Origin of the sequence: Neobacillus notoginsengisoli (assembly GCF_003515685.1) — a bacterium.
GTDB classification, from domain to species: Bacteria; Bacillota; Bacilli; order Bacillales; family Cytobacillaceae; genus Bacillus_D; species Bacillus_D notoginsengisoli.
Map to the genome: position 1 here is coordinate 115344 of NZ_QWEG01000010.1, position 115343 is coordinate 230686.

Here is a 115343-nt window from a genome sequence, read left to right on the forward strand (position 1 = left end):
AGTACCTACAACGATTTTTCCGTACCCGTCAAGCTCGTTGAGTATTTATCTAATGGATTGCCAGTGCTCGCAACCAATTGTGATGCCCAAAAGGAAATCATAGAAGGGGGAGGCTACGGATTAATTTGTGAGGATAATCCTGCTTCGATGGCGGACACAATTAGTAAAATGATCAATGGAAAACAACGTTATCGCGAACATATAAAAGAAACCTTTATTAAAAACCACTCCTGGCTAGCGAGAGTGGAGAAAGTTAGAGAAGCTTTGATTGGAGGTGGGAAGGCTTGAGGATTTTGCTCCTGGCGCCCGGAAAATCAATCCATACCCACAAATGGGCACTTTTTTACAAAAATAATGGGATTGACGTGAAAGTTGTTACCTTTTCGGATCATTATTCCGCTGAAAATGCCGCGGAAATTGATACAGTTCAGTTACCAAAGTTATTGCCTGGCAAGCTTGCTTATTTATCTGGCGTCTTTTCACTAAAAAAAATCATTAAAGAATTCAAACCTGATATCTTGCATGCCCATTATGTTTCTAGTTATGGTTTTGTTGGAGCCCTTACAGGCTTTAAACCTTTCTATGTTTCGGTATGGGGAAGGGATATTTTTCAATTCCCACTGATGGGAGCTGTAAATAGAAAAATAGTTGAATTCACATTGCGTGCTGCGAATACCATTTGTTCAACAAGTCACGTAATGGCTGCTGAAACGAACAAGTATACGGATAAACAAATCCATGTAACTCCCTTTGGAGTCGATTTATCAAAGTTTAAGCCGATGCTCCGGGATAACAGAGAAGACCAACAAAAGATTACAATTGGAACAGTCAAGGCCTTGTCTGATAAATACGGAATAGCCGACTTAATTAAAGCATTTTCATTCATCTATGAAAAAGATCCAAACACCCGTTTATTAATTGTGGGTGATGGGCCGCAGCGGAGTGAATATGAAGAGTTGACGGAAAAGCTTGGAATTGCGGAGGCAACGACATTTACAGGGCGGGTCCCGAATAATGAAGTCCCTCGATATATAAATGAAATGGATATTTTCGCGGTCCCTTCAACAGAAAATAGCGAGAGCTTCGGGGTCGCTGCCGTTGAAGCAATGGCGTGCGGAGTCCCACCAGTTGTATCAAATGTGGGAGGACTGCCAGAGGTTGTCATAGAGGGAAAAACAGGTTATGTTGTACCTAAGGAAAACCCTCAACAACTAGCAAACATGTTCAAAAAGTTGATTGAAGACCCGCTGCTCAGACAACAAATGGGTCAACGCGGAGTTGCACACGTACATGATCACTATAATTGGACAGATAACGCAAATGGAATGATTAAGCTTTATAAACAAACGTTAAACCAGGCATAAGCAATGCTTAATTGTAGAAGTCATTTCTGGAACCTTGGTTTGGATGTTAAACTTGACTGTGTTAAAATCTAAGGTTGATTTTTAACCAAGTTGATTGAAGCGAAGGGCACAGACTCCGGCGGGATGAAGCGGCAAGGTGGAGACCCCACAGGCGCTTTTAGCGCCGAGGAGGCTCCACTGACGCCCCGCGCGGCGCTGAGTGCCCGAAGTGGAAATCAACAACCAATTTTACACAGTAAATCTTTTACCCCATTGGAGTTTTAAAATGAGAGTAATTTACTTATGCCAACACTTCCCACCCGAAACAGGAGCGCCGCAAATCCGCGTCTTTGAAGTAAGCAGGGAATTGATCAGAAGAGGCCATCAGGCAGAAGTGCTGACTGCCTTTCCACATCATCCAAAAGGCATCATCCCCGATGAATACAAAGGAATGTTCTATATGTATGAAAATTGGGAAGGGGTTCCGGTTCACCGCTCGTGGATCTATCCCTCACCAAAGGGCAGCTTCTGGAAAAGGCTTGTTTCCTATTTTTCTTTTACATTCAGTGCCTTTTATTCTGTCTTGAAAGCCAAGCCAACAGATGTTATTATCTGCAACTCGCCACCTTTATTTCTTGGGATTACCGGTTATTTAGGCGCAAAAATGAAACGTGCCAAATTCGTTTTTAATGTAGCGGATATATGGCCGGAGTCGGCTGTTGAACTTGGGATTTTAAAAAACAAGTCATTCATCCGGATGGCGGAAATATTGGAAATGTTCCTTTACCGAAGGTCATGGAAAATCGCCGCTGCGACAGATGGAATCAGGGACTACATGATTAAAAAAGGGAAGAAGCCAGAGGACGTATTCCTTTTGCCTAACGGCGTTAATACAGATGAGTTTAAGCCTCTTCCTAAAGATACAGCGCTTCTTGAGGAAATCGGTATTAAAGGAAAAAAAGTGTTCATGTATGCAGGGACCCTTGGTTATGCACAAGGACTTGATTCGGTTGTTGAAGCTGCCGCTCTTTTAAAAGAAACACATCCGGACGTCCACTTTTTGTTTGTAGGAGATGGCCAGGAACGGGAAAAGCTGCTGTCGATGAAAGCTAGCCTTGGCCTGGATAATGTCACGTTTTATGGCTCAGTGCCTGTTTCCGAGATGCCGCGGATGTTTTCCATTGCTGATTATAGCATCGTATCTCTCCGTGATATCGATTTGTTCAAAGGAGCGAGGCCTTCTAAAATTTTCCCGGCCATTTCTACAGGCACCCCTGTTCTTTATTGTGGAGCCGGGGAAAGTGTTGCGATTCTTGAGGAATACAATTGCGGCAAAATTGCTCCCCCTGAAAATCCAGAAGGCATAGCTGCAGCAATCGGCAGCCTGATGGAAGTCAATGAGGAAGAATATGCCGTAATGGCTGAAAACGGAAGAAAACTTGCGATTGAGCAGTATTCTTGGAAAAGCATCGTTGACGATCTGTTGGAACAGATTGGACAAGATACACAGAAGGCAAGAGGATAATATTGGCTGTCCGCATTCATGGCGGGCAGTTTTTATTTTGCGCAAAAAAGCCCGGCACAGTGTGATGTGCCGGGTTTTGGTCTTTATTTCGATACAGTTGTGCCAGGGAAGTAATGCTTCATAATATCGGCCGCGCGCATGCCATTTTCAGCATAGCCCTTTGCGCCGTACTGGCTCATGCCAATTCGGTGGCCAAAGCCTTTCCCGTTTACCGTAATGCTTGTTACTTCACCCGTTCCGCCTGTAGCGGAAACAATCCCCGAAGATGTCTGTACCTGGACTTCGGAATCGCTTAATGTAATTTCTCCGGTAGGTGTCAGGACCATTTGCCCCTTCATTTCCGGCAGGTCAACAACTCCATCCGGTGTCTGGACAGCTACCCCGGGCTGTGTCTTTGTTGACTTTAGCGTAAACCAACTCGAGTACAAGGTCGTATATCCAGATACTTTATTGACTGGAAATAGACCGCGGATGACTCCTTCGTTCCCTCTTATTGTTTTATCACCAGCGGAGGTTTTAACAGTAACCCCAGTGACCTCGCCATTTGCCCCGTTGTTTTCTGTCGTGATATCGTAAAGCGTGGCTGTTACGGGCAAACCGAACTTTGGTAAAATGCTGGCTGGCGTAAATGTTTCTGTCCAATTGCTGTATGGCGAAGCTTCATATTTATCTTCTACTGAAGCTAAATATGGGAAAGTCGTCTTGCTCGAACCCCAAACATCCCAAGCGTTGGCCGTCCGGCCGCCACTTGTGGAATAGAAGAAGGTCTGAACAACTTTGCCGTTATACCTTACCACAAGGCCCTCAGTTTCTTTGATGGCGGTGTTTGCCAAGGAATTTTCCCCGCTATAGCCTTTATATACCTGGCTCCTCGCAGAATCATACAGAAGGAGGTCGTGTGATGCATAGCTTCTAGCCGCAATCGCTTGAGCTTTCAAAGCTTCTTTATGCCACAAAGCCGGCATCTCATTCGGTACAACTCCCTTTAAGTAATCTTCCATGTCAAGAAAGTTCACAAGCTGAATTTGCTTGTTGGAAGTAGGCTTGACATGATAGCTTCCTCTGTAGGACGTACCAGAATTGACCCTTGATGTATTCAGCGTGCTAGCGCTAACTCTTTTTACATTTTTTGCAATGACCCAGCCTGCTGATTTACCAGCCTGCGGACGGACATTGTACCAGACTTCCCCCGCGGCGTTTGTGAAACTGTTAATATAGTCAGCGCCTTCCCCGGCTTTAAAAGTCTGGACAATAGGATAACCTGTAGTTGCCCCACTCCTCATCTCTGTCTCGGTAGTAAATTGGGCGATCTCGGTTGTAACCTCCTCTACATCAAAGCCTGAGGTGGACTTTTGGCTGCCGCCGGGATAGGTGGCAACAACCGTGCTTCCATCATGATTAAGGTTTAATGTTACATAGGTGAGAATAGCTGTCTGTCCAGTTTGCAAATTCTTTAGCTGGTAGTTGCCGGCAAGATAAATACTGGCTGACTGACCGGTTTGAACGATGACCGATATCTTTTTAGGATAAGCTTTACCTGTCGCCGCCTCTGAAAAAGCCGGTTGGACAAACAGGATGATCAAAGCTGCCAGGGCTGTAAGCAATTTTTTCAAAATTACTTCACCTCACAAAGGGTGCTGATAACCCAGCCCTTCACACCTGATGAAAGTTGGACATTATACCACGTTTCCCCTTTAGAGTTTTTAAAGGTTCCCAGATATTTCGTTACAGTCCCAGCCTTCAGGGAAGCCACAGATGCGTATGATGTTGAAGCGCCTTTTCGCACATTAGCAGTTGATTTTGCAATGACCTGTGTAGGCTGAGTGACAGCGACTTTAGTCGTTGAAACATCCCCTGAGAAAACCCATCCGAAAAGACTTGAAGATAGCTGGACTCTGTACCATATACCGTTTGTGGATTTAAAGGAATCAACAACTTTTAATGCTGTTCCGGCTGTCTGTGTGGCGACAACTTTATAGCTGGTAGTTGCGCCTGAATGGATTGTCACTGAGCTTTTGCTCACATACACTGTTGATGGCAGAGTAGGAGTGGATGTTGCCGGCGGCGGTGGCGTTGATGATCCGCCTTGAGCAAGCTTTTCGACTTGCGCTTTTAAGCTATTAAGCTCGGTTTGCTGAGAGGCTACTCTCCCTTCCAGTGTTGTGACCTTTGATTCCAAGGATGAGACTTTTGAATTAATAGGGCTCAGTTGTGCTTTCACCCAATCCACACTTGCAAGAACAACATTTGATGATGCATTCATACTGTCAGGAGTAAACATGACGGCGCCGGCTGTAACACTCGCGGCCAATACTCCAGCCGCAGCTAATTTCTTATAAAATTTCATTTTCATCCTCCAAAAATAGGTTTATCTTCTAAAAAGAAGGGAATTTAGTATAAAAATCTACTACTTTAAAAATATAACAAACTACTTTTTTCGACAATATTTATTATTTGTTAAAATATTCCTGAAGTCCGTTCTTGATTCCTATGGCTGCTTTTTGTCGGAAAGCAGTCGTTTTCAGGAGAGCTTCTTCACTTGGGTTTGAAATAAATGCCATTTCCACTAGAATACTTGGCAGCTCATTCATTCTGTTTACATAGAACGCTTCTTCTTTTACCCCTCTGTTATAAGTTCCGAGGGACACAATCAGGTTTTTCTGAATAGCATTGGCAAGCTCCTTACTGGCCAGTCCGTTAAAATTGACAGTCGTGTTATAGAAGGAAGTTGTGCCGTTCGTTTTTTCATTGAAAGCATCTGTATGCAAGCTAATAAACGCATCGCCGTCAGATGAGTTGGAGATGGCAGTCCTTTCAGCCAGTTCAAGGAATACATCAGTAGAACGGGTCATCGTCACAATGGCGCCCGCTCTTTCCAATTCAGCTTTTAAGATGAGAGCCGTATCGAGGACGACAACCTTTTCTCTGAGGCCAGTTGGACCGATTGCTCCCGGGTCTTTCCCTCCGTGGCCGGGATCAAGAATAATTCGCTTGCCAGCCAATCCAGATTGGACAACCTTAATCGTAATATTATTATTGTAATTTCTGATCGTAAAGGAATAGCCGGGCTGAAACGTAATGAGAACGGCTTTTTCAGTCGTATTAGCTGCTACCTTCTGAATCGACTTGATTCCTTTAACAGCAAAGGAAGGGATCTCAACATCACTTAAACCGCCATAAATTTTCAACTGGTTCGCGGCGGGGGTTGAATAAGCCAAATTTAACGTGCTTGGCTTTTGCCAGCGTAAATAAACATCATTATTGCTAATATAGGTTTCAGGTGAAAACAGTCTCTTTGTTGTGTATGGAGAAGTTTGCGTCTTAAGCACCCAGCCACGTTTTCCCGCGCCCGTTTCGACATTGAGCCAGCCGTTATATTCATTTAAGACAAGAATTTGCTGATTTTCGGCTAATGTTACAACCAAAGCGGCGCTTGTAGTTGCGCTTTTGCGGACCGCCGCGTTTTTCAGCGCGTAAACATGGGTAAGATTTGCCTGGGAACTAGCAACTTCATAATTTGGTGTCCACCCGGTATTGCCGGCAGCTGTTTTAATTTTTACCCAAGTAACGCCAGACACAGTTTTCGTATCGGAAAACAGGCTGACTTTTGATAAATAAGGAATTCGCTCAATCACTGTAGTGCCCGAAAAACCTGCATTAGAATAAAGTACTGCATTCCTTGTAAAAACAGTCATGGTTGTTGAAGGAGCAGGTGTTGAAACTGTGCCTTGTTTAACCATAATCCACCCGGCCAGTGAGGAAGAGACTTGAATTCTTACCCAGCCGTCACCAGTTGGGCTCATATACTGGCCTATCACATTAAAGGACTGCCCCTTTGTTACTTTTGTCACAATCGCATAGTTTGTGGAAGCACCTTTTCTCACATTTAAGGTTGTAGCTGCAATCGAATACGAGCTTCCTAGAGTCGGTAACCCTGGGATATTTGCAGGCGGCTTTTCCTCAGCTGCTTTTGGAATCGGAATCCAGCCAGCCAGTGTCGCGGAAATTTGAATTCTTACCCAGCCATCACCAGTTGGGCTCATATGCTGGCTAATGACTTTAAACGATTTTCCTTTCGTTACTTTCGCGACAATTGCGTAACTCGTGGAGGCGCCTTTTCTAGCATCAAGGGAAGCCACCGGAATTGTATACGAGCTTCCTATTGTCGGCAATCCGGGAATGTTTGCGGGTGGCTTGACCTCAGCCGCTTTTAAAACCGGAATCCAGCCGCTTAACTTGGAATTAATCTGGATCCTGATCCATCCTTCTCCATTCTTGTGGAGGAATTGGCCGATAACTTTATACTTTTGCCCTTTGGTGACCTTGGCGACAATAGCATAGCTGGAAGCTGCGCCTTTCCGGGCATCAAGGGAGGCTGCGGTAATCGTATAATAACTGCCGACAGTCGGCAGGCCAGCAATGTTTGTGGCCGGTTTTGCAGCTGCTACTGGTGTAAATGTACTGCCATCGTTCACAGTGACAAGACTGCTTAGTACCCAACCGATTGAATTACCTGTTTTTATTCGGTACCAGAGCTCACCGGAGGAAGTTCGAAAACTATCAAGAATGGATACTTGCTGTCCTTTTGATAGTTTCGCAACAATCGCGTAGCTTGTACTTGCGCCTTTCCTGACATTCACAATACTTTCGCTGATCGTTGCCGGTTTTCCAAGTGTAAACCCATTGGTAATAACCGGGAAATGATTTGCCAGTGACCAGCCTGTATATTTTCCGGCAGTAATCCGATACCATACTTCTCCGGATGAATTAATGAATGTATCTTGAACGCTTACCTGCTGGCTGGAGCCAATCTTTGCTACAAGCGGATAGGCAGTTGTCGCCCCCTTACGGATTTCGGTGGGTTTGCCAGTGACTAAGTTGTTTGAGACAGTTGCTCCTTCTGCTTGGGAAACGCCTGGCAAGAGTGCCGCCGTTAATAGAACAGAAGAAACGAAAATCTTTTTCATATTACCCTCCTTACAATAATCATCAGAATATGTATAATCTTATCAAAAAATGTCAACTCTTCCAATCCGTACAAAGTTCTAAAAAAAGTGACAAAGTCACAAAGAATATGCCAATAATGGATATATTTACCGAAAATTTGCCGAAAGAGTAATAAAATATAACTATTAGATGGAGCGGAAAGCGCATTGCAGCGGGCGATTCTAACAATAATAAACTAAAAAAGGAAAGCAGCCGGAAGACTGCTTTCCTTTTTGATAGAAACATGATTTCCCGATAAAAAGCTCGCGAAAAAAATTTATTGTGTGCTGCCTAATCCATCATCAAAGGCGGAATCGGGCTCAATCGGATCATCACTGGTTAGTTGGTTTCCATAGGAGGTGCCAAGGCTCGCATTAAGAGTGTCGGATATTGTCTTAAGGGAATCTTCATCAGGATAGAAGAACCAAACACTATTAACCTGTTCGTCCTTCCCCTCAATCTTTAGATTTTGAATCTCAGTGTTTTTAATCTTCGTATATAACTTGGCAAAGCTCAAAAACTTTGAAGGTGGAATATTCGTTGTTACATTTTCTCCTAAATCCGCTATTAAGTCATCTAGCTTGGTCAGGGATGAAAAGGAAGTGCTTTTCTTGATAATTTCTTTTATTACCTGTTGCTGCCGCTGGTTCCGCCCGTGGTCTCCCTGGGGATCACTTTTACGCATACGAACGTAAGCAAGTGCTTCGTTGCCATTCAGTTTCATTGGGCCTTCATAGTAAGTTTTCCATTTAAGGCTTCCGGTTAACTGAGCTTTAAACGTAAAAGGCACATTGACTTCGATTCCATTAAGTGTATCGACCACGTCCTCAAATCCATCGAAGTTCGTAGTAATATAGTAATCTATTGGCACATCAATAAGCCGGTTAACCGCAGCTATAGTTGAATTTACTTCATCATAGCCGTAAGAGTGGTTAATCTTTGTTTCGTACCCCGCTTCTGGCAAAAAGGTTCTTGTATCCCGAGGGATGCTGACCATGTATATTTCTTCTTTGGCCGGATTGACAGTGGCCAACAGAAGAACATCTGAACGTCCCTTACCGCCTTCCATGTTTTCAATGCCGACGAGAAGGACTGAAAAGGGGTCCTTGGCAATCTCTATCTCTCTTTCAGCGGTATTTTTGGAAGGTTTGAAGATTTGTTTAGATGCCTTGCTTGTTTTATCTATAAATTCGTAGCCATAAATGAGGCCACCGCCTAAAAGGAACAGAACGATAAAGGAGAGGAAGACTCTCATTTTTCGTACTTTCCTTCTGCTTCTTTTTGATATTCTGGAGTTCATATATTATATCCCCGCTTTGAAAGTTATTAGCCGGTGAAAAAATAAATGTAGCAATGGTTAATTTTATCGAATTTAGGCGGATTAGTAAATCTATTTTTAAAGCGCAATTTAAATATTCGTTTCCAAATACACATTTTCTCCACTTTTAACTTTGCCCTGTCCATTGGTTGTTTCCGTTATCCAGGCTGTAAATTCATCCACTCCAGATTCTTCAACGTAAACGTAAAATGTGACAGCATCGAGGTATTGAATTTCTTTTATCTCCCAATTAGATGCTCTCAGGTCATTTTCAAGTTTGCCTGTCCATGTATAGTCAACGGTCACATGAACAACCCGCATCAACCGGCGCTCAACAATCCCAACCGCTTCAAGGCCTTCTGAGGTGGCTCTTCCATACGCGCGGATGAGGCCGCCGGCACCCAATTTGATTCCGCCGAAGTACCTCGTCACGACGACGACTGTGTCCTTCAGCTTTCTCTTTTTCAAAACCTCGAGGATGGGGACGCCTGCTGTGCCACTCGGCTCGCCATCATCATTGGCTTTTTGGATTTGATCATTTTCACCGATGAGGTAAGCAGAGCAGTTGTGAGTGGCATTCCAGTGCTTCCGTTTGATTTCCGCAATAAATGCCTGTGCTTCTTCCTCAGTCTCCGCACGCGCGACGTAGGCGATAAAACGGGACCTTTCGATATTAATTTCATGTGTTCCAGTTTGCTTTACAGTATGATAAACAGCCAGCATGGCAGACTCCTTTCCTATCCATTTGTTTAACTACCCACTTTTAAATATTTCCCAACCTGTTATAGGCCCTTTTTGCCAAAAATAAAAGGTTATTGCAACATTGTGAAAGTTTCCCATGATATAATTATTACTGCCTATACAGTAGATTTGAAATACATAATGAGACTCTTTCTCTTCCTACTTAGTCACAAAACCCTAACAATTCTATGTTTAGCTTCTCAATCTATAGGCTAAAGGATTTAGATAGAGAATGCAATGGTGATTCGATTTGCCGGTTTTTGGCTCAAAACGGCAATTCTGCCAATTAGGGTATAGTCTCGCAGACCCTTTCACGATAAACTAAGGGAAAAGGGATTACGGGGCGGAGAAAGCGATGCGAATAAAAGATTTTGACACGAAAACACTCGACACCATTCTAAATAGAATGGTTGAATCTGTCGGAAGAAGCAAGAAAGAAATTTATAGGATTGGCGAACAATCGAGGTCCGATCATGAAAGGCTGAAATCTGAGCTTTCGGAAGTGGAGGACTTGACTGCCAGGATTATTGGTGAAGGCGAGCGGCTCGAAAAGCAGGTGCGCAACGCAAGAGACGAACTCTCGGAAATCAGCATGCACTTTAAGGATTATTCTGAAGAAGAGGTGCACAAGGCCTATGAAAGGGCGCATCAGCTGCAGATGGAACTGACGCTGAACCGGCAGTTGGAAAGGCAGCTGGGTGAGCGGAAGAAGGATTTGATACGTAGGATGCACGGCCTCTTGGAAACGATTGATCGGGCGGAGCATCTTGTTTCTCAAATTTCAGTTGTGATGAATTATTTAATGAGCGATTTAAGAGAAATGGGCGAAATCATCGAGGATGCAAAGCTGAAACAGGAATTTGGCATCAAGATTATTGAAGCGCAGGAAGAGGAGCGCAAGCGGCTGTCACGGGAAATCCATGACGGACCGGCGCAGATGCTCGCGAATGTCATGATGCGTTCTGATTTAATTGAACGAGTGTATCGTGAAGAGGGGCAGGGAGCTGCTTTTGCCGAAATAAAGAGCTTTAAACAGATGGTACGGACGTCTTTATATGAAGTGCGCCGAATCATATATGACCTGCGTCCGATGGCTCTTGATGATCTTGGGCTCATTCCGACATTGAAGAAGTATTTGCAGACCATCGAGGATTACTACAAAACCGTGAATATCTCATTTCAGCCTTTAAAGGAGGAAGTGCGGCTCCCGGCCAATTATGAGGTGGCGCTTTTCAGGCTGGTTCAAGAATCCGTCCAAAATGCGCTAAAGCATGCGGAAGCCGATGAAATCCAGGTGAAGCTGGAAATTACCGATGCAGCGGCCACGGTTCTTGTGAAGGACGATGGGAAGGGTTTCGACCCGAAAATACGGAAATATAATTCGTTCGGCATAATGGGGATGAAGGAACGAGTCGACCTATTGGGAGGCCGGTTTGCCATTTCGACTAAACCGGGGCAGGGGGCGGCAGTCATCATCCAGATCCCTATTCCGCCAGAAAAATAGATCGGCAGGTAACTGTGAACGAGGAGGCGTTTTTGTTGAAAACAAAAATAGTGATTGTTGATGACCACCAGCTTTTTCGCGAAGGCGTTAAAAGGATACTAGAATTCGAGAGGTCCTTTGATGTCGTGGCGGAGGGCGATGACGGGACGACTGCTCTTGATTTAATCAAGGAGTACGACCCGGACGTTCTCATTATGGATATAAACATGCCGACCTTAAATGGGGTGGAAGCAACAGCACTGGTTATGGAACAATATCCCGATACGAAAATCATCATTTTATCGATTCACGATGATGAGAACTACGTCATGCATGCGCTGCAGACGGGCGCGCGCGGATATTTGCTGAAGGAAATGGACGCGGACGCGCTTATTGAAGCGGTCAAGGTCGTCGCGGCCGGCGGCTCCTACCTTCATCCGAAAGTGACCCATAACCTTGTTAATGAATATCGCCGCCTTGTAGGCGCGGGAGAGGAAAGTGCCGCAGCGGCTTTGCAGAGTGCCGAAGTCAGGCGTCCGCTGCATTTACTGACCCGCAGGGAATGCGAGGTCCTCCAAATGCTCGCTGATGGCAAAAGCAACCGCGGCATCGGGGAAGCCCTTTATATTAGTGAAAAAACGGTTAAAAACCATGTGAGCAATATTTTGCAAAAAATGAACGTAAATGACCGCACCCAGGCAGTCGTCGTGGCGATTAAGAATGGCTGGGTGGAGGTTAGGTAAAATAGATTTGTGTCGATATCCGGACTTTTTCGGATTTTTCCGGAATTCCATTTTAATCCTATACTAGTTCCCACACGGAAATCGATAAAAAGTGAACAAGCCATCCCGCTGCCGGGATGGCTTGTTCACTTTTATGGATACTTGGTTTTGGCAGGGGCAAAAGGTACATAAAAATGGAAAAGGGTTCATACTGTCACGGAAAAGGTTCATAAATCTAAAAAAGTGGTACATACTGTCACAATTAGGGTGCATATTGTCACAATTTCGGTACATAACGTCACAAATTAATAAACATAGAGAAATAAATTTTAAGAGAAGGGACAAGAATTTCGTTAGGGAGCGACTTAGTCCAATAGCCCTAATTTATAGAAAGGAAACCATGGGTACTCCCGCTCATTTTTCTTCTGATTTTTTTGCCGAAATAAAAATAATGATGTACGGGAAGGGTATAATTACCTAAAAATGTTCGTGATTTTGCAAAAAATATGGCGATTTATCGGTAAACTGCTCTGAATTAAACGGATTTTCCCGCTTTGTATATGTTTACAAACTATTCTTTTGCTAGGTAAAATGAAAACGGTGCCAAGCACTAATTTGAATAATAGGGGAGTGCGCAATTTGAAGGGGTTTTTTAAGAGGATTGGAAAAACTGCTACTGCGGCAGCGCTTGCTTTATCCGTATTTTCGTCGCCGTTGTCATGGGGGCAGGCGAATGCGGCCAAGCCGGATAATGCCGGCAAGTTTGAAGTGGATTTAAGGATTTTAGGGACGACAGATATTCATACTCATCTGTACAACTACGATTATTATAAAGATGCGCCTACTGATGAATTTGGTTTTGCCAAAACAGCCACATTGATCAAGCAGGCAAGGACCGAATCAAAAAATACGCTTCTCTTTGATAACGGCGACTTGATTCAAGGCAATCCGCTTGGCGACTATAAGGCGAACGTGGATGTTCTCAAGGATGGCGAAGTCCACCCAGTCTTCAAGGCGCTCGGCCTGCTCGGCTATGATGCGGCAACTGTCGGGAACCATGAATTCAACTATGGCCTCGACTATCTTGATGAGGTGCTTGATGACGCGCCAATGCCGTATGTGAATGCGAACGTTTTTAAAGATGATGGGGATAACGACCCGTCTAATGACGTGAATTACTTCAAGCCTTATCATATTTTTAATAAAAAAGTAACCGACCGGACCGGCAAAACACAAGTGATCAAAGTGGGTGTCATCGGTGTGGTTGCTCCGCAAATCACACTTTGGGACAAGGCCAACCTTGAGGGGAAAGTCATTACGAAGGATATCGTAAAATCCGTCAAAGCCAATATCCCTAAAATGAAAGCGGAAGGCGCCGACCTGATCATTGTCCTCGCCCACTCCGGCATGGGAGATGCGGCCTACCAGGAAATGGAGGAAGATGCGGCTTACGACCTGACAAAGGTGGAAGGCGTTGATGCCATTCTTTCCGGCCATAACCATAAGCTGTTCCCTGGTGATTTCATGGATCTACCAGGTGTTGACCCGTCAAAAGGCACCGTTAACGGGGTTCCATTCGTTATGCCTGGCAACTGGGGCAACAACCTTGGTGTCATGGATCTCGTTGTTGAGAAAATTAAAGGAAAATGGACGGTCACTGATTCGAAAAACACCTTGAGGCCGATCTATGATACGGTGGCAAAAAAGAGCCTAGTAGACGCTGACAAAGCTGTTCTAAACGCGGTCAAGAAAGAACATGAAGGCACAGTTGAATATGTGCGCCAGCCGGTCGGTAAAACGACTGCCGACATCCACAGCTACTTCGCGCTCGTCCAGGATGACCCATCAATCCAAATCGTGACGAACGCGCAAAAATGGTATGTCGAAAAACAGCTTGCCGGAACGAAGGATGAAGGCCTGCCAATCCTGTCAGCGGGCGCTCCGTTCAAGGCAGGCGGAAGGAATGGCGCAAGCTACTATACGTACATTCCAGCAGGAACGATTGCGATTAAAAACGTGGCCGACCTGTATTTGTACCCGAACACTGTCGCAACAGTGAAAGTAACCGGTGCGGATGTAAAGGAATGGCTTGAAATGTCCGCCGGGCAGTTCAACAAAATTGATGTCAACAAAGCCGGTGAGCAGCCGCTTGTTAACAATGATTTCCCAACTTATAACTATGATGTCATTGACGGCGTGACATATGAAATCGATGTAACCGAACCGGCAAAATATGACCTGAAAGGCAATCTTGTCAACGCATCTGCGAACCGGATCAAGAACCTGGAATACAACGGCCAGCCAATCGATCCGAATCAGGAATTCATCGTCGCGACTAACAACTATCGCGCAAGCGGCACATTCCCTGGAGTGCGCAACAAGACAGAGGTGACGATGTATCCGGATGAAAACCGCCAGGCCATCATTGATTACATCTTGGCAGAGGGTACGATCAATCCTTCCGCTGACGGAAACTGGCAGTTTGCCGCAGTTGAAAAGGATGTAAATGTATCGTTTGAATCCACCCCGGACGCCCGTACGGTTCTCGGCGACAACAGCCCGATTTCCTATATCGGCGAAGCGGCGAATAATTTTGCAAAATATGGTTTGAAGCTGCCTGTTGCAGTACCGGTACAGCTATTGGGCATCAATGACTTCCATGGCCAGCTGGATACATTTAACGCTTCAAAAAATGCGGGTGGAGCAGAGTACTTGGCTGCCCACCTGAAAGCGCGTGAAGCAACAAACCCCGACAATACAATCATGCTGCATGCGGGTGATATGGTCGGCGCGAGCGCCCCTGTCTCTGCATTGCTACAGGATGAGCCGACGATTGAAATTCTGAATAAAATCGGTTTTGATATCGGAACTCTCGGCAACCATGAATTTGATGAAGGCGTTGCGGAAATGCTCCGCCTCATCAATGGAGGAAGCCATCCGAAAACCGTTGAAAAGTACGGCGTTTTCGAAGGCGCTGGGTTCCCTTACGTGTCTGCGAACGTCATCGATGCTGTTACAAAGGAGCCAATTCTCGAGCCGTATAAAATTTTGGAAAGAGGCGGGGTTAAAATTGGTTTTATCGGGGTCACGCTATCCGATACTCCGTCCATCGTCACGCCAAGCGGGGTTGCAGGTGTTGAGTTCATCGATGAAGCAGAAGCAATCAATCAATATGCTGGGGAACTGAAAGCGAAGGGCATTGAAGCGATTGTCGTGATTGCCCACAACCCAATCCTGTCCGATCAGGACGGCTCCAATCCAAGAGAAGAACTTGTTGATATTGCGAACAGCATTGATGACGAGGTCGATGTGATTTTCGGCGGCCATAATCATCAATACGCCAACACGGTCGTTGACGGAAAATTGATCGTCCAGTCCTGGTCTTCAGGAACAGCTTTCTCCGATGTGGATCTTCTTGTAGACCCAAGGAACGGGGAAATCGTAAGCAAAAAAGCGGAAATCGTGGACACAGTCAGGACAATTGCTCCTGATGCCGGCATTAAAGCAATTGTCGACAAATATGCCGCAGATGTCGCGCCAATCCTGAATGTTGTGATTGGAACAACTCCATCCGCCATTTTACGGGCAGAGAATGCCGACGGTGAGTCGGCGATGGGCAACTTAATTGCTGATTCCATGAAGGCACATACAGGCACCGACTTTGCGTTCATGAATCCGGGAGGCGTCCGCGCGGATATTGACGCTGGTGACATTACCTGGAAGGAAGCATTTACAGTCCAGCCATTCGGCAACGACCTTGTGACAATGACCCTGACAGGAACTCAAATCAAGACACTATTTGAGCAGCAGTGGGGCTCCAAACCTAGAATTCTTAAAATCTCTGGATTAAAGGTAACGTATAATGACTCGCTTGAAAAAGGCAGCCGGATTGTCTCGTTAACGAAGACGGATGGAACGCCAATCGTTGCCAGCGAGGAATACACTGTAACAGTCAACAACTTCATGGCTGACGGCGGCGACGAATTACACGTTCTTAAAGATGGAAAGAATCGTGAGGTCCACGTAACTGACCTTGATGCGCTGGTAGAGTATATCCAGGCCAAAGGGACCGTTACGCCTACGATTGAAGGCAGGATTACAAAGCTGAACAAGTAACCCTATGAATCTATCAATTGTGCCGGCCAAGCGATTTGCGTCTTGGCTTGGCAAAAGAGGAACCGCATCCATATGGATGCGGTTTTTTCTGCCAAGGAAAGGGTGCAATCCATCCCTGTTTCCGATACAATAAGGAAAGACAGTGGATAAGGAAGGTAACGATTATGAAAACGGCAGTTGTAACTGACAGTACAGCCTATATTCCCCGTGAATTGCGGGAAAAGTTGAACATACATATGATTCCGCTTAATGTGATATTCGGTGAAGAGCCTTACCAGGAAGAAGTCGAAATTACCGCGGAACAGTTTTATGAAGAAGTAAAGACAAAAGAGCTGCCAACCACCTCCCAGCCGCCAATCGGCCAGTTTGTGGAGTTGTTCGAGAAGCTTGAACGTGAATATGACGAGGTTGTCAGCATTCATCTTTCAAGCGGTATCAGTGGAACGTACCAAGGTGCGGTCTCGGCCGGAACGATGGTTGAAGGCGTGAAACTTTATCCATTTGATTCCGAAATCAGCTGCATGGTCCAGGGGTTTTATGTTCTTGAAGCAGCTGAGATGGCGCTGCGAGGCGAAGATGGGGAATCCATTATTCGAAGGCTGGAGGAAATGAAGCAGTCGATGCGGGCATATTTCATGGTGGACGACCTCGCCCATCTCCAGCGTGGCGGCCGTTTGTCAAGCGCGCAAGCATTGATCGGTGGCCTGCTCCAGGTGAAGCCGCTCCTTCACTTTGTGGATAAAATGATTGTTCCTTTCGAGAAAATCCGCACTCGCAAGCGGGCAATGAACAGGATTGTAGAACTGCTCGGTGAGGCAGCTGCGCAAGGCGGCGAGTATCGCGCGGTCATCATCCATGCCAACCGCGAAGCCGAGGCGCTCGAGTGGAAAAAGGAACTCGAAGCATTATTTCCAAACGTCGAGTTCATGGTCAGCTACTTTGGGCCGGTTATTGGCACCCACCTCGGCGAGGGCGCGATGGGCTTGGGATGGTATAGGAAGTAAAGGGTAAGCAGCTCTTATTAGAATTTATTTATATTTGGGAAACTTTTATTATTTGTTTGCGGGCCACTCCACTTCAATAGCGGGGTGGCTTGTTTGTTTTCTCGGAATTTGTGGCATGGCCAGGCATCCTTGTTCCAACCATTGCTTGGCGTGTGGCTCATTTTTGCAAAAAGAGAATTTGTGAAATAGTGAACATTGTGTTAAACATTCTGAAAACTCACCCAAGATGTGCCAAATAGTGGCAGAATGGAGATGAGAGACTGACTCCTATTCATCTCGTACAACCAGTCCCCGCATAAGTTGATTTCAATCAAAAGGTGAGGGTGATGAAAATGGTTTATGATTTAGTGCTGATCCATCCGCCAACTGTGTTCGATTTTCGGAAGGAGATGCTGTTTACCGGTCCGATCAGCGATGTGGTGCCGTCGTCGCCGGTCTTTGAGATGTATCCAATAGGACTGACAAGCATTGGCGATTATCTTGAGCGGTTCGGCCTGAAGGTAAAGATTATTAATATCGCAAACAGAATGCTGCTGAACCCGCATTTCGATGTTGAAAAGAAGCTGCGCGGCATTAAAACGAAGGCGTTTGGCATTGACCTTCATTGGCTGCCGCACGCCCACGGTAGTATTGAAATTGCGAAGATTTTAAAGCTGCTTCACCCGGACGTGCCGGTACTGTTTGGCGGTCTGTCTTCTAGGTATTTCCACAAGGAGCTTCTCGAGTATCCGTGTATCGATTTTGTTGTCAGGGGTGATACGACGGAGAAGCTGATCCTTATGCTGCTGAATGCGCTTGCTGCCGGCAAGAAGGAGTTTTCCTCGATTCCGAACCTTAGCTGGAGGCGCGGGGAAGAGGCGGTCCACAATCCGCACACCTATGTGCCTGATGACCTCGATGAGTTTGACTTTCCTGGCTACCGCTACATTATCCGCTCTGTTTTCAAGTATTTCAATCTGCTCGACCCGCTGCCGTACAAAGGCTGGTTCCAGTATCCGAACACGGCGATCCTCACCTCGAAGGGCTGTACGTACAACTGCCTCATCTGCGGCGGCTCCAAGGACGCTTATTTGCAAAATTGCAGCAGGAAAAGGATTGCGATGCGTTCCCCGCATAAAATGCTTGAGGACATTGCGTTCATCCAACGCTTCAGCCGGGCGCCGGTTTTCCTTTTGAACGACATCCGCCAAGGCGGAAAAGAGTATGTCAATGAATTTTTTGATGGCCTGGCAAAAATGGAGCTTAAAAATGAATTGGTCTTCGAACTGTTCCAGTACGTCGATGAGGAATTTTTCGCGCGTCTTCATAAAGCCGTTCCAAAGTATAGCGTTCAAATTACGCTTGAATCGTCGGATGAGGAGATTCGCCGTTTTAACGGAAAGTTCAATTGTTCAAATAAGAAGGTGATTGACACATTGCAATACGCGATGAAGCACGGCTGCGCGAAGATTGATTTATTCTTTATGACCGGCATCCCTAAGCAAAGCTATCAGAGTGCAATTGATAATGTTCGGTTTTGTGAATTGGTTCACAATGAGTGCGGCAATGATCCGCGCCTGTCGTATTTCATTGCGCCGCTCGCGCCGTTCCTAGATCCTGGGAGTCCAGCGTTTGAGAATCCTGACGCATTTGGCTACAAGAAGTTTTGCCATACGCTCGAAGATTTTCGTGAAGCGATGCTTTCCCCTTCATGGAAGTATATGTTGAGCTATGAAACCGATTCAATGACCCGCGATGAGATTGTCCGCGCCACCTATGATTCTGCTTTATTGCTGAATCGCTATAAATTAAAGTATGGTCTGATAAGCCAGGCCGCCTATGATGAAATAGAATACAAGATTACAAAGTCGATTGAGTTTATGGAGCGGATCGACGAGCTGTTAGAGCTTCCCGAAGAGGACCGGTCCGCGGGGATGGCGCTCATTAAGCGCGAAGTCGACGAAGTAAACCGCCACAGCATCTGCGGCAAAAACGAACTCAAATGGGAAGTCCAAAAACGCTACGCCCACTTTATCTCGCTTGGCTGGATCGGACTCGAACTCCTAGCTTCTGAGATTGCAACAGATATTAAGTGCCGGCTTGGGAAAATTGATCGGGAGAGCGTAACGCTGTAGGTTTTTTAGTAGGCGGCATGTTGATTATTGAAGTTATCCCTATAATAATAGGTTAAAAGTTTATGAAAAGCCGGTTTTCACTGAATGAAGGCCATCCCGCGGGCGGGATGGCTCGTTCACATTTTATGGATGCTAGTTTTCAGTAAGGGGGGAGTGGTACATAAAAATAGAAAAGGGTTCATACTGTCACAAATAAGGTTCATTAATCTTAAAAAGTGGTGCATATTGTCACAATTTCGGTCCATACCGTCACACATTAATGAACATAGAGAAACCAATTTTAAGAGAATTTAACTAATACTTAGTGGATTTTTCTGAATGAAAGGCCATCCCGCGGGCGGGATGGCTTGTTCGCATTTATGGAAACTAGTTTTCAGCAAGGGGGGAGTGGTACATAAAAATAGAAAAGGGTTCATACTGTCACAGAAAAGGTTCATTAATCTTAAAAAGTGGTACATACTGTCACAATTACGGTCCATACCGCCACAAATAGCGAAACTTAAATCCGTATCTCAAAAACCTTCTCCCTTCCCACCTACCACTATTCATAAAATGTTCACTATTATCAAAACATTTTTGCAGGAAACAGCCTGCTCATTAGAGAAATATAATTTCATCCAACATAAAGGAGTGAATCCTATTTGAAGCTGAAAGAAAGAACCGTTCCACATCGAGTCCTCCAGGGGGAAGCCCTGCTTAGGAACCTTTCACCACAATCCTCTTTCTATCCGCTGGTCGAGAATGACCTGTCTAAACGGAAAGCTGGATATTGGGGTGAAACGCAGCTTGATTACTATCTCCGTCTCCTTCCACATGAGGGCTACTATATCTTAAACGACCTTCGCCTCCCTTTTAAAGACGACTTCTTCCAAATTGATTGTCTCATCCTTACAACAAGATATTGTTTGGTCATTGAGTCGAAAAATATGAAAGGAACCCTCTTTTTTGACAGCAAGTTCGACCAACTCATCCGGGTCCAAGAAGATAATTCCGAGGAAGTATTTGAAGATCCGATTGTACAGGCGAAAAACATCATCCTTAAGCTAAGTTTTCTACTCAAGGAACATTACCCCGATTTGCCCTTCAATTATCTGATCTCTATAGCAAGTACTAAAACAAAACTCACCTCCGATACGGATAAAATTGATCGGGTTTGCCACGCCAGTGCGATTGTTCATAAACTCTTCGAATTAGAAAAACAGTATACGAAAGATGTTCTAACCCCACACCAAATCACCAATATTTGCAAGCAATTTCTAAAGATTCACACTCCTAATCTAAAAAGTATTTTAAAAGTTTTCGGGATAGCAAGGAATAAACTATTAAAAGGCATTTATTGCCCTTGCTGCAACCAGCAAATGGTATTTTTCAGGGGGAAGTGGATTTGTGGGCATTGTAAACACATTTCGAAAGATGCCCATATCCAGAAAACCATGGACTATTTCCTTCTCGTTCGGCCTTATATTTCAAATCAAGAATTAAGAGAGTTACTTGGGATCCCTACCAGGCGAGCGGCCCGTAGAATCTTGCTGGGCAGCCAATTGCCTTACATAGGAGAGAGGAGAGGAAGAATCTACCTAAGTCCCTCTTTTCCACAGAAAAAAACAGAGAAAGAGGAGAATATTCATGAGATTTAACCTACAGGAGGGAGGCCTCACCCCCATCCAAACACTCCCTCCCAACCGCTATCCACCCGGCACCCTCCGCATCTCCCAAATCGAAACCATCCCAAAACCGCCGCTCAACCCAAACTTCAACCCAAACCCGGAACTCCAGCAAATCCTTGCCGGTAAGCAACTCCTCCTTGATGACCTACCGTTTATCCTCGAGGAAATCCAGCACCACTATGAAAACGGCTGCATCACCTACAACAAAGGCATTAGCACGATTGGCAAAACAAGCAGCTGTGCCCGTTGCGGCAACCGGAATCCGCAGTTGTTCGGGAGCTTCACGTGTGCGCGCTGTGGGGATATGTGCACGTATTGCAGGAAGTGTCTCATGATGGGGCGGATTAGCGAATGTACACCACTCATCGGCTGGTCCGGGCCGCCGCCTGCATTCGACATCCCGGCGAAAGTGCTCGAATGGGAGGGGACCCTTTCAGACGGGCAGCAAAATGCCTCGAATCGTGCAGTCGAAGCGGTCTTACAAAATACGAATCTATTAGTTTGGGCAGTATGCGCTGCCGGATATGAATACGTAAGAAAAGGGTATTAAAAATTCCAGATGATTTCTATATCGTCACCATGGATAATTATTTCCTTTATAAACTTTTGCACGATAGCTTGTCGCGTAGGGAAATCTCCCGCGTTTAAGTCAATTGAGAATTGTTTCAAGTCTTCCTCCGTAATAACGATGCTTGATTTCTCTTCTTGTAATTCCTCCCTCTTCTTTAGGTAAAGTCTTTCCGTTTGTAATTCTTCCATTTGGTCATTTAGTAATGCCACAGGTACTCTTCCTTCAGCATAAAGAGAAAGGATTCGCTTCATTTTGGCATCAACGTTTTTTATTAATTTGTCGTACTCTATATGTTTTGATTTGGTTGGCTGTGTTTTTTTGTTGATAAGCAGATTGCTAATCTCATCTGCAATTAAGGAGTCTAGTTTGGTGGCATTCCAATTAATATTTGTGCATTTATGAGTGTATTCTGAAGGGAAGCGTTTGGCCCTGCAAATATAATATCTATACGATTTTTTGTTTCTCTTTGTTATCCCTGTTTTATAAGTAACAAAACTTTCTCGGCATCCTCCGCAAGTCATCAATCCGGACAAAAGGGATTCTTTTACCTTTCCCCAGTTCTTCCCCTTATGCCTTTCCAATAGAGCCTGAACCCGGTCGAACTGTTCTTTGGAGATAATGGGTTTGTGCCGTCCCTTGTAATAAACCCCTGCAAAGCTAACCTCCCCAATGTTTAAGCGACTTCTTAAAACATCATTATAGCGGCGGAATCTCCAAACGGGAAAACCGTCCTCTTTTAGCCTGGCCTGCATTTTGGTGATTGAATGCAGCTGCTCATAATAGTTGTAAGCAGCTTGAATATGCTTAACTTCGTCCTCTTTTTCGTACAGATCACCGTCATGTCTAACCCCAAATCCAGCCGGTTCATAGTTTCCCCCAGCGACCCAATAACCTTTCTTGGCACGGTCTATTAATCCATCTCTCATACGTTCTGCAATCATTTCTCGCTCCAGTTGAGCAAAGACGGACAATATGCCGATCATCGCTTTACCAAACGGGGTGGATGTGTCCAGGGTTTCCGTGACAGATACAAAGTCAACATTATTCTTTAAAAAATAGTCCTCGATTAGCTCTAAGGTATCTTTTTGAGATCTGGATAAGCGGTCTAATTTATATACCATAACGGCATCTATATGTTTTAAATCACCCAACAGCCGTTGCAAATCAGGACGGTTCAGATTAGATCCGCTGTACCCAGGGTCAATGTAAGTATCATAAACAACCCAATCTTTTGCTTTACAATAGGCTTCCAACTTTTCTTTCTGCGTTTCAATACTCGAGTTGTCAACTTGTTCCTGGGTGCTGACTCGAATATACAAGGCTACGCGAAGTTTTGTGTTTACAGTTTTAACTTGTGGCCTTTTTATTTTATTTGTCATTTGTGTCAGAACAACTCCTTTTTTAAAATATTATAGAACGGATGTTCGTATTTATGATACTATATTTATAACAAATATTTGTCATTTCCCTTAAAGTGTTTTATTCTTCTAAGATTTGACAAACTTCGACAAAGTTGAAATGCTATACTGAATAAAAAATCAGCCGTTCGGCTGAAGTCTGTCCGCGAGTAGATAAAAATCTACTCTTCATTGCCTACTTCTATCCACTCGTATAAGTCATCAATTTTGCAGTTCAATATTGTCGCAATGTTTTTCGCAACCTGGAGCGACATTCGTTGTTTATTGAGTACATACTTGTTAATTTGCTGAACTCTTATTCCCATGATTTCAGCAAGCTGCAACTGTGACATATCTTTTTTACGAAGCAAATCAAGAAGCAGGCATCTACCGATTTTGTAGGCCAAACGGACAGACACCCTTTCAACATCAACAAAGGAGTTGGACCACCGATGAGGAAAACCGTTGATTTATTAGAATTTATTAGTAAGTTGCTCAAAGAACTTGAAGAAAAAAATACTACTTCAAACCCCGAAGAGAGCGAATAAACGCAATTGCTCCGTTAATTTCCTCTTTCGTTGCCGGTCTCCCATCAACTTTAAAATCGATGTCCTCAAGATTTGGAGGGTCTTCATTTTCTATCCTATCGAGGAGGTCCTTCTCTGCAGGGGTTAAAGTTGTTGTATTAGCACGTCCTATAAGATAGTCCACACTTACACCGAAAAAGTCTGCAATCTCATTCATTCGTTTTTGTCGAGGCCTGCGATCAGGATTATTTTCATAATGAGTAATGGTTGATCGCGGTACTTTTAATAAATCTGCCAAGGCTTCCTGGGTCAATCCTCTTTTTTCTCTTAATTCTTTTAACCTTTCTGAAAAGCTCATACCAACACCCCTTCGCTACTATTAAATTTTAACAAAAAATGTGCGTTAAAAAAACAGTGCGTATTATGCACATTCACTATTGACACGTGCGCTATACGCACGTATACTGAATACACAAGGTGCGCTAAACGCACAATGGAGGTGACAAAATGACAGTACCAAGAGAAAAACTTATTGCTGCTAGAAAGGAGATGGGACTAACGCAAGAACAACTGGCAGAAAAAGTCGGAATTAACCGAGCATATTTGGCAAACATTGAAAACGGTAAGAACACTCCTTCTCTAGAAGTGGCAAAAAACATTTCAGCTGCACTTAGTTTGTCCATTAATGATTTATTTTAATGCCTTTAATGTGCGGTTTTTGCACATGGAGGGGAGAGGAAAATGAACATAACAATTACCGGAATTTTTTTAGATGAACATAAAGTGGAAATTCCCGCGGGTCTATCCGAACTAATAAACAGCGCCGGTGCCTGGGGGAAGAGGCAACAATCGGAATTATCAAAAGAATATGATCGCAAAGTTATTAAAAGGGATGGTCAGCTGGTAACACTGCTGTTCAAGAAGGAGTGAGATAAGTGAAGGAAATCGATGTAGAGATTGCTGAGCTCCGGGAGAAATACGGCGATAAATTCGCTGATGTAGTTTCAAAAGAAATCGAATCTTGTTTAGAAAAAGGTAGAGCTTATCGAGTTCATATCTTAAGTGAAATTGTATTCTTGGAAATTCTTTTTGTAACTCAAAGCTATTTTATAAAATATTGGATCTTCCCAGAAACTGATTCGGTTGAGGAAAGAACGTTAATCGGATATCGGGATGCAAAAAGAGCACTGGAGATAATGGCCGAATTAGATAGCGAAAAATAAGCCCTAACCAGGCTTCCTTTTTTGGCCTAGCTTGCGAAAAATGTTGTCGTCTGCCGGTCTATTTCGGAGCATATGCCGTCTGAAAGAACCGTCACAAAATGCTGTAGAAAAACCCTGTCATTTTAAGGAGGTGAGAATGTTGAAAATCAGCAAAGAATTAATAAATTATGTCGGCGATGGCGACCTACATGCCAGACTGGCATCTGTCGAACACTCTACGAATCTACGGGAAATCGTCACAGTTGGTTACATGATTGATAACTATGACGGAAAGTGAGGGTAAAGCATTTGGAAATTTTGAAAGAGGTTGATGGGATACTCGCTGAAGCAATCGAATCCTTGGATCGTGGTGAAAAGGTAAACGGTCTTGAATATGCCCGAAAATTGTTAAAAAGCCATATGGCTAATCCTGCTTCTAATCGCACTCAAAAACGGAAAGAGCAGCGGAAGCGAAACAAGCAGCGTAAGGCGATTACTTGAGGGGAGGTGAGAAGGATGGAGAAGGATAACGATTATCCAATCGAAGATACTTTCGGGGATGAAATCCAAGATGGTGATGTCTACTTTGTCTTCGGCAAAGATGTAGTAACTGAAGGTAATCTACAAAGGTATCTAATCGAAAGACAGCAGGTTCCATGTTACAGAGCAATTTAAAAAAGACCACTCGGCAAAGTGGTCCAAAGAAAAACTTATTTCGAACCAATTATAACACGGAAGGGGGACTCTTACATTCAACTTTTTCCCCACCAGGATAGAGCGCTGGATGAAACGTTCGAAAAGAACCGTGTTGCCTACTATTTGGATATGGGCCTTGGGAAGACATTTGTAGGCTCGGAAAAGATGTGGGAGCTGAATACCCCGTATAACCTGCTCATATGTCAGAAATCCAAAATAGACGACTGGAAAGAGCATTTTGAAACCTACTATCCGGAGTACAAAGTCATCGTCTTTGACAAACAAAGTTTAGACATCATCCCGGAGGACAGTGTCCTAATCATAAATTACGACAAGATTTGGCGGCGGCCGGAGCTCCTGAAATTAAGACACTTTACGCTAATGCTGGACGAGTCATCCATGATAAAAAATGAATCTTCCAAACGCTCTAAGTACATCCTTAATCTACGGGCAGACAACGTGATATTGCTATCGGGTACTCCCACCGGTGGCAAGTATGAGGAACTTTGGAGCCAACTACACTTGCTAGGTTGGAAGATTACGAAACAACTATTCTTAAAACAATTTGTGGTCTACGAATGGGACGAGATTAACCAACAGAATAAAATCACTGGTTATAAAAACGTGGACCGGTTGAAAGCCAAGTTACGACAGTACGGAGCAATCTTTATGAAGACCGAAGAAGTTTTCGACCTTCCGGCCGTTAATGATGTGATGGTGAAAATTCCAAGTACGAAACTGTACAAGGAATTTAAAAAACATTCCATCGTTGAGGTAAACGGTGAGGAGCTGATCGGCGACACGCCAGCTGCTAAAAAGTTGTATCTACGTCAGTTGGCGGGAGTCTATAACGACAATAAGCTGCAGTACGTGAAAGATTTAATCGATAGCACGAATGACAGGTTAATAATTTTCTACAACTTTAAGAAAGAATATGCCGCACTGGTAGACATGATTGAACTGCCAATTTCGACAGTAAATGGGGATTTGAAAGACCTGACAGCATATGAGACACACAGCGACAGCGTAACGCTTATCCAGTACCAGGCAGGGGCCATGGGGCTGAACCTTCAAAAGGCCAACAAGACTGTTTATTTCTCCCTGACTGATAAAAGCGAACTGTTCGAGCAGTCGAAAAAGAGGATTCACCGTATCGGACAGGACCAACCGTGTTTCTATTATTATCTGCTGACGGATGGATCCATAGAATGGCGCATGTTGGAAGTGCTGAAAGAAAGAAAAGACTACACGGATGCATTATTCGAGAAGGAGGAAGGCGAGTGACAAGGTTAGATGTGATGACTGATATCGAAACATTAGGTACCAATTCTGACTCAACAATAATTCAGATTTCTGCAATGGCATTCGATATCAAAGATGGCAATACCTACTTTTCATTTAATCAAATTGCAGACATTGAAAAGAATGAAAAAGAACTGAAAGTAACTGGCGGAACAATTAAGTGGTGGCTAAAAACGGATAAAGAACTGTTTGCCCAATTAATTAATAGTGGTGAATCATCCAGTGAAGATGTTCTTAGAAATTTCCACGAATGGCTTTGCGATTTGGTAGATGGGGGAGCAGACCTCTACCTATGGGGAAACGGGATTCTGTTTGATAACAAAATGATTCAGCATCAGTTTGAACGCTTAGGTTTAACCTATCCGATCAATTACAGAAATGACCGGGATGTGCGGACAATAGTGGAACTAGCGGCCGACAAGCTTGGGGTTTCAGAAGGTGAATTGAAAGAGCACTATGATGACGAAAGTCTTGTCCACCACAATGCGTTCGATGATGTTCGCTACCAAATTAGAATACTCATTGGGTGTTACAAGATTCTAATGGGAGAGGTAACCGATGGGTAAACTCTTTGACACTGTAAGGTTGTCTCATGAATCACTCGCACAAAGCTATCGAGCTTATCTCTTATCAATTGGAATCACCGAAGATGCAAAAGGCACCAGTATTAATGATTTGGATTACTACCAGCTGCGTCAGATGGTGGTTTTCCAAGATTACCATAAACGGAACATTGACAGTCCCGAAAATAACATGTTTTAGGAGGAATCGAATTGACTACTGAAGTTGCGCAGTTTGAAAACAAGTATTTACAGATTATGGCACACGTAGCAATTGTGGAAAAACAAGTGAAAGAATTGCAAGAAAAGCAAAAAGCAATGAAAGCTGAATTGGAAGCAGCCATGGATCAGCACGATATTAAATCCATTGACAATGAGTTTTTAAAAATCACCCGGGTTGCTGCTAGTTCTTCCACATCCATTGATTTGAAAAAGCTTCAGCAAAAAGAGCCGGCACTATATGGCGAATTGCTCGAGGATTATCCAAAGGTAACCAATAAAAAAGCTTACGTAATGTTCAAGGTGAAGTAATGCGTGAAAATGCGTTTCAAAAAAAAGTAATTAAATTTTTAAAGGATAAGGATGTTTGGCATTTGAAATACTGGGCCGGCAGCCAATACACGAAACAAGGCATTCCTGATGTCCTAGCCTGCATAGATGGCACGTTTCACGGAATAGAGCTCAAAACGGATGTTGGTCAGCCTACGAAACTGCAACTTTATAATATTCGCAAAATAAAAGAATCGGGTGGACAGGCATATATCTTACGGCCAAGGGACTTCGATGCCTGGAAAGAAAGGTGGTTTGAGTGACCCAATTTTCTTACTCTCGAGTCTCACTATTCAACGATTGCCCGTTTCACTTTGATTTAAGGTACATCAAGCGTTTAACCGAGTTACCTCGGTACGATGCGGACAATCCACTCATCATTGGAAATGCCCTTCATACAGGCGTCGAGCACGATGTAGAAACGGCAATAAATGAATACTACAATGCGTATCCGGTACTCACGGATCCAATCATCGAGGAAGCTCTGAAACTGGAAATCTTGATTCCGAAGGTGAAAGCATTCCTGGATAAAAACTTTTCTGACTGTGAGCTGATCCATGAATACAAGATTGACCATTACGACTTTGTTGGATATGTGGATTTAATCATCCAGGCACCTGACGGGACTTGCATGGTAATGGATTTTAAGTACAGTAACAACATCAAAAATTATCTCGAATCCGGACAGCTACATATTTACAAAGACCGCTTAGAGCGTGACGGATTCTCTGTTAAAAAGTTGGCCTATATGTTTGTTCCCAAAACAAGCATGAAGCAAAAGGACAACGAGGATTTATTCCACTTCCGCAAGCGACTGATCCGGGCGGTGGAGGAAAGCGAAGTCACCTTTGTTCCAATCGATTTTGATGAAATGGAAAGCGTGTATTTCAAAAATTCCGTTGAAAAAATTAAGCGTACCAAAGATTTTTCTAAACGGAACGTCACAAAAAAGTGTTTCAGCTGCATTCCAAAATTCGCACCGAATTACTTGGAAGCAATTTATAACGATAAGGGAGAGATTGAATTGGTATTGCCAAAGAACGAGCGCCGGGAGCGCAAGATTGATACGAAACCTGACTTTTGGATTTACGCAGATTCCTATGTAGGAAAGAGTACGTTTGTGGATAACATTCCAAATGTCCTTTTCCTCAACACGGATGGTAATACCGATAATACCACAGCGCCGGTAATACCGATTAAGGATATTGTCACAAAATCCGGCCGTGTTACTAACCGAAAGTTAGCCTGGGAAGTATTCTTGGATGCGATTAATGATTTGGAAACTGAAGAAAACGATTATGAAGCAGTCGCCCTAGATTTGGTGGAGGACATTTACGAACACTGCCGTGTCTACGTCTTTGACAAGAATGGCTGGGAGCACGAATCAGACGGTTCTTATGGTAAAGGGTGGTCTAAGGTAACAACTGAATTTAACAATGCCATGAAGCGTCTGAAGGCATTAGGCTATCAAATTGGATATGTCAGCAAAGAAAAGGTTGAAGAAATTACCCTTAAAGGCGGCGTCAAGCGTACAACCTTCAAGCCAAATATTAATGATAAAGTGGCCAATTTCCTTACTGGTACAGTTGACCTTACCCTTCGCGCATATGTGGATTCTAACGATGAAAGGTTCCTGCAGCTGAAGAAAAAACAAAATGTCTTTGGCGGTGGTAGATTTGATTGGCAAGTGGAGACCATTCCACTAGAAATGGATGCTTTCATTGAAGAGCTGAAAGCGGCACAGGATGGAAAGGCAACCAAGAAGAAAGAAAAGCCAAAGCGTACTGGCCGGGTTAAGAAGGAAGTTGCTGTCGAATTGGAGGATGGCGAAACAATCACTGCCACATATGAAGAGGAACAACCTCCTGCCGAGGAAAAGCCGAAGCGTCAACACAGATCCCGTACAGTGGCCGAAGAAGCGGCCCCAGCTGAAGAAGAAAAGCCTAAGCGTGAGCGCAAAGCACGCAATGCTGATTCGGATGCGGCCGAAGAGGAAAAGCCGAAGCGCACTCGCCGCAGTCGTGCTGCAGTTGCAGATGACGATACTCCTCCAGGTGAAGATGCACCGGCTGAAGTTGCAGGTGAAGAAGAGGAAAAGCCTGCGCGTACTCGGAGAACCCGCAGAGAACGTGAAAAAAAAAGTTAATTGATGATCCATTTGCAGGATTTGGCCAAATTGATATTTCTGATGATGATTTACCATTTTAAAAACTTTTATATCGAAAGGATGATAACTAAATGGCAAAACGCGATTTGAACACGAAGGAGCAGCATTACACAGACACATTGCTCGAAGCTGAATCCGTTGTTACCGAAGCAAAGGAAGATAAGCATTTAACATCTTGGAAAATCACTGAGAAACACAATAAGTATGGCCAGTATTTCTTGGTAGATTTGACCTTCACATTCAACACACCAAAAGACATTATGGAGGCTGATATTTAATGGGATTCAATTGGGATAAGTTTGATAAACAGGTTGATTTGGAAGTACTGCAGCAAGACGTTGAAGAAGTTGAAAAGAACGGCGGGGGCGATTTTGAGCCCCTACCGGATGGTTCGTATGAAGTTGAGGTTGAAAAGCTGGAAATGAAGGAATCCAGCAAAGGTGATCCAATGCTATCCATCTGGTTTAAGGTTGTTGATGGTGATTACGAAGGGCAGCGTATTTTCTATAACAAAGTCATGCAGCCACAAAATGACCGCGCATTTGGCCTTCAGGTTCACCAGAACAACGAAATGCTTCGGGCCCTTTGGGATTGCGAAAAGGACGAAGTGAAGTTTACCAGCTTCGCAGACTATGCAGATCTTGTCCTAGACATCCATGAAGATATCGACGGTAAGTTCGAATATCTCCTTGAAAAAGGAACCAACAAAGATGGTTACGACACTTTCAAAATCCTCGAAGTATTTGAAGTTGAATAATTGAATAAGGGGGAAGGTTCCGGCCTTCCCTTTTTTAATAGAATCGGAGGGATGTAAGTGAAGAAGTGTCACGCCTGTAAAGGTAAGGGATTTATCTTAGATTTCATTTCAACCCACAAAGTGAAAAAATGGGGCTTCGGACTATACAACCATAGTGTTAAAGCACCTTGTCCAAAATGTTACGGCAAAGGAAAGAGATAAGAGGGGAATACGGGATCGGAAATAAAAAAGGAACGCAAGCGCCCCGGTTGGGCTGTCCCATTTTGTCCGGTTCTGCTGCATTCCCAAGTAGTATTTTAATAGGTTTGTAGGAATGTGTAAAGTAGGTTAAAAATTTTTTAACCTATCTGAAGAAAGGATGGGGAAAATGAACAGGCCAAATAATCATAAAATATCCGTTACTTTTTATAAGGAATCTGGAAAGTATTATTCCTCAGGTACAGCTGTAGTGAACCACTTCATGTTTGAGGATGGGTATAAACAAGACATTGTAAACACTCAGGACTGTCTTCGTGACGGCTGGCAGGAGCATAGTGACTTTTATGTTGTCACATCAGCCAGCGATGATGTAGACGGTTTCCATGAGGCCCTATACAAGCCAGGTGCCTTCAAAGGTATTAAAAGGGAGTAATAGCAATGCTCTTCTACGATTTCGAGGTTTTCAAACATGACTGGCTCGTTGTCATTACCAATACGGATACGAAGTCCGAGGAAGTTTTCGTTAATAACGAAAAGGCCTTCATAGATTTCTACAACAAACATAAAAACGAAATTTGGGTTGGGTACAACAGCCGGCACTATGACCAATACATTTTGAAAGGTATCATTTGCGGTTTCAGCCCTCAAGAAGTAAACCACTGGATAATCGTGAAGCGAGAGCCAGGTTGGAAGTTTTATAAAGACTTTTGGAAAATACGACTGTACAACTACGATGTAATGACCAATAAATTACGGTCACTAAAGCAGCTGGAAGGGTTCATGGGCCATGACATCCGGGAATCATCAGTAAGTTTTGATACGGATCGCCCTCTAACTAAAGCCGAGATAGAGGAAACCATTAAATACTGCCGGCACGATGTCCATGAAACGATGCATATATTTATGGAGAATATTGCGGAATTTCAATCACAAATGGAACTGCTGAAAATGTTTAACCTTTCTTTGCGATATATCTCCAAAACAAAGGCGCAGCTGGCAGCGGTCATTCTCGAAGCAAAACGGCCGAAAATACCGAGGAACGATGAGTTCGACATTTCTTTCCCAAATACATTGTGGATTTCAAAATATAAAGAAGTAACGCAGTTTTATTGGGAGAACCGGGACTATAGCAAATTTCTCGAATTGGATATAGCCGGAGTTCCGACTGTTTTTGCCTGGGGCGGTCTGCACGGTGCCCGAAGGAACTATTATGAGACAGGCCATTTTATAAATATAGACGTGGCCAGTTACTACCCAGCGTTAATGATTGAGTACGACTATTTAAGCCGTAATGTCAAAAACCCCGAAAAGTTTCGCCAAATTCGGGATACCAGGCTTAAGTATAAGGCTGCCGAAGATAAACGTGAGGCCCCACTAAAAATCGTCATCAACAGCGCTTTTGGAGCAACCAAGGATAAATACAATGAGCTCTATGATCCCCGCCAGTTTAACAATATTGTTATCGGCGGCATGACTTTGATGGTGGATTTAATAGAATTGCTAGAACCGTATTGTGAGTTAGTCCAGGCCAACACAGACGGCATTTTAATCAAATTATACCGGGATGAGGATTACGACCTGATTGATGATATTTGCTACGAGTGGGAGCAAAGGACACGCATGGGGCTCGATTTTGATTCTTTCCACAAAGTTATCCAGAAAGATGTGAATAACTATATCCTTGTTCCTTTCGGCGAATTATACGACGAAAAGGGCAAGCCAAGGTGGAAGGCAAAAGGGGCCTGGGTGAAAAAGCAAAATGATTTGGACTATGACCTGCCAATTGTTAACGAAGCGGTTGTCAATTACTTAGTTAAAGGCATAGATCCGGAAGAAACCATCTTCAGCTGCACCGAACTTCGGAAGTTCCAAAAGATAGTCAAAATCAGCAACAAATATGATTATGCCCGATATGGGACCAGGCGAATGAATGAGAAGGTATTCCGGGTTTTTGCCAGTATCGACAAAAATGACAAGGAATTGAAACGGGTGAAAGATGGTTCGGCTGAGAAGATATCATACACGCCCGACTGCTGCTTCATAATCAATGATGATGTAACTGGGATGAAAATACCATCGAAGTTAGATTACTGGTGGTATTGGGATATGGCAGTTGAACGGATAAACGCATTTTTAGGGAGGGAGTAGTCGGCTATCGAGGATTGAGGAGGAGCAAGGTACCAGGGAAATAACAATAAAGGCGATATTTCCACCTTGCTCTATTGTTTAGGATGAACAAATACATTTAAAAAAATTCTACCCCTAAGTAATTTTGTTACTCTAAATTATTGTTTTCCTTGCCATCTGGATTAGAACGAATAAATATTGTTCCATCTTTGCGTTCTACAACATGAATGCCCGGATACTTTCCTTGTTTCACGGCTTTAACTGCTTGATTAAGCGTAAGTTCTTTTTTTGTTGAAACATCTTGATATCGTGTATTAAGACCAGTAGAAGACTCTGCAATCGGTTTAAGTTTTCGCTTAGTCACTTTTAGGCTATTGAAACTTCAGGGTGAAACTGAGTAATAGGTAAGCAACAAACTTCTTGAACTTTGGAGGTGACAAAATGGAACAATTAACTCTATTCAAAGAGGAAACAGCCAAAGAGAAATTAGACAATAAGGCATTTGAATGGGTGAAGAGATGCTTGCGAGATACAACCCCTAAAGACATACCATTACCATACAGAAAAATATTAAAAGCCACCTTCATTAAAGCTAAAAAACCTACCGTCACGGCTACTTTGGAAATGATTGATGGTTACAAAGCGAGGATAGAAATATCACGATATAGCTTATTCCCTGATGGATCTCGTTGGGCAGGCGGTGGTACAGCTTGGACTTACAGGTGGCTTTCAAGTGAAGGTGAGGGCTACCTTTACTGGAATAGAGAAAAGCGGTCATGGTTGAGGGAAGTATTCAATTTTTAACAGGAGGGATCTTTTATGGATTATGCAATTGAACGGGCTGAACCATATGTAGTGAAAACAGAAATGTTAAAGAATCAAACTCACCAGTCGTTCCGTTGGAAAGAAATTGCGTTATCTAATGACAAGAATATATTAATCTCCATGTTGCAACCGTATGAGCGTGTAATCCAAAGGTATCCGTTAGAAGTGATAAAGAGTCATCCAAAACAATATTAAACAGCATTCGTCACACTGAAAGTTCACCGTGAAGCAATACGATGGTACAATGGTAACATATACCATTACTGAACTTTCGGGGTGAAATTATGTTAAATCTATCAGAATTCAAAGTTATCAAACAAGAACAAAACAATCACTTCTATCGCTTTACTGTAGAAAAGAAAGAAATGCCTTACATGTGTATGCAATGTGGCAGTATCCAGTTCATTCATGAAGGCGAAGACATTGCCGACAATGTGGAATTTAAGCTCCATCAAGTCAAAGAGCGGACAGTGTCTGACATATCCATGCACGGCAAGGCAGTACGTCTTGTATTGAAGCACAGGCGGTTTAAATGTTCTGCTTGTGACGGAACCTTCTATGAGTACCTGGAAAGCATCGAACGCAATGGGAAGGTCACTAAGAGGCTTGTAGAACATATTAAACAACTAACACTAAAGCGACCTTTCCTAACGATTGGTGAGGAATATGGCATCTCTCATACAAGTGTTAGGCGGTACTTCCTGGAGTTTGTGGAAGAGAAGGAAAGGGATCGCAGGCTTATTGCTCCAAGAGTCCTTGGCATTGACGAGGCACACCTCAACAGGACCATGCGAGGCGTGTTCACAGACAATGAGAATCGCATCATGTTGGAAATGACTCCAGACAACCTAAAACGCACTGTAAAAGCCACCATACAGTCCATGGAAGGCTACAAGAACATTGAGGTTGCCACAGTAGACATGAACGCTGGCTATAAATATGCAATGAATGAACTTGTTCCTGATTGCTATGTTGTTGTCGATAAATTCCATGTTATCAAGTATGCCCAGGAAGCCTTAAATGCAATTAGAGTCCAGATTAAAAACGGCTTGCCAAAGGATGAACGACGCTTCCTGACAAGAGATAGGTGGGTTCTCCTGCGTAATAAAGAGGACTTGGAGTGGCGGGACATAGAAAGGCGTATGGAATGGTTTAAACGCTATCCTCTGCTTGAAAAAGCCTATTGGCTAAAGGAAGGCATCAGGGATGTTTACAACCAATCTGAGGACAAGCACGAAGCTCTGGAACGGTTTGCTAAGTGGGAAAGTGAAATACCAAAAGAGTTTAAGGAATTCAAAGCTATCCGCAGGACATTCAATAACAACAAACAAGAGATATTCAACTATTTTGATAGACCGTACACCAACGCTTATACCGAGAGCGTTAACAACATCATTAAATCGGTAGAAAAAGCAGGAAAGGGGTACACATTCGACGTGTTGAGAGCAAAGGTCTTATACGGTACTCATGCAACCTTAAAGAAGCCTAAGTACACCGAAGAGATGGAATTCCAACCATTCGAAAAGCTCTGGGGCGGTAAATTCGATATGGAGCCAATTAGAGTTTCCCCTGATCCAGAACCTGAGTTTGACATCGTTGGAGTCGATTTAACCACACTAAATGAAATTTTGAAGAGAGGTGATTTCTGATGGTTTTCCATCAGATTTCACTCTCAAAGTTCAATACCCCACTTTTACACCTCTGTTTATTAGGGGTAGCAATTACTAAATTCGACACAAATATTGGAAATCCTTTATGTAAGGGAAAAAGTAGGTGAGTAATTTGTGTATAAGGGTTATCTGAAGGGAAACGGGAAGCATGCTGCCACTGCTTTTAAGGATGGCGCAAAGCTCTTATCCTATCATACAGCACGAAAAGAAGATTCCTATGTTGGCATACTTGACGATGATTATATCATGGTTGATGTCGATGACATGGACGATGCCGAGACGATCTTGGACATTGTAGAGGATAAAAATATACAATGCTCTGTCCTAGAAACAACCGGAGGTATGCATTTTTACTTCCGCGGATACGATTTACCCGCCAATAAAATCAAATGGTATTCCAATATAGGTATCCTTTGTGACTATAAATTAGGAATCAGGAATACCGCGGACCCGTTGAAAATTGATGGGAAAATCAGGCGATGGTTACGAAAAGCAACGACTCACGAGCCACTCCCAAGATGGTTATATCCATATAACAAAAAAAATCCCAACCTAGCGAAGCTAACGGATGGGGATGGGCGAAACGATAAGTTATTCACGTATATTCTCAAGATGCAGGCCCAGGGAATGGCCAAGAAAGATATAAAAGAGACTATTTCCATCATAAATGAGTACGTCCTGGAAGAACCGGTTGAAAAAAGCGAATTGAATATCATCCTTCGGGATGAAGCATTCATGAAGGAGTCCTTCTTCGTGAAGGGTTCCTTCCAACATGAAAAGTTCGGTGACTTTTTAATTAATGAGCATCACATCTGTAAAATTGCAAATTTGCTTCATATATACAAGGATGGAGTGTACTCGGATGTTCAGTCTGACATTGAAGAAGCGATGATCAGGCACATTCCATCCCTTAAGCGGATGCAAAGGCAAGAAACGCTTGCTTACCTGCAGCTGAAGGCAGACGATAAGCAATTCTCGCCAACCAAATATGTTCCAGTGAAAAATGGGGTATTTAATCTTGAAACTTGGGACTTAGAGGACTTTTCCCCGGATATCATTACTCGAAACAAAATACCGGTCGCCTATATTCCAAAAGCTTATTCTGAGGTGACCGATAAGACATTTGACCGTTTGGCCGTTAATGATAAAAATATCCGTGCCATTTTGGAAGAGATTCTTGGGTATATTCTCTTCAGACGAAATGAATTTGCGGCCACATTTATTTTGACTGGGGAAGGTTCCAACGGAAAGTCATCCTATCTAAAAATCATCCGGAAACTGGCCGGGCGAGAAAATGCTGCCTCACTAGATTTGAAGGAATTGGATCAACGATTTAAGACGGCCGAGCTCTTTGGCAAGTTGGTCAACATAGGTGATGATATTTCCAAAGGGTACATTAAAGAGTCTTCCGTTTTTAAAAAGCTGTCCACTGGTGAAACCATAAACGTTGAGCGAAAGGGTAAGGACCCGTTTGATTTCACGAACTATGCCAAATTAATCTTCAGCGCCAATGAGATGCCACGGATAAATGATTACACGGATGGTCTTGGCCGCCGGTTACAAATTGTTCCCTTCCGGGCTAAGTTCAGTGCCGATGATCCGGACTATGATCCATTCATTACCGATAAATTACTATCGGAGCAATCCTTACAATATGTTTTGGTCCTGGCTTTCAAAGCGCTAAAGCGGCTGCTTAAAAATAAGAAATTCACGAAATCGAAAGCCGTTGAGAAAGAACTGGAAAAGTACCATGAGGAAAATAACCCTATTCTCAGCTTCGTCAACAATGAAGATATTGAGCTTGAACGAAGCGTTGTCGGCGATATTTACATTCAGTATAAGTTGTACTGTTCGAATAATGGTTACCAGCCGGTGAGTAATATCAGTTTTTCCAAACAGATTCGACAATTATTTGGTTTTGAATCGGTTGTTCAAAGAATCGACGGCAAAAACAAAAGAATTTTCTTAAGTGAGTAAGCTTTTTTTCGCCGCTTGACCAAATTCGGTCAAAAAAAGGGGGGATTTGACCGTTTTCGGTCACGAAAAATGAGAAAAAAGCACCTTTTTATGACCTTTTTGACGAAAAATGATGTAAAATGCGTTATGCGTTACGTTATCTGTTATGCTCGAAAACCCACTCATATCAAGGGTTTGAATGGTGCATAACAGATGTAACAGATAAAAAGCATTTCTTTATAAATAAATATAAATAAATAAAAAAGTTAATTTATATAAGAAAATAGGGGGCAAATGCGTTACGTTTTGAGTTTTAGAGTATCACAATCCCAGTCATACCAAGGGTTTGAGCGCATAACAGATGTAACGGAACGTAACGCATTTTAACCAAAGGCAGGTGATTGTCATTTGTACAAATGGTTAAAAGACTATCAGAAACTTGAGGATGATCTAGCTTACCTTGAATTTAATCTCGAACAGACAGAAAGGGAATTGAAAAGGTGGGTTGAAGGGGATTTAGTCGGGGTCAGGCTGCAGCATGATTCGCTGGGTGCCCAGGTAGAAGAAAACATAGAGAAAATAAAAAATGACATTGCCACCAAGACTGATCAAAAAGAAAAGATCATCAAATTAGTAAATACGTTTCGGGGACTGAATCATAAAATCCTTAAGCTAAAATACATTGACGGTCATACGTTAGAAGAGATAGCTGAGATTTTAAATTATAGTTCCAGTCATATAAAGAAGCGACACGCGGAAGCAGTACGGACGATTAAATTCATAAATGATTATAAAGGTTCAGTTAAGGAGCACTCCTAAAATGCATTTAAGCTATATACAAAACGGTTTATAGTAATAGCATGAATAACTGACGACAGGGAGCTGAATCATATGCAAGGTACCTGTGATCACTGCGGTAAAGTTTTCAATGTAAAAATGAAAACCAAGCATCATCCTAAAAAAGTAATAGAAACCTATTTTAAATGTCCGCACTGCAAACATAATTACACTTGCTTTGCTACTAATCCAGACATAAGAAAAATGCAAGAAGATATCAAACCTATTAAAAATAATATCTTTCGTTCAGCAATGCAGCGAGAGATAAATGAAAAAATGAAAATACTAAAAGGAGAGATTATGAAATGAATGTTGAAACCAGGAAGACGGCAGCTGGCACTGAGTACTGGGATACGAAGGAAAAACGTGTGCGGTTTGTGCCGGCAGGATCAGAGCCGGACTTTGAAGTGACAGAGAATCCAGTATCTATGTTAGCGATGAATGAACTTGCTGGCAGTATGAAGCAATTCGGAGAGATTGCTAACGAGGAGGATTCTCAGCCATTCGGAGTAAATGATGGTGAGAGAGATTACCAGCTGAGTGTAATGACGGTTAAGCAATTAAAGGCTTTAGCAGAAAAGAATGATATTGAGATTCCTAAAGATGTGACTAAGAAAGAAGACATTGCTCAATATATCTTCGATAACTGGAATGCTGATGATACGGAATGAAGTACTGCGGTGAACAAGGCTGTAAAGTCCTAATCACTTCCGGTCGTTACTGTGACAACCATAGGCGGCGAAGGAAGGACAAGCCTGTTTATTCAAAGAACAAATCATTCTACAATACTCAAGCCTGGAAGGATTTAAAAGCATACTGTTATCAGCGAGACAAAGGCTGCTGCTTACGATGTGGGAAGTTTGTCTTTGGAAGAAGAGCTCATCACCATCACATTGTTCCCATTCAAATCAATCCAAGGTTGAAGCTTGATCCGGATAACATCATGACTCTTTGTCCACAGTGCCATATGATTGTGGAAAATGAAACGAATGAAAAATATCGGCCAAAGCCAAAGTTCGATTGGAAACTATCCTAGAAAAGCATACCCCCCCTCTCAAAAACGATTTTTTTGAATCGATGGGAGGATAGGGAGCGAGGGGTCAAACGCGCGCCTCAAAAAAATTTTTGAAATTATTTTGATACAACAAAGGGGGTGGGTGGAGGTTGGCGAGAAAACGAGATCCGAATAGAGATAAAGCATTCGATTTGTTTAAGAGTCACGGCGGGAACATTACCAACCGTGCAATTGCGGAACAATTGGATGTGGATGAAAAGAAAATCGCTGTTTGGAAAGGCCGGGATAAATGGGCCAAAAATATAAGCGGCGAAAAACGTTGTACAACAAAGAAGAAAAATACAACAAATAAGAAACCTCGTAAACAGGATACTCGTTCCGTCCAACGTGAGCAAGTTATAATTGCGTTGGTCGAAGCCGGCACCTATTCACCGGCCCTTGATTTGCTCATTGAAATATACCTGGATGCTTATGAGGAATACAAAGAGCAACCGTCCGAAAAGCTTCGGAAAGAGCTCGCCAAATATCTTGGTCAACTTGGCCTGGACGGAAAGAATAAGGACCTTATTAAAAAGAGCGGCCGCCTCCTCGAGAAAGGCGATGCTGAGAAGAAGGAAGAAGAACCTACTCCTGCTGAAAATAGTAAGTTGGTCCAGTTTAGGCAGAGGATGTCCAGATGATTGATTTTGAAACAAATTACGCTGATATTTTTGCCAAGGAAGTAGAGCGTAAGCCGAAGCTGTTTCCTGATTCCGTCAAGCTGGCGGTAAAGCGATATCGAAAATGGCAAAAGCGAAAAGATATTTGGTTCGATGTCGAAAAGGCCAATGCCATGCTCTATTTTACGGAAACATTTTTGAAGCATGCGAAAGGCCGATGGGCCGGGCAGCCTTTAATCTTGGAATCTTGGCAAAAATTTTTCTTTGCAAACATTTACGGTTGGCAAAAATATAACGAAAATGGCAAAGCCGTTCGGGTGATCCGGACGGCTTATTTACAGGTTCCAAAGAAGAACGGGAAGACAATCATGGGCGGCTCGCCAGTCATCTATGGGATGTATGGTGAAGGGGTCAAGGGTGCTGATTTCTATATTTCGGCCAATACCTTTGAACAATGTCAGAATGCAGCCATACCAATTGCTCTTACCATTGAAAACAGTCCAGACTTAAGGCCTGGTACCCGGATTTATAAAGGGAAAGAAGATACAATCCGGTCTATTAAATACACTTTTGTCGAAGATGGAATAAAATACGCAAATACCCTGAAGGTGTTGACTAAAGATAATGCCGGCAACGAGGGGAAAAACCCGTATGTGAACTATTTTGACGAAGTGCACGCTCAGATGGACCGTGAACAGTTTGATAACTTGCGGTCTGCCCAGATAGCCCAGGATGAACCGTTAAATATTATTACCTCCACAGCTGGTAAGCAGTCAGGATCCCTGGGTGCTCAAATATATGCCTATGCCAAAGAAGTCGTAAAAGATGACAATGACGATTCTTGGTTTGGGATGATCTATGAGCCGAACAAAAAATTCGATTGGGAAGACCGAAAAGTATGGTTGATGGTCAATCCGAATATGGGCGTGTCCGTCAACATGGAGTTTCTCGAGAATGCGTTCAAGGAAGCCCAGCAAAACAGTTTTAACAAGGCTGAATTTATGTCGAAGCACCTGGACGTTTTCGTAAACTACGCCGAGACCTATTTCGACAAAGAAGAATTAGAGCGAATGTTGGTTGAGGATATAGGCGAGATTGCAGGAGAAACGGCGGTTGTTGGTGTCGACTTGTCACGGCGAACCGACTTAACTTGTGTTTCGATAAATGTTCCTAGTTTCGATGATCACGGAGAACCGTTACTTAAAGTAAAGCAAATGTACTTTATCCCTGAATTCGGCATTGAAGAAAAGGAGCTGCAGCGGAACGTACCTTATCGCGAATTGGCTAAAGCAGGCTATGTCACATTGTGTCCGGGCAAGACGGTGGATGAGGATATGGTTGATGAATATGTGCAGTGGGTGTTTGAGCATTGTAATTTAGTACAAATAAATTATGACCCGGCACTCGCTGAAAAATTGGTCGAGCGATGGGAGATGCTGGGCCTCCAATGTGTGGAAGTGCCGCAGTATCCAACTCATATGAACGAGCCGTTCGACGACTTTGAAATACTTCTCTTGCAGGAACGAACAGTAAATGGAGAAATAAGAGCAGCGATTGTTACCGATAATCCACTGCTCATTTTTTGTGCCCAAAACGCAAAAATTATCACAAATATCAACAATTTGAAGGCGCCAAGTAAGCGGAAGTCACCAGAGCACATTGACGGATTTGTTGCCTGTTTAATCGGCCATAAAGAAACGCTCAACATGATGGACATAAGTACAGATGGATTGGATGAAATGATTAGTAAGATTTATAGATAGGAGCGATGACGATGAATTTTGGTGGTCCAGGTTCAACGGAAATATCGAGTAAAGTTTTAGACAGTATTTTGGCAAGGCTGAAGGAGAAGTTAGATGTCTCACTCTCGGGGAGTAAAGCGGTACAAGCGAAAGTCTTAACGGTAGGGCAAGAAGTGGCGGCAACAAACGGCATTACCACTAATACAGATGTTGTAGCGGAAGTTTTGTTTGCTAATGATAGTACAAGTGTTTCGGTTAAATTAATTGCAGGGGTTGTTTATCCTTACAGTGTAAAGAAGGTTGTTTCTGGTTCAGGGATTGTGGGGTTATACTAATGCTTCTAGGAAATGCAATGGGTTTACCGTTCAGACATGGAATTTCTAGTAATAAAAAATATGCTCTGTATTTTGATGGAGTAGACGATAGAGTCACAATTCCTAATAATGTGGTTTTTAACATGACTGAAGAAATCACGATTGAGGCCTGGGTAAAAACAGGGACAAATATTTTAAGTGAACAAGCTTTTGTAGAAAAACAATATTCCGGTCAATGGGAGTTCGCTATTTTAAATAGAGGATTAAAAGTAAACGCCTTTATAGGCGGTCAATATCGTTCCGGATATATGATGGCTACCCTACTTGGTTTGCAACCTGAAACATGGTATCACTGTGTATTCACATATAAGAACGGTAGTGGCAAGATTTATTTAAACGGTGAATTAAAACTAGAAAATAACAATGTTTCAGGGCCTTTAGGTACAGCAAACGCGGCATTAAACATTGGGCAAAGGTTTGGTAATAATATCCCTTTTGGCGGGTTGTTGCGTGATGTTAGAATATGGAACATCTCGCGTAGTCAAGAAGAAATTGTTAATAACATGAATAAAATACTTCAGGGAAATGAAAAAGGCCTTGTGGGATATTTCCCACTAAATGAAGGGTATGGAGATAAGGCGTATAATCGCGCTACAGGTATTGATGGTAATATTTATGGTTCAACATGGGTGGAGGTATAGGAGCATGATGCATGTATTTGAAATTAGGACTCAAGAGGGAAGGCTTTTGCGTGAATATTTCGCTTCAGTGGATGTTGCAAAAAAGACAGCATTACTTGAAATGGAGTTTGAACAAGAGTCATGGTATCAGATTAATCATCATCACTGCTATCATGACGAAGGTATGCCTTGTAAGCAATGGACGACTGTGGCCCAAAAAGGGGAAATGCCAGTCGAAGAACCATAATGCTATATCTAACTAACGGAGTTCGATAGTTTGATAGTGAAAAAGTAAGTCGCAAACAATAACGACTTACTTTTTTCTTTCTCATTTAAACATTTTTTTAATACCTTTTATTGCTTTTTCTGTGGATTTTTTAAATTCAGAGGTATCGACGTCAAAATCTTCTCCACAGAACTTACACTTGATTTTTGCAACAGAACCTTGTTTAAGTAACCACCCGGCATCAACTGGAGTCTTTTTCCCGCATTTTGGACAGGGAATATCAACTTTCTGTCCTTTGAATAAATCACTTGTTCTCATTTTCCACCCTCCTTTCCTTGAAATACCAATTCAACAAGGGGGAGGAAATACCTTTCACATAAACTAGTGAATTTGAATAATTTGTTACATTTTGTTCATAAATCGGAAAGGAAGTGATCCGCCCATCTCCTAGTTACCAGGTGGGTAACCATACGTATAACCGAAAGGCGGTGATAAATTGGGATTAAGAGATCGATTTTCAAACTGGGTTTATAGCAAGCTCGAAAAACGAATTAAGGAGATTGACGGCGGATCCGTTCGCTTTGCCTCTGTTTTTGCAACGGAGGAAAATATTTTGGAATCATCCGATGTTTATGAACTGCTGCAGGATATCAGTAACCAAATGATGCTGGCCAACATTGTCATTGTGGACAAAGATGGTAATGAAGTCCAGGATGCGCGGGTATCGAAAGTTTTACGGAATCCGAATAATTATTTGACCGGGTCCGAGTTCATCAAATTGATGACTAATTCATTTTTGCTCAACGGCGAAGTTTTCCCGTTACTGAATAATGGCCAAATTCACCTGGCGGCAAACGTTGAAACGGAACTGGACAAGCAGCTGCAACAGCATTTTAAAATATCGGGCACCGAGATTCCGCCTGATATGATCCGACACGTTAAGAATATCGGTACTAACCATCTGAAAGGGGTGGGGTTGCTCGAGCTCGGTAGAAAAACTCTGGAAGGGGTTATGAATGCGGAAAAGGTTTTGACGGAGAAATATGTCAAAGGTGGCATACTCGCATTCCTGCTCAAGTTGGACGCGCACATCAACCCGGCGAACGGTGCTCAGTCAAAATTGATTAACGCTATTTTGGACCAGTTGGAAGCCATTGACGAATCACGAACAGTCAAAATGATTCCTTTGGGTAAGGGATACTCCATCGACACGATGAAGAGCACAATTGATGACGAGAAAATATTGTCCTATTTGAAAGTGTATAAACCTGATTTAGGTAAGTACCTAGGAATCAATGTTGATACATACACGGCTTTGATTAAATCCGATTTAGAAAAAGCCATGATGTATCTGCATAACAAAGCCGTCAGGCCAATAATGAGAAATTTTGAAGACCATTTGAGTCTTCTTTTTTTCGGCCCGAAATCTGACAAGCGTATCAAATTCAAGATTAATATTTTGGATTTTGTCACATACAGCACGAAAACAAACATCGGCTACAACATTGTCCGGACTGCCATTACATCGCCTGATAACGTGGCAATTATGCTCGGATTCCCGCCACAAAATACACCGGAAACACAGGCTGTTTATATCAGTAATGACTTAACAAAAATCGGCAAGAAAAAAGCCACTGATGACAGCCTGAAAGGGGGTGATGACAATGAAAAGGAAGAAGGAAACGAGAACGGTTGACATCACCAACATTCAAACCAGGTCCGAAGAAAATGAGCCGGTGAAAATTAGCGGCTATGCTGCTGTTTTTAATTCCAGGACAAGTATTGGGAATTGGTTTGATGAAATCATTGCTCCCGGAGCATTTGACAGGTCAATATCTGCTAAAAATGCCGATATTCGCGCCCTCGTAAACCATGATTGGGACAAGGTGATTGGTAGAACCAAAGCCAAAACCTTAACCCTACGCGAAGATGAAAAGGGTTTGAATTTTGAAATTGAGTTGCCGAATACTTCTTATGCTAGAGATTTAGCTGAAAGCATGGAACGTGGCGACATTGATCAGTGCAGCTTTGGTTTTTTTGTCGATGAAGGAAAAGAACGGTGGGATTATTCACAGGAACCTGCTTTGCGAACCTTGGAAGAGGTTGAACTATATGAAGTGTCAATTGTAAGCCTACCGGCCTATGAGGACACTGAGGCGGCATTAGTCCGCAGCAAGGAAATTGATAAGTCCGTTGAAAAACGGATGCAAATAATTAAAAAAATTAATGGGGTGCTAAAATGAACCGAAAATTACTGTTAGCTTTGCAAAAAAGAAACAAGGCGCGTTTGGAAGAACTGCGCAAGAAATTGGAAAAGAACGAAGTCCGCGAGGATGAAATTGAATCCGTCCAGACTGAAGTTGATGAACTGGCAGCCGAGGCGCAAGAAATTGCGGATGCGCTCGAAAATCTACCTGCCGAGGAAGACGAAGGTGGCGAAGGCGAAGAGGGCGAAGGTGAAGGTGAGAATAACGAAGGTGGCGAAGGTGGCGAAGAAGGCGGCGAAGGTGCTGGCGAGGGTGAAAATCGCTCTGCCATTTCCGGTGAAAAGCGTAGTGCCATCTTAAATGCCATTGGACAAGGGCTTTCCACTCGTGGTCACAAGTCCACAAAAAATAAAGAGAAAGAAATTCGTTCTGCATTTGCTAACTTTGTAGTTGGTAATATTTCAGAAATGGAAGCACGCACACTAGGCGTAGACATTAATAACGGTTCTGTAACAATTCCACAATCTATCGCAAGTGAAGTAATTTCATATGCCCAGGAAGAAAACTTACTCCGTAAGTATGGTACCTATGTCGCAACTGATACTGATGTCAAATATCCAGTTTTAGTTAAGAAAGCGGATGCGAATGTAAACAAAACGGAACGTGCTAAAACTGGAAAAGAAATTGAAGAAACAGAAATTGAATTCGATGTAATCGATTTGGATCCGGCTGAATTCGATGCACTTGCCACAATTACGAAAAAACTACTACGTCGTACTGGTGTCAATGTTGAACAAATTGTTATCGAGGAACTCAAAAAGGCATATGTCCGAAAAGAAACGAACTATATGTTTAACGGAAACGATGCTGGTAATGAAAACCCGGGAGCCCTTGCCAAAAAAGCTGTGGGTTACTACGAATCCAAGCCAGTCGATATCACTGCTGCCGGATTCTCCCAGCCGTTATATCAGGAGTTGGTTAAGCTAAAGGGTCTGCCTGTTACAGAGGTTCTTAAGAAATCGATGTGGATCATTAACCGTGCAGCCCTAACTATTTTGGAGGGTATGACTGATACAACTGGCCGCCCGCTATTGCACGAAGCAAAAGATGGTGTAGGCTACACGCTTCTCGGTCACAAAGTTGATTTCACGGATTCCGCTGATGGCACGGATCGGACTAAGCCAGTTTTCTACTTTGGGGATTTCAAAGCTTTCCACATTCAAGAAGTAAAAGGTGGAATGGAACTCCAAAAGCTGGTTGAAAAATATAGTGGAACCAACAAAATCGGTTTCCAAATTTACAACCTTATCGATGGTCAGCTAATCTACTCTCCATTTGAGCCGGCCGTTTATCGCTATGAAGTGGGCGCGGTTAAGTCTGCTTAAGGGTGATCCCTATGGAATTAACTCAGAAATTAAAATCACATATTCACTGGGAGGAGGGCATGGATGAAACCATGCTCCCTCTTTATTTAGAGCAGGCCAAATCCTATGTAAAAAAGGCAACCGGTGGCCAGAAAGAATATTTGATCATTATGGTGGCCGGTATTTTTTATGAATACAGGGTTGCCGAAAAGGAACTGGGAGAAGCTCTGGAAGCTATGACCCCGTTTTTTGTCCAGGAAACGTATTCTGATGACGAAATAGACCAAACCGCAGCCACACCATTGGTTGTCCAGGAGGTTTATGCTGATGGCCAGACGCAGGACGAATAACCTTAAATGGACAGCTGACCTTTTGAAACTTGGTGAGATAATTGACCTTAAAACAGATCGAGTTGAAATGGGCTATCCGTTTGTCCGGAAAATCAATTATGCGACTCTTGGGGTCACGTCCACGGATAAGATTTTTGCCGAACGGCCCGTGAATGAGGTTGTTAAAAAGATTGAGGTTCGCCTTGACCGGGACATCGAGGACAATCAAAAGGAGTACCGGATTGAAATCCGCGGCAAAAAATATAATATCGAGCGCATCTATATAAAAGAGGATTTGCGTTTGATGGAGTTGAGTTTATCCTATGCAAATTAATTTTCAGCAACTGCGAGCCATTATGAAGGAGTCTGGCATCCCTGTTTATCGTGACAGCGCGCCTACCACTGCAAAGTACCCGTACATTGTCTATGAATATGTAAATGAGACCCATAAAAGGACCTCCAATAAGGTTATTAAGTCGTTACCACTCTATCAGATAGCAGTTATCACAAATGGCACGGAAAGCGACTACGAGCCTTTAAAAGAGGTTTTTAATCGACATGGGGTTTCCTATGATATGTTCTTCGGTATCCCATTCGATGAGAACGACGATACCGTAACTCAATTCATTACGAATGTCCGGTGTGTCCAATGAATAATAACAATGGCTTTGAGGACATGCTCAAAAAAATGAAGACGCTGCTGAACGTAAATAAGCAAGTCTCCCTGGATGTTTTGGAAGAGGCAGCTAAGTATTTTGCCGAGAAGCTTAAGCCGAAAATTCCTGTGGCTGACCGAAACTCAAAGCACTTACGGGATCAGTTAAAAGTTGTTGTTAAAAATGACATGGTTCAAGTGATTTTTGAAGATGCTGGTTGGTATTGGCATTTAGTGGAGCACGGCCATAGAAAGCGTGGTGGAAGAGGCCGAGTTAAGGGCCGGCATTTTGTCCAAAACACCTGGGATGCAGAATCTGAAAAAATTTCTAAAATAATGGTAGAAAAAATTATTCAAAAAATGGAGTGATATGAATGGCAGGTAAAGCCAAAGAATTATTGTATCCAGTGGGGGTCGAATCCCTCTTTATTGCATTTATGACTGAAAATAAAGACAGTCGCGACGCTCTACCTACTTATGATACTGAAATCTATCAGCTGGATAACATTGTTTCCATCGGAATTGCTGGAAACCCAACCACGGTTCAAAAATGGGCATCTAACAAGATGTTCGTGAATGCTTTTAAAAACTCAAAGTTTACGCTTAATTTAACCCACGTTGCGCTTCCGCAGGAAGTGAAAGACAAAATGGACGGTATTACTGCTGAAAAGGGCGTTGCTTTTGGAACATCAAAAGTGAAAGAGTACCCGATGTTTGCTCTTGGTTTTATCGCTCCACTTTCGGACGGATCGCGTATTGCTCGCTGGTATCCACGTGTGCAAAAAACAATGACAGAGGAAACATTTGAAACTGTCACTGATGAGGCGGACGTTAAAGACCTGTCCAATGTTTTTGAAGCTACTCCACTTTTGTACAATGATGTGACGGTAGCTGACTTTTCAGAGGTTCGAGATTCAGCACTTGGCATTACCGCTGAACAATTTATGGAACAAGTGATTGCTGATGAATCACAACTTGCTTTATTAAGTGCCGCGCCAGCTGGGGGAGAGTGATTTTAATTGGCTAAATTAAGAGATTTAGTAAACGTTGATATTAACCGGGATACCATCAAGATACAAGGGGCGAAAATCCCGGTTATTTTCACGTTTACAAGCTTTCCTTACCTCGAGGAAGCATACGGTAAGCCTTACCATGTGTTTGAAAAAGACCTCAACCTCATGATGAAAAAAGGAAAAGTGGTGCTTGGGAAAAAGGAAGTGCGTCTAATGTACGCTTTGATATATTCAATGATCCGGAGTGGCGGCACGGATGCAACGGTTTCTGAGGTTGAAGGTGCCATTCCGTTATCTGACCTTCCGGACATCTTCCAGGTGGCCTTCCGCTTATTTAACAATCAAATCTTCCAGGCGAAGGATGCTCAGAAAATAAAAACTGAAAAAAAAAGCTGATGAATAAGTCTCAATCCGACGAACTGGATTGGGACTTTTATTTTTATGTTGCTGAAACACTGCTGGGTTGGAGTAGAGATTCATTCTTCAACAGCACGCCTGCCCATTGGTTGAAGCAATACATTATGCATCTAAAGTTTACCAATCCAAAGGCTCTTAATCCCGAAAAAGAAGTTCATTACTTGGATCAGACGCCATTCTTATAAAGGAGTGAGGTGATATGGCCGAAAAGGCAAGTAACGTTGTTCTCAATTTTAAAATGGACGGTCAAGTCCAGTACGCTAAAACGATAAGAGATATTAACGCAATCATGAATGCGGCTGCTAAAGAATACCGCAACCATGTTGCTGCCATGGGTAAAGACGCGGACGCAACAAAAAAGCTTTCTGCAGAAAAGAAAAAGCTAGAGATTCAGATGGAAGCTGCTAAACAGCGCACTCAAATGCTGCGTACTCAATATGAGGCGATGGCAAAGGATTCGAAAACGACAACTGGGCAGCTTGCTCAAATGCACGGTAAACTACTTGATGCAGAGCGGGCTGAGATGGCCCTGGAAGATGCAATGGAACGAGTGAATGCCGGACTATCCGAACAAGCCGAAGAGTCCAGAAAAGCCGAGGATGCGCTAAATAAACTGGAATCGGAAGCGGAGAAACTTGAATCTCAAACCGAAAAGCTAACCGCTGAATACGAACTGCAGGTAGCTCAGTTGGGTGAGAATGCGTCCGAGGCAGAAAAATTAAAACTGCAACTGGAGCACTTGGACAAGGCACATGATCTTGCCGGTGACCAGGTGAAAAATTTCGAGCAGCAATTAGAAATGGCCAAAAAGCAATATGGTGAGAATTCATCCGAAGTAGACAAATACGAAATTCAACTACTGGAAGCAAAAAAAGCCGAACAAGACCTGGCCAATGAAATTAAAACCACAAACACAAAGCTAAAAGAGCAAGAAGATGTACTTGCCAACACGTCCAAAAAGCTGAAAGAAACCGGCGACAAGATGAAAGATGTTGGTAAAGATTTAAGCATGAAAGTAACGGCTCCCATTGTTGCGATGGGTGGGCTTGCCGCTAACTCAGCAATCGAATTTGAAAGTGCATTCGCCGGGGTACGAAAGACGGTTGATGCTACCGAGGAAGAGTTTGCTCAGCTGAGTGATGGTATTCGCGATATGAGTAAAAACTTGCCGGCTAGTGCGGGTGAGATTGCGGCTGTTGCAGAAGCAGCTGGTCAACTCGGGATCCAGAAAGAAAACATCCTGGGTTTTACTCGAACCATGATTGATCTTGGCGAATCTACTAATATGTCAGCTGACACGGCCGCGACTGAATTTGCTAGATTTGCGAACATTGTCAACATGTCTCAAAAAGACTTCGACAAGCTTGGGTCAGTAGTAGTTGACCTTGGTAACAACCTGGCCACTACTGAGGGTGAGATTGTCAGTATGGCAATGCGTTTGGCCGGTGCCGGTGCTCAAATCGGGCTATCTGAGGCGGATATTATGGCTTTAGCTGGTTCATTGTCCTCGGTTGGTATTGAGGCTGAGATGGGTGGATCCGCAATAAGCAAAGCAATGATTCGAATGCAGGTTGCAACTTCGACTGGATTTGACGAAGTTGAGAAAATGTTAAACTTTGCAGGAATGTCACTCCGTGAAGTTGAAATGATGGCATCGCACAGTGGCAAGGCATTTGGTCATCTGGCTGAAGATATGGGCATGACCAAAACAGAATTGAAAGCGTTAGTAAATTCCGGAAAAGACTTAGAAAACTTTTCGAAGATATCCGGCATGACGGCCGAGGAATTTAAAAATGCCTTTGAGAAAGACGCAATAGGCGCCCTTGGAGCCTTTATCAACGGTCTTGGTGGCGCTGAAGAAGCTGGCGAATCTGCAATCAACATGCTTCAAGAAATGGGCATCACGGAAGTGCGTTTGCGTGATGCTTTATTGCGTGCCGGTAATGCCAGTGAGTTGTTTGCGAGCTCTGTTGAACTGGCCAGTAATGCATGGGGCGAAAACAGCGCGTTGACAAAAGAGGCAGAACAAAGATATGCGACCGCAGCATCTCAACTGGCCATGTTTAAAAACACTTTAAATGACTTGGGTATCACAATAGGAAATATCATTGTCCCTGTACTATTGGACTTGGTTAATATGGTTAAGCCGGTCATAGAGGGGTTCGCAAATATGAGCGAAAGAAGTCAAAAAGTAATCCTGGTCATTGCGGGGATTGCTGCTGCAATTGGACCCCTCTTAATCATAACGGGGATGCTACTCAGCAGCATAGGTTCAATCATATCGTTTGTTACAACCGCATTGCCGATTATAAAGGCATTCGGAGTGTTTCTAGCAGGGGTTTCCGCACCAGTTTGGGGGATAATCGCTGCCATTGCCGCGGCTATCGCTATAGGCATACTGTTATGGAAAAACTGGGACACGATCAAAGCGAAAACAATTGAGATTTGGAATGCAATCGTTGAGAAATTCACAGAGGTAAAAGATAAGGTATCTGAAAAAATCTCTGAAATGGTTGCTAATGCTGTAGCGAAATTCAATGAGTTTAAAGAAAAATTAGTTGCTAAAATGATTGAAATAAAGGATAGCGTTGTAAGATTTTTCACTGAAACCATTCCCACAGCATTTAATAATTTTGTTTCATTTCTTTCCGAATTGCCCGGTAGAATAATGGCATTTTTAACGAAATTATTCCTCGAAGATATTCCATATGCCATTGGTTATGGAATTGGGTACATGATCTCTACCATATCCGAAGGAATAACGAATATGATTGAGTTTTTCCGTGAATTGCCAGGGAAAGTTCTATTATTCCTAGTCTTAACGATTGCCAATATCGCAATTTGGGCTGCTGATATGAAAAAGCGTGCCATTGCTGCTGGGACTGAATTTTTAACCAACACCATAAAGTTCTTTAAAGAGTTACCGGGTAAAATATGGACATTTCTAACTGAGACGATTACAAAAGTCACGACATTTGTGCATAGTATGAAAGTTAAAGCGGTTGAAGCTGGAATTACTTTTGTCCAAAATGTAATAAACTTTATTAAAGAGTTGCCGGGTAAAATATGGGCATTTTTAGTGAATACCATTTCGAAAATGGCGCAATTTGTTTCTGATATGAAAAGCAAGGCTAAAGGTGCAGGTAAGAATGCTTACGATGGGATTGTGGATGAAGTAAAAAAGATACCAGGTAAATTGAAAGAACTAGGTTCGGATATCATTACCGGTTTAGTGAACGGGGTAACCAATAACATCAAAAAAGTCGCCAATATAGCTAAGAAAGTAGCATCCAGTTTTACAAAAGGATTTAAGGATGCCATGGGTATCAAGTCTCCATCCCGAGTGATGTTTAAAGATGGCCAATTTACAATGGAAGGTCTTGGACTTGGAATTGAAGACATGGTCGACTATGTTGTTAGTAAAACGGCTAAAGTTGGTCGAGCCATTACTGGTGCAATGGAGAACGCTCTATCATTCGATGTACCGGAGCTAAACATGACGACAGTCAGGCAGCCAAGCCAATTTGGAGCCGATAGCAGTCCTGCAGCTGGTGACAACGGTCTAGCATTAGCGGCAATTAACCAGCTTGGAAAAGAGATCGCCAGTAATATTGGCGGCGCAAGCGGTGATATCGCTGTTCACGTCTACCTGGATACCAGGGAACTTAATACACAAATGGCTCCAGGAATGAGCCGGACCATCAATTCCAATAACAAAATCCAAGCCCGGACGCTGGGGGTGGTTGCGCCGTGATCACGATGGATGACAAATACAGATTCGAATATTTTGGTTTTGAGCCCGAGGCTGGGTACGAGGATCCTATTACTCCAATGTTTGAACGGAAGACTTTATTGATTCCGGGTAAGGTTGGAGCTTGGGATTTTGGTATTGAAGAGCGGGAAAAGCCTTTTGCTTTTCCGTTAAGGATAGATGAACGACTCCATAATGATATGCAAAAGAAGTTTGATGACTTTATAGCATTTTGGTTTGATGCGTTCGGTAAACCCCGTAAGGTTAAGATTGTTCGGGATTATGATCCTGATAAATTTTATATTGTTAAAATTGCAGCAGAGATCCTCCCAGAACGGCTACCGGAAGAAGGTAATTTTATTTTGCCGTTGGTTGCAAATTATCCTCGGAGACGGTTCATTGAATCTACTGAAAATATAGGCTGGGACAGTGACATACCATTTGAGTCCGACATCTCTTTTGACGGGGAATACGAGTTCCAAATAACTGCCCCTCAGCAACTAAACATCGTGAACGATGGGAAACTAGCAATCCGTCCAACGATTAGAATAACCGGTGCAACGGATACATTGACTCTATCCATAAACGGACAGAGTTTTTCTTTTGGAAAAATTACTTCTCCTATAGACATTCGAGGGGAGGAATATACTGTTTTGGTTGGTGGCAAGTCCAGCTTTTCAGCTATGAACGGGGATATTACAAAGCTGATTTTACTACCTGGTGATAATTTAATATCCGTGTCTGGAACCAACTTAAACATAAACATAAGCTTTACATTTCATTTTGAATACTTGTAAGGAGGATGTGTAAATGGCAGATGTGGAAAAAATCATCCCAAGTGGCCCAGGGAAGGATACTCTTCGTACTGGGGTAGTAAAATTTAACAAGGCAATTGATTCCGTTAATACTTTTCAAAAGCAAGTCGACCAAATTGTAGTTAAGGGAGATTCTTCTGTTGAAGCGGCACAGGCTAGGGTAAATGCAAGTGGTGCAGTGTATCCCACATTACAAGCGCGGTTAAATGAGGCCGATGGACGAATAGATGATGCACAAGCAAAAGCGAGTAACCCATTAGCAGCTCTATCAACGGCGGGTTATAAAATACCTTTGTCTGACTTGTCAGATGAAGTAAAAATCGCAATGACCGGAACAACGGGAATTACAACTGCAAAAGGTTATTATGAGAATAACCGAGGAGTAGAATACCCTCTAAAAAACCTTACAAGGGATGGAACTTTGTACACTGTTTCTAATACGGTTAAAGATGCCATTCTTGATGCTAGGGTGATTAATGCAACGCCCGGGAAACTTTACTCCATTTCCTATATTGCAAAAGGGTTTAACGGCTCATATGGTTTTAGCGTGGAGGAATATGACGAAGCCACGTTTGCTTCAAACAGTGCAGGAAGCAGACGGTTAGTTGCCAGTTATGTTAACTTTCCGTTTACCGACCCAGCCAACGGCATAGTTACTAGAGTCATTGAAGTAGAGGGAAAAGTCTTTATTGTGACGATAGATTATTCCAAAATAACCTCAACAGGCATAAACATAACACAATCAACGACCGGGCTTGCTTATGGAACGACCATTGACAAGGGGAATTATGTATATAAAACAGCCTATAACATTGGATTGGGATATCTTGAAAATAACCGGGGGGTAGACTACCCACTTAGGAGTGTCGTTAGGGACGGGGTAAAGAGTCCTATTTCACAGGAAGTGAAAGACGTTATACTGGACGCCAAAGTAATCAATGCTGAACAGGGAAAATACTATACCATTGCCTACATTGCAAACGGATATAGTGATTCATACGGTTTCACTATTCGTCAGTACGATAAAGCGACTTTTTCCACTGACAGTCTATCAAGTGAATCACAACTAATAACTTATGTGCAAGAGAAGTATTCAGTACCACTTGAAAATCCTGTCACAAGAGTTGTCAATGTTGGTGATTTGATTTTCGTCATCACATTGGATTATTCAAAAATCAAAATGAATTTTCTAAATATCAATTCAATCAAGTCGGGTATAGAACATGGTTGGAGCGCTATCATTGACGAAAATAACTATATCTTCAAAAAGAAGAGAACTATTGAAGTAGGAAAAGACAGATATAGTTTTCCACTTGTGGCATATAAATCGGGAACAACTTTAGGGATTAAATTTGAATATTCTGATGTCCAAAATATGATAGTAGAATTTGACCTATTAGGTATTAATCAGATTACACATTTAAAGAGAATATTCTTGCAAGATAAAGTGGGTGGCACTCACGATCTGGATATGTTCAGTAATAGGACACTGCTAAACGAAGTGTTGAGTGATTGGATAAGTCCTTATAGACTTACGGCCTTAAACAATACCATTAATAACCCTCGACTATTTACTACTGGTGCAAATCACGGAACGGACAACGGTGAAGGCTTACCAACTGCCCGCAATGGTGGTGCAAGGATTTTTGTTGATGATATGGAATTAAGAGATGGTGAAACTGCTTTTGCCCGTGAAAAAGTGGTCATTGAAACCATTCAGTACGTATCATGTTGGAATGCTATTAACCTGTCAACTGGGGCGAAAAGGGACTCCCTAAAAGAAACCATTAAGTACACTATTACACCAGGTAATATTGCGGTTTCCCATAATCAAGAAGCGCTAGAGGATTTAATGAATAAAGATTATGGTGGATTGCAGAGTACAAAAGGTGCATGGGGGGATAAAATTTATTTCATGGACGACCCAGCCGCACCAATTGTTTACGACATATCAGGAACAAACACGGCTCAAAGTAGTTTAAAAGCCAATGGCCTCCCTGAACGATGGGTTACGAAAAAAGGTGGTAACGTATTAGTTGCCTATTTTGATAAGGAAATCGGATTGGGTAATCGGCAATATGTGAACGATACTGAATCCCCTCTTTATACCACCGGAACAAAAATCTATGGAAGACTAATCTGGAACGGCAATGGAGTTATGATGCGAGCTGGGGAATCTTTTTATTGGGTTGGCGGATACACCTTCACCAAAGGATTGAATTGTCCCGGAGCAGAAACTGCCTATAAAATCAGAAACCACGGCGGAAAGAAGGTCTATGTGGTTGACTTCAATAACGCAGCAACTAGCACATATCTTCAGGTGGACCCAACTGACTTCAATAAAAAGATTACTGTCATTGAAAAGAGTTCGAGTATTACTGTTGATAATTATATTTCTGCAAAAGGACTCAAAATCTCTGCAAGCGGTTATGGTCAATTAAAATTTACAGTTAATTAAAATACAATTTTACTAATTTTATTCAAATTTAGTAAAATACTTGAAAGAAAATATTATATTAATTTACTGTCAATGGTATAATTGTTTAAAAATAGGAGTTGAATAAAATGGCCTGGCTAACAAAAAAAGAAGAACCAATAGACGATCTGCACGAACGTGAAGACGAGGAAGTTAAGGAAGGTTTTTGGGGTTAAAAATAAACAATTAGAGAATCGTTGGACAAAACAGTGCAATAAATAAGAGTCGCCAAAACGGCGGCTCTTTTTGTTGGAGGTGAGGCATTGATAAAAATACTCGACCGGCAACTACATCCAGTAGGAATCTTGGAAAACGCATTTAAAATTGGCTATGAAAAGACATTTAATGCGTTATTGTTGGCAGCATTCACGCTGCCATTAAATGACCCTAAAAACGTCCATTGCCAACCACTACATTACGTGGAAGTTTGGGATTATGAAGAATACGTTGGCCTGTTTCGCATTATCCCGTCAATAACGGTGAAAAATGAATCAACAAAGGAAATAACGTACACGCTTGAGCACGTACTAGCGACCCTGCTGGATGACGTGCTCTTTTTGTATCATCAAACGGACAACCTTACCACTGAGGACAACATTCAATTTCTATTAGACAAGCAAACCGTCAAGCACTGGAAGAGCGGGAAAGTCGATTTTGTCCGTTATTTTTCGTACAAGTATGAAAACGAAAACGGTTTGCTTGGCCCAATGTTTTCAGTCCCGAAACCATTTGACCAGCCTTACCAGTGGACGTATGATACTCAATCTTATCCGTGGACACTTAATTTAGTAGAACCGGAAAAGGAAGTGTCTTGCGTTGCCAGGTATGGCCACAATCAGCGCGGCATTGAAAGGGAAGTGGACCCGGCTGTTATTTTTAACCGGATTTATGCGCTCGGTTACGGAGAAGGGGATAACCAGCTCACCATCAAATCAGTAAATGGTGGACTTCCTTACGTTGAGGATGCGGAATCAATCGCAAAATACGGAGTCCGGCCATATATTTGGGTTGACCGACGGTTTGAAAATCCGGAATCTCTTAAAGCTTCAGCCGAGGCTCTATTGAAAAAATGGAAGGACCCTAAAGTTATCTATCGCGGATCCGCAGCTGACGTTTCCCGAATTACCGGAATGGACATGGATAAATTAAAAATGGGCCGTATCATTCGTTGGATTGACGATGATATCGGCACCTTTGACGCACGCATCGTCAAAGAATCAAAGGGCGATATTACCGGAAATCCGGGTGATGTCCAGTTAGAAATGGCGAATAAAACGGAAGATTTAGGGACCACACAGGCTGACATAGAGCGTAGGCAGCAGATTAATGAATTGTATAGCCAGGGGGCCACTAACCTATTGGCATACAGCTATAACGACAATGCGGACCAAAACAACCCGGCGGACATCATGATTTATTTGCCCGAAGAAATGGTGAAGGTTAATAAGCTTTTACTGACGTATAAGACTGATAATTTCCGGGCTTACGAGCAGGCCATAGAGGGTGGAGGGGCTACAGTAAAGTCCACTACAGCAGGTGGAGGAACGGTTAAATCAACAAAAAGCGGAGGCGGATCTACCCAGTCTAGTAGTTCTGGGGGAGGAGTAAGTAGGTCAACTGCAGCAGGAGGCGGCGCGGTGACAACATCGTCAGAAAAAGTGTTTGCCTCAATGAGTTTGACTTCAGGCGTGCCAATAAATTCAGTTGGCAATGAGAACTGGGGTCATCACTTGCACGAAGTTGTTGTACCTGGTGATCCCTTTAAACACAACCATACTATTACTATTCCAGACCATTCGCACAGCTTTACAGTTCCAGACCATTCGCACACAGTTCAAATCCCTAGCCATACACATGAAATAGATTTACCCGATCATACTCACAGTATCGAGTTGCCTGACCATACCCACGGTATCAAATTCGGCATCTACAAGCACGATAAGCTTCCTGGCAAGGTGACCATTACCGTGGATGGGAACGCCGTTCCTGTGACCGGTTTGGAAGGTCAGGACATTGATTTGCTTCAACACCTTAGTAAAGACGCCGACGGCAAGGTATCAAGAGGATGGCACACGGTTTCTATTAAACCTGATAATCTGGGCCGGATCAATGCAAATATCATCAGTCAATTTTTTATCCAATCGCGAGGGGGTGAGTCGTTTTGAGGTTGAGAATCTTAACCCACAATAGCGGCGAGTTCGAAACCGATGTTGAGGAGTTTGACCCGGTATCTTTGAATGAAGAATTGAATAGCCCGGAAATCAATACCGTTGTCATTGGAAATGTCATATTGTCCCGGATAGACGTAAAAAATGTTTCTGTTTTGGAAGAATTGATCGAGGAATAGTGGTCTAAATAGATATAGTTTTGGGGGTGAGGATCGGATTGGAGGCGCCAGTAGTGGATGAAAGCAAACAAATATTAACAGCATTAGCCAGACTCGAAGAAAACGTTAAAAATATGAACAGCAAGATCGACGGGTTTTCTAAAGTGTCGGAATTGGCATTGCAAACTGAACAGAGCGCTAAAAGCGCCCATAACCGGATTGATGATATCAAAGTTGATATGACCGCGAAGATCATTGACATTAAGAAAGATTACGAGGATAAGATAGCCGTTGAATGTAAGGCAAGGGAAAAGATGGAATCCCACATAACTTGGTTATGGCGGACTCTAACGGGCAGCATAATCTCATTTGTCTTTGGGATTGTTCTATTTTTTTTAACAAAAGGAGGATAATTTAAATGAATAAAATGGACAAAGGCTCCCTCGTCAGGACGGTGCTTCTTTTTGTTGCTTTAATTAATCAATTGCTGGTGGCTTTGGGTTACGCTCCTGTGCCCCTTAACGAGCAGCAGATAGGTGATGTTTATACTGTGATTTCAACTGCTGTTATGGCGGCAATTGCGGTCTGGGCATGGTTTAAAAATAACTATATTACTTGGCGTGGCAAGCGTCAGAAAGAAGTGTTGGAAGCTCACAATTTAATCAAAAAATAGGAGGGGCAATGATGTCAAAACTGATTGTTGATATATCCCATCACCAACTATCCAGTCGGATTGACTGGGTAAAGGCAGCCGCTGAGGTTGCTTTATTTATTATCCGGGTCCAGTACGGATCAACCACAATTGACAGGGAATACAAAAAGCATGTGGCCAATGCCAAAAAACACGGCATCCCATTCGGGCATTATGCCTATGCACTGTTTAAAGATGTCGAGGATGCCAAAAAAGAGGCTAAGAATTTCTTGGCCAGAGCCGATAAAGATGCTAAATTTCTCGTTGTTGACGTTGAGGAACAAACCTGCAGAAATGCAAAAGACATTGTGCCGGCTACCCAGGCGTTTATAGATGTGTGTAAGGCTGCCGGGTGGAAGGTGGGTCTATACACAGGTCATCACTTCTACAAGCCGCACCGTATGGACCAGGTTAAGGCTGACTTTGTTTGGATTCCGCGGTACGGGCCCAATTCCGGAAAACCCGAAACAAAGCCGGCATATCCTTGCGACATTTGGCAGTACACGGACAAGGGCCGCGTCAGCTGGTTTAATAGTAACCTGGACCTCAATCAGCTGATTGGTATCAAATCCTTGGAGTGGTTTATTGGCGACCAAAAACAGGCTGCAGCGACCAAAGAAAAATATCCTAGGCGCTTAATTAGGAACGGATCCAGGGGAGAAGATGTAAAGAAAATTCAAAGGAAAGTTGGAACTGCTGCAGACGGCATATTTGGGCCAAAGACAGAGGCCGCCGTTAAGGTATGGCAACGAAAAAACAAACTAGCAGCAGATGGAATTGTCGGCCCTTTGACCTGGGCAAAAATGTTCTAAGATGGTAAAAGCCCCTCTCCCTTAATAAAAAGGAGAAGGGCTTTTTTTAGTTTACTACATACTCGTGATAACACTCATGTCTAGAGCATACCTCTAAAAAGGTTCCCTTATCCCTTAGAGGCAACGCAACATCATTTGACCTCAGTGTACAATCCTTGTGTTTAAAACGCATTATGTAATCCAGTGTAACTTTATCCTCATGCTTAAAATGCTTCCTGCATACGGGACACTTAATATCAATCACCCTAATTCCCCCTTTTTCTATATTATTCCATAATAATTTCCATTTAACTTTGTACATTTTGTTAACAAAAAAGCCTGCCAAAAGGCAGACTCAAAAGGGAAGATTGTCAGGTGGAATAACGTCTAGCTGCCTAACTTTATCGGTAATATCCGCAGTTCCATCCACAGTAATTTTTTCTAATTGCAGGTTATAAATTTCCTTCCTTAACTTGCGCCAATACCCATAAGCAACCTCTTCGGGTTTTCTTCCGCGCAAAGGGAAACTTCCGCTAGCTTGTCCTCTGGTGCCCACGCCGGACACGTAATCAATTTTTATGGTCACTGGTTGATAGTAGCCTGCCATTGGTAATTCCCCTCATCGTTTATTAATTCTAGCTTAGCATAAATCGGTATTACCGGTAATACCATGTAGTAAGACAGGCAGAGAGGGGGGAGCTAGTGAGTAAAAACAAGGTGGTTAAGCCGGTATCCTTTAACAAGACAAATGAACAGGATGTAAAATTGATGGCTTTTTTGAAAGGGAAAAATTTCAGCGGCTACGTCAAGGAACTAATTACGGTTGATATGCAGCGAAAAGAATCTTCTTTGAAGATCGTTGAAAGAACAAAAGAGGGAGGGGTAAAGATTGTCCTGGGTCGGTAATACCGCCTCCCTCTTTCGCTGCCCACTGTAACACTGTAACACGGTTGGCACTGTCAATTGTCACTACATTTTAAAAAGGGAGGACGAGCGATGATAGAAGGGAAGGGGTTAGGCGGCAAGAAGGTAAATCGGGTTAACGTGTCTCTTTCCAATGAATTTAATCGGAAACTTAATCGACTGGCCACCGCCTGTAACATGCGGCCGACTACCCTGGCCGGTCTGTTGGTTGAAAGGTGCCTGGACTCAGCTGAGGTGATCGTGGAGCTGCAGAAACAATACTGCCTCCACTCTGCCTATAAAATCATGCCGGTTAAAAGGAATGGCGAGCTGAGCTACTTACTCAATGATAACGGAAGGGAGGATGTTTGGTGAGCTGGGTGAGCTTTGCATCAGGAGTGCTTGTCACGGTATTTGCTTATGGATTGTTAGGCAGCTACGACGAGGTGCCAGAGCTTGAACCTGAAGATGACGAAATTGAAGTTAGTGACTATGCCGGGAGATTGGTTACGATGTCCTGCCAAACCTGCAGAAAACTTAAACGACATAGAGAAGTACAGCCGAACCTTTACCAATGCACGAAGTGTAAGCGAGAAGTGGATTTAAGAATATCATAATGATTCACCAAAATACTTACGTATTCATAACCGGTGGTTTGTGGAGCAGGGAAAACGGAGGTGCTGTTCAAGGCGATTGATACGGCTATCGCCTCGGGAAAGCGGGTTTGCATCGCGACACCAAGGACCGATGTCGTCCTCGAACTTACGCCCCGTCTGAAGAACGCATTTCCGGCTGTTAAAATCGCGTCCCTGTACGGCGGAAGCGAGGACCGCCATAGTTTTGCCCAGCTGACCATTGCGACTACCCACCAGCTGCTCAGGTTTCACGAGGCGTTTGACACGATCATTCTTGACGAGGTGGATGCTTTCCCGTACACGATGGACGAGTCGCTGCAGCGCGCTGCCGAAAAGGCGAGAAAGCCTGTGTCCGCGATTATTTACCTCACCGCAACACCTAGCCGGAAGTGGCAAACGGAATGCCGGACGGGCAAGCGGAATTTTGTCACCATCCCTGCCCGATTCCACCGTCATTCGCTTCCGGTTCCGGAATTCCGCTGGTGCGGGAACTGGCGGAAGCGGCTTGCGAAGAAACAGCTTCCGCCCGAATGCCTGGGCTGGATTAGCGAGCGGCTCTCTGCAAGAAAGCAGGCGCTCATCTTTTTCCCGCACATCGAATCGATGCAGGCCGCCCTGCCGCTTTTGCAAAAACAAAATCCCGCCATTGATTCCGTCCACGCCGAAGACCCAGAGCGCAAGGAGATAGTCCTTGGGATGCGGAACGGTGAAACGCCAATCCTCCTGACGACCACCATCCTCGAACGCGGCGTCACCTTTGCCAACATTGACGTCGCCATCATCGGCGCCGAGGACCGGATCTTCACAGAAAGCGCCCTCGTCCAAATCGCCGGCCGGGCGGGTCGGAGCGCCAAGCACCCAACCGGCACCGTCACGTTCTTTCATTTTGGCAAAACTACAGCCATGGAGCAGGCGCGGAAGCAAATTCAAACGATGAACAAAGAAGGAAAGACAAGGGGATTGCTGGATGACTGAGTTTCTGGCAACATCCTAGGAATCGTTAACGAAATTCACGATTTTATTTTTGAAGAAAAGGGGGGCTGTTACATGCTCTTTGAAACGCAGCTCTGTCTGCTGTGCGGCGGCGAAGCGGAGGAAGAGGAATCGTGGTCAAGCTTGTTTTCGTGGGCGAAGGATTATTGTTTCTGCAAAAATTGTATGGGAAGGCTTGCTCGCATTGACGGTGAAACATGCCGGATTTGCGGCCGGGCTTTTACGGAAAATGAACAGAAATTCCGGGTTGGCGACCTATGCGGGGACTGCGATCGCTGGGAGCAGGACGACACATGGAGCGGCTTGATTTCTGCGAATGTATCGCTCTATTCGTACAATGATTTCTTGAAGGATATCATTGCCCGCTTTAAATACCGGGGTGATTATATGCTGGCAAAAGCTTTCGGCGATGAGGCTCGCGCAGCGATAAAGAAACTAAAGCCCGACGTCATCACCCCGATTCCGCTCAGCCCAGAGCGTCTCTATGAACGAGGCTTTAACCAAGCGGAAGCCATTCTTGAACAGACAGGCTTTAAGTGGAATTTGCTGCTCAGCCGTGTGCATGGGGAGAAGCAGTCGAAAAAATCCCGAAGTGAAAGAATCCATGTACCGCAAGTATTCAAACTCGCGCAGCTGGGAGACTTGGATGGATGCCGAATCCTCCTCGTGGATGATATTTATACAACCGGTTCCACCCTCAGGCATGCCGCCAAGCTGTTAAGGGAGGCAGGTGCTGGAGATATCAGCTCCTTTACAATCGCGAGGGGATGATTTTGGAAGAGCTGCATTTGATTGTTCATCCCCCCATTCTAGCGTTTGCGATTGGAAGTTTATGAACCAATATACATAATAATCCGTTCCGCGCCCCGACCGCCAACCCATGGACATAACTGCGTTTCATTTTACAACCGTAGTGAATTCGCCTAGAATAAAAGGTAAGGGATAGGGAAGACTGTTCCCTGAGAAGACAAATAATTAACCGGCCACTGGCGAGAAAGAACGAGGTAGATCCTTCCTGCAAACCCAATAGGAAAAATAAAAAAGGTTAACACTATTTCCCTAGTGTTATTGTCAAAAATTCGACAAACTTTTTGTTCTGTTTTAGCAGGAGTTTCATAGGGTAAAAGAGAAGTTATCTACATAGTCTTATCAAAAGGAGGAGTTTCACATATGAATTACAACATTCGTGGTGAAAACATTGAAGTAACTCCAGCAATCCGCGAGTACGTCGAAAAAAAGATTTCCAAACTGGAAAGGTATTTTACCGAAACCCCAGAATCAAACGTAAACGTCAATCTTAAAGTATTTCAGGATAAGACAGCAAAGGTGGAAGTCACAATCCCGATGCCGCACCTTGTGCTCCGCGCAGAGGAAAGCCACGAGGACATGTACGCCGGCATTGACCTGATTACCGATAAATTGGAGCGTCAAATCCGTAAGCATAAAACAAAGGTAAATCGCAAATTCCGTGAAAAGGGCGAATTTGCCGCAATGTTTGCCACACTGAATCAAACCGAATCAACTGATTTTGAAGATGACGAACTAGAAGTTGTCCGCACGAAACGTTTTGAACTGAAGCCGATGGACAGCGAGGAAGCCATCCTCCAGATGAACATGCTCGGCCATAACTTCTACGTCTTTACAAACGCCGAAACAAACCAAACAAACGTCGTCTACAAGCGCCACGATGGCCGCTACGGACTGATCGAAGCTCATTAAGAAACTACAAATCCGGTTCCCGTTTTGGGAGCCGGATTTTTTTGATAAAGGATCTTATCTTGCCGTCAAAGAAGCTCCTAGACGCATTGAATCTGATTTGTGACTTTATGACCCGTAATTGTGACGATATGCACCCTTTTTCAGATTTATGAACCCAATCTATGTCAATATGCACCCCATTTCAATAGTTATGAGCCTTTCTGCAAAATCCACTGCTTATTCGCATCATAAGGAAAGGAATTTCCTTTTCAATAGCGAAATCTAGGGTATAGGATAACCAACTACATAAATAAAGGAGAGCGATAAACTTGACCTTTTCAATTGTCGGATTTGATCCTGTTGAAAAAGAGTGGGGGATTGCGGTTCAATCGAAGTTTCTTGGAGTCGGTTCCGTCGTCCCATGGGCAAAAGCAGGCGTCGGAGCTGTCGCGACGCAGTCGTATGCCAACACAACGTATGGACCGAAAGCACTGGAACTGATGGAGTCAGGCAAGACTGCAGATGAAGCGCTTAACATCATCCTTGAAGAAGACAAGGAACGGGAGATGCGTCAGGTTGGCCTGATCGATGCGCAGGGAAATGCCGCAACCTTCACGGGTTCGCTGTGCTACAAATGGGCGGGCGGCATAACGGGACCTCATTTTGCTGCTCAGGGAAATATTCTAGTTGACGAAAACACCGTCACAAAAATGGCCGAAACGTTTATAACAAAAAAAGGTACCCTCGCCGAGCGCCTGCTGGCTGCGCTCAATGCCGGCCAGGCCGCCGGCGGTGACTCCCGCGGACAACAGTCGGCCGCCCTGTTAGTCGTCAAGGAACGCGGCGGCTATGGGAACTTCAATGACCGGTATATTGATCTTCGCGTAGATGACCATCCAGAGCCAATCAAAGAACTGATTCGCATCCATGGCCTCCAGCAGCTGTATTTCGCGCCGTCCAAACCGGAACGAATTGTACCAGTAACTGGAGAAATTGAAACGGAACTCGTCGAGCATCTTGGGCGGCTCGGTTATTTTAAGGCCAATTTTGCGGGCAAGGAAGAGACCTTGAAGGCACTGACAACTTACCTGCATACCGAGAACTTTGAAATGCGCGAACAAGCGGAAGGTTTTATCGACCTCGATGTACTCGAGTACATGAGAGCACAGCAGCCGCCCCTAACCGAAACGAATTAAAGAAAGAAGCATAAATGCAACCGTCAACAGCAGAAAAGAGATGACTTGATGTATGAAACAAAAAGAGATCTTCCTGGCCTTTTTCAGGGTCGGCATGCTTGGATATGGCGGGGGGCCGTCAGCCATTCCCCTCGTGCAAAAAGAGGTTGTTTCACGCTATAAATGGGTGGACAGCGATGAATTCGGCGATATTCTTGCCCTCGCGAATGCACTTCCCGGCCCGATTGCCACAAAGCTTGCGGGATACATCGGCTATAGGGTAGGCGGGGTAACCGGGATGCTGAATGCAATCTTTGCTTCTATTGTCCCAACCATTTTCTTAATGATCCTGCTCCTCACCAGCCTGAATGCGTTCAAGGAAGAACCATGGGTGCGCGGCGCGGCTAAAGCAGTTGTTCCGGTAGTCGCTATTATGCTCCTGACGATGACTTGGGAGTTTTTCGCAAAATCGATGAGATCAAGTCTTGGCATAGGATGGACGATCATCGTTCTGGCCGGCAGCTTTATTTTGCTTATAGCAATTGGAGTCCATCCGGCGATCATCATTTTCACCCTTCTCCTTGGTGCGCTTCTGAAACCTGACAAAAAGAAGGAGGAGGGCCGGGCATGATTTACATGCAGATTTTCTGGGCCTTTTTCCTGCCGGGCATCCTCGGCTATGGAGGCGGACCGTCATCGATTCCGCTCATCCAGGCCGAAGTCGTCGACCATTACGGCTGGATGACTAACAGCGAGTTCTCCGAAGTTCTCGCAATGGGAAATGCCCTTCCCGGCCCGATTGCCACGAAGATGGCCGGCTACATTGGCTATGAGATCGCCGGTACGATGGGCGCGGTCGTCGGCGTATTTGCAAGCGTCGCACCGTCTCTGGCCCTCATGATCGGTCTGGTCGGCCTCATCATGAGGCACAAAGAATCACCCAAGGTAAAACGTATGACCACCATCGTCCGGCCGGTCATCGCGGCCCTGCTCGCCGTCATGGCCTATGAATTCTTCGTGGAATCCTATCATGGAGCGGGCATTTTGCATACAGGGATCCTCGCCGCCGCAAGCCTTCTCCTTATGGAGAAAATGAACATCCATCCGGCATACGTCATCGCCGGGAGCCTTCTATACGGGGCCATCTTCCTCGCATAACAAAAACCGAAAGGGAACGGCCCTTTCGGTTTTTTGGATTGCAGGCTTTTGGAAGGGAAGGCGCGTTGGAGGAGGGCATCCGTCCAAAAAACTGGGTCTGGCGGAATAGTGCGAAAAACGGATAGTGTAATCCGCCGCTTGGCCACTCTAGTTTATCAGCAGTGCTTTCTTTATATTGTTTACTAGAATGGTAACAGGCTTACCGGCGTATTCACACTGAAAGAAATAGAAATCATCTTCAATAAGAAGGGAATCTACAGTGGCCATTACAAACGTTTGTTGTAGTAGGTGAGCCGGAAGGGCTACTCAATGAATTCTTTGTGGTCGACAGGAATTTTGACAAAACCCACGATTATTTCCCGGGAAACGACAAAGTACTATTTTATAAGAAATCCCCCAGAATAATTATTCAGGGGGATTTAAGCTTGCTTGGTTTGTATCCTAAGGTTGAGTCAGTTTTAATGGGGCATGTGCTGAACTCCTAAACTGTTCCTCAATAGTGTCGCCGCCATTACCGTGGCACTCTGAACAAGATATTGATTTAACTTTATGGTCTGAAGTATTAGGGTTGAATAATGGTTTTTTGCCGTATAGTTCGGTTTTTGCCATATCCGGTGTTTTTGCGGTGTGGCACTTCAAACAAAAATTTCGCTCATCTAAAATGTCCCAACTTTCTGTGTTGGTTTTGAATTTGTCTGTTTCAGAAAGGGGCTTGTTTCCAAGATTCTCTTTTAACATATAAATATTGTTTGACCCATGTGTTTCATGACAATCTGAACAGGTTAGCTGTCCATTTAAACTAGAACCATCTTCGGCGGTTATTTTATGTCCCGACTGCTCAGTGAACGCTTTATCTTTATAATATTTCTCTATGTTTGTTGCCTTGGACTTATTAGCATCACCATTATGGCATTGGAAACACAAGCCGAAATCTTCGGGTTTTCCTGTTGCCTTATCCTGTTTCATATATGAATTCACCGGATACAGGTCTTTATCTGGACTTGCATCTTTTATTTTATTTGGATTATCTGCTGACCAAGCCTCATGCGGATTGTGGCAGGATGCACAACTATTTGAAGAGGCATTCCCCGAAAGAGCAGTGTGCTTGTGCTTAGTATTTTCTTTGTCCGGTTTGGGAGCAGTTGTTCCATCATGGCAGGCCATACAAAGGTTTTTACCTGGATCGCTTCCAAATTCCCCTCCCAAAAGCGTATCACTTTTCCCAGTATGTGTGCTATGGCAAGCGGCGCAAGAATTTGTGTTGGTGGTAAAATTGCCATGCAAATCATGTGCGGTATTTTGGGACGTTGTTGTAAATTTTATATATCTTGCATAAATACGTCCATTTGTTTCATTGCTAATTGCTGGATTTACATATACATAATAAGTTGTGTTGTACTTTAATGGTTCTTTAGGAGTAAAGTTAAGGGTATACACCCCATCCTCACCAATGGGATTGCTCCCTTTTTCAGCTTCAACACTTTTTATGCTTTCTGTTTTCATTTCAGGAATGACTATTAATGGTTCACCAGGAACGGTTAATTTACCAATTTCATTCACTGTAACTTGGATGCTTGCGTTTATCGGTACATTGGTCATGTCCTCCGCGTCAGTAGGAAAACCTTTTGAGCCTGGAGCTATTATTTTTATACCTGTAACTTGCGGTCTGCTCACTGTCGCTTCTGTTTCTGCGTTTATGGCGCTTGCATCTGCAGGACTAACAGTAACAGATTCTTCAGTTACTGCATTTTCGCTTTTGATGGTTCCATTTGGCGGCAGCTCTTTATCACTGTTTATTTTTGGATTGGCAGCTTCATCGCTGTTTGAGCCTGCAAGAGCGGATTTAATTGTAAAACTGATAGGCGTTTCAGCTATTTTTACACTGTCTGCCTCTAGAACGAATATAACCTTATGCAATCCTTCACTAAACACTTTTGAATATTTCCATTCACCGGTTCCGTTGACTTTTAAAGAATCATTATCCGTAATTTCCATTCGCTTCATGGTTTCAGCATTTTCTTCGTATACTTTAATCTGCTGATGATTTTCTGCCAAAGGGACGGCTCCGATAATTTTTCCTGTAAATTCTGCTTTTGGATTATCCAGTATCGCCTCAGGTCCAGGAGATGTGACTTCTATTGAATAATCACTTTCAGCAGAAAAAACAATGGAACTAGGAGAATAGAAAAGGAGAGAACTAAGTGAAAGGCTCACTATGACGAGATATGCAGCTATCCTGCTTAAGTAGTTCATCTTTTTCACAGCGTTTCATCCTCTGCTATATGTTAAGCCTGCATTATTTTCTAAGGCAGCTTTCAAACTAATTATATCAACCAAAAGTATGGTAAATATCAGCGTAATAGGAACACTTTTTGACAATATCAAGTGTCTAAAAAGAGAACGAGGTAGTAATAATGAGTTATAACTACCTCGTTAATTAGCTGCTTTTAAGGTAATATATCAGATTGCTATCTAGTGTCAATGCTAATCGAATTTACAAATAGTGGGGCTATTTGCATTAGTTATCGGGTTGGTCGCCCTGAGTAATTTCCACCTGGTACAGGAGTAGGATCTACTCGGTGACATGTCCAGCAAACGGTTGCATTTGTATACTTCTTAAGGGCAGATCCGCCTTCGTTGATATCTTTCATGTAAGCTTCAGCTGTTTCCTGGCTCCATCCGCCCTTAACATAATCAGCTATCGTTTTGCCTGCTGTATCTTTTAAAAGTGTAATATCTGTACCGTGTGCATAGTGGCAGCTAGCACAGTTCCGCCCAGCTCTGTAGCTGTCTGTCGTGTGCGAATAATGTCCACTAACCATCTGATCTCCACTGGATCTTAAATAATCATCGTGGCATGTTGAGCAGAAGTTTGAATATACACGCTGCGGCACATCGGCACGATTCTGGTTTACAAACACAGGACCTTTGGATTGATAGATTTTTAATCCTGTAGGGCCAGTACTGGCATTAAACTCCGCATAGGCAGGATCTTCAACCAATTCAAGGTCAAGCATCGCAGTAGAATATACCTTACCATTAACTTCTGTTCTCAATAATCGGTCATTGGTTGAGCCATGCGGGTTATGACAGCTGGAACATTGAAGTTCTTCTTTGTTTGAAGTCAGTGCCCCAGGCGCTGAATCAATCGCAACAGAACCTACATTGTGCATAGAAGCGCTGTCATGAGTGCTGTTGAATACACCAGCGCCGGAATTCTTTTTAACGTTATAGAAACCAAGTGTGCCATCGTGGCAGGACATACACAAGTTTGACTCAGTATCTTGGAACTTTACCAAGGATTTGCCGTTAGCCTGGTGAGTGCTGTGGCAGTTGGCACAGGAATTAGTGTTGTTTTGAAAATTGCCGTGTGTCCGGTGTGTTGCTTCTTTACCATTATTATCAATTGTTCCAACATGAATCCCAGGGGCAGGGTTATTCGGAGTAGGAACAAAAGGCTCTTCGGCAGAAGCTATTACTGCAAATGCGCTTAGCAGAATAAGTGTAAATAAAGCTGAAAAGCTAATCTTTAACTTCCCCATTGCCGTTCCTCCCTAAGTTTCTCTATTTCTTTAAAAAAAATTGATAGAAAACAAGGTAGTAAATTTACATTACTACCTTGTCTCGTTCATTTAGTTAAGCCAGTCAAATAGTGGGGCTATTTGTTGGCTCTATATTATTTAATATTTTTCTTTTCATTGAAAGTTGGGGCCCAGCCATGTCTGCCATTTTCCCAGTTCCATAGCTCTCCGGTTCCAGCCCATGGATCTCCAGCCTGTGCAGGCATGTAACCGGACCATGCACCTCCCTGAGTGTCTGGACCGTGGCCAATAAGTCCTGTGTTTTTGCTAGATGTATGGCAAGTATAGCAAACGGCCATATTGGTGTATTTCTTGAGGGAAGAACCTTTTTCGCTAATATCTTTCATGTATTCAATTGCGGTTTCTTCACTCCAACCTTTGTCTACGTAATTTTGAACGGTTTTACCGGCAACGTCCTTTAGAAGAGTAACGTCAGTACCGTGAGCATAGTGGCAGCTTGCACAGTTACGTCCCTGTGAAGTGGTGTTAGTTGTATGCGAATAGTGGCCCAGTGCAGTCTTTTTACCACTGCCAGTGTCATACGTATCGTGACAGGTTGAACAGAAATTGGCATAGTCTACTAAATCCTGGCCAGCCTTAGGACCTTTGGATTTATAAATTTTCAAGCCAGAGTTTGTAGAACTATCGTTGATAGCTTTAAATGTGTCATCTTCAATTAAATCTAATTTGATAGCGCCGCCATCTGGAGTTATTGTCAATCCGGCTACTTCATTTCTCAACAGACGGTCATTGGTGGAACCATGAGGGTTATGGCAGCTGGAGCATTGCATTGTATCTCCAACTTTGTTGTCGAGTGCACCAGGAGCTGCATTGATTGCAACAGTTCCTACATTGTGCATGGAAGCACTTTCGTGACTACTGTTAAATACACCGGCACCAGAGTTCTTTTTAACGTCATAGAATCCAAGAGTACCGTCGTGGCAGGACATACACAAGTTTGACTCAGTATTTTGGAACTTTACCAAGGATTTGCCGTTAGCCTGGTGAGTGCTGTGGCAGTTGGCACAGGAATTGGTGTTGTTTTGGAAATTTCCGTGTGTTTTATGCTGATTCACTTGCCCATTGTTATCAATTGTACCAACTTTGATGCCAGGTGCTGGATTTCCGGGTGTTGGCGTAAACTGTTCTGCTGATGCGATCGCTGCAAACATACTCAAAACAATAAGCATAAAGAGCGCCGAAAAGCCAAGTTTGAACATTCTCATCTCTACTTAAACCTCCCATTTTGTCTTAACTATTAACCTATAAAACCGGATAACCTCATTAATTAAAAGCACCACCTCCTTTAATGTGTTTTTTGCGGCTTGTAAAAGAAAAAGCATTTTTCTTTTTTGAGCTTTTCCCAAGTTGCAGTTGGCTTTTGTATTGCTACTCCTTAAAAGGAGGTACTGCCTAGTAGAGAACTGAAATCCTTTGATTGACCGTATCGGTTACAAAGATTGTTCCCCGATCATCAATGAAGAGGCCATTAGGAAGATATAGTTTTCCATTATCTGTCCCCATACCGCCTAACGTTCTAATTTCATTTCCGTCCTCGTCGTATACATAAATGTTGTGGGAAAGGTTGCTGACTACATAAACATTGCCTTTTGAGTCAACATCAACCCCCCTTGGGTTAACAAAGAGCGGAACTCCCTTACCTTCCTTAGAACCATTAATGATTCTTAAAAACTTTCCATCTTTATCAAAAACTTGAACCCGGTTATTGCCAGAATCAGTGACATAAATGTTATTGTCTTTGTCAACCGCAACGGCATTAGGAGCAATAAATTTCCCTTCTTCCTCGCCAGCTCCGCCAATTTCCATCAGCTTCTTGCCATCGAGATTAAACGCGAATACTTTGTTTTGCTTAATATCTGTTACATAAAGGGTTTCATTGTAAATGCGCAGTCCGCCTGGAGATTGAATCAATTTTTCTTCATCAGGAAAATAGCTAATGAATTCTCCTTTTGAATTAAAAATTGAAATGTTTCCATTATACAAATCCGCTACATAAATATTTTCTTCTTTATCACCGGCAATTCCATAGGGGAACTGAAACTCGCCTTCTTTAGAGCCTGATTTGCCAAAAAGCATGACATTATTTCCAGACTGGTCAAACACTTGTACCTGAGCATTTTTTGAATCAGTAACATAAAGGAACTCGCCTATTTTTGTTACATCCATCGGCTTGCCTAGAGGATTTTCAAAGCTTCCATAAAATGATTGCCTAAATTCCGGCTCTCCTCCGGCAGGATTTACCGCTGCCACAACTGGCTTCAGCTTTGGTCCAAGGTCCAGCAGGGCGATGCCTAGGAATAATGCTGCAGAAAATACAACCATGGCACTCATCCAAATATATACAGTTGTCTTTTTCAATTCTAGTCATCTCCTATTAATTGCTGTCTTTTTCAGAAAGTCTGGCCAACGCTTCAGAAGCTGGCTTATAAAGGGGGTCGTAGCTTAACGCCTGTTTATATAGCTCTTCAGCATCTGCCAACTTCCCCTGATCCTCTGCGACTCTGCCAATCTCAAAAACAATATCATTATTTACAGGCATCAGTTTATCCGCTTCCTGAAGTGATTTTAGAGCCTCATCGTACATTTTCAGTTGGCGATAAGTCATTCCTTCAAGAAGAAAACCTTTATAATCTCTTGGTGCCAATTCTACAGCTTTGTTTGCTTGCTTTAGCGCATCGTCGTAACGCTTTTGATCATTGTAGACAAGCCCGAGGTTAAAATAAGCACTGACGTTCTTTTTATCTAAATCGATTGCAATCTGTAATTGTTTTGTGGCCTCTTCGCTTTTGTTAACTAAATGGAGGGAATAACCCAGGTTTACCCGGTGTTCAGGATTATTTGGCTCCTTGCTTACTAACCCCTCGTAATAGGCTACTTGCTCTTCCAGCCTGTTATCGTCATTGTTCCAAAAAAACTTGTCACTAATGAAATATCCGCTGACAATACTAATAAGTAGTGTCCCTATTATTAGAGAGATGCCTTGCAGTTTTGAAAAGCGATCTTTTTTCTTATTAATCCGTGTTTCATTTGACTCATTGGATTGATTCTGGAGTTCTACAGCTCCCATATGAATCCTCCTCACAAATTTCCTTCTTCATGGCTTAAAGAGGCCAGGAATTTTTATTAGTTGGTTATTTGGTGCCATTTACCTCATTGGTTCAGGCCAATGAGGGTTATTATAAATCAGGTCGGTTAGACGTTCTGTGGCAACTGCTACAGGTATTCTTTACATGGCATTTATAGCAGCTTTCCTGTGGCCTGGTTAGATTTTCGACTGAAATTGGATGGCCTTCACGCCAATTGTTGGTGTGTTTTTGTGAATGGCAGGAAATGCAGCTGACAGAATTATTTTCTTCGGAACCAGTGCTTCGATTAGGGTCGTGACATGTATAACATGTTTGTTCGTTCTTGGCCGCTTCTTTTCCGTGGCTAGGGAAAAATGAATTTTTGTGGCTCTCAGGACGTTGTTTGTGGCAATCTACACAGAAGGTATTTTCTTTTGCATAAGTATGCTCATCTTTATGGGATTGCTTTGTTTCTAGATATTTATCTAACGTCGATAAATCTTCATATCCTTCCAGCTTTTCGATTGACATTGGTCCGTGGCACTTATTACAGCTGCTTAACTCTGATTTTGCCAGTTTTCCATGTGTCTTTGATTTAAATTCAGAAGACTTATGGCTTTTCGGCAGCATGCCTGTGGCATGGCAGGCAGTACATTCTGTGGTGATCCTCCTAGATTCATGGCATTCCATGCATGTATCCATATCGGGCCTGGTAAATTTAAGGTCAGCCATTGCACTGGAGCCTAATCCTTTATCCCATTTGCTATAATCTGTTTTAAAGGTCATTTCCCGATCGGGTATTTTTCCATGGGCTACACCGCTGTGGCATTGGGTACATTTGACGTCTTTCTCGCTATGCTTATCATGAGGAATAATGATGTCACCTGAAACCGAAAAATTTCTGTTCTGCACATTGTGACACTTTTCACATGTGCTGTTGGGAATTTCTTTTGTCATCCTAATTGGCGCTACATTGACATCGTTTTTGTTTATGTTTTTATAAATGGTTTTTTTGACAAGATCAGCTTTGTTTTTGGCTGCAAGCTTGACCCCTGGCTCAATATGGCAGTTTACGCAATCAACTTCCGCGTGGGAGGAAGCCTTCCACGTATAGTATTCCGGTTTCATTTCATGGCATGACGAGCAAAACTCTGAGCTGGATGAAGCCTCCAGCCCTATAAATCCGATTGAGAAGAATAGGGCCAGAAACAACAGTGTCAATGTCATGATTTTATAAATCTTATTGCGAAAACGGGGAGGGGCCGGCAGCTCTTTTTTTTCTTCTTCCATCAGACTGTCCCTCCAGTTCAAATTTTACAGTTAAGCTCCTTTTTCACCTTTGAAACCTGTCCTGTGGCAGAACTGGCAGTAAACATCTGTTGGCGCGGTTGTTTTCTTGTCAGCAGCAGGCTTTTCTTTATCATGGCAGACAAAGCATTGGGCTTTCGCTTCGTTTGTTTTTGCTTTTGGTGCGTGGGCTGTCAGCCAGTTATCGCTGTCGCCATGGCCATCCGGACGTTCTGCGTGGCAAGTGGAGCAGAAAGCACTGTCACGGGATTTGTCTTTAACCGTTTTTATGTTTGGTACGTATTTTTCATCCTTTTCTCCATTGATCAAGGTCAGGATGTCCTGTTTGGGCATTTCGCGAATCCATTTGGAATCCTTATGACAGTCCAGGCATTGATTAAGCTCTTTTAAAGCAGCGCCGCCATGGCCTTGGTTCCAATTTTTCTGTTGATGGTTTTTAGGTATAGAAATTTCCTCATGGCATGTCAAGCATTCCATTGACAGCTTTACATCTTCTTTTTGCTTTCCTAAAGCTTGAAGGATGATGGCCTGTGTTTTCGTGTTTGTTTCATGTTTACCTTCGACTCCGACAACTGAGTCGTGGGGCTCGGCAGCTGTTCCATCTCCGGAGGCTGTGGCAGCTTTTTCGCTGTCATGGCCTTTATCTTTTTCCGCACCGTGTGTATTGACAGGCAGACTGTATGCGATGTCTTTCCATGGCTTTTCGCCTTTATTTACTTTGTCATGGCAATCGATGCATGTTCCCATGTTAGGATTTGTGTATTCTTTTGTCATAAGCTTACCGATATTTTCTTCTGTCCAATGGTCATACGTTTCTGAACCATTGATTCCGCGGTCAACTACTTTGCCGTGCGCAACTCCGGCGTGGCAGGTGATACATGGAATGCTTTCTTCAACGTGTTTCTTATGATTGACCTTCAGGTCGCCCGTCGCTGTGACAAGGCGGTTGTCCGAGTGGCATTGCCCACAATTCACTTTTAGGACGGGAACGGTCTGGACAATTGGATCCGGCGGACCGACAATATGGTAGTAAACCTCTTTCATCGATTCGATTTTATGGAGGACCATATTTTTCGCACCCGGTTCGATGTGGCACTGCGTACATTTGATTTCACTGTGGGCGCTTGCCTTGAACGTTTGATATTCCGGCGCCATCTCATGGCACGATGAGCAGAAAACTGGATTGGATGTGAAGGCGATTGCCCCGTATGCCGTACCGCTCATGGCGATCAAGCCAAATAGGAGAGCGAAACCGAGTTTCCAGCGATTCACCGGGTTCTTCCAATCTATATTTCTAAATTTTTGCCATAGTCTGCGTATAAGGCCAGCTTTCTTTTTCCCTTCCCTTGTCTCTGTCTGAGGGCTTATCTCTGTCTGTTTGGATCTTCTCCAAAAGGCCACGCTGTTTCACCCTTTCTGTTGTCTTGTTTGATTTCTATCTGCTTTTTTTATTTAACCTCTCTAAAGGTAGTATCTAATATTGAAGGGTGATTTTCCAATGTACAAATTGTGAATAAAGTTGCGAAGTGTGTCGGATGGATTTATGCAGCAAAAGTACGTTGGGAATATTGTTATATCAATGCTTGAGTTAATAACTTACGCGTAGTGTTAAAGAGATTAATGATTAATATTTATACATTAATTAGAATAAAGATGTAAATATAAATCGTTTTTTGACCTCTTTTTGTATAAAGTGAGAAGGGGATAGGTGAAATAGTTATAGTAATATAATTTAATATTTTGTGAAGTTGTTATGAAGAAGTTGTGAAGAAGTTGTGAAGATTAAGCGATATATTTTTTATATTTTAGGCTGGGTTTGTCAGTTTTGAACAGAATTTATCTTTGGTTTCTTCACAGGGAGGGTAAAGATCTTTCATTCGATCGTAAAAAAACCGCTGGACTAGTGGCCAGGCGGGATAAGGATATAAAACGAGTTTCGTTGGTTTACTAACTACTCAAAGGAAGTGAGTGAGGCACTGGAACCGTCCCCGTGCATCACTCTCCTTTAAATCCGGTGCGGTGGCAGTATTGGCAGTAGATGTCTGTTGGTGGTTTGGCGGTTGTGGATTCTGGTTGTGGTTTTTGTTTGTCGTGGCAGGTGAAGCATGTTTCTTTTTCTGGTTTTGTGCTGGCCTTTTTTGCGTGCTTGGTCAGCCAGTCGTCGCTGTCCCCATGGCTTGGTGGCCTTTCTCCGTGGCAGGCGTTACAGAATTCGTTTGTGCGCAGCGTGCTTCTTTTTTCTTCTGGGCTTCGGGAGTGCTGTTCTTTCCCCTCGCTGTGGTTAATAAGGGTTTGAATATTTTGCGGCTGCACTTCTTTGGCCCATTTCGTATCTTTGTGGCAATTTACGCATTGATCTACATTCTTATATGCTGTCTCTCCGTGTTGAACTTTCCATTTGTCCCGCTTATGGGTAGCGGGAGTATCGACTTCTTTGTGACATGTTGAGCATTCCATTGATAGTTTAACATCTTCATGCTGCATACCGATGGCTTGGAGGATGATCTGCTGGGATTTTCCAGTGTTTTCTGCCTTGTTGGCATCGGCTGTTTCTACTTTGGAACTTCCATGCTCAACCTGTCTCGGTAGGCTGTAGGCAACATCTTCCCATGGTTTTTGGCCTTTGTTCACTTTGTCGTGGCAGTCGATGCATGTGCCCATATTCGGGTCCATATATTCTTTTGTCATCAGCTTCTCGGCGTTGTCGGCCGTCCAAAGATGGCGGTCTTTTTCTGTGTTGAGTTTACGGTCGGCGATTTTGCCGTGGGCGACTCCGGCATGGCAGGTGATGCAGGGGATCCCTTCATCTATATGCTTTTTATGGTTGACCATTAGGTCGCCGGAAGCGGTCACTAGCCTGTTCGTTGTGTGGCATTGCTGGCATGAGATGTTTGGAATGGCTTCTCCTGGTGTCTGGACGATTTGCTCAGGAATACCGGTGAGGTGGTAGTAGACTTCTTTCATGGATTTCATTTTGTGGGTCAGCATATTGACCGCGCCTGGTTGGATATGGCACTGTACGCAGCTGATCTGGCTGTGGGCGCTTGCTTCGAAGGTTGCGAATTCGGGCTGCATTTCATGACAGCTTTTGCAAAAAGTAGGTGAGTTTGTAAAGGCTAATACTCCGCCAAATCCTCCTCCTCCAACAATGAGAAGGGCTAAAGTCGCAAATAGCAGTTTCCAGCGGTTCACCGGGTTTTTCCAGTCAATTTCTTTCACTCTTCTCCAAAGGCTTTTTTTCTTTTCCTTCGGATGCGTTTCTGTTTCTGGCGGTTTCTTTTTCCTCCGGAACAACAATGTTCTCAACCTCCCTGTTTTTCAAATATTCTCTATATATTACCATTATAACCTAATCATTTAAGTCAGTGCGTGATATTGTGAAAAATTGAGCAATAGTTTTTGCTGTTGAAAAGGTTCCTTATTATATACTTTTTGGGGACGCAAAAAGGACCAAGAAACTTTGCCAAATCTGAATCATTTTTATAAAGCGATCTTTTGTAGTAAGTTGTTAATACCATAGTAACTTCTAAACCATTGATTGGAGCGGAGGGCACCGACTCCAGCGGGATGAAGCGGCAAGGTGGAGACCCCACAGGCGCTTAAGCGCCGAGGAGGCTCCACTGACGCCCCGCGGAAAGCGTGTGCCCGCAGCGGAAATCAAGTTTTTTTCCAAAAGCCAGGGGTGGGCTTCTGTTGTCACTGCATAGCGGAAGTGGTAAGATGGTAACAGAAATTGGCGAATTCTTTTTAAAGGAAATTCGTGGTATAGAAGAGAATCCTTTCTCCTTATGGGGTTTGAATGCTGAGTAGAAGAAGGAGCGTTTGAGATGGGCATTTTAAATAAACTGTTTGATATGAATAAACGCGAGCTAAAGAAGCTGACTAAAATTGCCGGGAAAATTGAGGCGCTCGCCGGTGAGATGGAAAAGCTGACGGATGATGAGCTTCGCGCAAAAACAGACGAGTTCAAGCAGCGTTACCAAAACGGTGAAACACTCGACGATTTGCTCGTCGAGGCATTTGCGGTTGTCCGTGAAGGGGCCCGCCGTGTCCTTGGCCTATATCCTTATCCTGTCCAGCTCATGGGTGGTGTTTCCCTGCACGAGGGGAATATTTCCGAGATGAAAACAGGGGAAGGAAAAACGCTGACAGCGACAATGCCAGTTTACTTGAATGCGTTGTCTGGTAAGGGCGTGCACGTTGTAACTGTCAACGAATACCTCGCCAGCCGTGACGCTACTGAGATGGGCCAGCTGTACAATTTCCTTGGCTTAACGGTCGGGCTGAACCTGAACAGCATGACAAAGGAAGAGAAGCAGGAAGCGTATGAGGCCGATATTACCTACGGTACGAATAACGAATTCGGGTTCGACTATCTCCGGGACAACATGGTGTTATATAAGGAACAAAAAGTTCAACGCCCGCTTTTTTATGCGGTCATTGACGAGGTTGACTCGATTTTGATTGACGAAGCGAGGACACCGCTGATCATTTCCGGTACGGCGCAAAAGTCCACGTCGCTCTACATGCAGGCCAACGCATTTGTCCGGACGCTGACGAAGGATCAGGATTATACGTATGATGAGAAAACAAAAGGAGTCATGCTGACGGAGCAGGGGATTTCGAAAGCAGAGCGCGCCTTTGGGATCGAAAACCTTTTTGACATCAACCACGTGACATTAAACCACCATGTCAACCAGGCGCTCAAGGCAAACGCGTCGATGCATCTAGATATTGATTACGTTGTCCAAGACGGCGAAATCGTCATTGTTGACCAGTTTACCGGCCGCTTGATGAAGGGCCGCCGCTACTCAGAGGGGCTCCACCAGGCGATTGAAGCAAAAGAAGGACTCGAAGTCCAAAATGAAAGCATGACGCTTGCGACAATCACATTCCAGAACTACTTCCGGATGTACGAGAAGCTTGCCGGTATGACCGGTACGGCAAAAACGGAAGAAGAGGAATTCCGCAATATATATAATATGAACGTTATCGTCATTCCGACGAACCGGCCGATTGTCCGTGATGACCGTCCGGATTTGATTTATGCAACGATGGACGGGAAATTCCGCGCGGTTGTGGAAGACATTGCCGAGCGCCATCAAAAAGGCCAGCCGGTCCTTGTCGGTACCGTCGCGATTGAAACGTCCGAGCTTATTTCAAAATATTTGCAGAAGAAGGGCATCAAGCACAACGTCCTAAACGCGAAAAACCATGGCCGTGAAGCGGAAATCATCGCTGAAGCGGGCGAGCCGGGCTCCGTTACGATTGCGACCAACATGGCCGGCCGTGGTACTGATATTAAGCTTGGCGAAGGTGTCGTTGAGGTTGGCGGGCTTGCCGTCATCGGTACGGAGCGCCATGAGTCACGCCGGATTGACAACCAGCTGCGCGGACGATCAGGACGTCAGGGAGATCCGGGGGTAACCCAGTTCTACCTTTCGATGGAAGATGAGCTGATGCGCCGCTTCGGTTCAGATAATATGAAAGCGATGATGGAGCGCCTCGGCATGGATGATTCCCAGCCGATCCAGAGCAAAATGGTTTCGCGCGCGGTCGAGTCAGCGCAGAAACGCGTTGAAGGAAATAACTTTGACGCGCGGAAGCAGCTCCTTCAATACGATGATGTCTTGCGCCAGCAGCGTGAAATTATTTATGCGCAGCGCAACGAAGTGCTAGATGCTGAAAACCTTCGCGACATTGTTGAAAATATGATTAAACATACAATTGAACGCGAGGTTGATACATTCGCGCCAAGGAACGTAGATGAAGAGGAATGGAATCTTCAGGGATTGGTTGACTACACCGCTGCCAATCTGCTCCGCGAAGGCGACATCACTCTTGCGGACCTGACTGGCAAAGAGCCAGACGAGATGGCCGAGGCCATTTTTGCAAAAGTAAAACAGCGCTACGATGAGAAAGAAGAAATCCTTGAGCCTGATCAGATGCGCGAGTTCGAGAAAGTCATCGTTCTGCGCGCGGTTGACTCGAAGTGGATGGACCACATCGACGCAATGGATCAGCTTCGCCAGGGAATCCATCTACGCGCCTATGCCCAGACCGATCCGCTTCGTGAATACCAGGCTGAAGGCTTCGCGATGTTTGAGAGCATGGTTCTTTCCATTGAGGAAGAGGTTTCCCGCTATATCATGAAGGCGGAAATCCGCAGCAACCTGCAGCGACAGGAAGTTGCCAAAGGCCATGCAGTCAACCCGAAGGAAGACGGGGAGAAAGTGAAAAAAAAGCCTGTCATCAAGAAAACGAACATCGGCCGCAATGACCCATGCCACTGCGGCAGCGGCAAAAAGTTCAAGAACTGCCACGGGGCGGGGTAAGAGACTAGTTGTTATATAAATGGGGAACTGATTGTATTGCATCGGTTCCTCTTTTTCTTTTTGTTGCGGATAGTAAAACTGGTTTGGTTGTTGGGACAGAGCCAAGTCAAAAAGGTACATCTCTGTCCCAAGCATCCTATTCGCGAGAGGATTGCTAAAAACCGGTATTTCTGTCGCGTAAGATTCGCTTCCCGGTTTTGAGATGTCCCGGGTTTTAAGCCTGCTAAATGCTGTTGCGACACGAGGCTGCAAAGCGGGTTATGCGTCAAGGGGGCTGCGTAGCTGGGCTTCTGCGGCTTTTTATTTTGCCAGGGGTTTTGGCAAACGGGGTTTGACGGTATATACTGTATAAGAAATATTTTATTGGAAAGGTTTTTGAGGTGATTAATATGGAGTTTTCAGATATTAGGCATGAGTTGGAGAAAACAGCTAAGCGATTAGCGGGCTTTAGGGGGTCTCTTTGACTTAGAGGAGAAGGAGGCCCGGATTGCGCAGCTGGACAATGAGATGTTGCATCCGGATTTTTGGAATGACCAGGATGCGGCGCAGCGGGTGATCAATGAGGCGAATGCGCTGAAGGATCAGGTTCATGCGTTTTTTGAGATGAATGAGGCGTATGAGGATTTGGAAGTGACGTTTGAGTTGCTGAAGGAGGAGCCTGATGAGGATTTTCAGGCTGAGCTGGAGGAGCAGCTTGCCGAGTTGACGGCGCGTCTGGATGAGTATGAGCTGGATATGCTGCTGAGCGAACCTTATGATAAGAATAATGCGATCTTAGAGCTGCATCCGGGCGCGGGTGGAACGGAGTCCCAGGATTGGGGTTCGCTGCTCTTACGGATGTATACCCGCTGGGCGGAGAAGCGCGGCTTCAAGGTCGAGACGCTTGATTATTTGCCGGGTGACGAGGCTGGCATCAAGAGTGTGACGCTTTCGATTAAAGGGCATAATGCGTACGGATATTTGAAGGCGGAGAAGGGTGTGCACCGACTTGTAAGGATTTCGCCGTTCGATTCGTCTGGCCGCCGCCATACGTCGTTCGTTTCGTGCGAGGTGATGCCGGAGTTTAATGATGAGATTGAGATTGACATCCGGACAGAGGATTTGAAGATTGATACGTACCGGTCGAGCGGTGCGGGCGGACAGCACGTCAATACGACGGACTCGGCGGTCAGAATTACGCATGTTCCGACAGGCGTGGTTGTGACGTGCCAGACGGAGCGGTCGCAGATCAAGAACCGTGAGCGGGCGATGAATTTGCTGAAGGCGAAGCTGTACCAGCGTGAGATTGAGGAGAAGGAGAAGCAAATGGCGGAGATTCGCGGCGAGCAAAAGGAAATTGGCTGGGGAAGCCAGATCCGTTCGTATGTGTTCCATCCGTATTCAATGGTGAAGGATCACCGGACGGGGACGGAGTCGGGGAATATTCAGGCTGTGATGGACGGGGAACTGGATCCGTTCATCGATTCCTACTTGCGTTCGAAACTGTCGTAAGCTTCTTGTAGGTAGAAGATTGTTTTTGCAAAATTTAAGCCTTTGCCGGCATTCATGTTCAGTCGGCAAAGGCTTGTTTTGATTGTGGAGTATCGAAGGGTTTTTCAACAGTTTTCAGTGGATAACTTATTTATCCACAAGATTTCATGCAAAAGTAGAGTCCGCTATCGTGGGTTATTAACAGTGCACTTGTAAAATCGGGTTCCAAAATTAAGTTATCAACATAGTCCAGGATTGAAAAAAGTATTTATCCACAGGTTTCGCATTTTTGACCTGTAAAATCTTTTTTATCAGCTTTTTATTGGGGACAACCTTTAATAAAGGATTCCTGTTCTGCTTGTATTTGCGCCTAGCTTCCTGTGAATGCTATACTCTAGCATTGCATAGTTTAAAAATTTGATTAGATGATCCGATTAAAGGTTATATAGAGAAGGAGGGCTCGTTTTTGAGAAGACGCAGGAAGGCCAGGCTTTCAGGGACCCGGGCTGAACGATTGCTGGAATATTTGTTTATCCTTGCGGGTTCGGCGATTGTGGCGCTGTCGTTTAATTTGTTTCTTTTGCCGAACAAGATTGCTTCGGGCGGTGTGAGCGGGATTTCAACCATTTTGGATTCTGTATTCGGATGGGAGCCCGCGTTTGTGCAATGGTCGCTCAATATACCTCTGTTTATTGCGGGTGTAGTTTTACTTGGACGGCAATTCGGAGTGAAGACGCTGATTGGGACGGCATTTTTGCCATTCGTCGTCTTGGCCTCTGCCAATCTTGAACCGTGGACGAAGGACCCGCTTCTTGCGGCCTTGTTTGGCGGGATTGGCGTTGGACTAGGCCTTGGGATTGTGTTCCGCGGAAGGGCTTCAACAGGCGGAACCGATCTTGCGGCCCAGATTATTAATAAATATACCGGTTTGACGCTGGGGCGCTGTGTCGCTTTAATTGACGGGTTGATTGTCCTGGCCGCGGCGATTGTCTTTGATATTGAGCGAGGCCTTTATGCATTGATTGGTCTTTATGTGACGAGCAAAACGATTGACCTTGTCCAAGTCGGATTCGGACGCTCAAAAATGGCGATGATCATTACGAATCACCAGGACGAAGTAAGGGAAGGGATTTTGAGTAAAATCGACCGGGGCGTGACCAGATTATCAGCGTATGGCGGTTTTACCGATTCAGAGAAGCCTGTCCTCATGTGCGTGGTTGACCAAACGGAGTTCACAAAATTGAAACAATTGGTGAAAAACATTGATCCGTCAGCGTTTGTTATCGTCATGGATGCGGCAGAGGTATTGGGTGAGGGTTTCAAAAGAGAATAATATTGGTATAATTAACTAGTGTTTACTAACATTGCTAAAGGGGATATATGTATGAAGAAAAAATTACTTGCTTTGCTAATGGGTACTTCAATGGTGCTTGCGGCATGCGGCGGCGGCGGAGATGGCGGCGGCAAAGAGTCTGCATCCGCGGATCCGGAGAAAATGTATCAGCAAAAATGTTCAGGCTGTCATGGCGGTGACCTAAAAGGTGGCGCGGGGACTGACCTGACAAAGGTTGGAAGCCATTACTCCAAGGATGAGATCAAGGATATCATTGAAAATGGAAAAGGCGGCGGCATGCCAGCAGGTCTTTATAAAGGCGACGATGCTGACAAGGTTGCCGGGTGGCTGGCTGAAAAGAAATAAACTTACATTTAGTAAATTGATGATAGGCGTGCTGCGCAGTTGGCAGGGCGCCTTTTTTTTGCGGAAAAGAGGCTTTAAAAGTAAAGTTGGCGTGAAACCGTCTATTTTTTCTTCTGTTTTAACACAGTTTCACTGTAGGAAACCTATCGATTTTGCAATGTTCAATTTCTGTTCACTGATGATCTGTTATCTGTTTGTCATAAAGATGCGAAAATGAAATGATATTTGGAAAAACTTTTTTTGCTTGCTGATTCCTTTATTTACTATTGCTGCCATGGTAATAGTTAGTCTAATTATTATGTTTATAGAAGGTTTGGTAATGATAAATTAACCAACAGAGGGTAATTATGCCAAAATTCGACTCTTTTGAAAAGAAACTGTAATATTTCAACCCCTTTATTTACAGGCTTTGAATGGTATAATGGGTTTGTGTTAAAAACCACAATGGTTATTTTGTCCAATTTACGAGAATATTGTCTAACGCAGTTCAGTCATCGGAGAACACTCATGTGACAAATACAATTAAGGTGATTATTAAATGATAGAAATGCAAAATGTTTATAAAAAGTATCCTAATGGAGTTACTGCCATGAATGGAATAGATGTAAAGATTGCGAAAGGCGAATTCGTCTACGTGGTCGGGCCGAGCGGAGCAGGGAAAACAACGTTCATCAAAATGATGTACCGCGAAGAAGCCCCAACGTCCGGATCTATCCTCATCAACGGTATTAATATAGCAAAATTAAAGAATAAGAAAGTACCGATCTTTCGTCGGAACTTAGGTGTGGTGTTCCAGGACTACAAGCTTTTGTCGACAAAAACGGTTTTTGAAAATGTCGCGTTTGCTCTTGAAGTGATTGAGGAGCAGCCGAAGATTATCAAAAAGCGCGTCATGGAGGTCCTGGATCTCGTTGGCCTTAAGCATAAAGCCAGAATGCTGCCAACCGAGCTTTCAGGGGGCGAACAGCAGCGTGTATCAATCGCGCGCTCAATCGTCAACTCCCCGAAGGTTGTCATTGCCGATGAGCCTACTGGAAACCTTGATCCAGATACATCGTGGGAAATCATGAAAATATTTGAAGAAATCAATACGAGGGGAACCACAATCGTGATGGCGACCCACAACAAGGAAATCGTGAACACAATCAAGCATCGCGTTATTGCAATTGAAGAAGGTATTATTGTCCGTGATGAGCAAAGAGGTGACTACGGTTATGAAGCCTAGAACCTTGGGACGCCATGCACGGGAAAGCCTGAAAAGTATTGGAAGAAACGGCTGGATGACGTTTGCATCTGTTGGTGCTGTAACTGTTACACTCATCCTTGTCGGCGTCTTTTTCATTATAATGATGAACCTCAACAAAGTGGCAACAACCATTGAAGAGGACGTGGAAATCCGCGTACACATCGATAAGACTGCCGATCAAGCCAAGCAGCAAAAACTAAAGGAAGAGATTGACGCCCTTCCGGAAGTCAAGACCATTGGCTTTTCCTCAAAAGAAGAGGAACTGGAGATTCTGATAAAAAATCTAGGTGAGTCCTATAAGCTGTTCGAACAGGATAATCCTTTGAATGATGTATTTATTGTAAAGACGACAAATCCTGAAGATACGATGAAAGCGGCCGATAAGATTAATAAGATGGAATTTGTCCATAAGGTGAAATACGGGCAGGACAGTGTCGAAAACCTGTTTAAATTCATTGGTGCAAGCCGGAATGTTGGGCTGGCGCTGATTGCGGGTCTGTTGTTTACCGCAGTATTCCTCATTTCAAATACGATAAAAATTACGATCATTGCCAGAAGAAGAGAAATTCAGATTATGAGATTGGTTGGGGCAACCAATGCTTTCATCCGCTGGCCATTTTTCCTTGAAGGCCTCTGGCTAGGAATTCTTGGTTCAGTCATTCCAATCATCCTGCTTTCGATTGCCTATTACCATGCATACGCATACCTAGCCCCATTGCTGGAAGGTCATTTTATCCAGATCCATCCGTTTGACCCGTTCATGTACCAGGTATCAGGGGTTCTCGTCCTGATGGGCGCATTAATTGGAATTTGGGGAAGCACGATGTCTGTCAGGAAGTTTCTCAGAATTTAATTGAAGATACAGGCCGGATGAAAGAAGGCCTTTGCAAAATAGACGATAGAACATAATGAAAAGTTCCAACAAAAATAGACACGATTTACCTGTACAAGGGTTCATTGGAAAGGAGAAATCGGGAAGTGAGAAGATCAGTCATGGCGCTTACCGTATCAGCGGCGGTAGGCATAGGGAGTTTATTCGGGGGCATACAAACAGAAGCTTCCACACTATCAAACCTGCAAAATCAAAAGCAGGAAATCCAGTCAGAGCGTAATAATGTAAATACAAACATTCAGGAAGCTGACAAAGAGATTAAGAGGCTTCAAGGCGAGCAGCAAAAGGTAAACGCAGAAATAAAGCGCCTCGACTTTGCGATTAGCGACACGAACGAAAAAATCCGCGTCAAAGAACAAGATATTAAAGATACTCAAATGGAGATTCAAAAGCTCCAAGGTGAAATCAAAGTTTTGCAGGAGCGAATTGCCCAGCGCAATGAGCTATTAAAGGATCGTGCCCGTAATTTCCAGGAAAACGGCGGAATGGTCAGTTATATTGATGTATTAATGGGCGCGACGAGCTTTAGTGACTTTGTTGACCGCGCAAATGCTGTCGCGACGTTCATGGAAGCGGACAAAGAAATTCTTGAACAGCATCAGGCTGATAAAGATGAGTTGGAAAAGAAACAGAAGCAAGTTGAAAGTGAGCTGGCATCTTTGAAAAAGATGCTTGCCGACCTCGAAGTGATGAAAAAACAGCTTGCCTCCCAGCGCAGCGAGAAGGACAAGCTGATGAAAGAACTTGTCGAGCAGGAACAGGAAGAGCATGACCATAAAATGGAGCTTGCTGAGGAAGAGGCAATCTTAAGCTCGCAGGAAGCAGCCATGGCAAAGGCAATTGAGCTTGAAAAGGTTCGCATTGCAGAGGAAGCCGAGCGTGCTCGTAAAGAGGCGGCAGCCCGTGCCGCAGCGGAAGCCGCAGCAGCGGCGAAAGCAGCTGCTGCGAAGGCATCTGCTACGACGAATAGTAATAGTGGCGGAAGTTCATCTTCCCATTCGTCGTCAACTCCGGCACCTACCCCGTCTGCCCCTGTTGCAAAACCTGTTGTGACGGCAGGTAACTTTATGAAGCCGACAACAGGTGTAAACACATCAGGATTCGGCGCTCGGTGGGGAACGTTCCACTATGGTGTTGACTGGGCAAACCGCTCTGCAAATGTTCCTGTCGTTGCGGCTGCCAGTGGTGTTGTAAGTAATTCATATTATTCCAGCAGTTATGGAAATGTTATCTTTATTGCCCATTCCATTAACGGCCAGACGTATACAACTGTATATGCACACTTGGATAGCCGTTCTGTCGGGACAGGTAGTGTTGTTTCCAAAGGCCAGTTTATCGGCTACATGGGCAACACCGGCCACTCAACAGGCAAACACTTGCACTTTGAACTCCATAAAGGTGGTTGGAACCAAAGTAAATCCAATGCAGTAAACCCATTCGCATACGGAGTTCCGAGATAATACTTACCTTTTAGAGAAGATTGATTAGCGTTAAGGCTTACAAATCTGCTGATTGGAACGGAAGGCGCGAAGACTCCTGCGGGCTGTAGCGGCAAGGTGGAGACCCCGCAGGCGCCAAAGCGCCGAGGAGGCTCCACTGACGCCCCGCGGAAAGCGAAGCGCCTGGAGTGGAAATCAGCCGCAATGATTACCTTACCTATATATTTTTGAACGATAATCAATATTACAAATGCAAAGGGCGGAAGAAGCAACAGCTTCTCCGCTCTTTTTGTTTTTACAAAACTATAGAATTCGCTACTGTGGATAACTCATTTACCAAGCATGGCTTCTTCTAGCTTCAGCGCCTATCGCCTAGCAAACTTCAGGTCTCCTCCCTACGATAAGTCATCATCGAATCGCTAGCGCTCTTCGTGATTCCTTTATCTCAGTCGAAGCCCTTCCAGTTTGTACGGCGATGACCAAGGCGCTTGCGCTTTTGTTCGTGTGGGCGGCTTATGGTTCCAATCGTGCTGCCGAAGCCGGCCTACATAGATTATTTACCCGAATCAAGCTCCTAGAAACTGGGAATACTTACTTGTGCTCAGCAACGCCACTTAGCCAATGGGCAGCGGCTACGTAAAAATCTTTTTAATAGTACATATTAATGAAGCACTGGAACCGTCCCCCTGCTTCATTAATCATAACTCGTCCGATTGGTTCATATATGTAGAGTAAAGAACGCTGCGGGAGGACTAGCGGTGTTTTGTGTGAATATAGGTGTGAGACGTGGGGAGTGGCTTGAATGAGGCGGAAGTGGATGGCATTGTTGATGGCTTTGTCGCTGGCGGTTGGGTCGGCGGGGACGTATGCTGGGATGAAGTGGGCGGAGGATCATGAGGCAGGGTTTGCTCTGGATGTTGCGGGAGTTCCGAAGAAAAAGGGCAGTGGGCCTGCGGATTCCGCACGGTTAGAGAGGGTCAGCCAGGCATACGACCTGATTGTCAGCCAGTATGTTGAAAAGGTTGAAAAGGATGCCCTTGTCGAAGGGGCGATTCAGGGAATGCTGGCAAAGCTAGATGACCCTTACTCGGTTTATATGGACAAGAAGACGGCCCAGCAATTCAATGAGTCGCTTGAGTCATCGTTTGAGGGGATAGGCGCCGAAGTCGGAATGGAAGATGGGAAAATCGTCATTGTTGCCCCTTTCAAAAATTCCCCCGCGGAAAAGGCGGGCCTTAAACCTCATGACCGGATTTTAAAGGTGGATGGCAAGCGTGTTGACGGACTTGATTTATACCAAACAACCGTCATGATCCGCGGAAAAAAAGGAACGATCGTCAAAATTGAGGTTGAACGGAAAAATGTGAAAGACCCGTTTATCGTCAAAGTGAAGCGGGATCAAATCCCTTTGGAAACCGTTTTTTCTGATGTGAAGAAAGTGGACGGAAAGCAAATTGGATACATTGAAGTCACCTCCTTCGCCGAAGAGACGGCCGCTGATTTCAAAAAACAGCTGAAGGCCCTTGAGGAAAAGGGGATTTCAGGATTGGCCATCGATGTGCGCGGCAATCCGGGCGGCTTGCTTGTTAGTGTCGAGGCAATTCTTCGCGAACTAGTAAGCGGTGAAAAGCCGTTTGTGCAAATAGAAAAGCGGAATGGAAAAAGGGACCAGTACTTTTCAACGTTGAAAAAAGGAAAATCGTATCCGATTGTGGTTCTTGTCGATAAAGGCAGCGCATCCGCGTCGGAGATTCTCGCCGGTGCTTTGCAAGAGGCGGAGGGATACCCGCTCATAGGAGAAACGACGTTTGGGAAAGGAACTGTGCAGCAAGCCTTTCCAATCGATGATGGCGGAAACATTAAACTGACGCTTTTCAAATGGCTCACCCCTGACGGAAATTGGATTCACCGAAAAGGAATCAAGCCGGACGTAAAGGTGGAGCAGCCAATAATCTTTTCGGCGCATCCAATTACTTCGGAAGAAGCGTTAAAGGTGGATATGAACAATGAGCAAGTGAAAAACGCCCAAGTGATTCTTGAGGGGCTCGGGTATCATCCTGGCAGAACCGATGGTTATTTTAGCTCGGGAACAGTCAGATCAGTTAAAGCGTTCCAGCAGCAGGCCCGTTTGCAGCCAACTGGCAAAATTGACGCCAAGACCGCGTCGGCACTCGAGGCAGCCGCTCTGAAGGAACGAAAAAACGAAAAGAATGACTTGCAACTACGGACAGCATTAAGGCTTTTGGCAAAATAGGTTCAGTCAGGCACTTGGATTTCTTTGAGAAGTAGTTAGGACAGGGAGAATTCTCCCTGTCCTATTTATGTTGATTCGGACAGGTACTTGGATTTTTGCGCGCGCATTATCCAAAAAAGGACAAGGATCAAAAGCAATACAATATTTTACCTAGAAAGCGATTCCAATCAACCTATTGACCAACCTGTATATACAAGTTATACTAATATATGAAACCTGTATATACAAGTTAGCTAATGTGGCAAGCCACACAGATTCAGAGCCAAAGCTGGCAGCTTTTGCATACAGGAAAGGGCTTTATAAAGGATCTATCAAAAAAAGGTTTGTGTTTCCAAAATTAGGTGAAAAGGAACGTTGATAGTTCCTCCAGGAATATGATCGGGCCCGAAAGAAAACGCTAACACTATTAAACTAGGAGGGAAAAAGATGGATCTCAAAAAGACAGCTTCCGAAATAATTGAAGCAGTCGGCGGCAAGGACAACATTGCCGCAGCGACCCACTGCGTAACACGCCTGCGTTTCGCGCTAAAGGACGAAGGCAAAGTAGATAAGGAACAGCTTGAAAAGATTGATGCTGTTAAAGGCTCGTTCTCGACCAGCGGACAGTACCAGGTTGTTATTGGACAGGGGACTGTTGACAAAGTCTACAATGAGCTTGCCGCTCAGGCTGGCATAGCCCACCAGAGCAAACAGGAAATCAAGGACGCAGCCGCGGAAAACCTGAACCCATTCCAGCGCGCCATCAAGACACTGGCTGATATTTTCATTCCAATTCTTCCAGCCATCGTAACTGCCGGTCTTTTGATGGGAATTAATAACGTCCTGACAGGGCCGGACATTTTTTACACAGGTAAATCGATTGTCGAAGTGCATCCTCAGTTCGGTGACTTCGCAAGCATTATCAACTTGATTGCGAACACGGCATTCGTCTTCTTGCCGGGACTAATCGGCTGGTCGGCGGTCACCCGGTTCGGGGGAAGCCCGCTGCTCGGGATTGTCCTCGGTCTTATGCTTGTCCACCCGGACCTCTTGAATGCTTGGGGATGGGGCGCCGCGAAGGCGGAAGGCGAAATCCCGACTTGGAACTTGTTCGGCTTGTCCATCCAGAAGGTCGGCTACCAGGGACAAGTTTTGCCAGTCCTCGTCGCTTCGTATGTTTTGGCAAGGATAGAACGCTTCCTGCGTTCGAAAATCGCAGACGCATTCCAGCTTCTGCTCGTTGCGCCGATCGCGCTATTAGTTACAGGATTCCTTTCATTCATCCTAATCGGACCGATTACGTTTACTATCGGTCAATGGATTACAAATTTGTTCACAGGCATTTTTGACACAGTGCCTGCCATCGGCGGACTTGTCTACGGCGCACTGTACGCACCATTAGTTGTAACAGGGATGCACCATACGTTCCTGCCGGTTGACCTGCAGCTGATTACAAGCACAGGCGGCACATTCCTGTGGCCGATCCTTGTGATGTCCAACCTTGCCCAAGGTTCAGCCGCACTTGCAATGATGTTCCTGCTGAAGGATGAAAAGCTAAAAGGACTATCCGTTACATCTGCCATCTCTGCCTACCTCGGCATTACCGAGCCGGCGATGTTCGGGGTAAACCTCCGTTTCCGCTTCGCTTTCATCTCAGCGATGATTGGCGCTGCGCTAGCCGGAATGTTCATCACGCTTAACAAAGTCATCGCGCCTTCCATCGGCGTTGGCGGACTGCCGGGCTTCTTGTCCATCGTTCCGCAAAAGTGGGCACCGTTCTTCGTTGGAATGGCAATTGCGATCGCGGTGCCAATTGCCCTTACACTACTCTGGGGTAAAACAAAAGCCAAAAAAGGCGAACTCGCATAAAAGCAATCGTTCTCAACACGAACTTCATCAAAAAATCGGATACCATTGGCCCTAGCTGCCAATGGTATCTTTGGTAAAGAGTCAAAGTGCCAGGCACTCAATAAATGCACTCAGCAATGTTTCGTAAATACGGGGGTATTCCTAACGAGGCACCCCTATTTAAGAAGGTGGATTGTATTATGAGTATGAAAGAACCATGGTGGAAAAAATCAGTTGTATATCAGATTTATCCGAAGAGTTTTAAAGATACGACGGGAAAGGGCGTCGGTGACTTGGAGGGGATTACGAGCAAGCTTGATTACTTGAAGGAGCTTGGCGTCGATGTGATCTGGCTGACCCCGATTTATAAATCCCCGCAACGCGATAACGGCTACGATATTAGCGATTATTTTGACATCCATGAGGAGTATGGAACGATGGACGATTTCGACCGACTCCTTGAGGGAGCCCACAAGCGCGGAATGAAGCTAATCATGGACATTGTCGTCAACCATACATCCACAGAGCATCCGTGGTTCCAGGAATCACGAAAATCCAAGGACAATCCGTACCGTGACTTTTACATTTGGAAAGACGGCGTAGATGGCGGCCCGCCGACAAACTGGGAATCGAAGTTCGGGGGCAACGCCTGGGAATATGACGAGCAGACAAGCCAGTACTACCTGCACCTGTTCGACGTCACCCAAGCTGACCTGAACTGGGAGAACGAAGAGGTCCGCAAGCGCGTTTACGACATGATGAAATTCTGGTTCGAAAAAGGCGTCGACGGTTTCAGGCTTGACGTCATCAACCTCATTTCGAAGGATCAAAGTTTCCCGAACGACTATGAAGGCGACGGCCGCCGTTTCTACACTGACGGACCGCGCGCGCATGAGTTTATGAAAGAAATGAACCGCGAGGCATTCTCCCAGTACGACAGTATGACCGTCGGTGAAATGTCCTCGACAAGCATTGAACACTGCATCAAATACAGCAATCCAGAAAACCGCGAACTCAGCATGACCTTTAACTTCCATCACCTGAAGGTCGACTACGAAAACGGAGAAAAATGGACGCTCGCCGACTTCGACTTCCTCGCTTTGAAGGATATTCTGTCCACGTGGCAGGAAGAGATGAACAAGGGCGGAGGCTGGAACGCGCTTTTCTGGTGCAACCACGACCAGCCGCGGGTTGTCTCCCGTTATGGTGATGACGGGAAGTATCGCGTGGAGTCTGCGAAAATGCTTGCAACGACAGTCCACATGATGCAGGGAACGCCGTACGTTTACCAGGGCGAGGAAATCGGCATGACCAACCCTGGTTTCGAGTCGATCGATGACTACCGTGACGTAGAGTCATTGAATATATTTAAAATAAAAAAAGAAGCCGGAATGAGCGAAAACGAAATTCTTGAGATTCTCAAGAGCAAGTCGCGCGACAACTCCCGGACCCCGGTCCAATGGAATGCGACCGAAAATGCCGGCTTCACCGACGGAACGCCTTGGATTAACGTCGCAGCCAACTATCCGGACATTAACGTCGAACAGGCCCTTGCCGACCGCGATTCAGTTTTCTACCACTACCAGAAGCTGATCGCGCTGCGCAAGGAATACGACATCATCACGCACGGTGACTACCAGCTCATTCTCGGCGACGATAAGCAAATTTTTGCCTACGTCCGCAACTGGAACAACGAAAAGCTGCTAGTCGTCAATAATTTCTATGGCAAAAACGCGCAGTTTGAGCTGCCTGGGGATATCCGCGTTGAGGGCGGGGAAGCCAGCGTGCTCATCTCGAATTACGAAGACCATCCCGAAGATTACCGTCGCTTCACATTAAGGCCGTATGAATCTGTTGTATTCCATCTGAAATAGGTGTGAGTAGGGAAAGCTTATTTGGCAGGGCTTGAAAGACGGGGTTTTGCAGGACCTTGCAGACGAGTACAGCGCTCTGGAACCTCGGCCAGCGTCCCAAAAACCAGGCGTGGCACGGGAAAATACTTGGTTGTTTACTAGCAAACAATGAAGTTAGTCTGATCATCTTCAATCCCAGCTGCATTCGGACTCTTAGAAGTTAAAAAGTCGTTAAAGAGTCCGAATCAGTGTGTCATTCGGACTCTCAGCGCCTAAAAACCTGCTAGAGAGTCCGAATCAGTGTGCCATTCGGACTCTTAGCGGTTAAAAAGCGGTTGGAGAGTCTGAATCAGTGTGCCATTCGGACTCTCAGCGTTTAAAAAGCGGTTGGAGAGTCCGAATCATGTTGCCATTCGGACTCTCAGCGCTTAAAAAGCGGTTGGAGAGTCCGAAAGCCCGGATTTATTTGGCAAATTTTGCAGAAGTCCTATAAGATTAGAATGACTAATGATTAAAAGGGAGGCAGAAAGACTGCCTCCTAATTTTTTGAATCAGGTGAGGGACATGGTAAAGAATAAATATGACAGCATTTATCAGGACATTGCCGGCCAGATTGAGACCGGTAAACTGAAAAAACATACAAAACTGCCTTCTGAGAACGAGCTCGCTGAAAGCTACGGGACAAGCCGGGAAACAATTCGAAAAGCGCTTAATTTGCTCTCGCAAAACGGCTATATCCAAAAAATAAAGGCGAAGGGCTCGGTTGTCCTTGATATTGGCCGTTTCGACTTCCCGGTCTCCGGGTTGACCAGCTTCAAGGAAGTGGCGGAAAAGGTTGGCAAACCATTCACGACAACCGTTCATGAGCTATATGTTATGAAGCCGGACGATTGTCTGCAAACTGAGCTGAAAATTCCGGCCAAGGAGGATGTTTGGAAAATAGCTAGAACCCGCGAAAAAGAGGGCGAGCGAATCATCCTTGATAAATCGTTCTTCGTAAAGAAGCTTGTTCCCGGACTCACAAAGGAAATTTGCGAGGATAGCATTTACGAGTACCTCGAAAAAGAACTTGGGCTGAACATTTCTTTTGCCCGCAAGGAAATTACCGTTGAGGAATGTACCGATGAAGACCGGAAGTACCTCGATTTGAAAGGATACGACCATATCGTCGTCGTCCGCAATAACGTTTATCTTGATAATGCATCGGTGATCGAGTACACCGAGTCGCGCCACCGCCTTGATAAATTCAGGTTTGTTGATTTCGCGCGGAGGAGCAGGTGAGGGCAAAGGTGGAGGGTTCCCGGTGTTCTCGGTTTGCGTGACAACATCCGTGTCAAAATCCATTAGTTGTTACTCAAGTGCGGTTTGCGTGACAACATCCAGGTCAAAATCCGTATTGTTATCACTTAAGTGAGGTTTGCGTGACAACATCCAGGTCAAAATCCGTATTGTTGTCACTCAAGTGAGGTTTGCGTGACAACAACAAGGTAAAACCCGGTTTTATTGTCACTCAAGTGCGGTATGCGTGACAACAAGCTGGTCAAAATCCATTTTGTTGTCACTCAAGTGTTGTTTGCGTGACAACAACCAGGTCCAAGCCCGTATTGTTGTAACTCAAGTGAGGTTTGCGTGACAACAACCAGGTAAAAAACGTTTTGTTGTCACTCAAGTGCGGTATGCTTGACAACAACCAGGTAAAAAACGTTTTGTTGTCACTCAAGGTTGATTTGCGTGACAACAACCAGGTCAAAATCTGTATTGTTGTCACTCAAGGTTGGTTTGCGTGACAACAACCAGGGCAAACTCCGTTTTGTTGTCACTCAAGGTTGATTTGCGTGACAACAACCAGGGCAAACCCCGTTTTGTTGTCACTCAAAAGTGGTTTGCGTGACAACAACCAGGTCAAAATCTGTATTGTTGTCACTCAAGGTTGGTTTGCGTGACAACATCCGTGTCAAAATCCGTATTGTTGTCACTCAAGTGCGGTTTGCGTGACAACAACCAGGGCAAACCCCGTTTTGTTGTCACTCAAAAGTGGTTTGCGTGACAACAACCAGGGCAAACCCCGTTTTGTTGTCACTCAAAAGTGGTTTGCGTGACAACAACCAGGTCAAAATCTGTATTGTTGTCACTCAAGGTTGGTTTGCGTGACAACATCCGTGTCAAAATCCGTATTGTTGTCACTCAAGTGCGGTATGCGTGACAACATCCGTGTCAAAATCCATTTAGTTGTCACTCAAGTGCGGTTTGCGTGACAACAACCAGGTAAAAATCCGTATTGTTGTCACTTAAGTGCGGTTTGCGTGACAACAACCAGGTCAAAATCCGTATTGTTGTCACTCAAGGTTGATTTGCGTGACAACAACCAGGTCAAAATCTGTATTGTTGTCACTCAAGGTTGGTTTGCGTGACAGCTCCGGGCCGAAAACTCGTATAGCTGTCACTCACTCGAATTTTGCATAACACCAAGCACTCAATTAACGAAAGGCCACCCAGCTGCAACCAGCGGGAGGCCTTTCGTATTTTCTGCATATTCACCAGTCAATGCGATCATTCGCCCCAATTCCAATAAGCAAACTCGCCAACCTTGGCCGACTGGATCGTTTCCAGTTCCCGCAGCTTCAAAAGTTCCTTCACAGGCCCGGTTACGACAGCACCGTACACCTGGAAACCATTTTTCTTCAAATACTCATGCCTTTCCTCGAGGAAACGCAGTCCCAGCCCTTGCTCCAAATAACTAGCATTCTCAGCATCGAGCATTTTTTCCATATTGGCGAGCATGATTTTCTCGTTCTCCTTAATTGTCTCTACATGGAGACCGACTTCCGAGGAGGAGCGGTAATCATCGGTTTCCCGTGCTCTTGACATCCCAATTCCATCGACTGAAAAATAGGTCCCGCCAGCAACAGAATAGCCAATATCCTTTAGTTCCTTCAACTCGCCTGTATACAAAGGCATCCAAAGTACATTGACGTCGTACGGGGCCAACACTTCGAGAAGTTCCGCGGGTTCGTAATAGCGATTCGTCGAAAAGGCGAAATCGGCAACCGTTCCTTCATGCACTTTTTCTAATGTTGACCATACGCCAGGGTCTACTTTTAAGGACAGTTTTTTACCTGACCGGGGGTCCTCAGGCAGGAAAAAAGAAAATCCCTCCTCAGACGGGTTAACTAAAGTAGTTCTCGTTGACGAAAACGGAGAAAAAGCCCTTTTTGTCACTTCATGCGCACCAACCTGCATCTCTTTCATCCCAATTGTCCGGATAATCGGCAGCGAAATCTCCTGGCTGAAGAACGGAGTGATTTCCGCCCCAATATGCGATTCATTTTTTGCAAAAAATCCAGGGTGCGTCCAGTTAAAAGCCTGGCTGACAATAAACTTATTCTTCTCGCCGATTCCCGATTTGAAATACCCAAACGATAGGACCATCATATAAACAACATATAAAAGTGCGATTGCAGCCAAAACGCGCACGATCCTCATCGTCAACGTAAACCGGTACTTCCACAATATTTTCTTTTCTTTATCCTTCGTCCATTCGGTCATGCCAAAATTCCTCCTTCGCGCCGAGCTGTTTCAGCTTCTGTCTTGCCCGGTACAATTGCACTTTGACTTGAGCACCCGTCAAACCAAGTGCTTCTTCAAGCTCGCTGTACGTAAACGCTTCGTATTCACGCAAATACAGGATTGTCCGATAGTTTTCAGGCAACAGCGCGAGCAAATCCGCCAGTTCCCTAGCCGTTTCGCTGGTGATTGCCTCCTGTTCAGGCACGCCGTACGGGCTGATCATCTCATCCTTGCTAATGAACGGAACCCATTTCCAGCGCTGCCGGCGCCGCCATTCATCAATATAAATATTCCGGGCGATCCGGTAGAGCCAGGGCCTTACATCCTCATCCCGGTAAAAGCTTAGCGATATCGTTGCCCTTAGGAAGGTTTCCTGGACCAAATCCTCGGCAACTGAAGGGGAGCCGGAGAGCCGGAGCAAGTAATAGTACAAGCCCTTCGCATACTTTCTGTACAAGTCATCCAGTTTTTCGATCCGCGACTCTTCCAACGCTTCCCTCCTCCCGCTACCCATACAACGAATGGACCGCGCTTTTGTTACACCTAAAGTGAATTTTATCATGAACGAAAATCTAGCAATATGTTTTGCCGGCTGTTTTTGATAGAATAGGAGTAAGGCTATAGACTTACAAAAGGAGTTCTGGCTTTAAACCGGAAACCGAATAAATCTAACAAAACTACTTTTACATACAGGGGTGCGGGAATTTGATTGAGCAATGGGGTATTGAGTTGTTGAAAGGGATAGGGAAAATGTTTCTGGATCCGGTTTTCTATTATGCGTTTTTCCTTGCGGCCGTTCTTGGGGTCAGCAGGGTGAAGCGGGAGCGGAAGAATTTTACGATTCGCGCCCAGGATGCGTATTTTGAATTGAGGCAGCTCGTGCCAGCGGGGCTCGTTGCCGGGCTCGTGCTGTCGCTCGCCATTGTTGCGGCAGGGCTGACTGTGCCGCTTGCAACGGTCTTGCTTGTGGCGGTGTTTACGCTGCTTTTCAGTCTGACGGGCAATATGCGTCTCGTGGGTCCTGCCTACACGGTTGGCGCTTCGTTTTTTGCGCTCATTTACCTTGGTGGCAGGAGCATCGATTTCTTTTTTGTCAGAGAAGCATTCGAGGCAGCCGCGGACCGGATTTATCCCTCCGTCGCCGTCCTGCTCGGCCTTCTGATCATCGCGGAAGGCATCCTTATTTCGAAAAGAGGGAACATCGCAACCTCACCCAAACTCATCACCTCTAAACGAGGCCAGCGTGTCGGCGTCCATGAAGCGAGAAAGCTCTGGCTTGTGCCAGTATTCCTGCTGCTTCCAGGCAGCGCGTTGACTCTGCCATTCGACTGGTGGCCGGTGTTCAGTATTGGCGAAAACACATTTTCCTTGTTCCTCGTACCCTTCGTCATTGGCATGCACCAGCAAATTCAAAGTATGCTCCCAGCCCAAGCTATTAAGGCTTATGGCAAAAAAGTGACGACGCTCGGGGTGTTAGTCCTGCTCGTTTCAGTTGCCGGCTATTGGTACCCAATTGCCGCTATCGTAGCAGTTTCGCTTGCCATCCTTGGACGCGAGGCGATTGCATTTTTGCGAAAAATAAAAGAAGAGAACCGTCCAACTTATTTTTCCCGCAAAAACGAAGGCTTGATGATCCTTGGCATCATCCCGAATTCGCCCGCTGAAAAGATGGGCCTGAAAGTCGGCGAGCTGATCAGCAAAGTGAATGGCCTCTCAACCCGCGATGAAAGTGATTTTTATGAAGCGCTCCAACAGAACCGCGCGCACTGCCGGCTCGAAGTGCTCGATACAAACGGACAAGTTCGCTTCGTCCAGCGCGCCCTTTACGAAAATGATCACCACGAACTCGGCATCCTCTTCGTCCATGATGAACGGAAGTGGGATGAGCGGGCGGTTTGATGTAATATAATTTTCATGATTAATTGCAAAAATTGACAATATTCTTTAGGAAGCATGTAAGTCCTTTGAGATAATTATCTCGAAGGGCTTTTTTTATTTCGGTTTGGATAGCTGAATAAAAATCAATGAAAGGATTGGTGTACAAGGCGATAACAAGTGAGGAAACCAAATGCCGTTTAGGGAGTCGGATAGCCTATTAAATAATATTTACAATTCACTTCAATAATTTAGTATTAATAATTAATAATGAGTGGCAAGCTAAAAATGGTAAATGTTATTATTTATTAACAAACATATTTAAGGTTCTCTTTCATCTTTACTTACAACAAGCCAAGAATAATAAAGGATGATAAGCGTTGGGTACTATTACATCATATATCGACCAATTCGGATATATGGTACTATTTGTAGCACTACTATTAGAATTAATTGCACTTCCATTACCAGGTGAAGTGCTTATGAGTTATACAGGATTTCTTGTTTTCCAGGGACAATTTAATTGGATATTAAGTATTTTAATAGCGGGTTTTGGTGCTTGTATCGGAATGACCATTTCTTACTGGATAGGTTATAAGTTAGGACAACCATTTTTTGAAAAATACGGTTCTCGTTTTCATATGGGTCCAGAACAGTTTGAAAGTTTTTCCCGCTGGTTTAGTAAGCACGGGAACAAGCTGTTGCTGATTGCTTATTTTATCCCTGGAGTTAGACATATTACAGGGTACTTTTCAGGAACTACCCGGCTGCCATTTCGGATATACGCTATTTATGCTTATATCGGGGCATTCCTGTGGGTGACGGTATTTATTTCACTCGGTAAAGTACTCGGTCCACAATGGGAGACGTTTCACAGTTCAATTAAAAAATACCTTATTATTGGGGGGATAGCAGCTGCTGTCATTATTATTGTGATTTACATCTACAAAAGATATAAAGAGGAGATAAAAGAGGCAGTCAAGAGGTTTTTAAAACTGACTTTAGCAATTTTTCGTACGAGAGGACGAGTTAGATTTCTGTTAGTAGCGACTTTTATCGTGACGTTCGGCCTTATGATTCTCATGTTTGGCATGATACAGGATTTTATTGGAAATGAATTCACCAATTTTAATAAAATTGTGGTTTTATTGATTACCTTAGTTTTTAATAAAGACTGGACAGAGGCCTTTCAGACCTTTTCATTACTAGGCTCAAGGCAAGTCCAACTCTTACTTCTTAGCTTTTCATTCCTTTGGATTTTATGGAAAGGTGAGAATAAATTACTTGAATTAGGTTCTCTTTTAATCGTTATTTTAGGTGGGGAACTCTTTGAAGAAAGTTTAAGGAGAATTTTTCAAAGCCTTTCCCCTATTCCTTATTCGTTCCCGGATCATCTTTTTCGCAGTTTTCCAAGTGAGCAAGCTTTAATGAATTTTGTAATTTATGGTTTTGCAGTTTTTATATGTGTGCGCTTTATAAAAAATGTCTGGGTTCATACTGTTGTTCCAATGGCTGGATTAGTCGTGTTAATTCTTATCGCCATCAGCCGATTGTACTTTAAAGTCGAACTCCCGAGTGATATTGCTGCTGGCTACGTTTTCGGGGGAGTCTGGCTTGGATTAAATATTCTCCTACTAGAAGTATTTCGAATACTAAGGAGAATAGATATACATTAAATATATCTAAGGGAAAAAAAATAAAGCACAGGCCTCGGCTCTCCTCCTTCATTGAAAAGAAAGGGGAGAGCTCTCCCATGCTTCTAACGGTCTATTTTTTTGAATTTTTTACAGTGACTTTAGTAGCTTTACTTATATTTCCGCCAGCATCTTTTGCGGTTACCGTCAGGACCGTTCCTGCTTTTTGTTTCTTAATCGCTATTTTGAAATTCCCTTTTGCATCGGCCTTACCTTCCCCAATTGTTTTTCCATTCGTTTTTACGGTGACTGTTGCATTGGCTTCTGTTTTTCCGGTCACGGCCTTCTGTTGATTCGTCACAGCATTCACTTTTGGCGCGGCTGGAGGGGTTTTATCCATTACGACTACTTTAACCGCTTTACTTATATTTCCGGCAGCATCTTTTGCCGTTAGCGCCAGGGCCGTTCCTGCTTTTTGTTTCTTAATCGCTATTTTGAAATTCCCTTTTGCATCGGCCTTGCCTTCCCCGATTGTTTTTCCATTTGTTTTTACGGTGACTGTTGCATTGGCTTCTGTTTTTCCGGTCACGGCCTTCTGTTGATCCGTCACAGCATTCACTTTTGGCGCGGCCGGAGGTGTTTTATCCATTACGACTACTTTAACGGCTTTACTTATATTTCCGGCAGCATCTTTTGCTGTTAGCGTCAAGACTGTTCCTGCTTTTTGTTTTTTAATCGCTACCTTGAACTTTCCTTTTGTGTCGGCCTTGGCTTCTCCGATTGTTTTTCCGTTATTTTTTACCGTGACTGATGCATTGGCCTCTGTCGTGCCGGTCAGGGCCTGATCACGCTCACTTACGGCTGCCACTTTCGGCGCTGCCGGCGGGATTTTGTCTAAAACGATCACATTTGCTGCGATACTTTCTTTTCCGGAAACGCTTGTTGCGGTAACAAGCAATGGGGTTTCTTCTTTTTGCTTTTTAATTTGCACTTTAAAGTGGCCGTTGGCATCCGTTTCGGCCGCTCCGAGTACGGTTGATTTTGAATTTACTCTTACAGTTGTACCGGCTGCCGCTTCTCCTGTCACCACTTCATCAAGATTACTTACTGGATTTACAAATGGCGTTTCCGGAATCGGTGAATCTTTAACGATTATTTTAACCGTTGACTCGGACTTTCCATTTTTGGCAACAAAATGCAGTACTTGATTAACCATTTGCGGTTTAATTGTAACGCTAAATTTACCGTCAGCTGCCGAAGTTCCTTTTCCTAAAAGCGTATCCCCGTTTCTCACTTCAATTTGAGTGCCTTTTGTAGCGGTTCCGGTTACTTTTTTGTCATTATCGGTCAGATTGTTTACGGTTAGATTTAAACGAACTGCACTTACCGCGCTCCAGGCATTCAATCTTCCCCATCCAGATGCGTTATCGTATCCAGGCTTCGTAGGAGAAATCGGATATGGAAATTCTGGATCAAAATACTCATTACTATTGTTGGTATCTTCAACAGCCACATTATCAGCGGTGTTTGTTAAAATGGTCTTTATGTCATCTGGAGTCAAACGCGGGTTTTGCGCAAGAAGCAGCCCGGCGACTGCTGAAACATGCGGTGCCGCCATGGATGTACCACTTAAGAACGTTACACTTCCATCAGGAAGCAAGCTTGGGATTTCCGTGCCTGGCGCGACGATATCAAGGCCCTCGCCGTAATTAGAATAATCAGAAACGATATCCAGTCTGCCTGTTGCTCCCACCGCAATCGTTTTATCTGAAGATGCAGGGTAGGAAACGTCCATTGAGCCATCATTTCCGGTTGCTGCCACCACTGTAACATTTTTGGAAGCGGCAAATTTCAGCATATCCTCGATGACTCTGCTCTTTGCTCCGCCTAAGCTTAGATTAATGACTTTTGCCCCGTGGTCTACAGCATATTTAATCCCTAAAGCGATTTGGTCACTATCACCAGAACCGGATGCATCAAGTACTTTTACTGGTAAAATTTTTGCTTTTTGATTTATACCGGCGATGGAATAATTGTTATCGGCCGCAGCCGCAATAATACCGGTGACGTGTGTTCCATGGCCTTCATCATCGTACGGATCCTTGTCGCGATTGACAAAATCATACCCTTCCGAACTTATCTTTCCTTCAAAATCAGCTAATGTGTCATCAACCCCCGTGTCAACAACCGCTATTAATACTTCTTTAAGATTACTAGAGTTAGAATTAACTAGCTGCTGTAATTTTGAATAGTTAATGTCCGCGCCGGATTTACCGAATTCCTGCCCGGTATTTTCCAGTGACCATTGATGGCGATACTGAATATCGACTGATTGTTTTTGGTATTTGTGGACCGGCTCGGCATATTCAACATCCGGCATTTTTGCAAAATGATTCGCAAGCGCCTGGACATTGCCGTTTGCCTTTAAAACAACAGTATTGCCAAGAACCGGGTCATTGGACTTTAACGATGCGGCGGATAAGCCGAGTGATTTGGCTTTTTGCTGAATGCCGCTGACCGTCTTCCCATTTTTCAGTTTAACAATTATTCGATCTGGGTCACTGTTTGAAAAGGCTAGGTTTGACTTTTTCAAAACATCAGCTACTTTTTGATCGGCCAGCTTCAGAAGCCCGATTTCTTTTGCCTTCTTTTCAATTTCAACCTTTACGTGTTCCGGGACATTTTTCAAAACGATTTCATATAACTCGTTAATCGCTTTCTGATCATCTGGCGTGAAGCGGTAGCTGCTTTGATCACTGTTTGCCGCGACATCCTTAAAGAGCGGCTTCAATTGTACAAGATCTTTATAAACGGTTTCCCTGATATTTTTATCCAACACCATTTTAGTTACAAGAAAGGGCGTCATTTTGTAATAAAGAGATGATAATTGCTTTCCTTGCTCTGTTTTCGATAAAAGGTTATTTCGAACTGAACGAAGCTGTGATAAAATTTCCGCACCCGATGTTTTATTTTTTGTACTTAATTCAACTGGACATGCTTCCCCTGTTATCGCACCCGGCGGCAGATTCACACCCTCATATCCAATTTGATAAGTCGCATTAAACGGTTCATAAGGCTCCCCTGTTTCAGGATCGATTCCCATTTCGTCATAGTATCCGCCATAAAACTCTACCTTGATATAGTATGGACCGGTCCAGGCAAGGGGCATATCGATTTGCGCCGGCTCCCCGCTGCTTATGTAAGCCCGATATGCATCAAATGTTTCATCCTTTTGGGCTCGATCGGAATTAGTATATACTGAAACGGATCCTTCAAAGGAACCTTTCAATTTAATTCTCATATGGGTGTCTTTCGCAATCTCACCCTGAGATGGGGCAACTTTGTACCATTGGACCTGTCCAGGTTGATTAAATTCCCCCTCAATCATTTGCCCCTTTTCCAACTGTATCGGCTCATCCAGCAATATAGAGCCTGCGCGCGCGGCAAATGGTTGAAACATACTGACAAATAAAGAAAAGATGAGCACGAGTGTTGCAAACTTCCCAAGAACTCTTTTATTCATAACAATCCCCCTCCATGATTTTGTATAGTTAAGATAATACTAGAGTAGTTTAACAGATAATGGCATTCTTTTCTAGTTTAAGGAAATTCGACAAGTTCATGTAGAACCCAAAAAAGACGGTTCGATTTGGGGCGAAAAAGATGTGATCACAGAGAATAATGGGGAAAAACAAAAAAAAAATATCCAAATAGCATGTTGTTTGACGAATTTTTTTAGTTACTGCGTTTCATTGTTATCAATCCTATTGTTTTAATGATTAGAAACTCCCGAGGTGATTTAAAATGCCACTTACTTGGCCTTCATGGCATTTAAAAGGGGAATTTTTAGTAAGAAAGAGTAATTTAGAGAATGTAATTTGCCGCGGTGCCATAAGCGACAATCTCCTGGTATCCTTCAATTTTCTCTGTTTAAAATTTATTATCGAAACTGTTGGGATGCAAGATTTTTAAAGCTGGGTAACTTTATAGATTGAAGATTTACGTATTTATGATTGAATTTGATTGCGTGGAAGGCACGTAGACTACTCGATAACGCATCACTATAAGACTGAATATATGAGACACTGAAGATGTATACGGTTATGAAGGAGAAATCTGGTTCATTGGTGAGGATTGAATAAGGCCATCCAACATGTTCCTGAAATTATATTTCCAATAAAAAGCGAGTCCTAACAAGATGGACTCGCTTTTTTCATTTTTGGAATATAAAAGCCTTTGGAGAAGGCTAGTAACCATACATAAAATTCTTTTTTCCATATGGATATAGAAAAGCTTCCGAAGACTGAACGGTGAGAAATTTTGCAGGGGTGATTTCATGCAAAACGGCGGTGCGATTCGAGTACTGATGCTTCTTGATTATCTAAATATCAGCGGGACAAAGTCATATGTTAAAGGATTGGCGGATTACTTTATTCCCCTCGGGATACATGTCGTGGTTGCTGGAAAAGACGGTTCCTATTCGAAAGTCCTTGAGAGGGCCGGCTGCACGGTTTATTCTGTTGATTTTTCCGGGAATGCAAAGGGGATCAAGGCGAAATTGATTGATATCATTACCCGCGAAAAAATAACAATCATTCACGCGCACTCACCGCGGGCAGGGGCAAGTGCCGCAGAAATCGCGCCGATGCTCGGGATTCCTCTTGTCGGGACTTTTCATGGAACATATTATAACAAGAAGAAAATGCTGAAAATAGCTGAAGCAAGTTCAGCCATCATCAGCGTCAGTCCGGCGGTAAAAGCTTATTGGAAGAAACTTGGCGTCCAGTCGTTATACATTCCCCTGACTATTAACCTGGAGGAATTCCGTTTTCTCAAAAAAACAATCATTCGCAGGCAGCTTGGCATTCAGGACAACGCGTCTGTTGTTCTATATGCGGCCAGGCAGGAAGGGAAAAAAGCGGCCATCAGTCTGGATGTCATGCTGGCGTGCAGAATGCTCCGGATGACGGAAGGTTTTGGTCGGCTTCAATGCGTCATTGCCGGTGACGGGAGAAGGCTGCCTGCCGTGAAAAGAAAAGCAAAGGAATATAACGCTGAAAACGGCAAGGCGTATATCCATGTAATTGGCGGTCATTATGATATGCCGGCCCTTTTTTCCTCAAGCACCGTTGTTATAGGGACGGGTCTTTCAGCGTTGGAAGCAATGGCTTGTGAAAAGCCGCTCATTGCGGCAGGCATCCAGGGGTTTATTGGAGTTGTGGATCAGAACAATTTTGAGATGAGTTGGAATAATGGCTTTGGTGATCATCAGTTTGACCGGCTGCCACCATTGCACCCTGAACGGCTGGCGGCCAGCCTGAAGGGGGTGCTGTCCTCCCAAAAGAAGCGGAAGAAGCTTGGGAAGGAGGGGTGGCAAATAGTTAAGAGCCATTTTGATCGAACGGTCAACAATCGAATCATTGAGCTCTACGAATCTTTGATTCAGTAGAAAGTTAATAAACATGACAAGGCAGAGGGTTCTATGAACAATTCTTATATTGGCATTCTGGTAAATAATGAAACTTTTCGAACCATCCCTTCTGGAAGAACGGGTTTTGAACATCTTCCATTTTATGAAGAGGCCGGAAAGGAATATGGGATAATTCCATGTTTTTTGCGCCTTCAGGACATCGTCCCGGGCGAAAGGACTGTCCGGGCGTATGTGAAAAATAAAAGTAATCATTACGTAAAAAAACTTGTGCCGGTGCCGAAGGTCATTCATAACCGCGCGATTTTCAGGACTGTGCCGCATAACAAAAAGATTCAGCAATTGATAGATGGCGGAATTATTATTTTTAATAAGAGAAACCGGTACTCTAAACTTGAAATCCACGAACTGCTGTCACAAAAGAGTGAATTCCTCCCGCATTTGCCGATGACAATGAAAGCGAATCAAAAAAACATCCTTCAAATGCTCAAGCGCTGCGATTCACTGATTGTCAAACCGGAGCGGGGCGGTTTAGGCAACGGAGTCATGCTGATCAACAAAATGGAAGATGGTTACCTCTGGACCTTCAGGAACCGGAAGACTGGTAAATATAATAGGACCCTTTTTGGAAAGGAGTTGCCGAAGGAATTAGCAAGGCTCCTGTCGAAACGCCCTTATCTCGTTCAGGAAAGGATTTCGCTGGCAACGTTTCAGGGCAATCCATTTGATCTCCGGGTATCTGTCCAAATGAATGGATCTGGAAGGTGGCAGGTCACCGGAATGGTCGGCAAAGTGGCGAGTGATGGCAACTATGTAACGAATATTGCCATGGGAGGCAAGGCTTACCCACTTGATATTCTCTTAAAGAAAAATAATTTGAATAAGGCCAAGGTCTATAAAGCGGTTGAGAATTTTTCAATCCGGGCGGCCAAACGGTTATCAGCCCAAATTGAGGGACTGTCAGACCTCGGCTTTGATATTGGCTTAACGGGGGAAGGATTTCCAATGTTTATTGAATGCAATGCAAGGGATCACCGAATTACCTTCAAGAATGCGAAATTGGAGTCAGTGTGGAGAGCTACACATACAACTCCGATGGGGTATGCAAGTTTTTTGCTGAAAAATGTTAAAGGATGACGGCCTCCTGGAAAAGACTTGGGAATATAGGCGAATTATAGGCAGTCGGCCGTTGCTGTTGCTCGGCTGCTGAATAAAATAAGGAGTAAAACGGTTACCTGGAGGTGGATGCAAGTGTCAGTGACCACGACCAAATATCTTGGCCCAATGGGCAGCGGCTTTACCAATCCCCAGTTATTCGAGTGTTCAGATGGAAAAATGTATGTCGTGAAACTGATGTCCAATCAACAGGGCCTCCGTACCCTTCCAAACGAGCTGATTGCCTACCGGCTTGGCAGATTGATGAAGCTCCCTGTTGTAAAAGGCAAAATTGTAAAAATCACAGCTGAATTCCTGGATGCTCATCCGGAACTTAAGGGGGTGGCTGAGCCGGGACCCCATTTTGGGAGTTTATATATCGCAAAATCAATTCATGCACGCAAACGGGCGATTCAGAGATGTTCCAATTTGCATGAGTTGCCGAAATTCATTGTATTTGACTACTGGATCAATAATGATGATCGGTATAATAACAGCCGGAACTTTATCATTGATAAAAACCGGTGGAAAATTCATTTGATTGACCACGGCAGCTGTTTTTGCGGGGCGGAATGGCGGATTGATAAATTAAATAAACACTTCAGGAACGTGTATCCCCATTGGGGGGAAGTATCGCTTAGATTTTTGCCATACATGGACGGTCCTTCGCCGTTTAAGAAGGCACTGAATTTGCTTGAGTCCATTACGGAAAAGCAAATTTGGGACTGTACAAAGGGACTTCCAAAGGAGTGGAAAGTAAGTGATGAGGAGCTGGAGTGTTTAGTCAGGCATCTAGTAAACCGGAAACCGCTTGTCCAAAAAGCATTGGAAGAAATCCGGCCAAAATTCCCGATTTGGAGTAAACATAGAGATTAATGATCAAAAAGGATTGATGAAATGGGAAAAGCAATGAAAATCCTATTGTCCAGCATCTTTTCACTGCCCAGCACGGGGGGATTATGGACATATGTTACTCAATTGAAAAAATCTTTGGAAGCTGCGGGGCACTCCGTCGACATTTTTGCCCGCCATCCTAACTTACACAGTTTTTATTTATTTAATGATAGTGGGACCCGTGTTTCGTTTAACATTCCGAAGGGAAAGCTTGGGCTTGCTTTAAATAAGGATTTTGAAAAGAGTAAGGAAGTCGACCCACAGATTTTAAAAATGGAAACGCTTCGCACTGTTCACAAAGAGGCAATTGAAAAAGCCGGATTGGAACAGTATGATCTTATCCACGCGCAGGATATTCTTTCAGCAAGTGCAATGGCTGGTAAGAAGCCAATCAAGACTCCGCTGATTTTAACGGTTCATGGCTGCTATACGACTGAACAGCAAATTGCTGGCAGGATTGGCAAAAAGGAGTCTCCGGCTTGGAATTACAGTGCCCGGCTTGAACACGCCGGCATATCAGGCAGTGATTTTACTATCTTTCCGTCCAAGTATATGAAGGAAATGTATGTAAGGGAATTTTCGATACGGGATAAAAATTTGGAAATCATCCCAAATGGAATGGATATTCAAGGCTTTATCAAGTCAATGGGGAAAAAGCCAAAACCACAGCCGCCGGATCCGGATGGGAAAAAAGTGATTGCCTGTGTCGCGCGCCTGACGAAAATCAAGGGGCATAGCTGCTTGTTTAAAGCGCTCAAGAAGCTTAAGGAAGACCGGACTGACTGGGTGTGCTGGCTGATTGGGGACGGGGATTTAAAAAGGAACCTGAAGAAGAGGATGAAGAGACTTGGGCTTGAAAAGCACATTATCTTTTTGGGGAAACGATCCGATGTCCCGGCGTTACTGAAATTGGCAGATATTTGCGTTCTCCCTTCCCTGCAGGAAAACTGCCCATATTCCATTATGGAAGCCCAGGTGGCAGGCAGATGTGTGATTGCATCAAAAGTTGGTGGCATTCCGGAGATGGTGGGGAACGGCCGTACCGGATACCTTTTTGAAAAAGGAAGTAGCAGGGCCTTGTACAAGCAAATAAAAAAGCTGCTGGATCATGAACCAGTAAGAATGGGGATAGCCCGGGAAGCAAAAGGGTGGGGCCGGCATCAATGGTCCATGGAAAGGGTTGTAAAACAGACACTGGACGTCTACAAGAAGGGCATTGCAAAAAAACGAAAGCGGAAACCTTAACTAAAAAGGGTAAAGTGAGACTGGATCCGAAAGGAAATTAATGAAAATGAATTCGGAAAAAATAATAAAAACCTGGGATAGAAAGCATTTCTCCAAGAAGCTTGAGCCTCATTTCGGGAAAGGAATTTCTCTTGTGGCAAGTGATATAGTCTGCCTCAAGGATACAAAAAAAAGCAGTATTTGGAAGCTGTCCATACGTAAAGAAGATACATCGTTCCCGCTCATTCTAAAAATTCTCCCCTCTCTTGATATGCTGCTAAATAAAGTTGAACTCCATATGTATCAGCATCCGCCTTCCGAATTGACTTCTTTTTTTCCCGGGATTTTTCATATTGAACCAAATGTTAGCGATGGAGAGACATGGATTCTCGTGCAGTATGTATCCCCTGTCAGATTTGAGTGGAAAATGTCCCCGGCTATTTTTGAGAGGATCATTCCTGTAATCAGTTTGCTGCATGCCAAGACACATGAACAGGTTTATACTATTAAAGAACAATCCATTTCAGAGGTTATCCCCATTTATAAATCGAAAGAAGGACTCACGAAGAGAAAAAGGCTTGTGAAGGGTACAAGAAGCTATCTTGAGCAGGCCATCGAAAGTGGCGATTTACAGCAATCTGAAAAATCCATATACAAGAGAATTATAAATTTGTTATCCTCAGGGCCGGTAACTTTCCCTGAACTGGAAACCGCTGGACACAGTATCATTCATGGTGATCTTCATATGAGGAACATCTGCCTGGCCAAAAATCCTGCGGGAAACAGGGAAAAATTACTATTCATTGATTGGGAGTCGACTGAGTATACTTCCGGCTGGTTCGACCTTGGCCATCTCGTAGGCGTTCTTATTGAATTCCGCCCCGATTGGCAAAAAGAAGAGGCTGACATTCTGAAAAAATGCATTACCTTGTATACGTCCGAGCTAAAAAAACATGGAATTGTGTTAACTGAGAATCCCATCAAGCTTTATAAAATGGCCTATGTCCAAAGAATATTGGATCGGTGGCTCCACTACCAGTTGCGGACCGTTATTCTTAAAAACAGTCCGCATTCTGCAGATATTTTAATCCCCAGGTATCTGGATAAACTGGATAGGTGGGGGAAGGAGCTTCATTTGTTTTAAAAGAAAAAAATGCTCAGGGCGAACCTGAGCATTTTTGTGTGTGCTTTTTTTTTTGACCTGCAGCTATCGTTCCTTCCGATAGTACCGCTCGCCGGTTTCAGGGTTATAATAGACTCTCTCTTTTTCACCTGTGACTGGGTCGATGTTCACTTCGCTTGTCGCAACGAAGCCCGGTGGCACAGCTCCGTTCAGGTCTTTCTTGTACCGCTTGTCATAAATGAAATAGCCAAGCAGGATGACAACGATTACACCGATGAACTGCAGCAGGTAAAACCCGCCGGCAATCAACCAGCCCATTAAAGTTTCTCCACAACGGCCGCAGTGCCATAAGCAACGATTTCGCTCATGTTCTGGCCGATTTCCCCCGAATCGAAACGCATCATGATAATTGCATTGGCACCCATTTGGTTGGCATTTCTAATCATCCGGTCCATCGCTTCTTTCCTGGAATCCTCGAGCATCGAAGTGTATTGTTTAATTTCACCGCCGACAAGCCCTTTCAGCCCGGCCATAATATCGCCGCCAAGTCCTCTGCTCCGCACAATCAGCCCGAAAACAGGGCCCTTGATTTCCTTTACCTGGTATCCTTCGATTTTTTCTGTTGTCACGACTAACATTTTTATCACCTCATTTATAGTTATTCGCTGTAAAAAAGGACTTTCCTGTTTGATAGATAAAAATCGGAGGTTATTTTTTGCAAAAAAGCCCTTACTCAATCTCGTTATCTTCGTAAGAAATCCAATCACTAAAACTCCCAAGATAAAGCTTGACGTCCTCAAAGCCTGACTCCTTTAACGCTAAAAAATTCGGAATTGCGGTTACGCCTGAGCCACAGTACACAATGACCTCTTTGTCCGAGTCAATGTCAGAAAATCTCTTTTTTTGCTCATCAATCGGTTTAAAGCTGCCTTCCTGGAGGCCTTCCATCCATGGCTTGTTGATGGCGCCCGGAATATGCCCTTTCTTGACGTCAATCGGTTCCTCAAAGCCAACGTATCTTTTCTCTTCGCGGGAATCAATTAAGACGGCGTTTTTGTTTTTGCCAAGCGAAATCTCCTTCACTTCATCCATTTCGGCGAGAATGGAGGAGTCGACCTCGGCACGGAATTCCGTTTTTTCAAAAACAGGCAAGTCTGAAGAGGTTGGATAATTTGCATCTGTCCATTCCTTGTAGCCGCCATTTAGCACATGGACTTTCTGATGGCCGAGATATGTAAGCAGCCACCAAAATCTTGCGGCAAAAGCGCTTTCGCCATTGTCGTAAGCAACCACTGTTGTCTGTTCATCAATCCCTGCGCGCTCAAGTTTTGCAATGAGTTCATTCAGGTCGGGCAGGGGATGCCTTCCTCCGTGCGTCACAACTGGACCGGATAAATCCTTTTCCAGGTCAAAATAAACCGCGCCTTGGATATGGGCTTGGTCATATTCATTTCGTCCTTTGTGAGGGTCAGCCAGCGAAAACCGGCAATCTACAATCCTAAGCTTTTCTTCGTTAACATGCTTGAGAAGGTATTCCTTATCGACGATATACTTCAATTAAACCCCTCCTTATGAACAATTAATTTCATAGTAACACGAAAGATAGCAAGGAGTTATGCAGGGACAATTGGAAATATCCCTTTTAAAAAAGTTTGTAAAATTTGTGAAGTGGTGAACGAAGTGGCGCGAGAATGATATAATTGGTTTATCACAAGAATTAGGTGGTGACTCCAGAAATGAAGTTAAGAGCCTTATTGGTTGCGTTGCTTGCTGTAGTGGGATTGGCTGCCTGCAGCGGGGAAACGGCCAAGGAAGAAAATACGCCGCAAGGAAATACAGCAAATCAAGGTGAACCAGCTGACATCAAAGAAATGGTGAACGGGTATAGCACGGGCGCCCTGACGGCGAAATCAGCGTCCATTACATCAAATGAGCTAATTGTGACAAGCGAAGATGGAAAAGAGGAAGTATTCGACCTGCCTAGTGATGAGTTTTTCGTCTCTATTGCTCCGTATGTCAATACAACCCATCCTTGAGGAACCCATAGCTTGACAGGTTGTCAAGGAGAGTTTGCGAATGAGGAATTTGCCATGACGATTGTAGATGTGGATGGCAAAGTGGTTTTGGACGAAACAGTAAAAGCCGGTGAAAATGGGTTTGTTGACCTATGGCTGCCGCGGGATCAAACGTACAATGTGAAAATTGAGCATAATGGCAAAAAAGTAGAGGCAGAGCTTTCTACATTCGAAGGTGACAATACGTGCATCACAACGATGCAGTTGAGGTAAACACAAGACCCCGAAATTCGGTTTAGCAGCCGAGCATCGGGGTTTCTTTTTCTTAGTTGAAAATGCCTGGTCATACTCTACCTCTAGTAGAAATACATATAGAAAGACTATGTTTTTTAAAAGGGGGATTAAAGGAATGGCAGGAAAAGATGATTTCGTTCAAGGGTTTGTGCCAAACCACAACCACGGCTCGGTTGATTATACATCCGTGAGTGACGGGCATGTCCATCAGTGCCTCGATGTGACCTCGCCTCCGATTCAAACGCAGGATGGTTCGCATATTCATTATACAGAGGGGTATGTCGTTTATGAGGACGGCCATTCGCATCGCTATCAGGCGTACTCGGGCCCAGCCATTCCGGTAGGCAACGGCATGCATGTCCATTATTACGATTTTTACACATCCGAGAACGATGGCCACCGCCACCGAGTCAGGGGCGTCGACCATCCGGCGCCGGGGAATAAATGAAGATATGGAATGAAAGGTGCGGACAGCTTGTTGGAAAACAGGCTGTTTTTCTATGGAAAGGTTTTTGAGAGAAGCGCAATTAGGAGTTAACCTTAGCAACAATCCCCTGATGGATGGAAAAGAGATCGTTTTGAACGGAGGGTATCGAATGAAACTTGCCGCGGGGTTATCCGCTATTTTACTTGCCATTGGATTGGGGGGGGGGGGTTTTTTTGCGGGAAAGGACAAGAATGAAGGCACTGAAATAAAAGGTAATGTTGATCCCATAGTAACCTACGAACTTGATGAAGGTTTGCAACTCGGGATGTCATGGGAGGAAGTCCTTCAGTTGTGGGGCGAGCAGCCGACGATATTTGAAAGGAAAATGGATGGGTAGGCGTACACAGCCTTTCAGTTCAGGACGGGGCAATTGGATATAACGGGTCCTAAAGAAATACTAATCATCAGCAGGGAAGCCCATCAGTTTGGAAAAACAGGCAAGATCATATTCTTATTTTGGAATGACGAACAAAAGGTCCGGGATTATGCGATTTGCTACCGAACGGAGGAATCGAAAGAATTCAAAACCTTTTATACGGGTGAAGCTGGGAAAAATCAGGCTTGTGGGACGGACGGTTATGTTTTCATAAAAGATAAGGAACTGTTTTTTGTCGCTGAGGAAGATGTCCCTTCCTTTGAAAATGACGGGGAAGCCACGCACTATTTTGAAAGGAAATCGGAAGAAGAAGGGTTGGAGGGACTTCTGCTCCGGTTTGGACAGAACCTCGGTGCAAAGAAATTTTTAAAAACAGGCGACAAAGTGAAAATTTGGCTCGATACCCCAAGCGGCGGGAGTCCGGATCCCGACAACATCGTCAAGCAGCTTAACATTATGGATTTCTCACTGTGAGGCAGGGGACGGTTCCGCTGCTTCATTCGGGTCCCGAATGAAGCAGCGGAACCGTCCCCGTGCTTCATTGTGTATAATGGGATAAAAAGGGAAGGTTCTCTTTTATAGGGGGGAGTTTAAGTTTGCTGAGTGTGCGTATAAAAGAGGCGGGTTATGCGGAGAGGGAGGCGGTTTTGAGGGATGTTGAGTTTTCGGTTGGGGCTGGGGAGCTTGTCGGGTTAATTGGGCCGAATGGGGCGGGGAAGAGTACGGCGATTAAGTCGCTCCTTCGTGTGGTGAAGCACGTGAAGGGTGAGATTGAGATTGGTGAATATGCGTATATCCCGGAGCGTCCGCTGTTTTACGACCGGCTGACATTGTGGGAGCATATTGAGTTCCTGGCAACCACTATTGGCACCCAGGAAGCCGATTTTGCCAAAAAAGCGGAAAGTCTTCTGGATTTGTTCAAACTTTCGGACGTCCGCTTTCATTATCCCGAAAGCTTTTCAAAGGGAATGCAGCAGAAGGTGATGCTCATTCTGGCGTTTCTGCGCCAGCCGGGCCTCTACATATTGGACGAGCCGTTCATCGGCCTTGATCCGCGCGCGACGAAAGATTTGCTTAATTTTATTCAACAGGAAAAGGGCCGGGGCGCAGGTATCCTTATGTCGACACATGTGCTTGATACAGCTGAGAAAATTTGCGACCGGTTCCTTCTCATTGATTGCGGCAGGTTCATTGCCACAGGCACACTTCAGGACATTCGCGAGACAAGCGGGCTGGCAGACGGTTCACTTCTCGACTGCTTTGATGTCCTGACGAGCGGGAGAAATCGAAATGATTAGGAAGGCCATCCAGCCTATTGGAACAGATAGTTTTCCGCAGCTTAACAGGAGTGGAAAACGGCTTACTGGCCGCAGCCTGTTTTTCAAGCGTTATCGGACAGAACTCAAGTACCAGGCGGGCGTGATTCGCTCGGTACTAGATTGGACGATCTGGGTATATCTCGTCCTGCCTGGGCTTGTCATTGGCGGATTTATGTATGCAGAGGCGTTGGAAGAGCCAATTACGGGCATCCCGTTTCAATTGGTTGTGATCGGATTGCTTCTGACCACATTGGGCGGGAGCATCAGGACGATGCTGGAGGAAGCAGATCTCTTATTTCTTCTCCAGGAAAAGGGAATTCTCCGTGAGATGAAAAAGCATGCCTTTATCCACTCAGTTACCCGGGGGCTTATGGTCGCCGCGCTAATTTTTGGTCTGGTCATGCCGTTGCTTGCCCGGGGATACATGCTCGGACCTTTTGAAATTGCCGCGCTGTTTTTCGCCGTTTTTGCGATAAAATTGCTTCTAATGACGATGAACAAACGGATAATCAACAAATATATCAGGATTGCGGCAACCTTTCTTGTGCTCGTGGCGGGCATTCCTTTTC

Annotated in this window: 113 protein-coding genes and 2 pseudogenes (2 of these 115 cut by a window edge); 90 read left to right on the forward strand and 25 right to left on the reverse strand. The window is 44.2% G+C overall.

The window, feature by feature from the left end:
• The 3 genes from D1B31_RS15995 to D1B31_RS16005 form a co-directional block, all read left to right on the forward strand.
• Positions 1–288, forward strand: the 3' end of a protein-coding gene (locus tag D1B31_RS15995) for a glycosyltransferase (protein ID WP_118922197.1). Its footprint begins 834 nt before the window's first position; the window shows 288 of its 1122 coding nt (coding positions 835–1122); its start codon lies beyond the left edge, outside the window; its stop codon occupies positions 286–288.
• Positions 285–1364, forward strand: a complete 1080-nt coding sequence (locus D1B31_RS16000) for a glycosyltransferase (protein ID WP_118922199.1) — start codon at positions 285–287, stop codon at positions 1362–1364. Before D1B31_RS15995 ends, D1B31_RS16000 begins: the two co-directional genes overlap by 4 nt.
• 265 nt (positions 1365–1629) lie before the next feature.
• Positions 1630–2868, forward strand: coding sequence for a glycosyltransferase family 4 protein (locus tag D1B31_RS16005; RefSeq protein WP_118922201.1), 1239 nt, complete (start codon positions 1630–1632; stop codon positions 2866–2868).
• 83 nt (positions 2869–2951) lie between these two features.
• Here D1B31_RS16005 and D1B31_RS16010 read toward each other — a convergent pair whose 3' ends face one another.
• From D1B31_RS16010 to D1B31_RS16030, 5 genes are all read right to left on the reverse strand, one after another.
• Positions 2952–4481, reverse strand: coding sequence for a SpoIID/LytB domain-containing protein (locus D1B31_RS16010; protein WP_118922203.1), 1530 nt, complete (start codon positions 4479–4481; stop codon positions 2952–2954).
• A gap of 2 nt (positions 4482–4483) precedes the next feature.
• Positions 4484–5215 carry an SH3 domain-containing protein gene (locus tag D1B31_RS16015; RefSeq protein ID WP_118922205.1) on the reverse strand — a complete coding sequence of 244 codons (732 nt, stop codon included), beginning with the start codon at positions 5213–5215 and terminating at the stop codon, positions 4484–4486.
• Positions 5216–5318: 103 nt separating this feature from the next.
• The gene (locus D1B31_RS16020) at positions 5319–7835 is read right to left on the reverse strand and encodes an N-acetylmuramoyl-L-alanine amidase (protein ID WP_118922207.1); all 2517 of its coding nucleotides are present in this window, start codon (positions 7833–7835) and stop codon (positions 5319–5321) included.
• Between the two features lie 296 nt (positions 7836–8131).
• Positions 8132–9154 carry an LCP family protein gene (locus D1B31_RS16025; protein ID WP_118922209.1) on the reverse strand — a complete coding sequence of 341 codons (1023 nt, stop codon included), beginning with the start codon at positions 9152–9154 and terminating at the stop codon, positions 8132–8134.
• Positions 9155–9262: 108 nt separating this feature from the next.
• Positions 9263–9895 carry a YigZ family protein gene (locus D1B31_RS16030; RefSeq protein WP_118922211.1) on the reverse strand — a complete coding sequence of 211 codons (633 nt, stop codon included), beginning with the start codon at positions 9893–9895 and terminating at the stop codon, positions 9263–9265.
• A 373-nt stretch (positions 9896–10268) separates the two neighbouring features.
• Here D1B31_RS16030 and D1B31_RS16035 point away from each other — a divergent pair, with 373 nt between their 5' ends.
• The 7 genes from D1B31_RS16035 to D1B31_RS16075 all read left to right on the forward strand — a co-directional run bounded on the left by D1B31_RS16035 (position 10269) and on the right by D1B31_RS16075 (position 21569).
• Entirely contained in the window at positions 10269–11417 is a 1149-nt protein-coding gene (locus D1B31_RS16035) for a sensor histidine kinase (RefSeq protein ID WP_118922213.1), read from the forward strand.
• Between the two features lie 35 nt (positions 11418–11452).
• Positions 11453–12139, forward strand: coding sequence for a response regulator (locus D1B31_RS16040; protein ID WP_118922215.1), 687 nt, complete (start codon positions 11453–11455; stop codon positions 12137–12139).
• Positions 12140–12748: 609 nt separating this feature from the next.
• The gene (locus D1B31_RS16050) at positions 12749–16234 is read left to right on the forward strand and encodes a bifunctional 2',3'-cyclic-nucleotide 2'-phosphodiesterase/3'-nucleotidase (RefSeq protein ID WP_240035300.1); all 3486 of its coding nucleotides are present in this window, start codon (positions 12749–12751) and stop codon (positions 16232–16234) included.
• Positions 16235–16398: 164 nt separating this feature from the next.
• Positions 16399–17238, forward strand: a complete 840-nt coding sequence (locus D1B31_RS16055) for a DegV family protein (RefSeq protein WP_118922221.1) — start codon at positions 16399–16401, stop codon at positions 17236–17238.
• A 332-nt stretch (positions 17239–17570) separates the two neighbouring features.
• Positions 17571–19352 carry a TIGR04190 family B12-binding domain/radical SAM domain protein gene (locus D1B31_RS16060; protein WP_118922447.1) on the forward strand — a complete coding sequence of 594 codons (1782 nt, stop codon included), beginning with the start codon at positions 17571–17573 and terminating at the stop codon, positions 19350–19352.
• Positions 19353–19993: 641 nt separating this feature from the next.
• Positions 19994–20989 carry a nuclease-related domain-containing protein gene (locus D1B31_RS16070; RefSeq protein ID WP_118922225.1) on the forward strand — a complete coding sequence of 332 codons (996 nt, stop codon included), beginning with the start codon at positions 19994–19996 and terminating at the stop codon, positions 20987–20989.
• Entirely contained in the window at positions 20979–21569 is a 591-nt protein-coding gene (locus D1B31_RS16075) for a hypothetical protein (RefSeq protein ID WP_118922227.1), read from the forward strand. Before D1B31_RS16070 ends, D1B31_RS16075 begins: the two co-directional genes overlap by 11 nt.
• Here D1B31_RS16075 and D1B31_RS16080 read toward each other — a convergent pair.
• The 3 genes from D1B31_RS16080 to D1B31_RS16090 form a co-directional block, all read right to left on the reverse strand.
• Positions 21566–22969 (reverse strand): recombinase family protein, encoded by a 1404-nt coding sequence (locus D1B31_RS16080; RefSeq protein WP_118922229.1) that lies wholly within the window; start codon positions 22967–22969, stop codon positions 21566–21568. The two genes, D1B31_RS16075 and D1B31_RS16080, sit on opposite strands and share 4 nt — an antisense overlap.
• 200 nt (positions 22970–23169) lie before the next feature.
• A complete protein-coding gene (locus tag D1B31_RS16085) occupies positions 23170–23394 on the reverse strand; it encodes a helix-turn-helix transcriptional regulator (protein ID WP_118922231.1) in 225 nt (74 codons plus the stop codon).
• A 112-nt stretch (positions 23395–23506) separates the two neighbouring features.
• A complete protein-coding gene (locus D1B31_RS16090; protein WP_118922233.1) occupies positions 23507–23872 on the reverse strand; it encodes a helix-turn-helix domain-containing protein in 366 nt (121 codons plus the stop codon).
• A gap of 149 nt (positions 23873–24021) precedes the next feature.
• On the opposite strand from D1B31_RS16090, the gene D1B31_RS16095 reads away from it, so the two are divergent.
• The 16 genes from D1B31_RS16095 (at position 24022) to D1B31_RS16165 (ending at position 33093) form a co-directional block, all read left to right on the forward strand.
• Positions 24022–24213: a helix-turn-helix transcriptional regulator gene (locus D1B31_RS16095; RefSeq protein ID WP_118922235.1), complete on the forward strand. Its 192-nt coding sequence runs from the start codon at positions 24022–24024 to the stop codon at positions 24211–24213.
• Positions 24214–24255: 42 nt separating this feature from the next.
• Positions 24256–24444 (forward strand): hypothetical protein, encoded by a 189-nt coding sequence (locus D1B31_RS16100; RefSeq protein WP_118922237.1) that lies wholly within the window; start codon positions 24256–24258, stop codon positions 24442–24444.
• A 5-nt stretch (positions 24445–24449) separates the two neighbouring features.
• Entirely contained in the window at positions 24450–24737 is a 288-nt protein-coding gene (locus D1B31_RS16105; protein WP_118922239.1) for a hypothetical protein, read from the forward strand.
• A gap of 136 nt (positions 24738–24873) precedes the next feature.
• Positions 24874–25014, forward strand: coding sequence for a hypothetical protein (locus tag D1B31_RS24350; RefSeq protein WP_158587573.1), 141 nt, complete (start codon positions 24874–24876; stop codon positions 25012–25014).
• Positions 25015–25025: 11 nt separating this feature from the next.
• A complete protein-coding gene (locus D1B31_RS16110; RefSeq protein ID WP_118922241.1) occupies positions 25026–25217 on the forward strand; it encodes a hypothetical protein in 192 nt (63 codons plus the stop codon).
• A gap of 15 nt (positions 25218–25232) precedes the next feature.
• On the forward strand, positions 25233–25391 hold the full coding sequence (locus D1B31_RS16115; RefSeq protein ID WP_118922243.1) for a YqaI family protein: 159 nt from the start codon (positions 25233–25235) through the stop codon (positions 25389–25391).
• A 75-nt stretch (positions 25392–25466) separates the two neighbouring features.
• Positions 25467–26696, forward strand: a complete 1230-nt coding sequence (locus tag D1B31_RS16120; protein ID WP_118922450.1) for an SNF2-related protein — start codon at positions 25467–25469, stop codon at positions 26694–26696.
• The gene (locus D1B31_RS16125; protein ID WP_240035301.1) at positions 26693–27280 is read left to right on the forward strand and encodes a 3'-5' exonuclease; all 588 of its coding nucleotides are present in this window, start codon (positions 26693–26695) and stop codon (positions 27278–27280) included. Before D1B31_RS16120 ends, D1B31_RS16125 begins: the two co-directional genes overlap by 4 nt.
• Complete coding sequence (locus D1B31_RS16130; RefSeq protein ID WP_118922247.1) at positions 27273–27476, forward strand: hypothetical protein; 204 nt, start codon at positions 27273–27275, stop codon at positions 27474–27476. Before D1B31_RS16125 ends, D1B31_RS16130 begins: the two co-directional genes overlap by 8 nt.
• An 11-nt stretch (positions 27477–27487) precedes the next feature.
• A complete protein-coding gene (locus tag D1B31_RS16135; protein WP_240035302.1) occupies positions 27488–27805 on the forward strand; it encodes a hypothetical protein in 318 nt (105 codons plus the stop codon).
• On the forward strand, positions 27805–28086 hold the full coding sequence (locus tag D1B31_RS16140) for a VRR-NUC domain-containing protein (protein WP_118922249.1): 282 nt from the start codon (positions 27805–27807) through the stop codon (positions 28084–28086). Before D1B31_RS16135 ends, D1B31_RS16140 begins: the two co-directional genes overlap by 1 nt.
• Positions 28083–29969, forward strand: coding sequence for an AAA family ATPase (locus D1B31_RS16145; protein WP_118922251.1), 1887 nt, complete (start codon positions 28083–28085; stop codon positions 29967–29969). Before D1B31_RS16140 ends, D1B31_RS16145 begins: the two co-directional genes overlap by 4 nt.
• Before the next feature lie 92 nt (positions 29970–30061).
• A complete protein-coding gene (locus tag D1B31_RS16150) occupies positions 30062–30268 on the forward strand; it encodes a hypothetical protein (RefSeq protein WP_118922253.1) in 207 nt (68 codons plus the stop codon).
• Positions 30268–30747, forward strand: a complete 480-nt coding sequence (locus D1B31_RS16155) for a DUF669 domain-containing protein (protein WP_118922255.1) — start codon at positions 30268–30270, stop codon at positions 30745–30747. The genes D1B31_RS16150 and D1B31_RS16155 overlap by 1 nt, the downstream gene beginning before the upstream one ends.
• A 367-nt stretch (positions 30748–31114) precedes the next feature.
• A complete protein-coding gene (locus D1B31_RS16160) occupies positions 31115–31378 on the forward strand; it encodes a hypothetical protein (RefSeq protein WP_118922257.1) in 264 nt (87 codons plus the stop codon).
• 5 nt (positions 31379–31383) lie between these two features.
• Positions 31384–33093, forward strand: a complete 1710-nt coding sequence (locus tag D1B31_RS16165; protein ID WP_118922259.1) for a hypothetical protein — start codon at positions 31384–31386, stop codon at positions 33091–33093.
• 127 nt (positions 33094–33220) lie between these two features.
• Here the strand turns inward: D1B31_RS16165 and D1B31_RS16170 are convergent, their stop codons facing one another.
• The gene (locus D1B31_RS16170; RefSeq protein WP_118922261.1) at positions 33221–33436 is read right to left on the reverse strand and encodes a DUF3892 domain-containing protein; all 216 of its coding nucleotides are present in this window, start codon (positions 33434–33436) and stop codon (positions 33221–33223) included.
• Positions 33437–33513: 77 nt separating this feature from the next.
• Between D1B31_RS16170 and D1B31_RS16175 the strand changes: the two genes are divergently transcribed.
• The 13 genes from D1B31_RS16175 (at position 33514) to D1B31_RS16235 (ending at position 43017) form a co-directional block, all read left to right on the forward strand.
• Complete coding sequence (locus tag D1B31_RS16175; RefSeq protein WP_118922263.1) at positions 33514–33876, forward strand: hypothetical protein; 363 nt, start codon at positions 33514–33516, stop codon at positions 33874–33876.
• A 15-nt stretch (positions 33877–33891) separates the two neighbouring features.
• The gene (locus tag D1B31_RS16180; RefSeq protein ID WP_118922265.1) at positions 33892–34092 is read left to right on the forward strand and encodes a hypothetical protein; all 201 of its coding nucleotides are present in this window, start codon (positions 33892–33894) and stop codon (positions 34090–34092) included.
• An 89-nt stretch (positions 34093–34181) separates the two neighbouring features.
• A complete protein-coding gene (locus D1B31_RS16185; protein ID WP_118922267.1) occupies positions 34182–35546 on the forward strand; it encodes an ISL3 family transposase in 1365 nt (454 codons plus the stop codon).
• Between the two features lie 135 nt (positions 35547–35681).
• Complete coding sequence (locus D1B31_RS16190) at positions 35682–37544, forward strand: DNA primase family protein (RefSeq protein WP_118922269.1); 1863 nt, start codon at positions 35682–35684, stop codon at positions 37542–37544.
• A gap of 387 nt (positions 37545–37931) precedes the next feature.
• Positions 37932–38342, forward strand: coding sequence for a sigma factor-like helix-turn-helix DNA-binding protein (locus tag D1B31_RS16195; protein ID WP_118922271.1), 411 nt, complete (start codon positions 37932–37934; stop codon positions 38340–38342).
• Between the two features lie 72 nt (positions 38343–38414).
• Positions 38415–38669 (forward strand): hypothetical protein, encoded by a 255-nt coding sequence (locus tag D1B31_RS16200; protein WP_118922273.1) that lies wholly within the window; start codon positions 38415–38417, stop codon positions 38667–38669.
• Positions 38666–39031, forward strand: coding sequence for a hypothetical protein (locus D1B31_RS16205; RefSeq protein ID WP_118922275.1), 366 nt, complete (start codon positions 38666–38668; stop codon positions 39029–39031). Before D1B31_RS16200 ends, D1B31_RS16205 begins: the two co-directional genes overlap by 4 nt.
• Entirely contained in the window at positions 39028–39396 is a 369-nt protein-coding gene (locus D1B31_RS16210) for an HNH endonuclease (RefSeq protein ID WP_118922277.1), read from the forward strand. Before D1B31_RS16205 ends, D1B31_RS16210 begins: the two co-directional genes overlap by 4 nt.
• 128 nt (positions 39397–39524) lie before the next feature.
• Positions 39525–40055, forward strand: coding sequence for a phage terminase small subunit-related protein (locus tag D1B31_RS16215; protein WP_240035303.1), 531 nt, complete (start codon positions 39525–39527; stop codon positions 40053–40055).
• Entirely contained in the window at positions 40052–41797 is a 1746-nt protein-coding gene (locus D1B31_RS16220) for a terminase large subunit (protein ID WP_118922279.1), read from the forward strand. The genes D1B31_RS16215 and D1B31_RS16220 overlap by 4 nt, the downstream gene beginning before the upstream one ends.
• 11 nt (positions 41798–41808) lie before the next feature.
• Complete coding sequence (locus D1B31_RS16225; RefSeq protein ID WP_118922281.1) at positions 41809–42111, forward strand: hypothetical protein; 303 nt, start codon at positions 41809–41811, stop codon at positions 42109–42111.
• Complete coding sequence (locus tag D1B31_RS16230) at positions 42111–42791, forward strand: LamG domain-containing protein (protein WP_118922283.1); 681 nt, start codon at positions 42111–42113, stop codon at positions 42789–42791. Before D1B31_RS16225 ends, D1B31_RS16230 begins: the two co-directional genes overlap by 1 nt.
• Positions 42792–42795: 4 nt before the next feature.
• Positions 42796–43017 carry a hypothetical protein gene (locus D1B31_RS16235; RefSeq protein WP_118922285.1) on the forward strand — a complete coding sequence of 74 codons (222 nt, stop codon included), beginning with the start codon at positions 42796–42798 and terminating at the stop codon, positions 43015–43017.
• Between the two features lie 81 nt (positions 43018–43098).
• Here D1B31_RS16235 and D1B31_RS16240 read toward each other — a convergent pair whose 3' ends face one another.
• Positions 43099–43314, reverse strand: a complete 216-nt coding sequence (locus tag D1B31_RS16240; RefSeq protein WP_118922287.1) for a hypothetical protein — start codon at positions 43312–43314, stop codon at positions 43099–43101.
• A gap of 178 nt (positions 43315–43492) precedes the next feature.
• On the opposite strand from D1B31_RS16240, the gene D1B31_RS16245 reads away from it, so the two are divergent.
• From D1B31_RS16245 to D1B31_RS25060, 18 genes and pseudogenes are all read left to right on the forward strand, one after another.
• Positions 43493–44692, forward strand: coding sequence for a phage portal protein (locus D1B31_RS16245; protein WP_118922290.1), 1200 nt, complete (start codon positions 43493–43495; stop codon positions 44690–44692).
• Complete coding sequence (locus tag D1B31_RS16250; RefSeq protein WP_118922292.1) at positions 44661–45239, forward strand: HK97 family phage prohead protease; 579 nt, start codon at positions 44661–44663, stop codon at positions 45237–45239. The genes D1B31_RS16245 and D1B31_RS16250 overlap by 32 nt, the downstream gene beginning before the upstream one ends.
• Positions 45236–46588 carry a phage major capsid protein gene (locus D1B31_RS16255; RefSeq protein ID WP_118922294.1) on the forward strand — a complete coding sequence of 451 codons (1353 nt, stop codon included), beginning with the start codon at positions 45236–45238 and terminating at the stop codon, positions 46586–46588. Before D1B31_RS16250 ends, D1B31_RS16255 begins: the two co-directional genes overlap by 4 nt.
• Positions 46589–46599: 11 nt before the next feature.
• Positions 46600–46854, forward strand: a pseudogene (locus D1B31_RS16260) (head-tail connector protein); the annotation flags it as partial.
• A 40-nt stretch (positions 46855–46894) separates the two neighbouring features.
• Positions 46895–47230: a hypothetical protein gene (locus D1B31_RS16265; RefSeq protein ID WP_118922296.1), complete on the forward strand. Its 336-nt coding sequence runs from the start codon at positions 46895–46897 to the stop codon at positions 47228–47230.
• Positions 47220–47549 carry a hypothetical protein gene (locus tag D1B31_RS16270; RefSeq protein WP_118922298.1) on the forward strand — a complete coding sequence of 110 codons (330 nt, stop codon included), beginning with the start codon at positions 47220–47222 and terminating at the stop codon, positions 47547–47549. The genes D1B31_RS16265 and D1B31_RS16270 overlap by 11 nt, the downstream gene beginning before the upstream one ends.
• Positions 47546–47920 (forward strand): HK97-gp10 family putative phage morphogenesis protein, encoded by a 375-nt coding sequence (locus D1B31_RS16275; protein WP_118922300.1) that lies wholly within the window; start codon positions 47546–47548, stop codon positions 47918–47920. Before D1B31_RS16270 ends, D1B31_RS16275 begins: the two co-directional genes overlap by 4 nt.
• A 5-nt stretch (positions 47921–47925) precedes the next feature.
• A complete protein-coding gene (locus D1B31_RS16280; protein WP_118922302.1) occupies positions 47926–48564 on the forward strand; it encodes a major tail protein in 639 nt (212 codons plus the stop codon).
• Between the two features lie 6 nt (positions 48565–48570).
• Positions 48571–48960, forward strand: a complete 390-nt coding sequence (locus tag D1B31_RS16285) for a hypothetical protein (protein WP_118922304.1) — start codon at positions 48571–48573, stop codon at positions 48958–48960.
• Positions 48960–49166 (forward strand): hypothetical protein, encoded by a 207-nt coding sequence (locus D1B31_RS16290; protein ID WP_240035304.1) that lies wholly within the window; start codon positions 48960–48962, stop codon positions 49164–49166. The genes D1B31_RS16285 and D1B31_RS16290 overlap by 1 nt, the downstream gene beginning before the upstream one ends.
• A 14-nt stretch (positions 49167–49180) precedes the next feature.
• On the forward strand, positions 49181–52735 hold the full coding sequence (locus tag D1B31_RS16295) for a phage tail tape measure protein (RefSeq protein WP_118922306.1): 3555 nt from the start codon (positions 49181–49183) through the stop codon (positions 52733–52735).
• A gap of 5 nt (positions 52736–52740) precedes the next feature.
• On the forward strand, positions 52741–53529 hold the full coding sequence (locus tag D1B31_RS16300) for a phage tail domain-containing protein (protein ID WP_240035314.1): 789 nt from the start codon (positions 52741–52743) through the stop codon (positions 53527–53529).
• Between the two features lie 13 nt (positions 53530–53542).
• Positions 53543–56005 carry a hypothetical protein gene (locus tag D1B31_RS16305; protein ID WP_118922310.1) on the forward strand — a complete coding sequence of 821 codons (2463 nt, stop codon included), beginning with the start codon at positions 53543–53545 and terminating at the stop codon, positions 56003–56005.
• Positions 56006–56286: 281 nt separating this feature from the next.
• Positions 56287–58188, forward strand: a complete 1902-nt coding sequence (locus D1B31_RS16310) for a phage tail spike protein (RefSeq protein ID WP_118922312.1) — start codon at positions 56287–56289, stop codon at positions 58186–58188.
• Positions 58185–58370 (forward strand): hypothetical protein, encoded by a 186-nt coding sequence (locus D1B31_RS16315; protein ID WP_118922314.1) that lies wholly within the window; start codon positions 58185–58187, stop codon positions 58368–58370. Before D1B31_RS16310 ends, D1B31_RS16315 begins: the two co-directional genes overlap by 4 nt.
• Positions 58371–58423: 53 nt before the next feature.
• Positions 58424–58762 (forward strand): hypothetical protein, encoded by a 339-nt coding sequence (locus D1B31_RS16320; protein WP_118922316.1) that lies wholly within the window; start codon positions 58424–58426, stop codon positions 58760–58762.
• Between the two features lie 5 nt (positions 58763–58767).
• The gene (locus tag D1B31_RS16325) at positions 58768–59022 is read left to right on the forward strand and encodes a phage holin (protein ID WP_118922318.1); all 255 of its coding nucleotides are present in this window, start codon (positions 58768–58770) and stop codon (positions 59020–59022) included.
• An 8-nt stretch (positions 59023–59030) separates the two neighbouring features.
• Positions 59031–59852: a GH25 family lysozyme gene (locus D1B31_RS25060; protein WP_118922320.1), complete on the forward strand. Its 822-nt coding sequence runs from the start codon at positions 59031–59033 to the stop codon at positions 59850–59852.
• A gap of 334 nt (positions 59853–60186) precedes the next feature.
• Here the strand turns inward: D1B31_RS25060 and D1B31_RS16340 are convergent, their stop codons facing one another.
• A complete protein-coding gene (locus D1B31_RS16340) occupies positions 60187–60438 on the reverse strand; it encodes a hypothetical protein (protein ID WP_118922324.1) in 252 nt (83 codons plus the stop codon).
• A 95-nt stretch (positions 60439–60533) separates the two neighbouring features.
• Between D1B31_RS16340 and D1B31_RS16345 the strand changes: the two genes are divergently transcribed.
• The 9 genes and pseudogenes from D1B31_RS16345 (at position 60534) to D1B31_RS16385 (ending at position 66393) form a co-directional block, all read left to right on the forward strand.
• Positions 60534–60737, forward strand: a complete 204-nt coding sequence (locus tag D1B31_RS16345) for a hypothetical protein (protein WP_118922326.1) — start codon at positions 60534–60536, stop codon at positions 60735–60737.
• Positions 60738–60827: 90 nt separating this feature from the next.
• Complete coding sequence (locus D1B31_RS16350) at positions 60828–61109, forward strand: hypothetical protein (RefSeq protein WP_118922328.1); 282 nt, start codon at positions 60828–60830, stop codon at positions 61107–61109.
• Positions 61106–61351, forward strand: a complete 246-nt coding sequence (locus tag D1B31_RS16355; protein ID WP_118922330.1) for a hypothetical protein — start codon at positions 61106–61108, stop codon at positions 61349–61351. Before D1B31_RS16350 ends, D1B31_RS16355 begins: the two co-directional genes overlap by 4 nt.
• 36 nt (positions 61352–61387) lie before the next feature.
• Positions 61388–62344, forward strand: a pseudogene (locus D1B31_RS16360) (ATP-dependent helicase ComFA); the annotation flags it as partial.
• A gap of 72 nt (positions 62345–62416) precedes the next feature.
• Positions 62417–63133 carry a ComF family protein gene (locus tag D1B31_RS16365; protein ID WP_118922334.1) on the forward strand — a complete coding sequence of 239 codons (717 nt, stop codon included), beginning with the start codon at positions 62417–62419 and terminating at the stop codon, positions 63131–63133.
• Between the two features lie 399 nt (positions 63134–63532).
• On the forward strand, positions 63533–64081 hold the full coding sequence (gene hpf, locus D1B31_RS16370; RefSeq protein ID WP_118922336.1) for a ribosome hibernation-promoting factor, HPF/YfiA family: 549 nt from the start codon (positions 63533–63535) through the stop codon (positions 64079–64081).
• Positions 64082–64389: 308 nt separating this feature from the next.
• Complete coding sequence (locus D1B31_RS16375; RefSeq protein ID WP_118922338.1) at positions 64390–65256, forward strand: DUF1028 domain-containing protein; 867 nt, start codon at positions 64390–64392, stop codon at positions 65254–65256.
• 52 nt (positions 65257–65308) lie between these two features.
• Complete coding sequence (locus tag D1B31_RS16380; protein WP_118922340.1) at positions 65309–65866, forward strand: chromate transporter; 558 nt, start codon at positions 65309–65311, stop codon at positions 65864–65866.
• Positions 65863–66393, forward strand: coding sequence for a chromate transporter (locus tag D1B31_RS16385; protein ID WP_118922342.1), 531 nt, complete (start codon positions 65863–65865; stop codon positions 66391–66393). Before D1B31_RS16380 ends, D1B31_RS16385 begins: the two co-directional genes overlap by 4 nt.
• A gap of 441 nt (positions 66394–66834) precedes the next feature.
• Here D1B31_RS16385 and D1B31_RS16390 read toward each other — a convergent pair whose 3' ends face one another.
• The 8 genes from D1B31_RS16390 to D1B31_RS16425 form a co-directional block, all read right to left on the reverse strand.
• Positions 66835–68646 (reverse strand): cytochrome c3 family protein, encoded by a 1812-nt coding sequence (locus D1B31_RS16390; RefSeq protein ID WP_240035315.1) that lies wholly within the window; start codon positions 68644–68646, stop codon positions 66835–66837.
• 269 nt (positions 68647–68915) lie between these two features.
• Entirely contained in the window at positions 68916–69935 is a 1020-nt protein-coding gene (locus D1B31_RS16395) for a cytochrome c3 family protein (RefSeq protein WP_118922346.1), read from the reverse strand.
• Positions 69936–70069: 134 nt separating this feature from the next.
• The gene (locus D1B31_RS16400; protein WP_118922348.1) at positions 70070–71200 is read right to left on the reverse strand and encodes a cytochrome c3 family protein; all 1131 of its coding nucleotides are present in this window, start codon (positions 71198–71200) and stop codon (positions 70070–70072) included.
• Between the two features lie 187 nt (positions 71201–71387).
• On the reverse strand, positions 71388–72353 hold the full coding sequence (locus D1B31_RS16405) for a 6-bladed beta-propeller (RefSeq protein ID WP_118922350.1): 966 nt from the start codon (positions 72351–72353) through the stop codon (positions 71388–71390).
• 16 nt (positions 72354–72369) lie between these two features.
• Positions 72370–73062: a tetratricopeptide repeat protein gene (locus tag D1B31_RS16410; RefSeq protein ID WP_118922352.1), complete on the reverse strand. Its 693-nt coding sequence runs from the start codon at positions 73060–73062 to the stop codon at positions 72370–72372.
• Positions 73063–73171: 109 nt separating this feature from the next.
• Positions 73172–74350, reverse strand: a complete 1179-nt coding sequence (locus tag D1B31_RS16415; protein WP_240035305.1) for a NapC/NirT family cytochrome c — start codon at positions 74348–74350, stop codon at positions 73172–73174.
• 30 nt (positions 74351–74380) lie between these two features.
• Positions 74381–75640, reverse strand: coding sequence for a cytochrome c3 family protein (locus D1B31_RS16420; protein WP_240035306.1), 1260 nt, complete (start codon positions 75638–75640; stop codon positions 74381–74383).
• 723 nt (positions 75641–76363) lie between these two features.
• Positions 76364–77665, reverse strand: coding sequence for a cytochrome c3 family protein (locus D1B31_RS16425; RefSeq protein WP_240035307.1), 1302 nt, complete (start codon positions 77663–77665; stop codon positions 76364–76366).
• A gap of 530 nt (positions 77666–78195) precedes the next feature.
• Here D1B31_RS16425 and secA point away from each other — a divergent pair.
• The 11 genes from secA (at position 78196) to treR (ending at position 94664) form a co-directional block, all read left to right on the forward strand.
• Positions 78196–80703, forward strand: a complete 2508-nt coding sequence (gene secA / locus D1B31_RS16430) for a preprotein translocase subunit SecA (protein ID WP_118922358.1) — start codon at positions 78196–78198, stop codon at positions 80701–80703.
• A gap of 389 nt (positions 80704–81092) precedes the next feature.
• Positions 81093–82194, forward strand: a protein-coding gene (prfB, locus tag D1B31_RS16435; RefSeq protein WP_118922360.1) for a peptide chain release factor 2 whose coding sequence is annotated in 2 segments (ribosomal slippage) — positions 81093–81164 and positions 81166–82194 — 1101 coding nt in all. Because the reading frame shifts where the segments join, the coding sequence is not laid out codon by codon here.
• A 445-nt stretch (positions 82195–82639) separates the two neighbouring features.
• Positions 82640–83506: a YitT family protein gene (locus D1B31_RS16440; protein ID WP_118922362.1), complete on the forward strand. Its 867-nt coding sequence runs from the start codon at positions 82640–82642 to the stop codon at positions 83504–83506.
• 51 nt (positions 83507–83557) lie between these two features.
• Positions 83558–83872 carry a cytochrome c551 gene (gene cccB, locus D1B31_RS16445; protein WP_118922364.1) on the forward strand — a complete coding sequence of 105 codons (315 nt, stop codon included), beginning with the start codon at positions 83558–83560 and terminating at the stop codon, positions 83870–83872.
• A 538-nt stretch (positions 83873–84410) separates the two neighbouring features.
• Positions 84411–85097, forward strand: coding sequence for a cell division ATP-binding protein FtsE (ftsE, locus tag D1B31_RS16450; protein WP_118922366.1), 687 nt, complete (start codon positions 84411–84413; stop codon positions 85095–85097).
• Positions 85087–85971, forward strand: a complete 885-nt coding sequence (gene ftsX, locus D1B31_RS16455) for a permease-like cell division protein FtsX (protein ID WP_118922368.1) — start codon at positions 85087–85089, stop codon at positions 85969–85971. Before ftsE ends, ftsX begins: the two co-directional genes overlap by 11 nt.
• A gap of 125 nt (positions 85972–86096) precedes the next feature.
• A complete protein-coding gene (locus tag D1B31_RS16460; RefSeq protein ID WP_118922370.1) occupies positions 86097–87470 on the forward strand; it encodes a murein hydrolase activator EnvC family protein in 1374 nt (457 codons plus the stop codon).
• Between the two features lie 781 nt (positions 87471–88251).
• Entirely contained in the window at positions 88252–89703 is a 1452-nt protein-coding gene (locus tag D1B31_RS16465) for a S41 family peptidase (protein WP_118922372.1), read from the forward strand.
• Between the two features lie 426 nt (positions 89704–90129).
• The gene (treP, locus tag D1B31_RS16470) at positions 90130–91551 is read left to right on the forward strand and encodes a PTS system trehalose-specific EIIBC component (RefSeq protein ID WP_118922374.1); all 1422 of its coding nucleotides are present in this window, start codon (positions 90130–90132) and stop codon (positions 91549–91551) included.
• Between the two features lie 185 nt (positions 91552–91736).
• A complete protein-coding gene (treC, locus tag D1B31_RS16475) occupies positions 91737–93404 on the forward strand; it encodes an alpha,alpha-phosphotrehalase (protein WP_118922460.1) in 1668 nt (555 codons plus the stop codon).
• Between the two features lie 543 nt (positions 93405–93947).
• Positions 93948–94664, forward strand: coding sequence for a trehalose operon repressor (treR, locus tag D1B31_RS16480; RefSeq protein WP_118922376.1), 717 nt, complete (start codon positions 93948–93950; stop codon positions 94662–94664).
• A 1269-nt stretch (positions 94665–95933) separates the two neighbouring features.
• On the opposite strand, the gene D1B31_RS16485 is transcribed toward treR, so the two are convergent.
• Both D1B31_RS16485 and D1B31_RS16490 read right to left on the reverse strand, forming a co-directional pair.
• Positions 95934–96929 carry an anti-sigma factor gene (locus tag D1B31_RS16485; protein ID WP_118922378.1) on the reverse strand — a complete coding sequence of 332 codons (996 nt, stop codon included), beginning with the start codon at positions 96927–96929 and terminating at the stop codon, positions 95934–95936.
• On the reverse strand, positions 96907–97440 hold the full coding sequence (locus D1B31_RS16490; protein WP_240035308.1) for a sigma-70 family RNA polymerase sigma factor: 534 nt from the start codon (positions 97438–97440) through the stop codon (positions 96907–96909). The genes D1B31_RS16485 and D1B31_RS16490 overlap by 23 nt, the downstream gene beginning before the upstream one ends.
• A gap of 215 nt (positions 97441–97655) precedes the next feature.
• Here D1B31_RS16490 and D1B31_RS16495 point away from each other — a divergent pair, with 215 nt between their 5' ends.
• Together D1B31_RS16495 and D1B31_RS16500 are read left to right on the forward strand one after the other, a co-directional pair.
• On the forward strand, positions 97656–98849 hold the full coding sequence (locus D1B31_RS16495; protein WP_192894789.1) for a PDZ domain-containing protein: 1194 nt from the start codon (positions 97656–97658) through the stop codon (positions 98847–98849).
• Positions 98850–99205: 356 nt separating this feature from the next.
• The gene (locus tag D1B31_RS16500) at positions 99206–100501 is read left to right on the forward strand and encodes a VTT domain-containing protein (RefSeq protein ID WP_240035309.1); all 1296 of its coding nucleotides are present in this window, start codon (positions 99206–99208) and stop codon (positions 100499–100501) included.
• Positions 100502–100592: 91 nt separating this feature from the next.
• On the opposite strand, the gene D1B31_RS16505 is transcribed toward D1B31_RS16500, so the two are convergent.
• Entirely contained in the window at positions 100593–103982 is a 3390-nt protein-coding gene (locus D1B31_RS16505) for a S8 family peptidase (protein WP_118922383.1), read from the reverse strand.
• Between the two features lie 813 nt (positions 103983–104795).
• Between D1B31_RS16505 and D1B31_RS16515 the strand changes: the two genes are divergently transcribed.
• The 5 genes from D1B31_RS16515 (at position 104796) to D1B31_RS16535 (ending at position 110304) form a co-directional block, all read left to right on the forward strand.
• On the forward strand, positions 104796–105908 hold the full coding sequence (locus D1B31_RS16515) for a glycosyltransferase (RefSeq protein WP_118922387.1): 1113 nt from the start codon (positions 104796–104798) through the stop codon (positions 105906–105908).
• Between the two features lie 33 nt (positions 105909–105941).
• Positions 105942–107024 carry a YheC/YheD family endospore coat-associated protein gene (locus tag D1B31_RS16520; protein ID WP_118922389.1) on the forward strand — a complete coding sequence of 361 codons (1083 nt, stop codon included), beginning with the start codon at positions 105942–105944 and terminating at the stop codon, positions 107022–107024.
• A 114-nt stretch (positions 107025–107138) separates the two neighbouring features.
• Positions 107139–107918: a HipA family kinase gene (locus D1B31_RS16525; RefSeq protein ID WP_118922391.1), complete on the forward strand. Its 780-nt coding sequence runs from the start codon at positions 107139–107141 to the stop codon at positions 107916–107918.
• Positions 107919–107951: 33 nt separating this feature from the next.
• Positions 107952–109181 (forward strand): glycosyltransferase family 4 protein, encoded by a 1230-nt coding sequence (locus D1B31_RS16530; RefSeq protein ID WP_275670727.1) that lies wholly within the window; start codon positions 107952–107954, stop codon positions 109179–109181.
• Positions 109182–109314: 133 nt separating this feature from the next.
• Positions 109315–110304 (forward strand): hypothetical protein, encoded by a 990-nt coding sequence (locus D1B31_RS16535; RefSeq protein ID WP_158587575.1) that lies wholly within the window; start codon positions 109315–109317, stop codon positions 110302–110304.
• A gap of 63 nt (positions 110305–110367) precedes the next feature.
• Here D1B31_RS16535 and D1B31_RS16540 read toward each other — a convergent pair whose 3' ends face one another.
• The 3 genes from D1B31_RS16540 to D1B31_RS16550 form a co-directional block, all read right to left on the reverse strand.
• Positions 110368–110601: a hypothetical protein gene (locus D1B31_RS16540; protein WP_118922397.1), complete on the reverse strand. Its 234-nt coding sequence runs from the start codon at positions 110599–110601 to the stop codon at positions 110368–110370.
• Positions 110601–110921, reverse strand: a complete 321-nt coding sequence (locus D1B31_RS16545) for a YbjQ family protein (RefSeq protein WP_118922399.1) — start codon at positions 110919–110921, stop codon at positions 110601–110603. Before D1B31_RS16545 ends, D1B31_RS16540 begins: the two co-directional genes overlap by 1 nt.
• 91 nt (positions 110922–111012) lie before the next feature.
• Positions 111013–111840, reverse strand: coding sequence for a sulfurtransferase (locus D1B31_RS16550; RefSeq protein WP_118922401.1), 828 nt, complete (start codon positions 111838–111840; stop codon positions 111013–111015).
• A 179-nt stretch (positions 111841–112019) separates the two neighbouring features.
• Between D1B31_RS16550 and D1B31_RS25065 the strand changes: the two genes are divergently transcribed.
• The 6 genes from D1B31_RS25065 to D1B31_RS16580 form a co-directional block, all read left to right on the forward strand.
• Positions 112020–112571: a CueP family metal-binding protein gene (locus tag D1B31_RS25065; protein ID WP_192894790.1), complete on the forward strand. Its 552-nt coding sequence runs from the start codon at positions 112020–112022 to the stop codon at positions 112569–112571.
• A gap of 136 nt (positions 112572–112707) precedes the next feature.
• Positions 112708–113040 (forward strand): YmaF family protein, encoded by a 333-nt coding sequence (locus D1B31_RS16560; protein ID WP_118922403.1) that lies wholly within the window; start codon positions 112708–112710, stop codon positions 113038–113040.
• Between the two features lie 109 nt (positions 113041–113149).
• Entirely contained in the window at positions 113150–113416 is a 267-nt protein-coding gene (locus D1B31_RS16565; RefSeq protein WP_158587576.1) for a hypothetical protein, read from the forward strand.
• A 33-nt stretch (positions 113417–113449) separates the two neighbouring features.
• Positions 113450–113929: a DUF3221 domain-containing protein gene (locus D1B31_RS16570; RefSeq protein WP_118922407.1), complete on the forward strand. Its 480-nt coding sequence runs from the start codon at positions 113450–113452 to the stop codon at positions 113927–113929.
• 122 nt (positions 113930–114051) lie between these two features.
• Positions 114052–114753 (forward strand): ABC transporter ATP-binding protein, encoded by a 702-nt coding sequence (locus D1B31_RS16575; protein WP_240035312.1) that lies wholly within the window; start codon positions 114052–114054, stop codon positions 114751–114753.
• Positions 114746–115343 carry the 5' portion of an ABC transporter permease gene (locus tag D1B31_RS16580; RefSeq protein WP_118922411.1) on the forward strand. 581 nt of this gene lie beyond the right edge of the window, so only the first 598 of its 1179 coding nucleotides appear in the window; it begins with the start codon at positions 114746–114748; its stop codon lies off the right edge, out of view. Before D1B31_RS16575 ends, D1B31_RS16580 begins: the two co-directional genes overlap by 8 nt.

What these genes read in the sequence shown, in the direction of transcription:
- D1B31_RS16005 (WP_118922201.1), top strand. Translation starts at nt 1,630, where the DNA reads ATGAGAGTAATTTACTTATGCCAACACTTCCCACCCGAAACAGGAGCG.
- D1B31_RS16015 (WP_118922205.1), bottom strand. Translation starts at nt 5,215, where the DNA reads ATGAAATTTTATAAGAAATTAGCTGCGGCTGGAGTATTGGCCGCGAGT.
- D1B31_RS16020 (WP_118922207.1), bottom strand. Translation starts at nt 7,835, where the DNA reads ATGAAAAAGATTTTCGTTTCTTCTGTTCTATTAACGGCGGCACTCTTG.
- D1B31_RS16025 (WP_118922209.1), bottom strand. Translation starts at nt 9,154, where the DNA reads ATGAACTCCAGAATATCAAAAAGAAGCAGAAGGAAAGTACGAAAAATG.
- D1B31_RS16030 (WP_118922211.1), bottom strand. Translation starts at nt 9,895, where the DNA reads ATGCTGGCTGTTTATCATACTGTAAAGCAAACTGGAACACATGAAATT.
- D1B31_RS16035 (WP_118922213.1), top strand. Translation starts at nt 10,269, where the DNA reads ATGCGAATAAAAGATTTTGACACGAAAACACTCGACACCATTCTAAAT.
- D1B31_RS16055 (WP_118922221.1), top strand. Translation starts at nt 16,399, where the DNA reads ATGAAAACGGCAGTTGTAACTGACAGTACAGCCTATATTCCCCGTGAA.
- D1B31_RS16060 (WP_118922447.1), top strand. Translation starts at nt 17,571, where the DNA reads ATGGTTTATGATTTAGTGCTGATCCATCCGCCAACTGTGTTCGATTTT.
- D1B31_RS16075 (WP_118922227.1), top strand. Translation starts at nt 20,979, where the DNA reads ATGAGATTTAACCTACAGGAGGGAGGCCTCACCCCCATCCAAACACTC.
- D1B31_RS16080 (WP_118922229.1), bottom strand. Translation starts at nt 22,969, where the DNA reads ATGACAAATAAAATAAAAAGGCCACAAGTTAAAACTGTAAACACAAAA.
- D1B31_RS16090 (WP_118922233.1), bottom strand. Translation starts at nt 23,872, where the DNA reads ATGAGCTTTTCAGAAAGGTTAAAAGAATTAAGAGAAAAAAGAGGATTG.
- D1B31_RS16095 (WP_118922235.1), top strand. Translation starts at nt 24,022, where the DNA reads ATGACAGTACCAAGAGAAAAACTTATTGCTGCTAGAAAGGAGATGGGA.
- D1B31_RS16100 (WP_118922237.1), top strand. Translation starts at nt 24,256, where the DNA reads ATGAACATAACAATTACCGGAATTTTTTTAGATGAACATAAAGTGGAA.
- D1B31_RS24350 (WP_158587573.1), top strand. Translation starts at nt 24,874, where the DNA reads ATGTTGAAAATCAGCAAAGAATTAATAAATTATGTCGGCGATGGCGAC.
- D1B31_RS16115 (WP_118922243.1), top strand. Translation starts at nt 25,233, where the DNA reads ATGGAGAAGGATAACGATTATCCAATCGAAGATACTTTCGGGGATGAA.
- D1B31_RS16130 (WP_118922247.1), top strand. Translation starts at nt 27,273, where the DNA reads ATGGGTAAACTCTTTGACACTGTAAGGTTGTCTCATGAATCACTCGCA.
- D1B31_RS16140 (WP_118922249.1), top strand. Translation starts at nt 27,805, where the DNA reads ATGCGTGAAAATGCGTTTCAAAAAAAAGTAATTAAATTTTTAAAGGAT.
- D1B31_RS16150 (WP_118922253.1), top strand. Translation starts at nt 30,062, where the DNA reads ATGGCAAAACGCGATTTGAACACGAAGGAGCAGCATTACACAGACACA.
- D1B31_RS16155 (WP_118922255.1), top strand. Translation starts at nt 30,268, where the DNA reads ATGGGATTCAATTGGGATAAGTTTGATAAACAGGTTGATTTGGAAGTA.
- D1B31_RS16160 (WP_118922257.1), top strand. Translation starts at nt 31,115, where the DNA reads ATGAACAGGCCAAATAATCATAAAATATCCGTTACTTTTTATAAGGAA.
- D1B31_RS16165 (WP_118922259.1), top strand. Translation starts at nt 31,384, where the DNA reads ATGCTCTTCTACGATTTCGAGGTTTTCAAACATGACTGGCTCGTTGTC.
- D1B31_RS16175 (WP_118922263.1), top strand. Translation starts at nt 33,514, where the DNA reads ATGGAACAATTAACTCTATTCAAAGAGGAAACAGCCAAAGAGAAATTA.
- D1B31_RS16180 (WP_118922265.1), top strand. Translation starts at nt 33,892, where the DNA reads ATGGATTATGCAATTGAACGGGCTGAACCATATGTAGTGAAAACAGAA.
- D1B31_RS16185 (WP_118922267.1), top strand. Translation starts at nt 34,182, where the DNA reads ATGTTAAATCTATCAGAATTCAAAGTTATCAAACAAGAACAAAACAAT.
- D1B31_RS16200 (WP_118922273.1), top strand. Translation starts at nt 38,415, where the DNA reads ATGCAAGGTACCTGTGATCACTGCGGTAAAGTTTTCAATGTAAAAATG.
- D1B31_RS16205 (WP_118922275.1), top strand. Translation starts at nt 38,666, where the DNA reads ATGAATGTTGAAACCAGGAAGACGGCAGCTGGCACTGAGTACTGGGAT.
- D1B31_RS16210 (WP_118922277.1), top strand. Translation starts at nt 39,028, where the DNA reads ATGAAGTACTGCGGTGAACAAGGCTGTAAAGTCCTAATCACTTCCGGT.
- D1B31_RS16220 (WP_118922279.1), top strand. Translation starts at nt 40,052, where the DNA reads ATGATTGATTTTGAAACAAATTACGCTGATATTTTTGCCAAGGAAGTA.
- D1B31_RS16225 (WP_118922281.1), top strand. Translation starts at nt 41,809, where the DNA reads ATGAATTTTGGTGGTCCAGGTTCAACGGAAATATCGAGTAAAGTTTTA.
- D1B31_RS16230 (WP_118922283.1), top strand. Translation starts at nt 42,111, where the DNA reads ATGCTTCTAGGAAATGCAATGGGTTTACCGTTCAGACATGGAATTTCT.
- D1B31_RS16235 (WP_118922285.1), top strand. Translation starts at nt 42,796, where the DNA reads ATGATGCATGTATTTGAAATTAGGACTCAAGAGGGAAGGCTTTTGCGT.
- D1B31_RS16240 (WP_118922287.1), bottom strand. Translation starts at nt 43,314, where the DNA reads ATGAGAACAAGTGATTTATTCAAAGGACAGAAAGTTGATATTCCCTGT.
- D1B31_RS16250 (WP_118922292.1), top strand. Translation starts at nt 44,661, where the DNA reads ATGAAAAGGAAGAAGGAAACGAGAACGGTTGACATCACCAACATTCAA.
- D1B31_RS16255 (WP_118922294.1), top strand. Translation starts at nt 45,236, where the DNA reads ATGAACCGAAAATTACTGTTAGCTTTGCAAAAAAGAAACAAGGCGCGT.
- D1B31_RS16265 (WP_118922296.1), top strand. Translation starts at nt 46,895, where the DNA reads ATGGCCAGACGCAGGACGAATAACCTTAAATGGACAGCTGACCTTTTG.
- D1B31_RS16270 (WP_118922298.1), top strand. Translation starts at nt 47,220, where the DNA reads ATGCAAATTAATTTTCAGCAACTGCGAGCCATTATGAAGGAGTCTGGC.
- D1B31_RS16275 (WP_118922300.1), top strand. Translation starts at nt 47,546, where the DNA reads ATGAATAATAACAATGGCTTTGAGGACATGCTCAAAAAAATGAAGACG.
- D1B31_RS16280 (WP_118922302.1), top strand. Translation starts at nt 47,926, where the DNA reads ATGGCAGGTAAAGCCAAAGAATTATTGTATCCAGTGGGGGTCGAATCC.
- D1B31_RS16290 (WP_240035304.1), top strand. Translation starts at nt 48,960, where the DNA reads ATGAATAAGTCTCAATCCGACGAACTGGATTGGGACTTTTATTTTTAT.
- D1B31_RS16295 (WP_118922306.1), top strand. Translation starts at nt 49,181, where the DNA reads ATGGCCGAAAAGGCAAGTAACGTTGTTCTCAATTTTAAAATGGACGGT.
- D1B31_RS16300 (WP_240035314.1), top strand. Translation starts at nt 52,741, where the DNA reads ATGGATGACAAATACAGATTCGAATATTTTGGTTTTGAGCCCGAGGCT.
- D1B31_RS16305 (WP_118922310.1), top strand. Translation starts at nt 53,543, where the DNA reads ATGGCAGATGTGGAAAAAATCATCCCAAGTGGCCCAGGGAAGGATACT.
- D1B31_RS16325 (WP_118922318.1), top strand. Translation starts at nt 58,768, where the DNA reads ATGAATAAAATGGACAAAGGCTCCCTCGTCAGGACGGTGCTTCTTTTT.
- D1B31_RS25060 (WP_118922320.1), top strand. Translation starts at nt 59,031, where the DNA reads ATGATGTCAAAACTGATTGTTGATATATCCCATCACCAACTATCCAGT.
- D1B31_RS16340 (WP_118922324.1), bottom strand. Translation starts at nt 60,438, where the DNA reads ATGGCAGGCTACTATCAACCAGTGACCATAAAAATTGATTACGTGTCC.
- D1B31_RS16350 (WP_118922328.1), top strand. Translation starts at nt 60,828, where the DNA reads ATGATAGAAGGGAAGGGGTTAGGCGGCAAGAAGGTAAATCGGGTTAAC.
- D1B31_RS16365 (WP_118922334.1), top strand. Translation starts at nt 62,417, where the DNA reads ATGCTCTTTGAAACGCAGCTCTGTCTGCTGTGCGGCGGCGAAGCGGAG.
- hpf (WP_118922336.1), top strand. Translation starts at nt 63,533, where the DNA reads ATGAATTACAACATTCGTGGTGAAAACATTGAAGTAACTCCAGCAATC.
- D1B31_RS16380 (WP_118922340.1), top strand. Translation starts at nt 65,309, where the DNA reads ATGAAACAAAAAGAGATCTTCCTGGCCTTTTTCAGGGTCGGCATGCTT.
- D1B31_RS16385 (WP_118922342.1), top strand. Translation starts at nt 65,863, where the DNA reads ATGATTTACATGCAGATTTTCTGGGCCTTTTTCCTGCCGGGCATCCTC.
- D1B31_RS16390 (WP_240035315.1), bottom strand. Translation starts at nt 68,646, where the DNA reads ATGAACTACTTAAGCAGGATAGCTGCATATCTCGTCATAGTGAGCCTT.
- D1B31_RS16395 (WP_118922346.1), bottom strand. Translation starts at nt 69,935, where the DNA reads ATGGGGAAGTTAAAGATTAGCTTTTCAGCTTTATTTACACTTATTCTG.
- D1B31_RS16400 (WP_118922348.1), bottom strand. Translation starts at nt 71,200, where the DNA reads ATGAGAATGTTCAAACTTGGCTTTTCGGCGCTCTTTATGCTTATTGTT.
- D1B31_RS16410 (WP_118922352.1), bottom strand. Translation starts at nt 73,062, where the DNA reads ATGGGAGCTGTAGAACTCCAGAATCAATCCAATGAGTCAAATGAAACA.
- D1B31_RS16415 (WP_240035305.1), bottom strand. Translation starts at nt 74,350, where the DNA reads ATGGAAGAAGAAAAAAAAGAGCTGCCGGCCCCTCCCCGTTTTCGCAAT.
- secA (WP_118922358.1), top strand. Translation starts at nt 78,196, where the DNA reads ATGGGCATTTTAAATAAACTGTTTGATATGAATAAACGCGAGCTAAAG.
- cccB (WP_118922364.1), top strand. Translation starts at nt 83,558, where the DNA reads ATGAAGAAAAAATTACTTGCTTTGCTAATGGGTACTTCAATGGTGCTT.
- ftsE (WP_118922366.1), top strand. Translation starts at nt 84,411, where the DNA reads ATGATAGAAATGCAAAATGTTTATAAAAAGTATCCTAATGGAGTTACT.
- ftsX (WP_118922368.1), top strand. Translation starts at nt 85,087, where the DNA reads ATGAAGCCTAGAACCTTGGGACGCCATGCACGGGAAAGCCTGAAAAGT.
- D1B31_RS16465 (WP_118922372.1), top strand. Translation starts at nt 88,252, where the DNA reads ATGAGGCGGAAGTGGATGGCATTGTTGATGGCTTTGTCGCTGGCGGTT.
- treP (WP_118922374.1), top strand. Translation starts at nt 90,130, where the DNA reads ATGGATCTCAAAAAGACAGCTTCCGAAATAATTGAAGCAGTCGGCGGC.
- treC (WP_118922460.1), top strand. Translation starts at nt 91,737, where the DNA reads ATGAAAGAACCATGGTGGAAAAAATCAGTTGTATATCAGATTTATCCG.
- treR (WP_118922376.1), top strand. Translation starts at nt 93,948, where the DNA reads ATGGTAAAGAATAAATATGACAGCATTTATCAGGACATTGCCGGCCAG.
- D1B31_RS16485 (WP_118922378.1), bottom strand. Translation starts at nt 96,929, where the DNA reads ATGACCGAATGGACGAAGGATAAAGAAAAGAAAATATTGTGGAAGTAC.
- D1B31_RS16505 (WP_118922383.1), bottom strand. Translation starts at nt 103,982, where the DNA reads ATGAATAAAAGAGTTCTTGGGAAGTTTGCAACACTCGTGCTCATCTTT.
- D1B31_RS16515 (WP_118922387.1), top strand. Translation starts at nt 104,796, where the DNA reads ATGCAAAACGGCGGTGCGATTCGAGTACTGATGCTTCTTGATTATCTA.
- D1B31_RS16520 (WP_118922389.1), top strand. Translation starts at nt 105,942, where the DNA reads ATGAACAATTCTTATATTGGCATTCTGGTAAATAATGAAACTTTTCGA.
- D1B31_RS16530 (WP_275670727.1), top strand. Translation starts at nt 107,952, where the DNA reads ATGAAAATCCTATTGTCCAGCATCTTTTCACTGCCCAGCACGGGGGGA.
- D1B31_RS16540 (WP_118922397.1), bottom strand. Translation starts at nt 110,601, where the DNA reads ATGGGCTGGTTGATTGCCGGCGGGTTTTACCTGCTGCAGTTCATCGGT.
- D1B31_RS16545 (WP_118922399.1), bottom strand. Translation starts at nt 110,921, where the DNA reads ATGTTAGTCGTGACAACAGAAAAAATCGAAGGATACCAGGTAAAGGAA.
- D1B31_RS16560 (WP_118922403.1), top strand. Translation starts at nt 112,708, where the DNA reads ATGGCAGGAAAAGATGATTTCGTTCAAGGGTTTGTGCCAAACCACAAC.
- D1B31_RS16565 (WP_158587576.1), top strand. Translation starts at nt 113,150, where the DNA reads ATGGATGGAAAAGAGATCGTTTTGAACGGAGGGTATCGAATGAAACTT.